General features: G+C 63.2%; 87 protein-coding genes, 10 tRNA genes, 2 rRNA genes and 1 pseudogene (2 of these 100 cut by a window edge). 40 read left to right on the top strand and 60 right to left on the bottom strand.

Annotation, left to right across the window (positions count from 1 at the left end; genetic code table 11):
* The 11 genes from MJ205_RS22255 to MJ205_RS22205 form a co-directional block, all read right to left on the bottom strand.
* Positions 1–2,458: ribosomal RNA gene (locus MJ205_RS22255) — 23S ribosomal RNA — on the bottom strand; it reaches 421 nt to the left of the window's first position.
* A 423-nt stretch (positions 2,459–2,881) separates the two neighbouring features.
* A tRNA-Ala gene (locus MJ205_RS22250) sits at positions 2,882–2,957 on the bottom strand.
* 125 nt (positions 2,958–3,082) lie between these two features.
* Positions 3,083–3,159 (bottom strand) — tRNA-Ile (locus MJ205_RS22245).
* A gap of 94 nt (positions 3,160–3,253) precedes the next feature.
* Positions 3,254–4,782, bottom strand: a 16S ribosomal RNA gene (locus tag MJ205_RS22240).
* Together the 16S and 23S rRNA genes with 2 tRNA genes alongside form the textbook arrangement of a ribosomal RNA operon.
* Before the next feature lie 423 nt (positions 4,783–5,205).
* Entirely contained in the window at positions 5,206–6,159 is a 954-nt protein-coding gene (gene gshB / locus MJ205_RS22235; RefSeq protein WP_239810410.1) for a glutathione synthase, read from the bottom strand.
* A 98-nt stretch (positions 6,160–6,257) separates the two neighbouring features.
* Positions 6,258–7,439, bottom strand: a complete 1,182-nt coding sequence (locus tag MJ205_RS22230; protein ID WP_239810409.1) for a benzoate/H(+) symporter BenE family transporter — start codon at positions 7,437–7,439, stop codon at positions 6,258–6,260.
* Positions 7,440–7,508: 69 nt separating this feature from the next.
* Complete coding sequence (locus MJ205_RS22225; protein WP_239810408.1) at positions 7,509–9,404, bottom strand: potassium transporter Kup; 1,896 nt, start codon at positions 9,402–9,404, stop codon at positions 7,509–7,511.
* Positions 9,405–9,547: 143 nt separating this feature from the next.
* On the bottom strand, positions 9,548–10,837 hold the full coding sequence (gshA, locus tag MJ205_RS22220; RefSeq protein WP_239810407.1) for a glutamate--cysteine ligase: 1,290 nt from the start codon (positions 10,835–10,837) through the stop codon (positions 9,548–9,550).
* A gap of 117 nt (positions 10,838–10,954) precedes the next feature.
* Positions 10,955–12,421: a TrkH family potassium uptake protein gene (locus MJ205_RS22215; RefSeq protein WP_239810406.1), complete on the bottom strand. Its 1,467-nt coding sequence runs from the start codon at positions 12,419–12,421 to the stop codon at positions 10,955–10,957.
* A 9-nt stretch (positions 12,422–12,430) separates the two neighbouring features.
* Positions 12,431–13,921 carry a Trk system potassium transporter TrkA gene (gene trkA, locus MJ205_RS22210; protein ID WP_239810405.1) on the bottom strand — a complete coding sequence of 497 codons (1,491 nt, stop codon included), beginning with the start codon at positions 13,919–13,921 and terminating at the stop codon, positions 12,431–12,433.
* Positions 13,922–14,034: 113 nt separating this feature from the next.
* On the bottom strand, positions 14,035–15,315 hold the full coding sequence (locus MJ205_RS22205) for a glutamate-5-semialdehyde dehydrogenase (protein ID WP_239810404.1): 1,281 nt from the start codon (positions 15,313–15,315) through the stop codon (positions 14,035–14,037).
* Between the two features lie 221 nt (positions 15,316–15,536).
* Between MJ205_RS22205 and MJ205_RS22200 the strand changes: the two genes are divergently transcribed.
* Positions 15,537–15,824, top strand: a complete 288-nt coding sequence (locus MJ205_RS22200) for a hypothetical protein (protein ID WP_239810403.1) — start codon at positions 15,537–15,539, stop codon at positions 15,822–15,824.
* A 38-nt stretch (positions 15,825–15,862) separates the two neighbouring features.
* Here MJ205_RS22200 and MJ205_RS22195 read toward each other — a convergent pair whose 3' ends face one another.
* Positions 15,863–16,783 (bottom strand): phosphoribosylaminoimidazolesuccinocarboxamide synthase, encoded by a 921-nt coding sequence (locus MJ205_RS22195; protein WP_239810402.1) that lies wholly within the window; start codon positions 16,781–16,783, stop codon positions 15,863–15,865.
* Between the two features lie 481 nt (positions 16,784–17,264).
* Between MJ205_RS22195 and hpf the strand changes: the two genes are divergently transcribed.
* The 3 genes from hpf to hprK all read left to right on the top strand — a co-directional run bounded on the left by hpf (position 17,265) and on the right by hprK (position 19,297).
* On the top strand, positions 17,265–17,597 hold the full coding sequence (hpf, locus tag MJ205_RS22190) for a ribosome hibernation-promoting factor, HPF/YfiA family (protein WP_116927826.1): 333 nt from the start codon (positions 17,265–17,267) through the stop codon (positions 17,595–17,597).
* 136 nt (positions 17,598–17,733) lie between these two features.
* Positions 17,734–18,219, top strand: coding sequence for a PTS sugar transporter subunit IIA (locus MJ205_RS22185; RefSeq protein ID WP_021026711.1), 486 nt, complete (start codon positions 17,734–17,736; stop codon positions 18,217–18,219).
* Between the two features lie 121 nt (positions 18,220–18,340).
* Positions 18,341–19,297, top strand: coding sequence for an HPr(Ser) kinase/phosphatase (hprK, locus tag MJ205_RS22180; protein ID WP_021026712.1), 957 nt, complete (start codon positions 18,341–18,343; stop codon positions 19,295–19,297).
* A gap of 26 nt (positions 19,298–19,323) precedes the next feature.
* Here the strand turns inward: hprK and MJ205_RS22175 are convergent, their stop codons facing one another.
* The 3 genes from MJ205_RS22175 to fur form a co-directional block, all read right to left on the bottom strand.
* The gene (locus tag MJ205_RS22175; protein WP_239810401.1) at positions 19,324–20,526 is read right to left on the bottom strand and encodes a DUF1501 domain-containing protein; all 1,203 of its coding nucleotides are present in this window, start codon (positions 20,524–20,526) and stop codon (positions 19,324–19,326) included.
* Between the two features lie 11 nt (positions 20,527–20,537).
* Complete coding sequence (locus tag MJ205_RS22170; protein WP_239810400.1) at positions 20,538–22,130, bottom strand: DUF1800 domain-containing protein; 1,593 nt, start codon at positions 22,128–22,130, stop codon at positions 20,538–20,540.
* Between the two features lie 145 nt (positions 22,131–22,275).
* On the bottom strand, positions 22,276–22,698 hold the full coding sequence (fur, locus tag MJ205_RS22165; RefSeq protein ID WP_021025553.1) for a ferric iron uptake transcriptional regulator: 423 nt from the start codon (positions 22,696–22,698) through the stop codon (positions 22,276–22,278).
* Positions 22,699–22,798: 100 nt separating this feature from the next.
* On the opposite strand from fur, the gene MJ205_RS22160 reads away from it, so the two are divergent.
* The 6 genes from MJ205_RS22160 to MJ205_RS22135 all read left to right on the top strand — a co-directional run bounded on the left by MJ205_RS22160 (position 22,799) and on the right by MJ205_RS22135 (position 28,582).
* Positions 22,799–23,365 (top strand): outer membrane protein assembly factor BamE, encoded by a 567-nt coding sequence (locus tag MJ205_RS22160; RefSeq protein WP_239810399.1) that lies wholly within the window; start codon positions 22,799–22,801, stop codon positions 23,363–23,365.
* A gap of 115 nt (positions 23,366–23,480) precedes the next feature.
* Positions 23,481–24,317, top strand: a complete 837-nt coding sequence (gene dapB / locus MJ205_RS22155) for a 4-hydroxy-tetrahydrodipicolinate reductase (protein ID WP_239810398.1) — start codon at positions 23,481–23,483, stop codon at positions 24,315–24,317.
* 46 nt (positions 24,318–24,363) lie between these two features.
* Positions 24,364–25,098 (top strand): MotA/TolQ/ExbB proton channel family protein, encoded by a 735-nt coding sequence (locus tag MJ205_RS22150; protein WP_239810397.1) that lies wholly within the window; start codon positions 24,364–24,366, stop codon positions 25,096–25,098.
* A gap of 27 nt (positions 25,099–25,125) precedes the next feature.
* A complete protein-coding gene (locus tag MJ205_RS22145) occupies positions 25,126–25,554 on the top strand; it encodes an ExbD/TolR family protein (RefSeq protein ID WP_239810396.1) in 429 nt (142 codons plus the stop codon).
* 191 nt (positions 25,555–25,745) lie between these two features.
* Positions 25,746–26,747 carry a DUF2157 domain-containing protein gene (locus tag MJ205_RS22140; protein ID WP_239810395.1) on the top strand — a complete coding sequence of 334 codons (1,002 nt, stop codon included), beginning with the start codon at positions 25,746–25,748 and terminating at the stop codon, positions 26,745–26,747.
* Positions 26,747–28,582 carry a GDYXXLXY domain-containing protein gene (locus MJ205_RS22135; protein ID WP_239810394.1) on the top strand — a complete coding sequence of 612 codons (1,836 nt, stop codon included), beginning with the start codon at positions 26,747–26,749 and terminating at the stop codon, positions 28,580–28,582. The genes MJ205_RS22140 and MJ205_RS22135 overlap by 1 nt, the downstream gene beginning before the upstream one ends.
* A 13-nt stretch (positions 28,583–28,595) precedes the next feature.
* On the opposite strand, the gene MJ205_RS22130 is transcribed toward MJ205_RS22135, so the two are convergent.
* A complete protein-coding gene (locus MJ205_RS22130; protein ID WP_373450923.1) occupies positions 28,596–29,822 on the bottom strand; it encodes a mechanosensitive ion channel family protein in 1,227 nt (408 codons plus the stop codon).
* A 294-nt stretch (positions 29,823–30,116) separates the two neighbouring features.
* Here MJ205_RS22130 and leuS point away from each other — a divergent pair, with 294 nt between their 5' ends.
* The 4 genes from leuS to MJ205_RS22110 all read left to right on the top strand — a co-directional run bounded on the left by leuS (position 30,117) and on the right by MJ205_RS22110 (position 34,926).
* Positions 30,117–32,816 (top strand): leucine--tRNA ligase, encoded by a 2,700-nt coding sequence (gene leuS, locus MJ205_RS22125; protein ID WP_239810392.1) that lies wholly within the window; start codon positions 30,117–30,119, stop codon positions 32,814–32,816.
* Positions 32,817–32,821: 5 nt separating this feature from the next.
* Positions 32,822–33,334: an LPS-assembly lipoprotein LptE gene (locus MJ205_RS22120; protein ID WP_239810391.1), complete on the top strand. Its 513-nt coding sequence runs from the start codon at positions 32,822–32,824 to the stop codon at positions 33,332–33,334.
* A 40-nt stretch (positions 33,335–33,374) separates the two neighbouring features.
* Positions 33,375–34,427, top strand: a complete 1,053-nt coding sequence (gene holA, locus MJ205_RS22115; protein ID WP_239810390.1) for a DNA polymerase III subunit delta — start codon at positions 33,375–33,377, stop codon at positions 34,425–34,427.
* Positions 34,428–34,530: 103 nt separating this feature from the next.
* A complete protein-coding gene (locus MJ205_RS22110) occupies positions 34,531–34,926 on the top strand; it encodes a VOC family protein (protein WP_239812827.1) in 396 nt (131 codons plus the stop codon).
* On the opposite strand, the gene MJ205_RS22105 is transcribed toward MJ205_RS22110, so the two are convergent.
* The 5 genes from MJ205_RS22105 to MJ205_RS22085 are packed head-to-tail and all read right to left on the bottom strand — an operon-like array spanning position 34,923 to position 38,827.
* Entirely contained in the window at positions 34,923–35,540 is a 618-nt protein-coding gene (locus MJ205_RS22105) for a hypothetical protein (protein WP_239810389.1), read from the bottom strand. The two genes, MJ205_RS22110 and MJ205_RS22105, sit on opposite strands and share 4 nt — an antisense overlap.
* On the bottom strand, positions 35,540–36,058 hold the full coding sequence (locus MJ205_RS22100) for a carboxymuconolactone decarboxylase family protein (RefSeq protein WP_239810388.1): 519 nt from the start codon (positions 36,056–36,058) through the stop codon (positions 35,540–35,542). The genes MJ205_RS22105 and MJ205_RS22100 overlap by 1 nt, the downstream gene beginning before the upstream one ends.
* 15 nt (positions 36,059–36,073) lie before the next feature.
* Positions 36,074–37,060 carry a Bug family tripartite tricarboxylate transporter substrate binding protein gene (locus MJ205_RS22095; protein WP_239810387.1) on the bottom strand — a complete coding sequence of 329 codons (987 nt, stop codon included), beginning with the start codon at positions 37,058–37,060 and terminating at the stop codon, positions 36,074–36,076.
* 25 nt (positions 37,061–37,085) lie between these two features.
* Positions 37,086–37,919 (bottom strand): SDR family NAD(P)-dependent oxidoreductase, encoded by an 834-nt coding sequence (locus tag MJ205_RS22090; RefSeq protein ID WP_239810386.1) that lies wholly within the window; start codon positions 37,917–37,919, stop codon positions 37,086–37,088.
* A gap of 20 nt (positions 37,920–37,939) precedes the next feature.
* On the bottom strand, positions 37,940–38,827 hold the full coding sequence (locus MJ205_RS22085) for an amidohydrolase family protein (protein WP_239810385.1): 888 nt from the start codon (positions 38,825–38,827) through the stop codon (positions 37,940–37,942).
* Positions 38,828–38,920: 93 nt separating this feature from the next.
* On the opposite strand from MJ205_RS22085, the gene MJ205_RS22080 reads away from it, so the two are divergent.
* The 4 genes from MJ205_RS22080 to MJ205_RS22065 all read left to right on the top strand — a co-directional run bounded on the left by MJ205_RS22080 (position 38,921) and on the right by MJ205_RS22065 (position 43,927).
* A complete protein-coding gene (locus MJ205_RS22080) occupies positions 38,921–39,808 on the top strand; it encodes a LysR family transcriptional regulator (protein ID WP_239810384.1) in 888 nt (295 codons plus the stop codon).
* Positions 39,809–40,072: 264 nt separating this feature from the next.
* Positions 40,073–42,511: a membrane-bound PQQ-dependent dehydrogenase, glucose/quinate/shikimate family gene (locus tag MJ205_RS22075; protein ID WP_239810383.1), complete on the top strand. Its 2,439-nt coding sequence runs from the start codon at positions 40,073–40,075 to the stop codon at positions 42,509–42,511.
* Positions 42,512–42,646: 135 nt separating this feature from the next.
* The gene (locus tag MJ205_RS22070; RefSeq protein ID WP_239810382.1) at positions 42,647–43,330 is read left to right on the top strand and encodes a TetR family transcriptional regulator; all 684 of its coding nucleotides are present in this window, start codon (positions 42,647–42,649) and stop codon (positions 43,328–43,330) included.
* Positions 43,331–43,420: 90 nt separating this feature from the next.
* Entirely contained in the window at positions 43,421–43,927 is a 507-nt protein-coding gene (locus MJ205_RS22065) for a hypothetical protein (protein WP_239810381.1), read from the top strand.
* Between the two features lie 160 nt (positions 43,928–44,087).
* Here MJ205_RS22065 and MJ205_RS22060 read toward each other — a convergent pair whose 3' ends face one another.
* Complete coding sequence (locus MJ205_RS22060; protein ID WP_239810380.1) at positions 44,088–45,458, bottom strand: hypothetical protein; 1,371 nt, start codon at positions 45,456–45,458, stop codon at positions 44,088–44,090.
* A gap of 150 nt (positions 45,459–45,608) precedes the next feature.
* On the opposite strand from MJ205_RS22060, the gene MJ205_RS22055 reads away from it, so the two are divergent.
* The 8 genes from MJ205_RS22055 (at position 45,609) to MJ205_RS22020 (ending at position 52,923) form a co-directional block, all read left to right on the top strand.
* Positions 45,609–46,526: a LysR family transcriptional regulator gene (locus tag MJ205_RS22055; RefSeq protein ID WP_239810379.1), complete on the top strand. Its 918-nt coding sequence runs from the start codon at positions 45,609–45,611 to the stop codon at positions 46,524–46,526.
* 4 nt (positions 46,527–46,530) lie between these two features.
* Positions 46,531–47,535, top strand: coding sequence for a tripartite tricarboxylate transporter substrate binding protein (locus MJ205_RS22050; RefSeq protein WP_239810378.1), 1,005 nt, complete (start codon positions 46,531–46,533; stop codon positions 47,533–47,535).
* A 325-nt stretch (positions 47,536–47,860) separates the two neighbouring features.
* Positions 47,861–48,586, top strand: a complete 726-nt coding sequence (locus tag MJ205_RS22045; protein WP_239810377.1) for an OmpW/AlkL family protein — start codon at positions 47,861–47,863, stop codon at positions 48,584–48,586.
* A 236-nt stretch (positions 48,587–48,822) separates the two neighbouring features.
* Positions 48,823–49,407, top strand: a complete 585-nt coding sequence (locus MJ205_RS22040; protein ID WP_239810376.1) for a DJ-1/PfpI family protein — start codon at positions 48,823–48,825, stop codon at positions 49,405–49,407.
* 69 nt (positions 49,408–49,476) lie between these two features.
* On the top strand, positions 49,477–49,914 hold the full coding sequence (locus tag MJ205_RS22035; protein WP_239810375.1) for a hypothetical protein: 438 nt from the start codon (positions 49,477–49,479) through the stop codon (positions 49,912–49,914).
* A gap of 109 nt (positions 49,915–50,023) precedes the next feature.
* Complete coding sequence (locus MJ205_RS22030; RefSeq protein ID WP_239810374.1) at positions 50,024–50,818, top strand: MetQ/NlpA family ABC transporter substrate-binding protein; 795 nt, start codon at positions 50,024–50,026, stop codon at positions 50,816–50,818.
* Positions 50,819–50,908: 90 nt separating this feature from the next.
* Positions 50,909–51,688 carry an enoyl-CoA hydratase-related protein gene (locus MJ205_RS22025; protein ID WP_239810373.1) on the top strand — a complete coding sequence of 260 codons (780 nt, stop codon included), beginning with the start codon at positions 50,909–50,911 and terminating at the stop codon, positions 51,686–51,688.
* A gap of 8 nt (positions 51,689–51,696) precedes the next feature.
* A complete protein-coding gene (locus MJ205_RS22020) occupies positions 51,697–52,923 on the top strand; it encodes a CaiB/BaiF CoA transferase family protein (protein WP_256460949.1) in 1,227 nt (408 codons plus the stop codon).
* Here the strand turns inward: MJ205_RS22020 and ftrA are convergent.
* On the bottom strand, positions 52,920–53,873 hold the full coding sequence (ftrA, locus tag MJ205_RS22015) for a transcriptional regulator FtrA (RefSeq protein WP_446715095.1): 954 nt from the start codon (positions 53,871–53,873) through the stop codon (positions 52,920–52,922). The two genes, MJ205_RS22020 and ftrA, sit on opposite strands and share 4 nt — an antisense overlap.
* 104 nt (positions 53,874–53,977) lie before the next feature.
* Here ftrA and MJ205_RS22010 point away from each other — a divergent pair, with 104 nt between their 5' ends.
* On the top strand, positions 53,978–54,376 hold the full coding sequence (locus MJ205_RS22010; protein WP_239810370.1) for a rhodanese-like domain-containing protein: 399 nt from the start codon (positions 53,978–53,980) through the stop codon (positions 54,374–54,376).
* A gap of 67 nt (positions 54,377–54,443) precedes the next feature.
* Here MJ205_RS22010 and MJ205_RS22005 read toward each other — a convergent pair whose 3' ends face one another.
* From MJ205_RS22005 to MJ205_RS21990, 4 genes are all read right to left on the bottom strand, one after another.
* Positions 54,444–55,424, bottom strand: coding sequence for a siderophore ABC transporter substrate-binding protein (locus tag MJ205_RS22005; protein WP_239810369.1), 981 nt, complete (start codon positions 55,422–55,424; stop codon positions 54,444–54,446).
* A 74-nt stretch (positions 55,425–55,498) separates the two neighbouring features.
* Complete coding sequence (locus MJ205_RS22000) at positions 55,499–57,553, bottom strand: ligand-gated channel protein (RefSeq protein ID WP_239810368.1); 2,055 nt, start codon at positions 57,551–57,553, stop codon at positions 55,499–55,501.
* Positions 57,554–57,946: 393 nt separating this feature from the next.
* Complete coding sequence (locus MJ205_RS21995) at positions 57,947–60,016, bottom strand: ligand-gated channel protein (RefSeq protein ID WP_239810367.1); 2,070 nt, start codon at positions 60,014–60,016, stop codon at positions 57,947–57,949.
* 354 nt (positions 60,017–60,370) lie between these two features.
* Entirely contained in the window at positions 60,371–61,696 is a 1,326-nt protein-coding gene (locus tag MJ205_RS21990) for a DUF445 domain-containing protein (protein ID WP_239810366.1), read from the bottom strand.
* Positions 61,697–61,837: 141 nt separating this feature from the next.
* Here MJ205_RS21990 and MJ205_RS21985 point away from each other — a divergent pair, with 141 nt between their 5' ends.
* A complete protein-coding gene (locus MJ205_RS21985; protein ID WP_133858265.1) occupies positions 61,838–62,089 on the top strand; it encodes a DUF3297 family protein in 252 nt (83 codons plus the stop codon).
* A 152-nt stretch (positions 62,090–62,241) separates the two neighbouring features.
* Here the strand turns inward: MJ205_RS21985 and hmpA are convergent, their stop codons facing one another.
* Positions 62,242–63,417, bottom strand: coding sequence for an NO-inducible flavohemoprotein (gene hmpA, locus MJ205_RS21980; protein ID WP_239810365.1), 1,176 nt, complete (start codon positions 63,415–63,417; stop codon positions 62,242–62,244).
* 141 nt (positions 63,418–63,558) lie between these two features.
* Here hmpA and norR point away from each other — a divergent pair, with 141 nt between their 5' ends.
* Entirely contained in the window at positions 63,559–65,178 is a 1,620-nt protein-coding gene (norR, locus tag MJ205_RS21975) for a nitric oxide reductase transcriptional regulator NorR (protein WP_239810364.1), read from the top strand.
* 86 nt (positions 65,179–65,264) lie between these two features.
* On the opposite strand, the gene MJ205_RS21970 is transcribed toward norR, so the two are convergent.
* From MJ205_RS21970 to MJ205_RS21960, 3 genes are all read right to left on the bottom strand, one after another.
* Positions 65,265–65,681, bottom strand: coding sequence for an FKBP-type peptidyl-prolyl cis-trans isomerase (locus MJ205_RS21970; protein WP_239810363.1), 417 nt, complete (start codon positions 65,679–65,681; stop codon positions 65,265–65,267).
* An 83-nt stretch (positions 65,682–65,764) separates the two neighbouring features.
* Positions 65,765–66,901: a pyridoxal-phosphate-dependent aminotransferase family protein gene (locus tag MJ205_RS21965; protein ID WP_239810362.1), complete on the bottom strand. Its 1,137-nt coding sequence runs from the start codon at positions 66,899–66,901 to the stop codon at positions 65,765–65,767.
* Positions 66,902–67,009: 108 nt separating this feature from the next.
* Entirely contained in the window at positions 67,010–67,738 is a 729-nt protein-coding gene (locus tag MJ205_RS21960; RefSeq protein WP_239810361.1) for a YggS family pyridoxal phosphate-dependent enzyme, read from the bottom strand.
* Between the two features lie 83 nt (positions 67,739–67,821).
* Here MJ205_RS21960 and MJ205_RS21955 point away from each other — a divergent pair, with 83 nt between their 5' ends.
* The 4 genes from MJ205_RS21955 (at position 67,822) to MJ205_RS21940 (ending at position 71,817) form a co-directional block, all read left to right on the top strand.
* Positions 67,822–68,865 carry a type IV pilus twitching motility protein PilT gene (locus MJ205_RS21955; protein ID WP_239810360.1) on the top strand — a complete coding sequence of 348 codons (1,044 nt, stop codon included), beginning with the start codon at positions 67,822–67,824 and terminating at the stop codon, positions 68,863–68,865.
* Positions 68,866–68,996: 131 nt separating this feature from the next.
* Positions 68,997–69,605: a cyclic nucleotide-binding domain-containing protein gene (locus MJ205_RS21950; RefSeq protein ID WP_239810359.1), complete on the top strand. Its 609-nt coding sequence runs from the start codon at positions 68,997–68,999 to the stop codon at positions 69,603–69,605.
* Between the two features lie 72 nt (positions 69,606–69,677).
* The gene (locus tag MJ205_RS21945; RefSeq protein ID WP_239810358.1) at positions 69,678–70,814 is read left to right on the top strand and encodes a PilT/PilU family type 4a pilus ATPase; all 1,137 of its coding nucleotides are present in this window, start codon (positions 69,678–69,680) and stop codon (positions 70,812–70,814) included.
* 76 nt (positions 70,815–70,890) lie between these two features.
* The gene (locus MJ205_RS21940) at positions 70,891–71,817 is read left to right on the top strand and encodes an NAD(P)-dependent oxidoreductase (protein WP_239810357.1); all 927 of its coding nucleotides are present in this window, start codon (positions 70,891–70,893) and stop codon (positions 71,815–71,817) included.
* Between the two features lie 215 nt (positions 71,818–72,032).
* On the opposite strand, the pseudogene MJ205_RS21935 reads toward MJ205_RS21940, so the two are convergent.
* The 3 genes and pseudogenes from MJ205_RS21935 to MJ205_RS21925 form a co-directional block, all read right to left on the bottom strand.
* Positions 72,033–72,692 (bottom strand): annotated as a pseudogene (locus MJ205_RS21935) (BON domain-containing protein); the annotation flags it as partial.
* On the bottom strand, positions 72,692–73,291 hold the full coding sequence (locus MJ205_RS21930) for an SIS domain-containing protein (protein ID WP_239810356.1): 600 nt from the start codon (positions 73,289–73,291) through the stop codon (positions 72,692–72,694). The pseudogene MJ205_RS21935 and the gene MJ205_RS21930, both read right to left, overlap by 1 nt.
* 211 nt (positions 73,292–73,502) lie before the next feature.
* The gene (locus MJ205_RS21925; RefSeq protein WP_239810355.1) at positions 73,503–73,949 is read right to left on the bottom strand and encodes a YraN family protein; all 447 of its coding nucleotides are present in this window, start codon (positions 73,947–73,949) and stop codon (positions 73,503–73,505) included.
* Between MJ205_RS21925 and rsmI the strand changes: the two genes are divergently transcribed.
* Positions 73,940–74,872, top strand: a complete 933-nt coding sequence (gene rsmI, locus MJ205_RS21920; RefSeq protein ID WP_239810354.1) for a 16S rRNA (cytidine(1402)-2'-O)-methyltransferase — start codon at positions 73,940–73,942, stop codon at positions 74,870–74,872. The genes MJ205_RS21925 and rsmI overlap by 10 nt on opposite strands.
* Positions 74,873–74,904: 32 nt before the next feature.
* Here the strand turns inward: rsmI and MJ205_RS21915 are convergent, their stop codons facing one another.
* Positions 74,905–76,170, bottom strand: a complete 1,266-nt coding sequence (locus tag MJ205_RS21915) for an Hsp70 family protein (RefSeq protein ID WP_239810353.1) — start codon at positions 76,168–76,170, stop codon at positions 74,905–74,907.
* A gap of 343 nt (positions 76,171–76,513) precedes the next feature.
* Here MJ205_RS21915 and panC point away from each other — a divergent pair, with 343 nt between their 5' ends.
* Both panC and MJ205_RS21905 read left to right on the top strand, forming a co-directional pair.
* The gene (gene panC / locus MJ205_RS21910; RefSeq protein WP_239810352.1) at positions 76,514–77,362 is read left to right on the top strand and encodes a pantoate--beta-alanine ligase; all 849 of its coding nucleotides are present in this window, start codon (positions 76,514–76,516) and stop codon (positions 77,360–77,362) included.
* 421 nt (positions 77,363–77,783) lie between these two features.
* Entirely contained in the window at positions 77,784–79,802 is a 2,019-nt protein-coding gene (locus tag MJ205_RS21905; protein WP_239810351.1) for a DUF5979 domain-containing protein, read from the top strand.
* Between the two features lie 380 nt (positions 79,803–80,182).
* On the opposite strand, the gene MJ205_RS21900 is transcribed toward MJ205_RS21905, so the two are convergent.
* The 3 genes from MJ205_RS21900 to MJ205_RS21890 all read right to left on the bottom strand — a co-directional run bounded on the left by MJ205_RS21900 (position 80,183) and on the right by MJ205_RS21890 (position 81,584).
* On the bottom strand, positions 80,183–80,584 hold the full coding sequence (locus MJ205_RS21900; RefSeq protein ID WP_239810350.1) for a helix-hairpin-helix domain-containing protein: 402 nt from the start codon (positions 80,582–80,584) through the stop codon (positions 80,183–80,185).
* A 64-nt stretch (positions 80,585–80,648) separates the two neighbouring features.
* Complete coding sequence (locus MJ205_RS21895; protein ID WP_239810349.1) at positions 80,649–81,131, bottom strand: DNA-directed RNA polymerase subunit alpha C-terminal domain-containing protein; 483 nt, start codon at positions 81,129–81,131, stop codon at positions 80,649–80,651.
* Positions 81,132–81,278: 147 nt separating this feature from the next.
* Positions 81,279–81,584: a hypothetical protein gene (locus tag MJ205_RS21890; protein ID WP_239810348.1), complete on the bottom strand. Its 306-nt coding sequence runs from the start codon at positions 81,582–81,584 to the stop codon at positions 81,279–81,281.
* A 191-nt stretch (positions 81,585–81,775) separates the two neighbouring features.
* On the opposite strand from MJ205_RS21890, the gene MJ205_RS21885 reads away from it, so the two are divergent.
* The 3 genes from MJ205_RS21885 (at position 81,776) to MJ205_RS21875 (ending at position 83,250) form a co-directional block, all read left to right on the top strand.
* The gene (locus MJ205_RS21885; protein WP_239810347.1) at positions 81,776–82,135 is read left to right on the top strand and encodes a helix-turn-helix domain-containing protein; all 360 of its coding nucleotides are present in this window, start codon (positions 81,776–81,778) and stop codon (positions 82,133–82,135) included.
* A 202-nt stretch (positions 82,136–82,337) separates the two neighbouring features.
* Positions 82,338–82,664, top strand: coding sequence for a helix-turn-helix domain-containing protein (locus tag MJ205_RS21880; RefSeq protein ID WP_239810346.1), 327 nt, complete (start codon positions 82,338–82,340; stop codon positions 82,662–82,664).
* A gap of 94 nt (positions 82,665–82,758) precedes the next feature.
* A complete protein-coding gene (locus MJ205_RS21875) occupies positions 82,759–83,250 on the top strand; it encodes an NUDIX domain-containing protein (protein ID WP_239810345.1) in 492 nt (163 codons plus the stop codon).
* A gap of 43 nt (positions 83,251–83,293) precedes the next feature.
* Here the strand turns inward: MJ205_RS21875 and MJ205_RS21870 are convergent.
* From MJ205_RS21870 to MJ205_RS21765, 22 genes are all read right to left on the bottom strand, one after another.
* Positions 83,294–83,369 (bottom strand) — tRNA-Phe (locus tag MJ205_RS21870).
* A 128-nt stretch (positions 83,370–83,497) separates the two neighbouring features.
* Positions 83,498–83,573 (bottom strand) — tRNA-Phe (locus MJ205_RS21865).
* A gap of 52 nt (positions 83,574–83,625) precedes the next feature.
* The gene (locus tag MJ205_RS21860; protein WP_239810344.1) at positions 83,626–84,321 is read right to left on the bottom strand and encodes a response regulator; all 696 of its coding nucleotides are present in this window, start codon (positions 84,319–84,321) and stop codon (positions 83,626–83,628) included.
* Positions 84,322–84,360: 39 nt separating this feature from the next.
* A complete protein-coding gene (locus MJ205_RS21855) occupies positions 84,361–86,628 on the bottom strand; it encodes a sensor histidine kinase (protein WP_239812826.1) in 2,268 nt (755 codons plus the stop codon).
* A 20-nt stretch (positions 86,629–86,648) separates the two neighbouring features.
* Positions 86,649–87,245 (bottom strand): DUF4390 domain-containing protein, encoded by a 597-nt coding sequence (locus MJ205_RS21850; RefSeq protein WP_239810343.1) that lies wholly within the window; start codon positions 87,243–87,245, stop codon positions 86,649–86,651.
* Positions 87,246–87,255: 10 nt separating this feature from the next.
* Positions 87,256–88,665 (bottom strand): 16S rRNA (cytosine(967)-C(5))-methyltransferase RsmB, encoded by a 1,410-nt coding sequence (gene rsmB / locus MJ205_RS21845; RefSeq protein ID WP_239810342.1) that lies wholly within the window; start codon positions 88,663–88,665, stop codon positions 87,256–87,258.
* Positions 88,666–88,976: 311 nt separating this feature from the next.
* Complete coding sequence (gene rpoC, locus MJ205_RS21840; protein WP_239810341.1) at positions 88,977–93,200, bottom strand: DNA-directed RNA polymerase subunit beta'; 4,224 nt, start codon at positions 93,198–93,200, stop codon at positions 88,977–88,979.
* 19 nt (positions 93,201–93,219) lie between these two features.
* Positions 93,220–97,332, bottom strand: coding sequence for a DNA-directed RNA polymerase subunit beta (gene rpoB, locus MJ205_RS21835; RefSeq protein ID WP_239810340.1), 4,113 nt, complete (start codon positions 97,330–97,332; stop codon positions 93,220–93,222).
* Between the two features lie 270 nt (positions 97,333–97,602).
* Positions 97,603–97,977, bottom strand: a complete 375-nt coding sequence (rplL, locus tag MJ205_RS21830) for a 50S ribosomal protein L7/L12 (RefSeq protein WP_230773212.1) — start codon at positions 97,975–97,977, stop codon at positions 97,603–97,605.
* A gap of 37 nt (positions 97,978–98,014) precedes the next feature.
* Complete coding sequence (gene rplJ / locus MJ205_RS21825) at positions 98,015–98,533, bottom strand: 50S ribosomal protein L10 (RefSeq protein ID WP_230773211.1); 519 nt, start codon at positions 98,531–98,533, stop codon at positions 98,015–98,017.
* A gap of 243 nt (positions 98,534–98,776) precedes the next feature.
* Positions 98,777–99,472, bottom strand: a complete 696-nt coding sequence (rplA, locus tag MJ205_RS21820; RefSeq protein ID WP_239810339.1) for a 50S ribosomal protein L1 — start codon at positions 99,470–99,472, stop codon at positions 98,777–98,779.
* A gap of 1 nt (position 99,473) precedes the next feature.
* Entirely contained in the window at positions 99,474–99,905 is a 432-nt protein-coding gene (gene rplK / locus MJ205_RS21815; protein WP_021025389.1) for a 50S ribosomal protein L11, read from the bottom strand.
* Positions 99,906–100,006: 101 nt separating this feature from the next.
* A complete protein-coding gene (gene nusG / locus MJ205_RS21810) occupies positions 100,007–100,600 on the bottom strand; it encodes a transcription termination/antitermination protein NusG (protein ID WP_021025390.1) in 594 nt (197 codons plus the stop codon).
* The gene (gene secE / locus MJ205_RS21805; protein WP_239810338.1) at positions 100,600–100,983 is read right to left on the bottom strand and encodes a preprotein translocase subunit SecE; all 384 of its coding nucleotides are present in this window, start codon (positions 100,981–100,983) and stop codon (positions 100,600–100,602) included. The genes nusG and secE overlap by 1 nt, the downstream gene beginning before the upstream one ends.
* Positions 100,984–101,072: 89 nt before the next feature.
* Positions 101,073–101,148, bottom strand: a tRNA-Trp gene (locus tag MJ205_RS21800).
* 13 nt (positions 101,149–101,161) lie between these two features.
* Positions 101,162–102,352: an elongation factor Tu gene (gene tuf, locus MJ205_RS21795; protein WP_116926819.1), complete on the bottom strand. Its 1,191-nt coding sequence runs from the start codon at positions 102,350–102,352 to the stop codon at positions 101,162–101,164.
* A 66-nt stretch (positions 102,353–102,418) separates the two neighbouring features.
* Positions 102,419–102,493: transfer RNA gene (locus MJ205_RS21790), tRNA-Thr, on the bottom strand.
* Positions 102,494–102,532: 39 nt separating this feature from the next.
* Positions 102,533–102,606 (bottom strand) — tRNA-Gly (locus tag MJ205_RS21785).
* 53 nt (positions 102,607–102,659) lie between these two features.
* Positions 102,660–102,745: transfer RNA gene (locus MJ205_RS21780), tRNA-Tyr, on the bottom strand.
* Positions 102,746–102,898: 153 nt separating this feature from the next.
* Positions 102,899–102,975 (bottom strand) — tRNA-Arg (locus tag MJ205_RS21775).
* Between the two features lie 373 nt (positions 102,976–103,348).
* Positions 103,349–103,424, bottom strand: a tRNA-Arg gene (locus tag MJ205_RS21770).
* A gap of 125 nt (positions 103,425–103,549) precedes the next feature.
* On the bottom strand, positions 103,550–104,185 hold the full coding sequence (locus MJ205_RS21765; protein ID WP_239812825.1) for a TetR family transcriptional regulator: 636 nt from the start codon (positions 104,183–104,185) through the stop codon (positions 103,550–103,552).
* Positions 104,186–104,415: 230 nt separating this feature from the next.
* Between MJ205_RS21765 and MJ205_RS21760 the strand changes: the two genes are divergently transcribed.
* Positions 104,416–105,487, top strand: the 5' portion of a protein-coding gene (locus MJ205_RS21760) for an efflux RND transporter periplasmic adaptor subunit (protein WP_239812824.1). The gene runs 248 nt beyond the window's last position; the window shows 1,072 of its 1,320 coding nt (coding positions 1–1,072); its start codon is at positions 104,416–104,418; the stop codon falls past the right edge of the window.

The following is a 105,487-nucleotide window of genomic DNA, read 5'->3' as shown; positions in this document are numbered from 1 at the left end:
TCGATATGAACTCTTGGGCGGTATCAGCCTGTTATCCCCAGAGTACCTTTTATCCGTTGAGCGATGGCCCTTCCATACAGAACCACCGGATCACTATGTCCTGCTTTCGCATCTGCTCGACTTGTCAGTCTCGCAGTTAAGCACGCTTATGCCATTGCACTATCGTCACGATGTCCGACCGTAACTAGCGTACCTTCGAACTCCTCCGTTACGCTTTGGGAGGAGACCGCCCCAGTCAAACTGCCTACCATGCACTGTCCCCGATCCAGATCATGGACCAAGGTTAGAACCTCAAACACACCAGGGTGGTATTTCAACGTTGGCTCCATGAGAACTAGCATCCTCACTTCAAAGCCTCCCACCTATCCTACACAGATCTGTTCAAAGTCCAATACAAAGCTACAGTAAAGGTTCATGGGGTCTTTCCGTCTTTCCGCGGGGAGATTGCATCATCACAAACATTTCAACTTCGCTGAGTCTCAGGAGGAGACAGTGTGGCCATCGTTACGCCATTCGTGCAGGTCGGAACTTACCCGACAAGGAATTTCGCTACCTTAGGACCGTTATAGTTACGGCCGCCGTTTACTGGGACTTCAATCAAGAGCTTGCACCCCATCATTTAATCTTCCAGCACCGGGCAGGCGTCACACCCTATACGTCCACTTTCGTGTTTGCAGAGTGCTGTGTTTTTATTAAACAGTCGCAGCCACCTATTCTTTGCAACCCCGTTTAGCTCCATTTGTTCAACTTCACTTACTTGGGGCACACCTTCTCCCGAAGTTACGGTGTCAATTTGCCGAGTTCCTTCTCCTGAGTTCTCTCAAGCGCCTTAGAATACTCATCTCGCGCACCAGTGTCGGTTTGCGGTACGGTCGTGTGTAGCTGAAGCTTAGTGGCTTTTCCTGGAAGCTGGGTATCACTCACTTCGTCTGCAAGCAGACCCGTTATCACCCCTCATCTTAGCCCGGCGGATTTGCCTACCGAGCACGACTACAGGCTTGAACCAACATATCCAACAGTTGGCTGAGCTAACCTTCTTCGTCCCCACATCGCACTACACATCGGTACGGGAATATTGACCCGTTTCCCATCAGTTACGCATCTCTGCCTCACCTTAGGGGCCGACTTACTCTACGCCGATGAACGTTGCGTAGAAAACCTTGCGCTTACGGCGAGCGGGCTTTTCACCCGCTTTAACGCTACTCATGTCAGCATTCGCACTTCTGATACCTCCAGCATCCGTTACCAGACACCTTCACAGGCTTACAGAACGCTCTCCTACCACGCACAGCAAAACTGTGCATCCGCAGCTTCGGTAACTGGCTTAGCCCCGTTACATCTTCCGCGCAGGACGACTCGATCAGTGAGCTATTACGCTTTCTTTAAATGATGGCTGCTTCTAAGCCAACATCCTGACTGTTTTAGCCTTCCCACTTCGTTTCCCACTTAGCCCGTTTTAGGGACCTTAGCTGGCGGTCTGGGTTGTTTCCCTCTTGAGTCCGGACGTTAGCACCCGGTGCTCTGTCTCCCAAGCTGTACTCTGCGGTATTCGGAGTTTGCATAGGTTTGGTAAGTCGCCATGACCCCCTAGCCTAAACAGTGCTCTACCCCCGCAGGTAATACTTGAGGCACTACCTAAATAGTTTTCGGAGAGAACCAGCTATTTCCAAGTTTGTTTAGCCTTTCACCCCTATCCACAGCTCATCCCCTAGTTTTGCAACACTAGTGGGTTCGGACCTCCAGTACCTGTTACGGCACCTTCATCCTGGCCATGGATAGATCACTTGGTTTCGGGTCTACACCCAGCGACTTGTCGCCCTATTCGGACTCGATTTCTCTGCGCCTTCCCTATTCGGTTAAGCTTGCCACTGAATGTAAGTCGCTGACCCATTATACAAAAGGTACGCCGTCACCCCTAAGGGCTCCGACTTTTTGTAAGCATGCGGTTTCAGGATCTATTTCACTCCCCTCCCGGGGTTCTTTTCGCCTTTCCCTCACGGTACTTGTTCACTATCGGTCGATGATGAGTATTTAGCCTTGGAGGATGGTCCCCCCATATTCAGACAGGGTTTCTCGTGCCCCGCCCTACTTGTCTGCAGCCTAGTACCACCAATGCGTTTTCACATACGGGGCTATCACCCACTATGGCCGGACTTTCCATTCCGTTTTGTTAACACACTGACTATCACTGCAAGGCTCTTCCGAATTCGCTCGCCACTACTATCGGAATCTCGGTTGATGTCTTTTCCTCTGGGTACTTAGATGTTTCAGTTCTCCAGGTTCGCTTCACTGCGCTATGTATTCACTCAGTGATACCTATTGCTAGGTGGGTTCCCCCATTCAGAAATCTCCGGATCAAAGTTTATTTGCCAACTCCCCGAAGCTTATCGCAGGCTATCACGTCTTTCGTCGCCTATCATCGCCAAGGCATCCACCACATGCTCTTAGTCACTTGACCCTATAACTTTGATATCTATCGCTAGATCTCTTAGCTCAAGAAGCAAGCAACTGCTTTGCGAGGTCTCTCACCTCGCGCGTTATGCCGTAATGTGAATATCTTTGCTGTAAACCTGGTTGCCCAAGTCCACATTCTTGAAGAATATTCGTCATTACTGAATAAAAATTGCTTTCGCAAAGTTTCATTCGTTTTGACGCAATCAAATTGTTGCTGGTGGCACGGTGCAGTAAAACCTTTACGAATTTCTGCTTTCCACCAGCAACGCTGATTTTCGACTCTATGAATTTTTAAAGAACAGCCGTGTTATGCGATCTATATCGCTCAACAACAAAACAGTCTGTCGCCAAACTGCTTTGGTGTTGATGACCACTTAAGGTCAATCTTGATAAGTGTTTATCGGAATCTGGTTTGATAACCAAGTATTGGTGGAGGATGACGGGATCGAACCGACGACCCCCTGCTTGCAAAGCAGGTGCTCTCCCAGCTGAGCTAATCCCCCTTTGATCGCCTATAACCTGCGCATTGCGGCGTTGCTACTTCCTCACATACGTAAGTATGCTTCGTCATTCGCGCCTTGCACTGCTTGGTTCTAGCCAATCAATATGCCATCCGTCGGAACCGTAATGGTGGGTCTAGTTGGGCTCGAACCAACGACCCCTGCGTTATCAACACAGTGCTCTAACCAGCTGAGCTACAGACCCATTCCACGCAACCAGCTCTTGTAAGCTAGCCGCCTGGCTTGTGTTCCAACAACCGATAAGTGTGGGCGTTCAATCTTGATTGCTTTGTTTCCAGAAAGGAGGTGATCCAGCCGCACCTTCCGATACGGCTACCTTGTTACGACTTCACCCCAGTCACGAACCCCGCCGTGGTAAGCGCCCTCCTTACGGTTAGGCTACCTACTTCTGGCGAGACCCGCTCCCATGGTGTGACGGGCGGTGTGTACAAGACCCGGGAACGTATTCACCGTGACATTCTGATCCACGATTACTAGCGATTCCGACTTCACGCAGTCGAGTTGCAGACTGCGATCCGGACTACGACTGGCTTTATGGGATTAGCTCCCCCTCGCGGGTTGGCAACCCTTTGTACCAGCCATTGTATGACGTGTGTAGCCCCACCTATAAGGGCCATGAGGACTTGACGTCATCCCCACCTTCCTCCGGTTTGTCACCGGCAGTCCCATTAGAGTGCCCTTTCGTAGCAACTAATGGCAAGGGTTGCGCTCGTTGCGGGACTTAACCCAACATCTCACGACACGAGCTGACGACAGCCATGCAGCACCTGTGTTACGGTTCTCTTTCGAGCACATGTCCATCTCTGGTCACTTCCGTACATGTCAAAGGTGGGTAAGGTTTTTCGCGTTGCATCGAATTAAACCACATCATCCACCGCTTGTGCGGGTCCCCGTCAATTCCTTTGAGTTTCAACCTTGCGGCCGTACTCCCCAGGCGGTCAACTTCACGCGTTAGCTTCGTTACTGAGAAAGTTAATTCCCAACAACCAGTTGACATCGTTTAGGGCGTGGACTACCAGGGTATCTAATCCTGTTTGCTCCCCACGCTTTCGTGCATGAGCGTCAGTGCAGGCCCAGGGGATTGCCTTCGCCATCGGTGTTCCTCCGCATATCTACGCATTTCACTGCTACACGCGGAATTCCATCCCCCTCTGCCGCACTCTAGCCATGCAGTCACAAAGGCCGTTCCCAGGTTGAGCCCGGGGATTTCACCTCTGTCTTACATAACCGCCTGCGCACGCTTTACGCCCAGTAATTCCGATTAACGCTCGCACCCTACGTATTACCGCGGCTGCTGGCACGTAGTTAGCCGGTGCTTATTCTTACGGTACCGTCATCAACCCTCTTTATTAGAAAAGGTCTTTTCGTTCCGTACAAAAGCAGTTTACAACCCGAGGGCCTTCATCCTGCACGCGGCATTGCTGGATCAGGCTTTCGCCCATTGTCCAAAATTCCCCACTGCTGCCTCCCGTAGGAGTCTGGGCCGTGTCTCAGTCCCAGTGTGGCTGGTCGTCCTCTCAGACCAGCTACAGATCGTCGGCTTGGTAAGCTTTTATCCCACCAACTACCTAATCTGCCATCAGCCGCTCTAGTAGCGCAAGGCCCGAAGGTCCCCTGCTTTCATCCTTAGATCTCATGCGGTATTAGCTACTCTTTCGAGTAGTTATCCCCCACTACTAGGCACGTTCCGATGTGTTACTCACCCGTTCGCCACTCGTCAGCGTCCGAAGACCTGTTACCGTTCGACTTGCATGTGTAAAGCATGCCGCCAGCGTTCAATCTGAGCCAGGATCAAACTCTATAGTTCGATCTTGAATTTAAAGTCTCTCGACTACTCACTCACTTGACGGAATCAAGAAGACCGAAGTCTTCCTCATTACTGTTTAAAGTGAGCGCTTGTTTTGCTCCGAAGAACATATGGCAATCGCCACCAAACGCCCACGCTTATCGGCTGTTAATTTTTAAAGACCTGACCCAGAAGCATCAACCTCTTGGATCCCCTTCGCCGCGATCAGCGAAGCCTTGTATTGTAGCACAGCTTTTTGAACTGTTTGACAAAGTTTTTAGCGTCTCCGCCATCCCCTTGTCAGCACCTCAAAAAAACAAACCTTGCGAACCGCCCTCTTTCGAGTCTGGCAGCTTTGCAAGGCATCGTGCTGTCGATAGACGCTATTGTATAGGCGTTTTCCCGGGGCTCCAGGAAAACGTCGGAGTTTTTTGCAGCCGTGTGTCAGACGGCTCCGGCAACGGCTTTTTCCAGCGCTTCGATGAACATGTCACCGACCGGGAAACCTGCCTGCTGTTCAATCTCCTGGAAGCAGGTCGGGCTGGTCACATTGATCTCGGTGATGCGGTGGCCAATGATGTCCAGACCGATCAGCAGCAAGCCACGGGGGGCCAGGCGCGCGCCGATGTGTTCGGCGATCGCGCGGTCCTCGGGCTCCAGCGCCTGTGCCACGCCTTTGCCGCCGGCCGCCAGGTTGCCTCGCACTTCATTGCCTTGCGGGATGCGCGCCAGGCAGAACGGCACCGGCTCGCCGCCGATGATCAGCACACGCTTGTCGCCCTTGGTGATTTCGGGCAGGTACTTTTGCACCATGACGCTCTGGGCGCCGTCCAGGTTCAGGGTTTCGATGATGCTGCCCAGGTTCATGCCATCGGCACCGACGCGGAAGATGCCCATGCCACCCATGCCGTCCAGCGGCTTGAGGATGATGTCCTTGTGCTGGGCGTGGAAGTCGCGGATATCCTGGGCGCTGCGGGTGACCAGGGTCACCGGCGCGTATTCGGCAAACTCCATCACCGCCAGCTTTTCGGGGTGGTCGCGCAAAGCCGCTGGCTTGTTGAAGACCTTGGCGCCTTCGCGCTCCGCCTGGCCCAGCAAATGGGTGGCATAGAAGTACTCGCTGTCGAAGGGCGGATCCTTGCGCATGACAATGGCGTCGAACTCGGCCAGCTCGGCACGGCGGCCGGGTGCCTCATCGAACCAGCGCGCTTCGTCACCCGTCAGCACAATGTCGCGCACTTGGGCGGAGACCTTCTGGCCGCTGATCCAGTGGATATGCCTTGGCTCACAGACGGTGATGCGGTGGCCGCGCGCCTGGGCGCTGCGCATCATCGCAAAGGTACTGTCCTTGTAGATCTTGAAGGACTCAAGCGGATCGGCAACAAAGAGGATATGCATGGTGTGGGTTGGCGGCCTGGTGGCCGCCCTGTGTATTCAATGGCCTTGCACGCCCAGCGGAGGGATATGCAAGCAGAAACGGACAGAACTAGGCGCGCTCAAGCGGAGCGGCGCTTGCCGTAATGTTGCACAAAAAGCGCAAGGCTGCCTGCGACCACGCCCCAAAAGGCTGATCCCACTCCGGCTATTGTCACGCCGCTCACCGCTACCAGGAAGGTGATCAGCGCCGCTTCGCGGTATTGCTCGCCTTGCAGCGCAGTGTGCAGGCCGCCGCCGATGGTGCCCAGCAGCGCAATGCCGGCAATCGCCACCACCAGCTCGTGCGGGAATGCGGTCAGCAGGCCCGCAATGACGACCCCGAACCAGCCGATCAGCACATAGATCACGCCACACACGACGGCCGCCACATAGCGCCGCGCCTGGTCGGGGTGGGATTCCGGCCCCATGCAGATCGCGGCCGTGATGGCCGCCAGGTTGATGCCAAAGGCGCCAAAGGGTGCCAGCAGCAAGGTGGTCATACCCGTCATCGTGATCAGCTTGGAGATGGGCAGGTCATAGCCGGAGCCCCGGATGATGGCTACACCTGGCAGGTTCTGCGAGGCCATCGTGACGACAAACAGCGGCAGCGCCAGGCTGATGGCGGCCTGCCAGCTGAAGCTGGGCATGGTGAACACCGGCATCGTGAGGCCCGGCTGCACGGCAGACCACTGGATCTTGTGCTGCAGCAGCGCCACCACAATGCCGACTGCCAAGGTGAGCATGACCGCATAGCGCGGCAGCAGGCGCCGGCCCAGCAGGTACGTGACCAGCATGGCCACCACCAGCCAGGTATTGGTCTGCGCGGCGGCAAAGGCATCCAGGCCAAAGCGGGTCAGCACGCCCGCCAAAAGGGCCGAGGCGATGGCAATTGGGATGCGGTTCATCAGCCGCTCGAACCAGCCCGTCATGCCCACTACCGCAATCAATATGGCACTGATGATGAAGGCGCCGATCGCGTCCCCCATGCCAAACGCGCCGGTGGCTCCGGCCGTAGCCAGCACGGCCGCCCCGGGGGTGGACCAGGCCACTACCACCGGCTTGCGCAGCAAGATGCTGGGTACCCAGCAGCACAGGCCCACACCAACGCCCAGCGACCAGACCCAGGACGAGACCTGCGCGGGCGTGGCGCCAAAGCTTTGCGCCGCCTGGAACACAATCGCGATGGAGCTGGTCAGGCCCACCAGCACCGTGACAAAGCCTGCGATGAGCGCCGATGCGCTCATGTCCTTGAAAAACCGCATACACCCTTTCGCCCCGCCACGGTGTTCGCTGGCCTGGCGTGCGCGCAGCGGATCCAGAGCCCTGGCTGGTTAAATTTCGAGTTTGGAGCCCAGCTCCACCACGCTGTTGCTCGGCAGCAGCAGGAACTCTGCCGCACCTGCTGCATTGTGGTGCATCTGGGCAAACAACTTCTGCCGCCAAGGTGCCATGCCGGCGCTGGCCTTATCCGTGGGCACGAACACATCGCGCGAGAGGAAGTAGCTGGTCACCATCTGCCCGGTATCGCAGCCGTGGCCGCGCAGCTGGTGCAATGCATTGGGCACATCCACATCGTTCTTGAAGCCGTAGTTCAGCTGCACGCGCCAGCAGTCGCCTCCGAGCGGCTCGATCACCGCGCGCTTTTCCAGCCCGATCCAGGGGACCTCGTGGTAGACGATGTGGACGAACATGTTCTGTTCATGCAGCACCTTGTTGTGCTTGAGGTTGTGCAGCAGCGCGGTGGGCACCACATGGGCATCCGATGTGAGGAAGACCGCCGTGCCCGGCACCCGGGTGGGAGGGGTGTGCAGCACCATCTGCAGGAAGCCCTGCAGATCGATGCCATCGGCATGCAGCTTTTCGTAGACCAACTCCCGTCCGCGCTTCCAGGTCATCATCACGACGAACAGGCACAGGCCGATGGCCAGCGGGAACCAGCCGCCATCGAGCAGCTTGAGCAGATTAGAAGCGAAGAAGGTGATATCGATACAGAAGAAGAACACCGTCGGCGCCAGCGCCATCCACAGCGCATATTTCCAGCCATAGCGCAGCACAAAGAAGGTGAGCACCGTGGTGATGGTCATGTCCAGGGTCACTGCAATCCCGTAGGCCGCCGCCATATTGCTGCTGGACTTGAACAGAATCACCGCCAGCACAATGGTCAGGAACAGGCTCCAGTTCACAAAGGGGATGTAGATCTGCCCGGTGTCGCGCACGCTGGTGTGCAGGATCTGGATGCGCGGCAGGTAGCCCAGCTGGATGACCTGCTTGGTGACGCTGAAGGCGCCGGTGATCAGCGCCTGCGAGGCAATCACCGTGGCCATCGTCGCAAGCAGCACCAGCGGCAGCAGCGCCCAGCCCGGCGCCAGCATGAAGAAGGGGTTCTTTACCGCTTCTGCGTTCTCCAGCACCAGCGCGCCCTGGCCAAAGTAATTGAGCACCAGCGAGGGCATCGCAATGCTGAACCAGGCCAGCCGGATCGGCTTGCGGCCAAAGTGCCCCATGTCGGCATACAGGGCTTCCGCCCCGGTGACGCAGAGCACCACGGCGCCCAGAATGATGAAACTGATGCCCGGATGGCGCACAATGAAGCCCAGCGCATGGTGCGGGCTGAGCGCCCACAATACCTGCGGGTGGTCCACGATGTTCCAGACCCCCAAGGCGGCAATGCACAGAAACCAGACCACCATGATGGGCCCGAAGAACTTGCCAATGCCTGCCGTGCCCCGCTTTTGCACCCAGAACAACAGCAGCAGGACCACCAGGGTGAGTGGAATCACCCAGGATTTGAAGCCGGGCGAGACCACCTCCAGACCTTCGACCGCCGAGAGCACGGAGATCGCTGGTGTGATCACACCGTCGCCATAGAACAGACAGGTGCCAAAGATGCCAACGAGCATCAGCACCGAGCGCAGCTTGGGCTTGTCCTTGACCGCTTGCGAGGCCAGCGCCAGCATCGCGATCAGGCCGCCCTCGCCGTTGTTGTCCGCCCGCAGCACCAGGACCACGTATTTGAGCGAGACGATGAGGGTCAGGGTCCAGAACAGGATGGACAGCACGCCATAGACGTTGTCGTGCGTGAAGGGCACATGGCCGGAGCCGAACACCTCTTTGAGCGAGTACAGCACGCTGGTGCCGATATCGCCATACACCACCCCGATGGCGCCCAGGGTCAGCGCGGGCAGTGCGGATTTATTGCTGTTTTGCACATCAAGCCTTTGTGCCATGCCGCATCAGGCATGCTTGTAGTGGATTGGTTTGCATTGTGCGCCTGTTGTTGCGCCCGCAGTGAGGCCGCGCATACGGACAAGTCCGGATGGCGGATCAGCAGCGGGCTGCAATGGAAGTTGGAACGAACGCCTGAACAGGCTCAGTCGTAGATTTCGGCGTCCGGGTCGGTCGCCTCCAGCTCATAGCTGGCGGCGAGCATCGCCAGGCGCGCCACCACACCATACATATAGAAGCGGTTGGGTGCGCTGGCCCCGACCGAGTCACCGGGCGAGATGCCGTGCTCGAACGACAGCGGGATGAAATGCGCGCCCGGCACATTGAGGTTGTCCTCCGCGCCCTTGTCGGAATGGGCACGGTAGTAACCGCCGACCACATAGCGGTCAATCATGTAGACCACCGGCTCGGCCGCTTCCTTGTCCATGCGCTCGACGGTCTGCACCCCCTCCTGGATGATCATGTCATGGACCTGCTGGCCATCCTTGACCAGCGACATCTGGTTCTTGGTCTTGACCGACAGCTGACGCAACTCCTTGGCGTCATGCACGCTCATCACGCCCATGCCGTAGGTGCCGTTGTCCGCCTTGACGACGACAAAGGGCGTCTCCTTGATGCCGTACTCCTTGTACTTGCGCCGCACCTTGGTCAGCATCACGTCGACATCTTCACGCAACTCATCGAGTGCATGCTCACTGCCATCGGTAAAGTCGACGCCCTTGCGGCTGCTGAACATCGGGTTGATCAGCCAGGGGTCGATCCCCATCAGCTTGCCAAAGCGCTTGGCCACCTCTTCGTAGCTTTGGAAATGGCGGCTCTTGCGGCGCACGCTCCAGCCAGCATGCAGCGGCGGCAGCACAAACTGCTCGTAGACCTCTTCCAGAATGCCGGGCGCGCCAGTCGACAGGTCGTTGTTCAGCAAGATCGTGCAGGGATCAAAATACTTCAGCCCCACACGGCGGCCATGGCGCAGCGCCGGCTCGATCACCAGGTCCTTGTTGCCGACCTTGAGCTTGATGGTCTCCTTGACTTCCGGGTCGATCGAGCCGATGCGCACGTTCAGGCCCGCCATCGAGAAGATATGCTGTAGCTGCACCAGATTAGCCAGGTACTGGGGGTTGCGCGTCTGGTTCTCGGGGATGATCAGCAGGTTGCGGGCCTCGGGGCAGATCTTTTCAATGGCAGCCATCGCCGACTGCACGGCCAGCGGCACCATCTCGGGCGTCAGGTTGTTCCAACCGCCAGGAAAAAGATTGGTATCGACCGGTGCGAGCTTGAAGCCGGCATTGCGGATATCCACCGACGAATAGAGCGGAGGCGTATGCTCCATCCACTCCAGGCGGAACCAGCGCTCGATCGCGGGCATGGCATCGAGCATGCGCTGTTCCAATTCGTTGATGGGCCCCGTTAGGGCTGTTATGAGATTCGGGACCATAAATGAATTACTGTTTGAGGGCTCAAAAAAAACGAGCAAAAAACAATTGAGTACCAATTGTAGAGAGTTGAGGGCCAAAGTCATCAGAACTTTGCGACCGCCCTACCTAGCAAGCACTCACCTTCGCCAGAACGCTGGCGTCAACAGCGCCAGAAAGCTGAGAATCTCCAGCCGGCCCATCAGCATGCCCAAGGTAGTCACACTCAGCTGAAAGCTGGTCAGCCCGGCAAAATTGTTGCTGGGGCCCAGATCACCCCAGCCTACACCGGCGCAGTTCACGCTGGCAAGTACCGCTCCCAGCGCATTGTGCAGATCCATGTCCGTGAACAGCAAGGCCATGGTCAGCACCGCAATCGTCGCGCAGTAGACCAGCATGAAGGCCAGCACCGAGAAGATGACCCGCTCATCCACCGCCAGGCCCCCGACCGTCACCGGTTGCACCGCGTTCGGATGCACCAGGCGCCGCATTTCACGCCGGGTTTGTTTGAGCAGCAGCAGCATGCGGATCATCTTGATGCCGCCGCCGGTCGAGCCTGCGCTGGTGGCCACGCCCGACAGCAGCAGCATGAAAACCGGCGCAAAGGGCGGCCACAAGCCAAAATCGACGGCGGCATAACCGGTGGTGGTGGCCACCGACACCGTGTGGAAAACGCCCATGCGCAGCGACTCCAGCGGGCCATACACCCCCTTGAACCATAGCAGCGCCGCGACCAGCAAGCCGCCACCCAGCAAGGTGCCAATGGTGGCGCGGAACTCCGGCTGCCGGTACAGCACCCAGGCATTGCGCTTGCGGATGGCGACAAAATACAGCGCGAAGTTGCAGCTGGCCAGCAGCATGAAGACCGTGCAGATCCCCTCGATCAGCGGCGAATTGAAATAGGCAAAGCTGGCATCGTGCGGCGTCAGCCCACCCAGGCTTACCGTGGTGAACATGACCATCACCGCATCCAGCGGCGTCATGCCCGCCAGCCAGTAGGCCAGCGCGCAGAGCACCGAAAACAGGCCATACACGCCCCACAACCCCTTGGCGGTCTCGGCCATGCGCGGCGTGAGCTTGGTGTCCTTCACCGGGCCGGCGGCCTCGGCGCGGAAGAGCTGGCTGCCGCCCATGCCAATCATCGGCAGGATGGCCACGGCCAGAATCAGGATGCCCATGCCCCCCATCCACTGCAAAAACGTGCGCCAGATATTGAGAGACACCGGCAAGGTATCCACATGGTTGAGCACCGTGGAGCCAGTGGTGGTCAGTCCCGAGACCGCTTCAAAATAGGCATGCTGCCAGCTCAGCGCGCGGTCGATGCGCTCGAAACCCAGGTACAGCGGCAGCGCTGCAAACAGCGGAAACACCATCCACACAAAGGCGACCAGCATGATGCCGTGGCGCGCCTGCAGCTCACGCTGCTCATGCCGCGCCATCCACCACAGCACCAGACCGCAGGCCCAGGTAATGCCCATGGTCAGCGGGTAGACGCCAAACACCCCGTCGTCGAGCCACAGCGAGGAGACCGCAGGCACAGCCATCGTGCCGCCAAACATCAGCAGCAAAATGCCCAATACGCGCAGCACGGGTCGAAGGTCAGTCATCGGCCGTGCCTAGAAAAAGGTCACCCCGACACGGAACAGGGCCTCGACCTCATGCACCAGCCGCTTGTTGGGCAAGAAGAGAATGACATGGTCATTGCTCTGGATGATGGTGCCGCTGGTCGGCACGATCACCTCCACCTTCTCGTCATCGCGCTCGTCGTCATCGCGCTCGGCCGCCTCGCTGCCATTGGTGTTGCGCGCATCGGGCTCGGGCAGGCCGCGCACGATCATGCCGATATGCACATCACGCGGCAGGCGCAGGCTACCCACACGCCGGCCCACGGCCCGCGAGGTCTTGGCGTCACCGCGCGCCACAATCTCGATCGCCTCGGCCACCCCCCGGCGCAGGCTGTGCACCGCCTGCACATCGCCCTGGCGCACATAGGCCAGCAGCTCACCCAGGGTGGCCTGCGCGGGCGACAGCGCAATGTCGATCTGCGTGCCGTGCATCAGGTCGGCATAGGTGCGGCGATTGATCAGCGCCAGCACCCGGGTGGCCCCCAGCTTCTTGGCCAGCAGGCAGGACATGATGTTGTCTTCGTCGTCATCGGTGATGGCGACGAACAGATCCACATCTTCGACGTTCTCGTTCTCCATCAAGGTCTCGTCGGTCGCATCGCCCTTGAGCACCAGCACATCGGAGGGCAGGCGCGAGGCCAGGTAGACGCAGCGGTCCTCGCTCTTTTCGATGATCTTGACCTGAAAGCGCCGCGACTCCTTGGTCAGCGCACGCGCCAGGCGCATGCCCACGCGCCCGCCACCGGCCACCATCACACGGCGCACCACCTCGGCCTGCTCACCCACCTGGCGGTTGAAAGCTGCCAGCACATCGCCCAGGTTGTCCTTCTCCGACAGCACGAATACTTCATCCCCCGGCTCGATGCGGGTGCTGCCCTCGGTCGGCACCAGGCGGTCGGCCTCATGGTGAAAGCGCCGGTACACGCCCACGACCCGGATCGCGCCATGGGGCAGGTTCTGGCGCACATCGGCCACACTCAAGCCCACCACCGGCGCGCCGCCACGCGCGCGCACCGATGCCAGCGCCACATGGCCCTGGGCAAATTCACGCACCTGCAGCGCCTCAGGGTAGGTCACCAGCTTGCCGATATAGCCCATCAGCGCCTCTTCCGGGCAGAACGCATGCGTCACGCCAAAGCCGGTATCCGACAGCAGCTCGGCATGGCTCTTGAGCGCGACCGAGCGCACCCGCACGATGCGGGTCGGGATATTGAACAGCACCTGGGCCACCTTGCAGGCGGTGAGGTTGGTTTCGTCCTGGGAGGTGCAGGCGATCAGCATGTCCGTGTCGGCTGCGCCGGCCTCGGCCATCACTTCGGGGCTGATGCCGTTGCCCACGACGCCGCGCAGATCGAAGCGGGCTTCGAGATCGCGCAGGCGCACACCATCCGTGTCGACCACGGTGATGTCATTTTTTTCGCTCAGCAAGCTTTCGGCGACACTCTCGCCGACGCGGCCTGCGCCGAGGATCAGAATTTTCATAGCATGAGGCGCCAGCCGCTAGGAAGCGGCCTGGCATGGCCGCATCATAACGTGGGCACGGGGCTGCCGGCCTGCAAAGAAGGGGCCGCCCAGCCGGCAGCCGCCCAGTGCGCTCAGCCGCGCACTTCGCCTTCGCCCAGAACGATGTATTTCAGCGAGGTCAGGCCCTCGATGCCCACAGGCCCACGGGCGTGGAACTTGTCGGTGCTGATGCCGATCTCCGCACCCAGCCCGTATTCAAAGCCATCGGCAAAGCGTGTGCTGGCGTTGACCATGACACTGGCCGAATCCACTTCGCGCAAAAACCGCTGCGCATGCATGTGGTCACGCGTGATGATCGCATCGGTATGGTGGCTGGAATAGTGGTTGATATGGGCAATCGCCTCTTCCACACCAGCCACTACCTTGATGCTGATGACAGCCGCCAGGTACTCCTCGGACCAGTCCTGCTCCGTCGCCGTCTGCAGGCGGGCGCCCGGCATAGCCTGCAGCAAGGCCAGTGCCTCGGCATCGGCCCGCATCTCCACGCCCTTGGCTGCAAACACCGCGCCAATGCGGGGCAGAAAATCGGCCGCCACCGCACGCGCCACCAGCAGGCTCTCCGTCGCATTGCAGGGGCTGTATTTCTGGGTCTTGGCGTTTTCGGTCACCTTGACCGCCATGTCCAGATCGCAAGGCGCATCTATATAGGTATGGCAGTTGCCGTCCAGGTGCTTGATCACCGGCACCTTGGCATCGCGGCTGATGCGCTCGATCAGGCCCTTGCCGCCGCGCGGAATGATCACATCGACATATTCGGGCATCGCAATCAGCTGGCCCACGGCCTCGCGGTCGGTGGTCTGCACCAGCTGCACGCCGGTGGCGGGCAGGCCGGCTTCCAGCAGCGCCTGCTCCACCAGGCGCGCGAGCGCCTTGTTGGAATCGATGGCTTCGGAGCCGCCGCGCAAGATGCAGGCATTGCCGCTCTTGATCGACAGGCTGGCCGCCTCGATGGTCACGTTGGGGCGGCTCTCATAGATCATGCCGAAGACGCCCAAAGGCACGCGCATCTGGCCCACGCGGATGCCGCTGGGCATCTGCTTCATGCCGCTCACCTCACCCACCACATCGGCCATGGCCGCCAGCTGCTCGCAGCCTTGGGCGCAGGTCTCCAGCACCTTGGGGGTCAGGCGCAGGCGATCGACCATGGGTTCCGACAGGCCGTTGGCCTGCGCACGCGCCAGATCCTTGGCATTGTCGGCCTGCAAGGCCTCGGTCTGGCTGCGCAGCAAACGCGCCAGCGCCAGCAAGGCCTTGTTTTTGATGGCAGAAGGTGCTTTGGCCATCTGGGCAGAGGCTTGCTTGGCCTGCAGCCCCAGGGCCTGCATGGTTTCCGAAATATTCAGGGCATTCATGGGGGGCTATTGTCGGGCATTTGCGCCCGGGCAGCGGTGCCGACACCAATGGCCCCAGGCAACTCCCAGGCACTGGGGTCGCTCTGCACAACTCCCTGCCATGGTCTGAACCCGGGCTCGGGCGATCCGCGTCCATCCCGCTTGGCGAGGGTTTTGCAGAGCATCCCCAGCGGCGCAAAGGCCTCTACACTGATGCCATATTGAGCCACCAGGAGACCACGATGCAATCCGCCGCGCTGCGCCAGTTGGGCGCCTTACAAGACGGGCTGGACCATTTCGAGGCCGGCCACATGGATGCAGCGGCCCTGAGCCAGCAGGCACGCAGCTACACCGACTTGCTCGGCGCGCTGCCGCCGCAGTTCCAGGAAGTATTGCTGCAGCTGCTGGACCGTCTCGAATCCAGCGCGCTGTTTGATGAGGAGAGCTGCTCGTTCAGCCGCAAAGACCTGGTCGACAGCCTGCGCCTGTGGCTGAAAAAGGCCGATGCCAGGCTGAGCGCCACCGCCTGAGCGGGCAGCGGCGCAGTCGCCCACCAACGGCCAGGCCGTCAGGCCGTCAGGCGCTCCAGCGCTTCGCGGTACTTGGCCGCCGTCTTGTCGATCACGTCTTGCGGCAGGCGCGGTGCCGGTGCCGTCTTGTCCCAGGGTTTGCCGTTGACCTTGGCCTGCTCCAGCCAGTCACGCACAAACTGCTTGTCGTAGCTGGGGGGGTTGGCACCGGTCGCCAGCGCATCGGCATAGCCTTCCACCGGCCAGTAGCGCGAGCTGTCGGGCGTCAGCACCTCGTCCATCAGCACCAGCTTGCCGTCTTCATCCAGACCGAACTCGAACTTGGTGTCGGCAATGATCATGCCCTTGGTCAGCGCAATCTCGGCAGCCTTCTTGTAGATGGCGATGCTGATGTCGCGGATCTGGGCGGCCAGCTCGGGGCCCACCATCTCGACGGTGCGCTCAAAGGTGATGTTTTCATCGTGCTCGCCGGCTTCGGCCTTGGCCGCTGGCGTGTAGATGGGCTCGGCCAGCTTGGCGGAGTTGACCAGACCCGCGGGCAGCGGCACGCCGCAGACCGCTTGCGATTCCTGGTATTCCTTCCAGCCGCTGCCAGCCAGGTAGCCACGCACCACCGCCTCGATCGGCACCGGCTTGAGGCGCTTGACCAGCATGGAGCGCAGTTGCACCTGGGGCACTTCATCAGGCTGCACGGCTGACTCCGGCGCTTCACCGGTCAGATGGTTGGGGCAGATATCGCCCAGCTTGTCGAACCAGTACAGCGCCATCTGCGTCAGCAGCGCACCCTTGCCAGGAATGGGCTCGCCCATGATCACGTCAAAGGCCGACAGACGGTCCGAGGCCACCATCAGGATGCGGTCGCTGCCGACGGCGTAGTTGTCACGCACCTTGCCGCGGGCCAGCAGGGGCAAGGAATGGAGCTTGGAGGTATGCAGTGCAGAAGGTACGGGCTGGGTCATGGTGATGCAGAACTATGGACAGGCACCCTGCGTGAAGACGGAAGGCACGGACAGCCGCGCTACCTCGGCAAGGCAAGCGCTCGATTGTAGTCGGCCACCCTCCAATGCCTCGCCCGCACCGGCGGGATGCCTTGAATTGCAGTGCAGTATTGGGTGCTGGCGCCGCGAACACGTAGGCCATTACGTGCCGACGCACAGAAACACCGCTGCTTGCCTCCGGTTGCAATTGCGCCGGCAGCGGCCCGCACTGCGCCTGCGCCCTCCGTTTTTTGCAGCATCCGAACCGTAATTTGTAACAAGCACTCTGCCCCAACCGCCCGCCGAGCGCACAGAAACCCAGCGATCCGGGTTGTCATAGACTTGCAATTTTGTAGGTCAAGGCGCATCATGGTTTACACGCATGCATGTGTTTCCCCCTCGGGGTGGCCTGGGTTCCAACAGACCCAGTCACTTTTCTTGGTTTGCAGAAGGAGACTTGTTCATGAACCTGACGATCAGCGGTCACCATTTGGCGGTGACCCCGGCGCTGCGCGAATATGTAACATCCAAGCTGATGCGCATTACGCGACACTTTGACCAGGTGGTGGATGCCAAAGTTTTACTTTCAGTGGAAAAGCAAAAGGAAAAGGAGAAACGGCAGCGTGTGGTGTGCAATTTGCGGGTCAAGGGCGACGAACTGTGCGTTCAGTGCTCTCACCATGATTTGTACGCCGCGGTAGATGCTTTGGTGGACAGGTTGGACCGCATGGTCGCCCGTCACAAGCAACGTGTTCAATCTCACTACAGCGATGCGCTGCGGCAGGCAATGGCGTAAACCCTCTGCTTTTTGCCGAGGAAATACATTCTCTTTGCGTACTGACCGATAATACGTGCAGCAACACCTGCATCCAGGTGTTGCTGCGTTCGTTTGATCATGCTCTCAGTAGCTAGCCATATTGCCGCACTTCACTATGAACTGTCTTGCCTCTATTTTGCCTCCAGCTCAAGTGCTAGTGAGTGTGGATGTTTCCAGTAAAAAACGTGCATTTGAAGAAGCGGGCCTGCTGTTCGAGAGTCTCCATGGTCTCTCGCGCGCCTTGGTCACCGACAGTCTGTTTGCACGTGAGCGACTGGGCTCCACCGGTCTGGGGCATGGCGTAGCCATTCCGCATGGGCGCATCAAGGGACTCAAGTCCCCGATGGCTGCGGTGTTCCAGCTCGAGCGCGCCATTGGCTTTGACGCCCCGGATGAGCAGCCGGTCAACCTGCTGATCTTCCTGCTGGTGCCCGAGGCTGCCACCCAGCAGCACCTGGAAATCCTCGGCGAGATTGCCGAGCTGCTGTCCAATGCCAGCCTGCGCGAGCAGATGAAGGCCAGCACCAATGCCGAGCAGCTGCACCAGATGATCGACACCTGGCAATCGTCTGCCAACAACACCTCCACTGCCCACGCCTGAGCGCCGCGCGCCGGTGTGTACTCTCAGGCGCTGATCCCTCACCTCAAGACTTTTTCCTGCTAGGCTTGGGCGCTGGCGGGCAGCTTTGCTGTGCGCGCCCTGGCTTTGAAAGGACTGCACCGTGAAACCCAATGTCGTAAGCGCCGATGTGTTGTTCGAGGAGTTCCGTGCGTCGCTGCGCTGGGAATGGCTGGCGGGCCTGGGCGCCTCCGAGCGCCGCTTTGACGAAGTGGCAGTGCGCAGCGCCCGCTCCAGCGCCGATCTCGTGGGCTACCTCAACTACATCCACCCCTACCGCGCACAGGTGCTGGGCGAGCGCGAAATCGCCTATCTGACCAACTCCACCACCGAGGACTGCCGCCGCCGCATTGCGCGCATCGTGACCTTGGAGCCGCCGGTGCTGGTGCTGGCCGATGGCCAGGGTGCGCCCGATGAACTGCTGTCGATGTGCGAGCGCGCGCACATCCCGATGTTCTCCACCAAGGAATCGGCCGCCTTTGTCATCGATGTGCTGCGGGCCTTTTTGTCCAAGCATTTCGCCGACCGCACCACGATGCACGGCGTGTTCATGGACATCCTCGGCATGGGCGTGCTGATCACCGGTGAATCCGGTCTGGGCAAGAGCGAGCTGGGCCTGGAGCTGATCACCCGCGGCAATGGCCTGGTGGCCGATGACGCCGTGGACCTGTACCGCATCAACCAGACCACGATCGAAGGCAAGTGCCCCGACCTGCTGCAGAACCTGCTGGAGGTGCGCGGCATCGGCCTGCTGGATATCCGCGCGATCTTTGGCGAAACGGCGGTGCGCCGCAAGATGCGGCTCAAGCTGATCGTGCACCTGGTGCGCAAGGAAACCATGGAGCGCGACTACGACCGCCTGCCTGCCGCACCGCTGACCCAGGATGTGCTGGGCATTCCGGTGATGAAGGTGGTCATCCAGGTGGTGGCCGGCCGCAATATCGCCGTGCTGGTGGAAGCGGCCGTGCGCAACACCATCTTGCAGCTGCGCGGTATCGACACCTACCAGGAGTTTGTCGACCGGCACCGCAAGGCCATGGCCAGCGGGCGTGAGTTCTAGCCCACCGGGGGCATCCTCCAGCCGTTTTAGACCAGCCGCAGATCCTTGACCTGGGCCTGCGGGAACACCTGCTGCAACTGCGCCGGCGACAGGCCATACATGCGTGCAAACAGGCCGCCCAGCACACTGCGGTACTCGTTGAGCACCGGGTAGTCGCGGTTCTGGAACAGATGGGCCTCGCTGACGTCCATCTGCTCGCCCACGATCCGGCCACCGGCCTGCGCCGACAGCCCCCCACCCAGCATCCAGTACGCCGTGCCATGGCCGTGGTCGGTGCCCTTGTTGCCGTTTTCGCGGAAGGTGCGGCCAAACTCGCTGATCACCGCCACGACCGTATGGCGCCAGGGCTCGGGCCCCATCTCCTGCGCGAAGGCGGCCAGGCCACGGCCCAGGTCGTCCAGCCGGTTGGCCAGGTTGCCGCTGGCGTTGCCCTGGTTCACATGGGTGTCCCAGCCGCCCACATCGACAAAGCCCAGGTCGAACTGGTCCCGCATCAACGTGGCCATGCGCTGCGCCACCAGGCTGAAGCCCTTGGCGCTGATCGCATCGCGCCCGGCCTTGTCCATCTCCATGCCGCGCAGCACGGCCTCACGCACCGCAAAGCCCTCGTTCACGGCAGGCGCCAGCGCCGTGCCGGCATACATGGCGGCAATGGCGCGGCTGCGGTTGGCATCCACGCCGCCCTTGCCCACATTGGCCAGCGCGGTGTTGGCAATGCGGGCGGGCCCGCGCATGCACAGCGGCAACTGCGCGGTAAACGCCATCGGCGCCAGGTCGCTGCGCCCCTGCAAGGTTTGGGCCAATCGGTTCATGAAGCCGGTGCGAAAGCTCTGGTGCGCATCCAGCGGCTGGCCCAGCTCGATCGAGTCCTGGGTTTCAAAATGGCTGCGCGAGAGGTCATCGCTGCCGGCAAACGGTACAAAGCAGGCCTGCCTGCTTTGCCACAGCGGCAGCACGCTGCCTTCCATCGCCGGGTGCAGGCCCCAGCGCGCATCCAGCGGCAGCGCGCCGTTGGCCTCGCCCGGTCGCGGAATGGCGATCGTGGGGCGCGCCTCGTAGTAGAAATCGCTGTGCGTGGGCACCAGCAGGCTGTTGCTGTCATAGGCGCCGCGCAGGAACACCAGCAAAAAGCGCGGTGTATCGCTGCGGGGCGCGGCGGCGCGGGCGCGCGCCAGACTGAAGGCCAGCGGCAGGCTGGCGGCGGCAGAGAGAAAGTGGCGTCTTTGCATGGCGTACCTCGTCAGCGGACCATCATTTCGGGAGCAGAGAGAAAATAGGTGTTCCAGTCGGGCACATTGCGCGCCTTGGCCAGCGCTTCGCGGGAGGCCGCGCTCCACTGCGCCACACGGGCCTGCGCCGTTGCGCGCTGTGCCAGATCGGGGTACGGGGGTTGCTCCAGCGGCGCCTGGGGCTCGGCGCGGAACAGCACGGCACTGCGGGTCGCGATCTGCCGCGCCACATCGAAGCGCGCCGCCATCTGGCCGGAGCTGGCCCAGTCCGATTGCGAGGCGGGATAGCCATCCGGCGTCTCATGGCCGTAGATGGGCTGGCCCAGGCGGTTGATCCAGCCGATCACCGGCCGCACATCGCTGGCGACACGCTCGTCATAGCCCAGGCGCACGGCGCCCAGCACATAGTGCATCGGATCCTTGAAGCGCTGGCCTTGCTGGGCCAGCGCCTCGGGCGCGGTCAGCAGGCTGCGCAAGGTCGCGGCAATATCGCCATGGCTGCGGGCAAAGGCCGCTGCGGTGCGCTGCACCAGGGCGGGTGGCGGGTTGTCGCTGATGAAGAACACCGCCAGCTTGCGCGCGATGAACTGCGCGGTGGCGGGCGAGGCCACGATGCGGTCCAGCGCCTCGTCCACCGCCGCCAGCCCCTTGGCCCGCAGCGGCTGGCCCAGCAGCACCTGGGGCGCATAGTCGTGCCGGTTGGGGTTGAACTCGAAAAAGCCTTCGCGCCGGTAATCGGCCTGCAGCGCCGGTGGCAGGCGGGGCGGCGGCGCATCGGCATCGCGGGTACTGAATCCCACCCCCGTCAGCACATGGGCCATCGCCTGCACATCGGCCTGGGTGTAGCCGCTGCCCACGCCCATCGTGTGCAGCTCCAGCAGCTCGCGCGCATAGTTTTCGTTGATATGGCCTTTGGCATTGCTGGCGTTGTCCAGGTACAGCAGCATGGCCGGGTGGCGCATGCTGGCCTCCAGCAGGCTGCGGAAGTTGCCCAGGGCATGCGGGCGAATCGCCCGCTCCTCATAATCGCCAATCCAGAGCCGGGTTTCGGCCTTGCGCGTGCTGACATTGAAGTGGTTCATCCAGAACCAGGTCATCTGCTCCTGCAACTGGGCCGGCGAGTACAGCGCACGCAGCACCTGGCGCTGCTGGGCCTGGGCAGCGAGCTGGTTCAGGTGGCTCTGCACCTCCTGGCGCAGGCGCGCTCCCTCGCCCTCTCCCTGGCCTTGCTCGGTGGCCGTGCGTGCTGCCTGGCGCTGGGCGGCAATGCCGCGCTGCAGATCCTGCATGCTGCGCTGGCTGATTTCCAAGGCCGCGATGTGCTGCTGGGCCGGCTCCGGCAGGCGTGGCGGCTGGTGCGGTGCAAGCTGCTGGTCCAGCCAGCGCTGCAGGCCCAGCCGCTGCAACTGCCGGTCGGCGCTGTCGCTGGCGCCCCAGCTGACACGGTCCAGCCACTGCTGGCGCTGGGCGGCGCTCAATGGCGTATCGGGCAGCGCCGCCGGTGTGCTGGCCGCATCCGGTGGTAAGTGGGAAGCGCAGGCGCTGAGCCACAAGGTGCCTGCCAAGGCGGCGGCGCTGAGGGTGAGCAGTCGGTAGGAGCGCATGGGATCTGGAAACCTGGTGCAGAGGGCCCCATGGTGCGCCTGCACCGTCGCGCTGCTGTAAAGCTATGTGTGCAAAACGTAAAAAGCGAAGCGTTTGGGGCGCTTCGCTTTTCAGGGGTTGACGGGCAACGGTGGGCGGCTGTGCTTATTTGGCCTTGACCGCGCACTCCGCGCACTGGCCATACAGCGCCATCGAGTGGTCATGCACGATCCAGCCCTTGCTCTTGGCAATCGACTGCTGGCGCTTTTCGATCTCGGGGTCATAGAACTCCTCGACCTTGCCGCAGCTGGTGCAGACAAAATGGTCGTGGTGCTGGCCTTCGTTGAGCTCGTAGACGGCCTTGCCACTCTCGAAGTTGCTGCGGATCAGGATGCCGGCCTGCTCGAACTGGGTCAGCACGCGGTAGACGGTCGCCAAACCGATATCGGAGCGCTCTTCCAGCAGCACGCGGAACACATCTTCGGCCGTCATGTGGCGCTGCGCACCGTTCTGGAAGATATCCAGAATCTTCAGCCGGGGCAGCGTGGCCTTGAGGCCAGTGCTTTTGAGTTCTTCAATATTTTTCATAACAAGGTCTTTCAAGTGGGCCCGATTGGTATACGGACTTCTGGAGAAGGCCTGGAGACCAGCCGCTACAATGGCCGATCATATCGCTATGTCTATAACCATGCCTGAATTTGTTCGTTCCGGTGTCCGCATGGCGGCGCTGTTGGCCCTGGGCGCCAGTGTGGCCGCTTGCGGCTCCTTCAATGAAGCCAGCCGTAAGTTCGCCAGCGCCATCACCCCCTACAAGGTGGAGGTGGTGCAGGGCAATGTGATCACCAAGGAGCAGGTCGACGCACTGCAAAAAGGCATGAGCCGTCAGCAGGTCAAGGATCTGCTGGGCACTCCGCTGCTGGCCAGCGTGTTCCATGCCAACCGCTGGGACTACGTGTTCACCATCAAGCGCAAGGGCGTGCCGGAGCAGGAGCGCCGCTTTACCGTGTACTTCGACGATACCGGTCTGGAGCGCTTTGAAGGCGATGAAATGCCCAGCGAGCAGGAGTTCGTAGCCTCGGTCACGACCTCGATCAAGAACCCCAAGGTGCCACGCCTGGAGGCGACGCCTGAGGAGCTGGCCAAGTACAAGGCCGATTCGTCCGCCCCAGCCCCCAGTGCAGATACCGGCACCAGCGACGCGATCACCACACCGCCCCCCGCCAACTACCCGCCGCTGGAATCCCCCCAGCGTTGATGCCATGGCGCTGGCATGCACCCGCGCTGCGCTGGCAGCGGGTAGCCAGCACCGCCTTTGGGCCGTGTCCGATGTCCGCTGAGATGCTGCCCGCTTGAGCCCCAGGATCCGATCCATGACCGCCCCCCTCTCCTCCTCCACCAGTCCCCGTATTGCCGTCGCCATTGCAGGCGCCCGCGGCCGCATGGGCCGCATGCTGATCGAAGCCGTGCTGGCCAGCCCCGACCTGCAGTTGAGCGGCGCGCTCGATGCGCCGGGCAACCCCAGCCTGGGCACCGATGCGGGCGCTTTTCTGGGACGCAACACCGGCGTGCAGATCACCGCCGACCTGGGCCAGGGCCTGCAGGGCGCGGATGTGCTGATCGATTTCACCCGCCCCGAAGGCACCTTGGCGCACCTGGCGCTGGCGGCGGAACGTGGCGTCGGCGTGGTCATTGGCACCACCGGCTTCAGCGACGCGCAAAAAGCGCAGATCCGCCAGTTGGCAGACAAGACCGCCGTCCTGCTCTCGCCCAATATGAGCGTGGGCGTGAACGTGACCTTCAAGCTGCTGGAGATGGCGGCCAAGGCCTTGCAGGAAGGCGGCTACGACATCGAAATCGTCGAGGCCCACCACAAGCACAAGGTCGATGCCCCCTCGGGCACGGCGTTGAAAATGGGCGAGGTGATTGCCGAAGCCCAGGGCACGCAGCTGGCCGACCGCGCCGTCTACGAGCGCTTTGGCCACACCGGCGCGCGCGTGGCCAACAGCATCGGCTTTGCCAGCATGCGCGGCGGCGATATCGTTGGCGACCACACCGTGCTGTTTGCCGGCGATGGCGAGCGCATCGAGATCTCCCACAAGTCCAGCAGCCGCGCAGGCTACGCCAATGGCAGCCTGCGTGCCGCACGCTACCTGGCCCGCCAGAAGGCCGGCCTGTTCGACATGTACGACGTGCTCGGCCTGAAATAAACCCAGCCCGGCACAGCCACCCCGCTTTTTAGAAGGACGGCCAACCATGACGATCTGGCAATGGCTCTCGCAAGCAGACGGCGTCGCCCGGGCCACGGCCCTGGTCTTGTTGCTGATGTCCGTCGCCAGCTGGGTGCTGATTCTCTACAAGGCCTGGTGGCTGGGCCGCGCCCATGGTGCCACCTTGCGCGCCACTGACGCCTTCTGGCAGGCCAGCAGCTGGGAGCAGGCACGCCTGGAGCTGCCGAAGATTGACCGCGCCGCCTTGCTGACGCCGGTGGCCGATGCCATTGCGCACATTGTGGCGGCCGAGCCCGCCGCCCACCACAGCCTGGCCGTGGCCAGCGGCGCCCAGGTGCAAACCACCCGCGTGCTGCGCGAGGCGCTGCATGGCGCCAGCCACCGGCTGCAATGGGGGCAGACGGTGCTGGCCTCCATCGGTGCCACGGCCCCGTTTGTCGGTTTGCTCGGCACGGTGTGGGGCATCCACCAGGCACTGGCGGCATTGGCCGGTGCAGACCATGTCAGCCTGGAACAGCTGGCCGGCCCTGTGGGCGAGGCGCTGGTGATGACCGCCGCCGGCCTGGCCGTCGCCTTGCCGGCCGTGCTGGCCTACAACCTGCTGGGCCGCAAGCTCGCGCAGGTCGAGGAGCTGCTCGAAGGCTTTGCCCACGACATGCAGACCTGGGCCTTGCAGCAGGCGGCCCAGGCGCCGCAGGCCTACGCCGGCATGCAGGCCCACAACACCGTGGACGCCATCGCGCTGGTGGGCAGCCGCTGAGCCGCCGCCAACCCAGCCTTTTGCACCATGGCATTCGGTCGCTTCAACAAAACCCCGGCCAGCCCGCCGATCAGCGCGATCAATGTGACGCCGCTGGTCGATGTGATGCTGGTGCTGCTGGTCATCTTCATCATGGCTGCCCCTTTGCTGGCCGCCTCGATTCGCCTGGACCTGCCCCCGGCCGCCAGCGCCACGCGGGCTAACCCGCCCGCCGCGATTGCGGTGCAGATCAATGCCCAGGGCGAGTTGTTTGCCGATGGCAAGGCTACTGATATGGACGCCCTCAAGGACCTGCTCAAGCAGCAGGCCGAACGCAATCCGCAGACCGAGGTGCAGCTGTCCATCGACCAGAGCCTGCCCTATGCCCGCGCCGTCGAGCTGATGGATGCGGCGCAAACCGCCGGCCTGAGCCGCATGGGCTTTGTGGCCCAACCGCAGGCGCCCGCAGCGCGCTGAGCCCCTGTGCCCAGCCCCGCCCGGTCGCGTTTGGCTGGGCCTGACAGTATCGTTTGAAGCTACCTGACCGGGCGCATGACCAGCTCCGTACCCGTTTGGTTATATTGCTGGCTGTGCCGTCCGCATGGGGCGGTGGCACCCAGGCCCTTGCTGCACCAGCATGCAATGGCCCATCAACGAGGAACACACGGATGGACTCCACCCTCTACCAGGTCAATGCCCAGTCGGCGTCCGGTGACCCGCGCATGGCGCCGCTGTATGCATTGGCCGTCTCGGCCGGTGCGCCCGCCGATCTGGCCCGCAAGATCCGCGCCGGCTTGCTGCTGGTTGGCGCATTGCTGGTCGCCAGCGGGCTGATCTTCTGGGTGGCGGCCAACTGGCAGGCGCAGTCGCACTGGTTCAAGCTGGGGCTGATTGAAGGCACGCTGGCGCTGTCCGTGCTGGCCGCCTGCCTGTGGCCACGCCTGCGGCTGGCCGCCCTGTTCTGCGCCACCCTGGTACTGGGCGGTCTGCTGGCCTATGTCGGCCAAACCTACCAGACCGGCGCCGATGCCTGGCAGCTGTTTGCCGCCTGGGCTGCGCTGGCGCTGGTCTGGGTGGCACTGGCCGCCAGCGATCTGCTCTGGTCCGTCTGGGTGCTGATCGCTGCCGCGGCCATCGTCTTTTGGACCGGCAAGCTCGACCTCTGGCAGGTGCTGGTCGCCGACCGCGACAGCTTTGCGCAGCTGATGCTGCGCCTGGGGCTCTGGCTGGCGTTGGCGCTGGTACCGCTGCTGGTGTACTGCGTGCCGGCCTTGCGGGTGCGTGGCGGCATGGGCTGGTGGTCGCAACGCCTGGCGCTGGGCGGCGCACTGGCGGCCTGGTCGGCGATTGCCACCGTACAGCTGTTTGACGATGCCACGCGCCAGACCGTGGCGGCCTTTGCACTCAGTGCTGCCTTGGTGGCTGGCAGCCTGCTGGTGTCGCTGTTCAGCCGTTTTCGCGACTTCATCTGCACCTGCCTGGCCACGTTGGCGGCCAATGTCCTGGTGCTGTCGCTCATCGCCCGCTGGATATTCGAGTGGCATGAGACCGAAGCCCTGCTTGCCTTTGCCGTCATCGTGATGGTCTGCCTGGGCATCTCGGTCAAGGCCCTGATCACCGCGCAGCACTACCTGCACGCCCAGCAACGCGACCACCAGGAGGTGCTGTGATGGCGGCCATCCGTCCTTTGTCCTTTCTGCGTACCCAACCCAGCTGGTGGGCCCAGGCCCGCCAGCAAGGCCTGGTGCAAGGCGATGCGCCGGCCCCGGATCTGGAGGAGCCGCCCGTCCTGGTGCTGGCACTGGCCATGCTGGGCGCACTGGCCAGCCTGGTGCCGCTGGCGGTGTTTTTGGCATTTGCGCTGGGCGAGCGCTTTGTGTTCGGCACCGGCGGCGTCGTGATGGGCCTGGTGTTGCTGGCCGCAGCCGGTGGCTTGATGCACCAGTCGCGCCAGGCCTTCGTCAACTGCGTGGCGCTCGTGCTCTGGTGCGCAGGCGGGCTGCTGGTACTGGTCAACCTGGGCGATGTCGCCGACTCGCGCCTGGGCATGCTGCTGATTGGCACGCTATCGGCGCTGGTGCTGATGCTGGGTGCCGCGCTGGCGCAGATGCGCTGGATCCAGTCGCTGATGGGCCTGGGCTGGGGCATGGCCGTGGTGGTCAGCCTGATGGCGCTGCAGTCCTGGCTGCCAGCGATGCTGCCGCTGCAGCTCGATGCACTGCTGCCCGCCCTGCTCTGGTGCCTGTGGCTGCGTGCCGAGCCCGCCCGCCTGGCCCAAGCGGCGCAGCGCTGGTCCCAGCCACGCTGGGCGGCCTTTGCCGATGCGGCCATCGTCGGTGTGCTGATCAGCCATGTCGCCTCCGGCTATGTGGCCCGGGCGGTCTTCTGGGAACACAGTGGCGACTTTGTCCCCTGGGCCTTCCCTGCCGGGCGCGCACTGGCCGTCCTGGTGGTGGCGCTGTCGACCTGGATGCTGGCGCGGCAATGGCGCGCCCGTGGCACCACCAACCGCCAGGGCGAGCACAGCCTGCTGCTGGCCGGTGCCATGCTGGCGCTGGCCGCGTGGTTCAGCCCCGGTCTGGCCGTCGTCAGCCTGGTGGCAGCGGGCGCCCTGCTGGCGGCGCGCTGGCGCATTGCGGTGCTCTGCGCGCTGCTGGCGCTGGTCGCGCTGGCCCAGTTCTACTACCACCTGGGCTGGTCGCTGGCCGCCAAGGGCCTGGGCCTGGCGCTGGTTGGCGTGCTGCTGCTGGCCTGTCTGTGGGCGTTGCGCCGCGCAGCCGATGCACATGCAAGCGCAGGCACGCCGCCAGCAGCGCCACAGCGCCGCCTGCAATGGGTGGGTCTGGCCGTGGGCGCGGTGCTGGCGCTGGGCATCGTGAACTGGGATGTGCGCGGCAAGGAGCAGGTCATTGCCCATGGCCAGCGCATTCTGGTGCCGCTGGTCCCGGTGGACCCGCGCTCTCTGATGCAGGGCGACTATATGGCGCTGAACTTTGCACTGCCCTTTGACATGCGTGAAAAGCTCCAGAACATCGTCAGCCCCCGCCAGCTGGTACGGGCCAGCATTGACGACCAGGGCGTGGCCACCATCCAGGGCTTGCTGACCGCTACCGACACCTTGCAAAAAGGCGAACTGGCCCTGCCGCTCAAACGCCTCAAGGGCCAGTGGGTGCTGGTGACCGATGCCTATTTCTTCCCCGAAGGCCAGGGCCGCCATTTCGAGCAGACCCGCTATGGCGACTTCCGGGTGCTGCCCGATGGCCGCGCGCTGCTGGTGGGCCTGGCCGATGCCGATGGCCAGCCGGTGCTGCCGCTGCCCGGCCGCTCGATCTGGGAAAGCCCATTGGGCATCCAAAGCCCGGAAGCGACCAGCGCAGCCAGCGAAGCGCCGGTGCCAGAGCCCGACGAGCCGGTGGCCGTGGCGCCGGAGCCGCCGCCAGCAGCGGTAGCGAACGTGCCGTCTCCGGCGCCAGCGCCAGCCCCGGCCCAGGGCACGCGCCGCTAGGCAACAGGCAGGCTCAGCGCTGCAGGGCCTGCACCTCGTGCTGGCGCAGCGCCACCTGCATGTCATTGCCCGAGGGCACCTGGAACACACGCAGGCCGAACTCCGGCAGGATGGCAATCAGGTGGTCAAAGATATCGCCCTGGATGGCCTCGTACTCCAGCCAGGCGGTGGTGTCGGTAAAGGCGTATATCTCCAGCGGCGAGCCCTGGTTGGTCGGCTCCATCGCGCGGGCCATCAAGGTCATGTCCTTGCGCAGTTTGGGATGGGCCTGCAGGTAGGCATTGCAGTAGGCGCGGTAGGTGCCGATATTGGTGAGCTGGCGCAGGTTGACGATCTCGTCGGCCATGTCCGGGGCCTTGGCGGAAAAATCCTGGTTGTACGCGGTGATCTCGGCGACCTTGCTTTCCAGGTAAGGGCGCAGCAGCGCGATATGGCTCAGCTCGGCGATTTCGGCACGGGTCAGAAAGCGCACCGAGGTGGTGTCGATGCACAGGGGCCGCTTGATGCGGCGGCCGCCCGATTCCGACATGCCGCGCCAGTTCTTGAAACTGTCGCTCATCAAACGCCAGGTGGGGATGGTGGTGATCGTGTTGTCCCAGTTGCGCACCTTGACGGTGTTGAGCGCCATGTCCACCACGGCGCCATCGGCGCCGACCTGGTTCATCTCCAGCCAGTCGCCCACGCGCAGGATGTCATTGCTGGCCAATTGCACGCCGGCGGTGAACGACAGGATCGTGTCCTTGAACACCAGCATCAGCACCGCCGACATGGCACCCAGGCCGCTGAGCAGAATCAGCGGCGAGCGGTCGATCAACGTGGCCACCATCACGATGCCCGCGACCACCATCACCAGCATCTTGCCCAGCTGCACATAGCTTTTGACCGAGCGTGTGCTTTGTTCGGCCTCCAGCTGGCTCTCATTGGCCTCCTGGATGCTGTCCATGATCGCGCAGAGCAGGCGCGCCACCTGCAGCGCCGTCACGGCAATGGCCACATTGCGGATCACCGTGCTGGCAATGACCGGCAGGTGCGGCACCGCGGCAATCCCCGTCTGAACGACCAGCGACGGCACGATCTGTGCCACGCGCACGAGGATGCGGTTGTCCAGCAAGGTGCGCAGCCAGACCGCGCCCAGGCTGGCGCGAAAGCGCGGCACGATCTGCAGCAGGGCCAGGCGCACCACCAGGCGCAGCGCATAGGCCAGCAACACCAAGGCCGCCAGTCCGGCGGCCGTTTGCATCCAGGGTTCAAATTTTTCCAGGGTTTCCCAGGTCACGAGGTAAGGTCCTTTCAAAGAGGGGGAGGATGAATCGGGTAGAAATGGGGGATGCAGCCGGCACGGCCAAGGGCGCGCCGCCATCACAGAATTGGCTATCGTTGAAGAGGTAGCCATTTATTTTTACATGCACTGGATAACCGCACCCGAGCGTGCGGCACTCGCCATCCACGGGCTATGGCGATGGGCCTACAATCTTTGCCCAATTGACCTCGCCCCGGAAAGCCCGTGGGCGGCCGCTTTTTCCTGACCAGTTCCATGCAAGAAAAATACAACCACTCCGACGTAGAAGCCGCCGCGCAAAGCCAGTGGCAAGCCCAAGATGCCTACCGCGTGTCCGAGGACGCGGGCAAGAAAAAGTTCTACGCCTGCTCGATGCTGCCCTACCCCAGCGGCAAGCTGCACATGGGCCATGTGCGCAACTACACGATCAACGACATGCTGACGCGCCAGCTGCGCATGCAGGGCTACAACGTGCTGATGCCGATGGGCTGGGATGCCTTCGGCCTGCCCGCAGAGAACGCCGCGATCAAGAACAGCGTGCCGCCTGCGCAGTGGACCTACGACAACATCGCCTACATGAAAAAGCAGATGCAGGCGATGGGTCTGGCGATCGACTGGAGCCGCGAGGTCGCCACCTGCGACCCCGACTACTACAAGTGGAACCAGTGGCTGTTCCTGAAGATGCTGGAAAAGGGCATCGCCTACCGCAAGACCCAGACCGTGAACTGGGACCCGGTGGACCAGACCGTGCTGGCCAATGAGCAGGTGATCGACGGCCGTGGCTGGCGCACCGGCGCGCTGGTGGAAAAGCGCGAGATCCCGGGCTACTACCTGGCCATCACCCAGTACGCGCAAGAGCTGCTGGACCATGTGCAGATGGGCAACGACAAGGCAACCTTGACCGGCTGGCCCGACAAGGTGCGCCTGATGCAGGAAAACTGGATCGGCAAGAGCGCCGGCGTGCGCTTTGCGTTCACGCATGACGTGAAGAACGCCGACGGCAGCTTGATCGGCGACGGCAAGATGTATGTCTTCACGACGCGTGCCGACACCATCATGGGCGTGACCTTCTGCGCCGTGGCGCCTGAGCACCCGCTGGCCCTGCATGCCGCCGCCACCAACCCCGAGCTGGCCGCCTTCATCGAAGAATGCAAGAAGGGCGGCACCACCGAGGCCGAACTCGCCGTCAAGGAAAAGGAAGGCAAGCCCACGGGCCTGTTCGTCACCCACCCGATCACCGGCGCGCAGGTCGAGGTTTGGATCGGCAACTATGTGCTGATGAGCTATGGCGACGGCGCCGTGATGGGCGTGCCCGCCCACGACGAGCGCGACTTTGCATTTGCCAACAAATACGGCCTGCCGATCCGCCAGGTGGTCGCCGTGGAAGGCGAAGGCCCCTACGACAAGCAGCAGTGGCATGACTGGTATGGCGACAAGGAGCGCGGCGTCCTCATCGAATCGGGCGCCTTTGATGGCCTGCACTACAAGGAAGGCGTGCAAGCGGTGGCCAAGGCGCTCGAAGCCAAGGGCCTGGGCGAACTCAAGACCACCTGGCGCCTGCGCGACTGGGGCGTGAGCCGCCAGCGCTACTGGGGCACGCCGATCCCGATCATCCACTGCGAAGACTGCGGTGCCCAACCGGTGCCTGAGAAGGACCTGCCGGTCGTGCTGCCGCAAGACCTGGTGCCCGATGGCTCCGGCAACCCGCTGATCAAGAGCGAAGCCTTCCACGCCGGCGTGGTCTGCCCTTGCTGCGGCAAGCCGGCCCGCCGCGAGACCGACACGATGGACACCTTCGTGGATTCGTCCTGGTACTTCATGCGCTATTGCGATGCCAAGAACAGCGAGAAGATGGTGGCCGACGGCGCTGACTACTGGATGCCGATGGACCAGTACATCGGCGGCATCGAGCATGCGATCCTGCACTTGCTGTACGCCCGCTTCTGGACCAAGGTCATGCGTGACCTGGGCCTGGTCAAGGTCGACGAGCCCTTCACCAAGCTGCTGACCCAGGGCATGGTGCTCAACCACATCTACAGCCGCCGCACCGCCAAGGGCGGCAAGGAATACTTCTGGCCCAAGGATGTGGAGCAGGTGTTTGACGAGACCGGCAAGGCCGTGGGCGCCAAGCTCAAGGTGGCCGTGGACAGCGCCGATGGACTGCTGCCCGAAGGCACCGCGATCGACTACGAGGGCGTGGGCACCATGTCCAAGTCCAAGAACAACGGTGTCGATCCGCAGGACCTGATCGAGAAGTACGGCGCCGATACCGCGCGCCTCTACACGATGTTCACCGCGCCGCCCGAGCTGACCCTGGAGTGGAACGAGTCGGCCGTCGAAGGCAGCTACCGCTTCCTGCGCCGTGTCTACAACTTCGGCAGCAAGCTGCATGCGGCTGAGTTCGATGCTGCGCGTGCACAGGCAGCCAACGCTGCCAGTGCCGCCTTTGGCAAGGAAGCCAAGGCGCTGCGCCTGGAGATCCACACCGTGCTCAAGCAGGTGGCCTATGACTACAGCCGCATGCAGTACAACACCGTGGTGTCGGGCGCGATGAAGATGATCAACGCGCTGGAAGACTTCAAGGCTGTGGACAGCGAAGGCGGCCGAGCTGCGCTGGTCGAGGGCTTTGGCATTTTGCTGCGCGCGCTCTACCCGGCCACCCCTCATCTGACGCAGGTGCTGTGGGATGCGCTGGGCTACCAGCAGGCCTTCGGGGGCCTGCTGGATGCCGCCTGGCCCGAGGTCGATGCCCAGGCGCTGGTGCAGGACGAAATCGAGCTGATGCTGCAGGTCAACGGCAAGCTGCGCGGCTCGATCATCGTGGCCGCCGGTGCCGACAAGGCCACGATTGAAGCCGCTGCTCTGGCCAATGAAGACTTCCAGAAAATCGCCAATGGCGCGGTGCCCAAGAAAGTCATCATCGTGCCGGGCCGCCTGGTGAACGTGGTAGTCTAAGCGCCATGCAAAAACGCACGCTGCTTACTGCCCTGGCAAGCGTGCCGCTGCTGGCGGCATGCGGCTTCAAACTGCGCGGATCGGTGGATTTCGCCTTCAAATCGCTGTATTTGAACGGCAGCGCCAATTCGGCCTTCCTCAAAGAACTGCAACGCCACCTGGAGGCTGCCGGCAGCCTGCAGGTGCTGCGCGACCCGACCCAGGCCACGCAGGCCGAGGCCATCTTCGATGACCTGGGCCAGCGCCGCGAGCGCGTCGTCGTCTCGCGCAATGCGGCCGGCGAGGTGCGCGAGCTGCAGATCCGCCTGATCACGCGCTTTCGGGTGCGTGATGCCAAGGGCGGGCTCTATGTGCCCGATTCCGAGCTGATGCAGTACCGCGAAATCAGCTACCTGGAAACCTACGCGCTGTCCAAGGCCAACGAAGAGGAAATGCTCTACCGAAACATGCAGACCGACATCGTTCAGCAGATCGTACGCCGCCTGGCCATCGTCAAGTCCGTCACCCCTACCGAATGACAAGCGCTGCGGCCCCGCAGCCCGGGAAGCGCCACCAAGCATGCAAGTGCCGTTGAATCAGTTGAGTGCCCAGCTGGGCAAGGGGCTGCGGTCTCTGTACACCGTGCATGGCGACGAGCCCCTGCTGGTGCAAGAGGCCGTGGATGCCATCCGCGCCAGCGCGCGCGCCAACGGCTATACCGAGCGCAGCAGCTTTACCGTTGCCGGTGCCCATTTCGACTGGAGCGCGGTGCTGGCAGCCGGTGGCAGCCTGAGCCTGTTTGCCGACAAGCAGATCATCGAAGTGCGCATCCCGAGCGGCAAGCCCGGCAAGGAAGGCAGCACGGCACTGCAGCAGCTGGTCAGCAGCAGCGTGGACAACGACAGCACCCTGACCATCGTGGTGCTGCCGCGCCTGGACAAGGCCACCAGGACCGGTGCCTGGTTTGCCGCACTGGAGTCGCATGGTGTCACCGTGCAGATCGACAGCATCGAGCGGGCCGCGCTGCCCGCCTGGATCGCCCAGCGCCTGCAGCAGCAAAAGCAGCATGTCAAAGCCGGTGAAGAAGGCCAGCGCACCCTGGCCTTTTTTGCCGACCGGGTCGAGGGCAACCTGCTCGCCGCCCACCAGGAAATTCAAAAGCTCGGCCTGCTCTACCCGGCAGGCGAACTCGGCTTTGAACAGGTCGAGCAGGCGGTGCTGAATGTTGCCCGCTACGACGTGTTCAAGCTCTCGGATGCCGTGCTGTCGGGCCAGGTGCTGCGCACCGAGCGCATGCTCAACGGCCTGCAGGCCGAAGGTGAGGCCGAGGTGCTGGTGCACTGGGCGCTGGCCGAAGACATCCGCGCGATGAAACGGGTCAAGGACGCGCTGCGCAATGGCCGGCCCATGCCGATGGCCCTGCGCGAGAACCGCGTCTGGGGCAACAAGGAACGCCATTTCGAGCGCGTGCTGCCCCGCATCAGCGATGCCACCGTCGCCCGCCTGCTGCACTCGGCCCATGCGGTCGATGGCATCGTCAAGGGCCTGAAGGTGCCCGAGTGGCCGGCCAATGGCTGGCAGGCACTGCACCGCCTGGCCTTGCAAACCTGCAAGGCCTGCAGCAGCCGCTAACAGTCCTCTGCAAAGCTTGCCTTCATGCACGCATCCAGCGCTGCATGGCCAGCTGGCGCAGGGTTCAGCATCTGTTCTCCATAAGGCATTCACCATGCAAGCACTGCAGTTCGGTTACACCATCGTCTACGTGCCCGATGTTGCGGCATCGCTGGCTTTTTTCTCACAGGCCTTTGGCCTGGCCACCCGTTTTCTGCACCCGTCGGGCAGCTATGGCGAGCTGGACACGGGCGCCACCACCTTGGCCTTTGCCGACCACGCGCTGGGCCATGCCAATTTCAGCGGCGGCCATGTGGCAGCCTCTGAATCGGCCCAGCCGCTGGGTGTGGAGATTGCACTGGTCAGCGGCGATGTCGCTGCGGCCTACGAACGTGCACTGGCCGCCGGCGCAACCGCCTTGGCGGCACCGACCACCAAGCCCTGGGGCCAGGTGGTGGCCTATGTGCGCTGCCCGGATGGCAGCCTGGTGGAGCTGTGCTCGCCGGTGGCGGCCGCCTAAGGCAGCGCCTGCGTATCAAACATCGTGCGCCGTGTATTCGTGAAATGCGGCCGCACCCGCGCGCTCCAATCTGTACCCCGCACCGCCAGCCAGGCCGTGCAGCCCATCACCTCCGCATCGACCAGGTCATAGCAGGCCAGCGACAGCGGGCCATGGTCCAGGTTCAGGTAGCGAAAGGCCTGGGCGGTGCCCGCCACGCTGGCCAGACCGGGCAGATGCTCCTGGTCATACCAGGCAAACAGCTCGTCCTGCCAGCCGCTCTCGGGGTCCATTTCGACGGCATAGTGCACGGGTGTGGCCTCGCCCAGGGCGGGGCCGGTGCAGTGCATCACCAGTTGCAGGCGCGATAGCTCGCAAGCTGCCAGGCCGACGATGCCCGCATTCTGCAAACGGCGCTCGGCCTGCACTGTTTGATCAGCGCTCAGCGGCTGCGGGCTGCCGAGTGCAAAGTACAGATAGGCGGTGCCTTGCGGCTGCTGGGCCACACGTAGCAAACGCAGATCGGCCAAGTCCTGGCGCAGCAGCGCCAGGGCGGCCTGCGCCAGCGTGGTGGCAGTTGCATGCGCCGCCGGCGTGCAGCGCAGCAGCAGGCTGTCGATGGCGGGTGCGGACATCAGTGGCCAATCTCAAAGGCGTTCAAGAAGCGCGACACCATGTTGTAGGCGCCGATGGTGGCAAACAGCTCCACCTGCTCCTGCGCACTGAAGCGCGCAGCCACCTGAGCAAACAGCGGCTCGGGCACCTGCAGATCGCGGGTCAGCGCATCGGTCACCGCAATGGCCAGTTGCTGCAGGCCATCCCAGGCCGGGCTGGCAGCGGTGCCGGTGTCGCGCGTCGCATCGATGGCAGCCTGCGTCACGCCGGCCTTGAGCGCATGCGGCACATGGGCATCGAACTCATAGGCGGCCTGGTTGAGCATGGCCACCCGCAGGATGATCAGCTCGCGCAGCCCGGCATCGATGCTGCTGTAGTTGCGTACCGCAGAGAGCATCTGCTCCCAGCCCTTGGCAATGGCGGGGCTGTGCAGCAGCACCTGGTAGAGCGGCGAGATGCGGCCACGCTCGGCCTGGATCTGTTGCTCCAACTCCGCCAGCGCACTGCGGGTGCCTGGCTCAATCGCTTCTATGCGCATGTCGGTCTTTCCATCTCAATCGGGGGTGATGCGGTTGCGGCGGATGATGGCCGTCCACTTCTCGGTGTCGGTCGCCAGCTGCTGGGCCAGCGCCTCGGGGCTGGAGCCCACCACCTCGGCACCGGAGGCCTCGATCTTGCGCTGCACATCGGGTGCATGCAAGGCTGCATGGATGGCGCGGCTCAGGCTGGCCGCCACCTGGGCGCTGGTGCCCTTGGGCGCAAACACCGCATACCAGTTGTTCGAATCGACGCCCTTGTAGCCCAGCTCGTCAAACGTGGGCACATTCGGATAGCGGGCGCTGCGCTTGGCAGCAGCAATGCCCACGGGCCGGAACTTGCCGCTGTCGATGGCGCCCACCAGGCCGGGAATATCGCCAAAGAAGCCATCGACATGGCCGGCCATCAGATCGGTGATGGCGGGGGCCGCGCCCTTGTAGGGCACATGCATCAGGTTCAGGCCGGCCGATTCATTGAGCTGGATGGCCGCCAGATGCGGCACGCTGCCGGTGCCCGAGGACGCCATCGTCATCGGCTTGTCCTTGCGCTGGCTGGCGGCCTGCACAAAGTCCTTGCCGTCCTTGAAGCTGGTCTGCGCGTTGACCACCATGATCTCCACGTTGTTGACCACCAGCGAGACGGGCACCAGATCGCTGGCGGGCTTGTAGTTCAGCTTGGGGTAGAGCGCAGGGTTGATGGCCACCGCACCCACGCTGGTGAGCCACAGGGTCTTGCCGTCCGGTGCGGAGCGGATCACGCTGTCCGCGGCAATCGCGCCGTTGGCGCCCGGCTTGTTTTCCACAATCACCGGGTGGCCCAGCTCCTTGGCCAGCTGCTGCGACATGCTGCGCGCAATGAAGTCCACCGGGCCGCCGGGCGGAAAAGCCACCAAGAGGCGTGTCATATCGCTTTGCGCCATCGCGCTGCTGGCGCAGCCCAGCGCGGTGCCCAGCAAGGCGGCGTGCAGCCACTGGCGGGCCGAGGGAAAGGCTTGGAATCGCATGTTTGTCTCCTTGATCAGTCTTGCTTTATCCGCAGCGCACGGTCATACCGCCGTCCACCACAATCTCGGTGCCCGTCACAAAGCGCGATTCGTCACAGGCCAGAAACAGCGCCGCATTGGCGGTGTCGCGGCCATCACCCATGAAGGGCAGCGGAATGCGCGCCTGGCGCTGGGCCAGCAGCGCCTCGACATCGCCCCCCGCGCGCTGGCCGGCCAAGCGGGTCTCGACCATGGGTGTGTGCAACTGGCCGGGCACGACGGTGTTCACGCGGATGCGGTGCGGCGCGTACTGCACGGCCAGCACCTTGGAAAACTGGATCACCGCCGCCTTGCTCGATGCATAGGCAATCTGCGCCGCGCCGGTCCAGCGCATGCCCGAGGTCGACGAGATATTGACGATGCTGCCCGCGCCCTGCGCCTGCATCAGCGGCAGCACCGCCTTGCAGCACAGAAACACGCTTTTGAGGTTGTAGTCCAGCTGGGCATCCCAGACCGCTTCGTCCATCTCCACGGGTCCGCCCTTGGCCGAGCCGCCCACGTTGTTGACCAGCACATCGATGCGCCCGAGCGCCGCCTGGCAGGCCTGCACCGATGCCGCGATCGACGCCGCATCCATCACATCGCAGTGGCCCGCCACAAACTGGCCGCCGGCGCTGCGGATGCTGTCTTCGGTCTCGCGCAGCGCCTCGGCATTGCGGTCCACGCCAAACACCAGCGCGCCTTCCTGCGCAAAGCGGATCGCGGTGGCACGGCCATTGCCCCAGCCAGCGCCTGCGGCCCCGGCGCCGGTGATGTAGACCACCTTGCCGGCCAGACGGCCTTGCGGGTTGACGGGGGTGTGGGCATCAAAAATCGGCATGCTGGTTCCTCGCGAATTTTTCAGACAGCAAAGCGGTAGAGGCGCTGGGGGTTGTCCACCAGCAAGGCCTGCAGATGCGCCGGGTTGGGGCTGAACTGCGCCAGCGCATCGACCAGCATGCCGTCATCGGGCACATGGGTGTGGTTGGGGTGGGGCCAGTCACTGCCCCAGAGCACGCGGTCGGGCACATGGGCCACCAGCTCCTGCGCACGCGCAATGCCGTGCTGGTAAGGCGGTGTCGCATCGATACGGTCGATACCGCTGACCTTGACGTAAAACAGCGGCTGCTCCAGAAGCCGCAGCAGTGCCTGGAAATCGGCGCCTTCGCGGCCCAGCGTGGCATCGACGCGGCCCATGTGGTCGATCACCACCGGGCAGGCCGATTGCTGCAGCACAGGGCCCAGGCTGTGGATCAGTGCGCTCTCAAAATGGATCTGCAGATGCATGCCCAGGTCGGCCAGCATCGGCGTCAAGGCCACCACGTCCTCGACCGAGGCGCCGGTGTTCAGGTGCTTCATGAAGTTGAAGCGGATCGCCCGAAAGCCAGCCGCCGCCAGGCGCTGCAGCTCGGCATGCGTAACCGACAGCGGCACCAGCGCCACACCCAGGTAGCGGCCGCCGCCGTGGGCAATCGCATCCTCGACCACGCGGTTGTCATAGCCGTGGCAGGCCGATTGCACGATCACGCAGCGGCTGATGCCCAGATGGCGGTGCAGCGCGAACAAGGTGTCCTTGCCGGCATCGGCGGGGGTGAAGCTGCGCGGCTCGGCATACGGAAAGGCGTCTACCGGGCCAAACACATGCACATGGCTGTCGCAGCTGCCGGCGGGCAGCACCAGGCTGGGCTTGGAGGGCGCCAGCATATAGGTCTGTACGGGCTGCTGGAGATCGGAGGTCGGGGCGTTCATGCAAGGCCATCAAAGAGTCGTCTTGGGCGCATTGTGGAACTGCCAACTTTTTGATCACCTATAAAATCCAAATATCAGATATAGAGGTGATGCATGGATTTTGTGCGCTTGCAGTACTTCATGGCGGTCGCCCAGGCCCAAAGCTACAGCAAGGCCGCTGCGGCGCTGAACCTGAGCCAGCCGACCTTGAGCCGCCAGGTGCAGCTGCTGGAGGCCGAGCTGGGCCAGCCGCTGCTCGAGCGCCATGGCCGGGGCGTGCGGCTGACCGAATCGGGCAAGGCCATGCTGGCCCATGGGCGCAGCATCAGCGCGGCCGTGGATGCCGCCAAGGCCGACATGGCCGACCGCCTGCAAAGCCCGCGCGGCAAGGTACGGCTGGGTTTGCCGCCGCTGGTGGCCAGCCTGATCACACCCGATGTGGTGCAGCAGTTTTTGCAGGCCTGCCCCGATGCCTCGATCATTGTTGAAGAGAGCCTGAGCATTCGGCTGCGCGAATGGCTGCTGGCCGACCGCCTCGATGTGGCCGTGCTGTTTGACCCCAGCCCCACGCCGCAGCTGTTGACCGAGCCGCTGACGCGCGAACCGCTGGTGCTGATCAGCACCCGGCCATTGCCCGAGCGGGTCAAAGTCGCCCAGCTGGTGGATTACCCGCTGGTGCTGCCCAGCCGCCCGCAGGCGCTGCGCATGATTTTTGACGATGCGGTGGAAGACCAGCAGCTGCCGCTGCGCATCGTGGCCGAGGTCGATTCGATCAAGATGGTGCTGTCCCTGGTCGCGCGCAATGTGGGCTGCTCGGTCGTGCCCGCCAGCGCCGTCAAGACCTGGCCGGGCAGCGCGCCGGTGTTCACCGCCCAGGTCAGCCACCCCGTGATCCGCAACCGCATCGTGCTGGCCACACCGGCAGCGCGGCCGCACAACCGCCTGGTCAAGGCCGTGCACGGGATTCTGAAGCCACTGATGAAGCAGCACTTCAGCGCCTGAATACCTCGCCTTTTCAGCGCCCTTCCCACTGCCATCTGCACCCGCCCGGGATGGCTAAGCAACCATTGATTTCAGAAATTTTTGAAATGTCCGGTACACACCAGGCAGCGATGGACTTTATTTCTCACCACAATGGACATTTTTTCTCACACAAGACAAGGTCTGTAGCAGCGACTGCTCAGGGCCCTCTGCACAGCGCCTATTCCTGGCCTTGTGCAGAGGGCCCCTGCGCCTGCCAGACCCAAGACAGATTCGAGGATCGATATGACACAACAAGCGCGTGAACCGTCACTGGCCGTGCGCCTGCTGCTCGGCGTGCTGGGCGCAGTGCTGGCCATGGCCGGCCTGGCCTTCCTGGTCGGCGGCGGCAAACTCATCAGCCTGGGCGGCAGCTGGTACTTTTTGCTGGCGGGCCTGGGCCTGCTGCTGTCGGGTGTGCAGGTGCTGCGCGGCCGCCGCTCGGGCGGCTGGCTCTACCTGGCCACCTTTGCGGCCACCGTGCTGTGGGCCCTGGCCGAGGTGGGTCTGGACTACTGGAGCCTAGTCTCGCGCCTGCTGGCGATGACCTTTGGCGCAGCGGTGGTCAGCGCCTGCCTGCCGCTGCTGCAAGCGGGCGCCCCGCGTGCGCGCAGCAACAAGGGCCCGCTGGCTTTGGCGGGTGTGCTGTTGCTGGTGGGCCTGGTCAGCTTTGCCTCCATGTTCCAGATCCATCCTGAGGTGCAGAACCAGGCCGCCATCAGCCGCAAGCCGGTGGATGCCGCCAACGCGCAAAAGGACTGGAGCCACTACGGCCATGGCAGCAACAACGACCGCTTTGCGGCGCTGGACCAGATCAATGTGGACAACGTCAACCAGCTGCAAGTGGCCTGGACCTTCCACACCGGCGATGTGCCCAAATCCACCGGCGCCGGTGCCGAAGACCAGACCACGCCGCTGCAAGTGGGTGACAAGGTGTTTGTCTGCACGCCCAGCAACAACGTGATTGCGCTGGATGCCGATACCGGCAAGCAGCTGTGGCGCCACGACACCAACTCGCATGTGGGTGGTGTCTGGGAACGCTGCCGGGGCCTGGCCTACTTTGATGCCAATGCGCCGCTGCCGGTGCCGCAGGTGGCCGGTTCATCGCCCGTGCAGCCCGTCGCGCTGCCCGCTGGCGACCAGTGCCAGCGCCGCATTGTGATGAACACCATCGACGCGCGCCTGTTTGCCATCAATGCCGACAACGGCGAGCTCTGCGCCGGCTTTGGCAACCAGGGCATTGTCGATCTGAAGCAAGGCCTGGGCACCATCGCCAACCCCGCTTACTACACCCTCACATCGGCCCCCACCGTGGCCGGCACCACCATCGTGATCGGCGGCCGTGTCGCCGACAACGTGCAGGTCGATATGCCGGGCGGCGTGATCCGTGGTTTTGACGTGATGACCGGCGCGCTGCGCTGGGCCTTTGATGCAGGCTCCAACACGCCCAACGAGGTGCTGGCCCCTGGTGCCACCTACACGCGCTCGTCCGCCAATGTGTGGGCCGGTACCACCTACGATCCGAGCTCCAACACCGTCTACCTGCCGATGGGCTCGCCCTCGGTCGATCTGTACGGCGTGCCCCGCTCCGCAGCCGATCTGAAGTACGGCGCCTCCATCCTGGCGCTGGACGCCACGAACGGCCATGAGAAATGGGTCTACCAGACCGTGCACAACGACCTCTGGGACTTTGATATTCCGATGGCCCCGACCCTGATCGACTTCCCCAAAAAGGATGGCAGCACCACGCCCGCACTGGTGGTAGGCACCAAGGCCGGCCAGATCTTTGTGCTGGACCGCCAAAGCGGCCAGCCGCTGACCCAGGTGGACGATGTGCCGGTCAAGCCCGCAGGCATCCCTGGCGAAAAGTACGCGGCGACCCAGCGCGTATCCGTCGGCATGCCGCAGATCGGCACCCAGACCCTGACCGAAGCCGACATGTGGGGTGCCACGCCGCTGGACCAGCTGGTCTGCCGCATCAAGTTCAAATCGATGCGCTATGAAGGCCTGTTCACGGCACCGTCCACCGATGTATCGCTGAGCTTCCCCGGATCGCTGGGCGGCATGAACTGGGGCGGTATCTCGGCCGATCCGAACAACCACCTGATCTTTGTGAACGACATGCGCCTGGGCCTGTGGGTGCAGATGATGCCGCAAAAGCCCAAGGCCACGCTGTCCGACGGCGGCGAGCAGCCCAACACCGGCATGGGCCAGGTGCCGCTGGGCGGCACGCCCTATGCGGTGATCAAGGACCGCTTCATGTCGCCGCTGGGCATCCCCTGCCAGAAGCCGCCTTTCGGCACACTCTCGGCCATCGACATGCAGACCCAGCAGGTGGTCTGGCAAGTGCCGGTGGGCACCGTGCAGGACACCGGCCCGCTGGGCATCAAGATGCGCCTGCCGTTGCCAGTCGGCCTGCCCACCCTGGGCGGCAGCCTGTCGACCCAGGGCGGCCTGGTGTTCTTTGCCGGCACGCAGGATTACTACCTGCGCGCCTGGAACACCGCCAACGGCCAGGAGATCTGGAAAAGCCGCCTGCCGGTGGGCAGCCAGGGCGGCCCGATGACCTACCAATCGCCCAAGACCGGCAAGCAGTATGTGCTGATCTCCGCCGGCGGCGCGCGCCAGTCGCCCGACCGTGGCGACTACGTGATCGCCTACGCCTTGCCTGACAAGGCCCGGTAAGCACGCAGGGGTTGCCCTGCCCCTGACCCGAAAAGCGCCATGGCCTGCACTGCAAGCCATGGCTTTTTTGTGCCCCGGCCTCGGCAAGGAGCGCGCATGTTACGCTTGCCCGCTTGTGTCCACGGAGATCCGGCAGTGAGCAAGCAGCAAGGCCAGCAAGAGCCACCCCCACAAGACCCCCAGGCAGACGACCCCGGCGCATCGGCCGGCATGCGCCAGGCGCTGCTCGATGCCGGCAAGACCGAGTTTGCCAACTATGGCTATGACGGCGCCCGGCTCGAACGCATTGCGGCCAAGGCCGGCTGCGCCAAGCGCATGCTGTACTACTACTTCGGCAACAAGAAGGACGTGTACCTGGCCGTCATCGAGCAAAGCTACACCGACATCCGCGCCTCCGAAGAAAGCCTGAACCTGGATGCCATGGAGCCCTTGGAAGCGCTGCATGCGCTGGCCCAGAAGAGCTTTGACTACCACGCCAACAACCAGGCCTTCACCCGCCTGGTGCTGCAGGAGAACTTCCAGGGCGGCGAAATGCTGGGCCAGGTCTCCAACAACGAATCGCTGCGCCGCGCGGCCCTGACACCGCTGGAACGCATCCTGGAGCGCGGCGTGGCCCAGGGCCTGTTCAAGCCTGACGTCACTGCCACCGATGTGCACTACCTGATTTCCGCCCTCAGCGGCTTTCGCATCGACCACGCCGCCACCTGGCGCAGCCTGCTGCAGGTGGACCTTCTCGGCGACACCTTGCGCGAGCGGCATCTGCAGTTGCTGCTGGACCAGGTGGATGCGCTGGTGTGTGTGCGGGCGGTACAGGGCTAAGGGCAGACGCAGAAACACGGCCCAGTGCGCCGTGTCTCGAGTTCACACTGACTTCATCCTCCTGCTGATGCGCGCTTTGATAATCCGCGCATGCGCCCTGACAACCACCCTCTATCGCCATGGCTGCATTTGGAAGTCACGGCCACCTTCTCGTTCATGCTGGCCTACGCCGCAGGGGTGTATTTCCATGCAGCCACCGCGTCACTTTCGGATGCCTACCAGCCAGGTCTGGATAACGTCAAACGCTATGTGCAGCCGGGCATTGCCCTGTGGTTGCTGCCGCTGATCGCATACGGATGGAAGTCAGTTCGACTCGCCAAAATTGCACAGCGTTGCACGCTGCTTGGCTTGGCCTGCTGTGCCTTGTTGTATGCGTACTGTAGGCTCCACAGCCCAGAAGCGGGCATCCCCTGGGTTGCGCCGGCAGATCGCACGCTGGCCAGCACCGTTCACCGGTCGCTTTTCAGCCCCTCCTTTTCCAACCGTTCTTTGGGCTCAATCGCGGGCAGCGCTATCTTGGCCGCGATGGCGTGGCTGCTGGGTGCCAGTGTCGAGCGGAAGCATAAGCAGCGCGCATCAGCGACACCCAGGGGCTAAGAGTGTGCACGCCTTGCCCAATCTCATGGATGGCAAAACTAGCGCTCCTGTCGCATCGTAGGCATGCACCAAGCATCCTTCAAAGCCTTCGCAAAGTACGTGCCGGCGCCCCATGCACTGCCTTTCCACCGGCCACAGTTTTGGCCAGCGCAAGCAGAGATCACTGCGGACGCTGACGTGCAGCGACGCGTGTGGACAGCGCCGGTGACGTGTAGCTCGCATCAAAGCTACAGCCCTTGCCGTAGGTCGCTTCCATGCCGATGCAGGCGCTGGCGATGCTGGCAGGTGTGGGCTTGGTGCCGGTGTTCACCCACTGCAGCAGCGCGTCCATCAGTGTGGGATAGGTGGGATCGCTGATAAAGCTATGGGTGCCATTCGTCGTGAAGGTCTGCACCAGACGGCCACCACTGCCGCCTTCATCCATCACCTCGCGGAAACGAGAATCGAGTTCCACAAACGCGGTCGGGTCGCTGATCCATTTGGTCGACAGCACCGGCACAGGAATCTTGCCGACCGGGTCGGTGTCGGTGGCGAACGTCTGGTAGGCGGCAGGGTTGGCCTTGTAGCGCAGCACGCCGGCGTTCAGGGCTGCATCGTCGGCAGAGCCGTTGTAGACGGCGCCTTCATTGCCAAAAGGGCTCTCGCCGCCGGTGCGCTTGGCGGAGATATCCTGAAAGTGCATGGTCGCCCAGTTCATGTGCGACTGGATGGCGCTCTCGGGAATCTTGATCACATTGACGATGGTCTGGATCTTGGCCTTCTGCTCGGGTGTGCGCTCGGCAGCGGGCTTGTTGAGCGCCAGGCATTCGTTCACACGCAGCGCTACATCCGCCTGCTTCATCGTGACATTGGCGGGCAGGCCGAGGTTGAGTGCGTAAGGCTGTTCGCTGGGGCGTGGATGGTTGCCGCACAAGTACTGGTAGACCACGCGCAGGTCGAGCCGGAAATCGTAGGAGCGTGTGCCCCCACCCAGCACGCCGCTGGTGAGCAGGACGCCATCGTAGGGACGCTCGCCCACGGTGTCTGCCGTGAACATCTCCGCGCCCTTGGCCGCCACGCCAGCGCCCCATGACTGGCCATGCAGGATGGTCTTGGTGGGGACTGCCACATGCTTGCGGAAGATGCCGCGCAGACGTTCCGTGTCTTCTGCGGCAGCGCGCACTTCGACACCGCCCTGGCGGTAGGAGGAACCCGCCCATGCGTAGCCGGATTTCACCATGATCGACCAGCGGGTCAGGTCTTCCATCGAACGCTCCAGATCGGGCGCGGCCAGATCGGGGCCTCCATGCGCATGCATCACCAGGATGCCGTTCCACTTTGCCGGCACGGCGATCATGTAGAACGCGCCCTTGGAGTCGCGGCCGGACAGGCATTTCGCGTCGGCGGGCACATCCGCAGGGCAGGTGGCCAGCACCGGCGCTGCCTCGTCGGACGTGGAGGGCCCTCGCAATACCAGGGAGCCGTCACCGCAGCCGCTGAGCGCGAGCAGCGCCAGCAGGGGCAGGCCGAGTTTGGGCAGATGTGATGTCATGGTTTGTCTCCTATCCAGTGTTTTTTATGGGTGCGGCTCTCCGCAAGGCTGGCGCACCAGCGCTTGGTTTTTGAGGGCTTCCCTATTCTTCGTCGGCTTGCGAAATATTTCAAAGATTTCTAAGATATCAACCGCATACTTTTTGAATATATGGAATTGCGTCATCTCCGGTATTTTCTTGCGGTGGCCGAATGCGGCCATATCACGCGTGCCGCAGAGCGCCTGGGCATCCAGCAGCCGCCGTTGTCGCAGCAGATTCAGGCGCTGGAGAACGAGCTGGGCAGTGCGCTGTTTCGCCGCCACCCCAAAGGCGTGGACCTGACCGATCTCGGTCATGCGTTGCGCGCAGAGGCTGAGCAACTGCTTGGCGACTTTCATGCGATGCAGCAGCGCATCGAGGCGTATGCGCGCGGTGAACGGGGCCATCTCCGTGTGGGCTTCACCAGTTCGGCTGCAGCCCATGCGTTCACCCCGGAAGTGCTGCGCACCTGCCGCAAGTCGCACCCCGACATCCTGCTGAGCGTCAGCGAGAACAACGCCGCTGAAATCACCGAAGCCGTCGCTGCACAGCGTCTGCATTGCGGCTTTTTGCGCGTTCCGGTGGCACACCCGGAGGGATTGGCGTTCGAGCCGCTGCTCCAGGAAGAAGCGCTGCTGGCCATTCCGGTGGACCACCGGCTGGCACGCAACAGCACCCAGCCCGTGATGCTCGATGAGCTCGATGGCGAAAAACTGGTGCTGGTGCGCAGGCCCGGTGCGCCGGGCCTGTATGCCAATCTGCTAGCACTGTGTGCACAACGCCAGGTTCATGTGGAAGTGGCGGCCGAGGTCGAACGCATGATGACCAATGTGAACCTGGTTGCAGCAGGCGTGGGCCTGTCCATTGTTCCGGCGTCGATCAAAGGATCGCATCGCCATGCCGTGGTGTATCGCTCGCTCGATCCGTCCCTCGATCTTTGGGCGCCGTTGACCTTGGTGTACCGGGCGCATGACTGCGATGGCCCGCTGGGAACGGTGATCGCGTTGGCAAAAAAGCTGGCCAAGCGCCATGCGGCCAAAGCCAGGTGAGCGCATGTCCGGATGGCCAGCGCTGACCCCGGCAAACGCCCCACGATGGTCGCGCAGGGCCATGCTGCTGAGCGGCTTGATGGGCGCATCGCTGGTGACCCCGGCGGCACGGGCCGCTGCCCCTGCAGCCCGGACAAGACCGGGCGCTGGTCTCAAGATTCTGGTCGCCTATCCACCCGGCGGTGTCAGCGACCTGGTAGCGCGCGCCTTGGCCAAAGCCATGGCCGATCCGCTCCAGGCACCAGTCATCGTCGAGAACCGGCCCGGCGCGAGCGGAACCTTGGCGCTGGAACTGCTGCAACGCCGTCCGCCCGATGGCCAAACGCTGGTCTTTACCGCCGCCGCTGCCGTGGGCCTGCTGCGCCATGCGGCCGCACGGCGTGCCACAACCTCAGCGGCTGCGGCGCCATTGCCGGTGCAGCCCGTGGCCGGTGTCATGCGCACGCCGCTGCTCCTGGTGGGCACCTCCGCGCTGGCCGCAACGGCTTTCGCCGACATGGTCGAAGCGGCGCGCAAGCACCCGGGCATGCTGCGCTGGGCGACGACAGGCGAAGGCACGACCGGGCACACCGTCTTGCAACGCGTGAGTCAGCTTGCGGGCGTGCGCATCACCCATGTGCCGTACAAGGGTGGCGGACAGCAATTGACCGATGCGCTCGGTGGCCATTTCGAGCTGCTGTCGACCAACGTCGCACCGAGCCAGCTCAGCGCCTTGCGCGAAGGGCGCCTCAAGGCCTTGGCGGTCGGCGCACCGCGCCGCCTGCCGGTACTCCCCGAGGTGCCGACCCTCGCGGAGCTGGGTTACCCATCCGCGAATCTGGATTCCCTGTTCGGGCTCTTCGCCCCAACGGGTACCCCCGCCCAGGTGGTGCTGCGTCTGCACACATTGACCGCGCAAGCGCTTCGCTCGCCCTCCATTCGCCAGAGCCTGCTCGATGCCAACAACCAGCCCTACGAGGGCTCTGCGCAGGACTTTGCACGGCAGGTGGAACACGAAACCGATCGTTGACCCACGCAGCTTTGCATCCAGTTCCAAGGGCTGGGTCCAGGGCGGCGACGCATCCGGATCCGCCGAGTTGCGCACCCGATCCGCATCGAAGATCCCCGCTCCGTTTCCGCAGGCGCATCTGTAAGAAAGGTGTGCTTTTACAACAAACTTCCGCCCTTTCCCATCTGCGTTTTCCCCAGGTCGGCACAAATTAGAACGAGTGTGCTTTTTTTGCTGAAATTCAGCGCTTACCCTGTCGACACAGCCTGCCCAGCTTCCTATGCTCTGTCTTCGAGACAAGCCAGATTGGACGATCGTTCAAACAGCAACCCAAGGAGACAAAGCAATGAAACAAGCCAAGAAATGGATGTGGCTGGCGGCCACCGCCTTGCTCGCAAGCAGCGCTTATGCACAGAAGGCGGGCGACTGGGTGTTAGGAGCCGGGGCGCTCAACTATTCGCCTCAGGACAAGAGCAAGCCACTGACCTTTGTCGAGCCCTTTGAGCGGCAGATCCCGGGCTCGGGCGCTGACCTCAAGAGCGCCACCACCCTGGGCCTGAACGTGCACTACTTCCTGACCGACAACTGGGCGGTCGAAGGCGTGCTGGGCATTCCACCGCGTCTCAAGCTCAACGGTGCCGGCACGCTGGAGCCCATTGGTGAGCTGGGCAATGCGCGCCTCTATGCACCTTCGCTGCTGGGCAAGTATTTCTTCGGCAATGCCGATGACAAGTTCCGCGTCTCACTGGGTCTGGGTGTTACCTACTCGCAGTTCCGCAGCGTGCGCCTCAGCAGCGGCTTGCAAAATACGCTGGGCAGCGTCATCGGCGCGCCTCCAGGCGTTGCCAAGACCACCGCCAAGATCGACAGCCAATGGGCACCGGTCTTCAACATCGGCGCCAACTACGCGATTGACAAGAACTGGGGTATCACCTTCTCGGTGTCCTATGTGCCGATGAAGACCGACGCCAAGCTGACGACCACGGTCAACGGCAACAAGGTGGCGGTCTCGCAGACCCGCCTGACCCTGGATCCGATCATTCCGTTCCTGTACGTCACCTACAAGTTCTGATCAACAAGGGTTCTGCAGAGGATCCCAGTGAGGAGAAGCCCGCAGCGCCTGCGCTGCGCCCAACAAGTGGCCTGCATTCGACGAACGCCACAGCATGCGGTGGCTCCAAGCCATCTTTTGCCCCCTGCTCCTGGAGCAGGGTTTTTTTTGCCCGCGCGGGGCACCCTTGGCATCTGCGCCTCCTCGGCCCACAATGGCGCAGGCAGACCCGCCTGAAACCCCTTTTTGAAGACCTTATGCCGGCCAAGAAAATACTGATGATCTGTGGTGACTACTGCGAGGACTACGAGACCATGGTGCCCTTCCAGACCTTGCTGGCCGTGGGCCACCAGGTGCATGCGGTCTGCCCGGACAAGAAAGCCGGTGACCACATCAAGACGGCGATCCATGACTTTGAAGGCGCGCAGACCTATAGCGAAAAGCCTGGCCACAACTTCACGTTGAATGCGAGCTTTGCCGACATCAAGGCCGAAGACTATGACGCGTTGGTGATCCCTGGCGGACGCGGCCCCGAGTACCTGCGCAACAACGAGGCGGTGCTGGCCGCCGTGCGCCATTTCTTCACGGCCAACAAGCCGGTCGCCGCCGTCTGCCATGGTGCGCAGCTGCTGGCGGGCGCCGGCGTGCTCAAAGGCCGTACCTGCTCGGCCTACCCCGCTTGCAAGGCCGAGGTGGTGCTGGCCGGTGGCACCTATGCCGATATCGCGGTGGACCAGGCCCATACCGACGGCAACCTGGTGAGCGCCCCCGCCTGGCCTGCCCACCCGCAGTGGCTGGCGCAGTTTCTTGAGCTGCTGGGCACCCGCATCCAGCACAGCTGAACGGTCGCTGCGGTGGCAAGTGCTGGGCCGCCTGCAAGCCCTTGCCATCGCTGCTACCATCGCAGCCCCATGACCGCAGACAGCTACAGCCACCACCTCGCCACCGGCCAGCAATTCGTTGCCGATGCGCAAAAGATTGCCACCACCGATTTCGCTGCCGCCCGCGCGCTGTGGCAGCAGGCGGGCCAGGCCTTTTACCGCGCCCACCAGGCCGACCGCAACCAGCCCGAGGCCGCCATGCGCCTGGCCCAGGCCTGGATGGCCGAGGCCCATGCGCTGCAGAAGGAAGGCTCGCCCAATGCCACGGTGATGTGGCAAAACGCAGCCGCCCAGAATGAGCTGGCCTTTGACCTGGACCCGCGCAATGCCCGCATCGCGATGGCCGCTGCCAGCTGCCACCACTTCGCGGGCGATGCCGAAGCCGCCCAGGCCTGGATGCAGACCGGCCAGCACCTGGCATCGGGCGGCGACCAGGCTCCAGAAGCTGCGGATCCGACAGCCGACTGAGCCGCTCCATATAGCGAATGGCGTCTTTGGTTATTCGATAATATTATTTTTTAATCTGAGCGATCGAACGTAGCATGTGGGCCCGTCTACTTGTTCCCGACTGCCTTCCATGCTCAAGCGCCATTTCACCCTCGCCGCCCTGCTGGCGGTTTCTGCCGCCTTTGCCGCCCCCGCCTTCGCGCAGGACAAGCCCATCAAGCTGGGCGTGACGGCCGGCCCGCATGCGCAGATTGCCGAAGCGGTGAAACAAGCAGCCGCCAAAGAGGGCCTCACGGTCCAGGTGATCGAGTTCAGCGATTTCATCCAGCCCAATGCCGCCCTGGTGGCCGGTGATCTGGATGCCAATGCCTACCAGCACCACCCCTATCTGGAGCAGCAGGTCAAGGACCGCGGCTACAAGCTGGTGCCTGCCGCCAACACCGTGGTGCTGCCGATTGCGCTGTACTCCAAGAAGGTGAAATCGCTGGGCGACCTGCCGCAGGGCGCGCAGATCGGTCTGCCCAATGACCCCACCAATGGCGGCCGCGCGCTGCTGCTGCTGCAAGAGCATGGCCTGATCAAGCTGCGCGCGTCGGCCGGCATCAAGGCCACGCCGCTGGATGTGGTCGACAACCCCAAGAAGCTGCGCCTGCGCGAGTTGGATGCCGCCCAGCTGGTGCATGCGCTCAATGACCTGGATGCCGCCGTCATCAACACCAGCTATGCGATTGCCGCCAAGCTCAACCCCACCAAGGACGCCATTGCGCGCGAGTCGGCCAAGTCGCCCTACACCAACCTGATTGCCGTGCGCCAGGACGACAAGGACAAGCCCTGGGTGGCACGCCTGGTCAAGGCTTACCATTCGGACGAGGTGCGCCAGTTCATCGACAAGGAATTCCAGGGCTCCATCGTCCCCGCGTTCTGACAGGGGCTGACACGGCCCGCCACACCCATTCGACGCCAGCGGCGCGCAAACTGGCGCGCCTTTTTCATCACCCTTTGACCAAGCCAGCCCATGAGTGGACAGATCACCCTTAGCCGAGAAGGCCATGTCGCCATCTTGTTGATCGACAACGTGGCCAAACGCAACGCGATCAGCCACCAGATGTGGATCAGCCTGGCCGAGCAGCTCGATGTGCTGGTGCAGGACAGCGATCTGCGCTGCATCGTGCTGCGCGGCGCAGGCACCCAGGCCTTTGGCAGCGGCGCCGATATCGATGAGTTCGAATCGCTGCGCTCGTCCAAGGAAAAAGGCATGGCGTTTGCCGAGCAGGCACACCGGGCCATGGCCCTGCTGCGCCACTGCCCCATCCCCACGCTGGCCGCCATCCGTGGCGCCTGCGTTGGCGGTGGCCTGGAGCTGGCGGCCTGCTGCGATCTGCGCCTGGCCAGTGACGATGCCCGCTTTGGCATCCCCATTGGCCGCCTCGGCGGTGTGCTGGCCTACCCGGAACTCGAAGCGCTGGTGCATGTCGCGGGCCCGCAGGTGGCGCTGGAGCTGCTGCTCGAAGGCCGCCTGCTCGATGCGCAGGAGGCCTGTGCCAAAGGCCTGGTCACCCGCGTGGTGCCGCTGGCCGACTGGGACGAGGAGCTGGCCCAGACCATTGCGCGCATCAGCGGCCTGGCGCCGCTGTCGGCGCGCTGGCACAAGAAATTCATCGCCCGGCTGCAAAGCGGTACGCCGTTGACGGATGCCGACCAGCAAGAGGGCTACGCCTGCTTTGACACGCAGGACTTCATCGAAGGCTACCGCGCCTTTTTGGACAAGCGCAAGCCGGTATTCACAGGAAAGTAAGAGCGTTCATGCAGCCATCCCCTTCCCCGCGCACAGGCCCGCTGTCGGGCCTCGTCGTTGTTGAGTTAACCAATGTCATGGCAGGTCCCGTCGGCGGCTTGCTGCTGGCCGACATGGGCGCCGAGGTGGTCAAGGTCGAGCGCCTGCCCGGCGGCGACGACACGCGCCGCGCGATCCCGCCGGAGATCCAGGGCGAGTCCGCCACCTTCATGATCGTCAACCGCAACAAGCGCGGTATCGCCGTCGATCTCAAGCACCCCGACGGCCTGCAGGTGGTGCGCCGCCTCATCGACAAGGCCGATGTGGTGATCGAGAACTTCCGCCCCGGCACGATGGAAAAACTCGGGCTGGGCTATGACGTGCTGCGTGCCAGCAACCCCGCGCTGATCTACTGCAAGATCACCGGCTTTGGCCTCAACGGGCCCTATGCCAAGCGCGCCGGCTACGACCTGATTGCGCAGGGCATGTCCGGCATCATGAGCCTGACCGGCGAAGGCCCGGGCCGCCCGCCCGTCAAGGTCGGCGTGCCGATCGGTGATGTGACCGCCGGCATCCTGGCCTCGACCGGCGTGCTGGCCGCCTACATCGAGCGGCTGCGCACCGGCGAAGGCCAGTATGTCGACACCTCGCTGTATGAGGCCTCGCTGGTCCACACCTACTGGCAGGTGGCGATGGCCTTTGCCACCGGCGAGTCCGCTGGCCCCATGGGCTCGGCCCACCCGGTGGCCGCGCCCTACCAGGCGATACCGACGCAGGACGGCTGGATCAACATCGGCGCGGTGAGCCAGGCCACCTGGGTCGGCATGACCCGCGTGCTGCAGCTGGAGCACCTGCTCGAAGACGAGCGATTTGCCAGCAACCGCGAACGCATGGCCAACCGCGATCTGCTGATCGCCATCATTTCGGAGGCCATGCGCAGCAACACGACCGACTACTGGGTCGAGAAGTTCGAGCAGGCCGGTGTGCCTGCCGGTCCGGTGCGCAAGATCAAGGACATGCTGGAAGACCCGCAAACGCTGGCGCGCGACATGGTGATCGAGGTCGACCACCCGGTGGCCGGCCCGGTCCAGGCGCTGGGCCTGCCGATCAAGTTCTCGCACGGCAATGGCGTGACCCGGCGCGGCGCACCGCAGTATGGCGAACACACCGCCGAGGTGCTGCAGGAGCTGGGCTACAGCAGCGACGATATCGCTGCGCTGGCCGCCAGCCAGGCGGTGCAGTTGCACGGGCGCTAGGGCGCCGTGAACGATGCGCGGTAAGCGGTTGGCGACACGCCCATGCTGCGCCTGAACTGGTCACGCAGCACCTGCACGCTGCGGTAGCCTGCCTGGTCTGCAATCTGCTCCACGCGCAGGCTGCTGCTCTCCAGCAAGCGCCGCACTTCCTCGATCCGCGCCTGCGCCAACCAGGCGCTCGGCGCCATGCCGGTGCCGGCCGTGAAACGGCGCAGGAAGGTGCGCCGGCTCATGGCCAAGACCTCGGCCATCGCAGCCACCGTCCAGTCCCGCCGCAGATCCGCGCGCACCTGGTCCAGCAACTGCGCCAGCTTGCCCGATGCATCCTTCACCAGCGGCTGCTCGATGAACTGCGCCTGGCCACCGCTGCGGTGCGCGGCCACCACCAGGCGCCGCGCCACACTGTTGGCTGCCTTCACGCCAAAATCGCGCCGCACCAGATGCAGCATCAGGTCGATGCCCGCTGCGCTGCCCGCCGAGGTGAACAAGCGCTCTTCCTCCACATACAGCACCTGGGCATCCACAGCGATCGAGGGGTAACGCTGCGCCAGCGCGGGCGCATACCGCCAGTGGGTGGCTGCACGGCGCCCATCCAGCAGCCCGGTGGCAGCCAGCACAAAAGCCCCGGAGCATATCGAGGCCAAGGTGGCGCCGCGCTGCCAGGCACGCCTCAGCGCTTGCTGCAATGCCAGGGGCACCGGCTCGTCGATGCCTCTCCAGCCCGGCACCACGATCAGGTCCGCCTGCTCCATCAGCGCCAGGTCGGCACCGGCCTGGACGGACAGGCCGCCTTGTGCCCGCAGCGGGCCGGGCTCCACCGCCACGCTTGCAAAGCGGTACCAGCCCGCGCCCAGCTCGGGGCGCTCCAGGCCAAACACCTCGGCCACGATGGAGAACTCGAAGGTACATAGACCGTGGTAGACAGGCGCTACCACCAGCGGCCCGCGCAAGGATGCAGACATTGGCGCAAATCCTTCCATTTATGTCTTTTGCGCCAATTGTAGACAGGGGCGCCGGTCCGCAAAATCGCTGCCATGTCTACCAGGAGTTCTTCATGAGCAGCTATGTCAGCCAGATTCCCGCCGCCGCCAGTGCCGATGCCGTGGCGCATTTCTCCCGTTCTTTCACGTTCGAGACCGACTGCTGGGATGTGCACGCTGCCCTGCAGCAGGGGGGCCCCGATTTCGTGCTGCTGGATGTGCGCAGTGCCGAACTGTATGCACGGGGCCATGTCCCCGGCGCCCTGCATCTGCCGCACGGCAAGATCATCGAGAGCAAGCTGGCCGCCTGGCCCGCCGGTACCCTGTTCGTCACCTACTGTGCCGGCCCCCACTGCAATGGGGCGGCCCGGGGCGCCTTGCGTCTGGCGCAGCTGGGCCGGCCCGTCAAGCTCATGGCGGGCGGCATCACCGGTTGGCTGGACGAAGGGTTTGCGCTAGCCACCGCCGCCTGACCGCGTGCCGCAAGAAAGGGGAGGCATCACATGCCGCCTCCTGCAAGCGTCTTCCCGCGTCAAGACCTCAGCGGGGGCGCCAAACGGCCTTCAACTGCGCCGTCGTGTGCAGCATGGCCTGCGGGCCGGCCACACCCAGCAGGTACCAGACCTGCGGATCCAGGAACACCACCCTGCCCTGCTGGCCGGCGGCGCTGTTGCGGATGGCGTCGTTGTTGAACAGCTCGGTGCTGGCCACCACGGGCTTGCCATCGCGCCCGGTGGTGCTGCCGGTGCCGGCATTGCGGTCGATCACGTAGAGCCAGGCGGGGTTGAGCTGGCTGATGTCCTCCATCTTCATCGGCACGCCGCGCGGCTTGCTGGCATCGGCCGGCAAGGCCGGCTTGACGCCCAGCACATCGTGCAGCAGACCAAAGCGTGCGCCGGGAGGCTGGGCATTGATCATCGTGCTGATGGCCAGCACCAGGAGGCCTGGCGCTTGCTGCTGGGCCAGCGCGCGGGTGCTCTCCACCTCGCTGCGCACGCGCTGCATCAGCTGCTCGCCCTGGGCCTGCTTGCCCCACAGCGATGCCAACGCCACCACATTGCGCTGCATATCGGCCAGCAGCTGCTGGTTGTTGACGCTCAGGTCCAGCGTGGGCGCGATCTTGCTCAGGATGTCGTACTTGCCGGCGCTGCGGCCCGCCACAACGATCAGGTCCGGCCGGATCTGGCTCAGCGCGTCAAAATCGGGCTCGAACAAGGTGCCGGCTGGCAGGTAGCGCGCATCGGCATAGGCCTGCATATAGCCGGGGAAGTTGGCCTTGGCCAAGGCCGTCACCGGCAGGTTCAACGCCTGCATCGTGTCCAGCGATGCCAGGTCATACACCACCACGCGTTGAGGCGCCAGGGGCACCACCGTGCTGCCCTTGGCGTGCTGCACGGTGATGGTTGCCGGAGCTTTGGGGCTGGGGGCTTGCGCAAAGGCCGCCGGGGCAGCAAACAGCGACGTGGCGAGGGCGGCAGCAGCGCTGGCGCGCCAGCAGGCCGAGGTCAATGGCGGGGTCATGTCTTTCTCCAAGGGATGCGAATCAAAGCGATAGCCGCAGCGCCCGCCGCAATGCGGGTCGCCGCGCGGCGGGTTTAGAACTTGAGGTTCATGCCCACCCAGTAACGGCGCCCGTCCTGCACGGTGGCGTAGTCTTCGTAGTACACATCCTTGTCGAACAGGTTGTAGATGCCGGCGAAGAAGGTGGTGTTCTTGTTGTAGTGGAACGAGCCGCCCACATCGAACATGGCGTAGCTGCCAGCGACCCAGGTGCGGGCCGAGCGGCCGCCGGTCGGCTGGCTCTCCTTGCCTCGGTAGGACAGCTTGGTCCAGCCGTTCCAGCGGTCAGACGGCTTCCAGTCCAGTGCGACATTAAGCATATGGCGCGGCAGCTGCGACAGCGGCTGGCCGGCAAACTCGCCGCTCTTTTGCTCGGACTTGGTGAAGGTGTAGCTGGAGTTCAGGTCCAGGCTGCGCGCCAGCGGCATGGTCAGCGTAGCCTCGATGCCGCGCGTCACTGCCTTGTCGATATTGATATTGGTCGTAGGCGTGTTGCCGGACGAATTCAACGGGCCACACTCGGGGCAGGCAATGCGGGTGATCTTGTCGCGGAAGTCGTTGTCAAACACGGTCAGGCCTGCCGACAGACCGGCACCATCGTTGTAGAGCACGCCCACTTCCTTGGACAGCGATTTCTCCGGCTTCAGATCCGGGTTGCCATAGATATTGCCGCCCCGGCTGGCCTGGCCCCAATCGCCCAGCGTCTGGCGCAGCGAGGGTGCGCGGAAACCGGTGGAGACACCGCCCTTGACTGTCCAGCGCGGGTTCAGGTTCCACACGCCATAGAGGCGCGGGCTCCATTGCGATCCGCCCTTGCTGTCGTCGTCAAAGCGCAGGCCGCTGGTCAGCGCAAAGTCCTCGCGCAGGCGCCATTCGTCTTCGGCAAACCAGGCGTACTGGGTGCGGTCGGCCGTGGTGCGGTTGCTGCCGGGCAAGGTGTTGGTCGTGGTGTCGGTCAGATCTTGCTTGTTGTAGTACAGGCCAGTGCTGACGATGTGCGCGTCGCCCACCGGTATCACCCAGCTGGTGTTGGCCACCGTGTTCTTGATGGTCATCTCACGCGAGATGTTGCGGGTCTTCTCATGCTGCACATAGGTATCGGACGAGGCCCAGCCCCAGCGGCCCTTGTGCTGCAACGAATAGTTCTCGCGCTCGAACCTGCGGTCGGACAGCGCACCCGTCTCCAGCAAGGTCTTGCCGGGGGTGGAGATGAAGTGCTGCTTGGCCGCGCCCAGTTCGGCAATGATGTCGTGGTCCTTGCTCGGCGTCAGCGCAATGCGGGCGTTGAGCGCCTGGGTATCGCTGTCGTTGTAGCCCTGGTAGATGCGGTCTTCATCGCGCTTGCTGTAGTTGCCGTAGAGGCTGATGCCCAGCATCTCTTCCTTGATCGGGCCCGAGAGGTAGAAGTTGCTCTGGTAGGCATTGCCGGATTCGGAGCGCTCTTGCAAGGTGGCATCGGCACGCAGCGAGCCATGCCACTGCTTGGCCACCTTGCGCGTGATGATGTTGACCACGCCGCCCATCGCATCCGATCCGTAGAGCGAGGACATGGGCCCGCGCACCACCTCGATGCGTTCGATGGCTTCGAGCGGCGGCACCCAGCTTTGGTCGGTGCCCGTCGAGCCATTGGTCTGCGTCTCGCGCGTGCTCATGCGTTTGCCGTCCACCAGGATCAAGGTGTAGTTGGCGCCCATGCCGCGCAGGCTGATGTCGTTGGAGTTGTTGTCCGACGGGGTCATGATGACGCCCGGCACATCGCGCAAGGCATCGTGCAGGTTGCTGTAGGCGCCCTGCTCCAGCTTCTCACGCGGGATCACGGTGATCGAGGCCGGTGCCTGGGTCACCTCCTGCTCAAAGCCCGCCGCTGTCACCACTACGGTGCCCAGTGTTTTGTCGCTGGCAACCTGCTCGGCAGCATCGGTGGCATCAGCGGCCTGCGCTGCTGCTGCGCCATTTACCAGCATGCCGGCCACCACACCGGCGATGGCGCGCAGTGCATGGCGCTGGGGTGCCGATGGCAGCCGGTGGAAATCAAGACGCAGAGGCCGTGCTGACGCGCGACCTGCTGCCAACGAGGCAGAGGAGGACATGAAAATACTCGGTGTTCAGGTGACAACAGCCACGCCTCAGGCGCCCGCAGATGGTGGCCATCGGCAGGTGCTGGCGGCGGGCCAGCGATGCTTCGCTTGTTGTGCAGGTCTGCGGTCACGGCGCTTGTCAGGGCACCGTCCCGAGGAGGCATGGCCGCCCCATGCAAGCATGGGCAGCAAGGGGGAACGCAAGACGTTTATATGCGAATAGTTCTCATTATAGAGATTGATGAAGAATCGTTACGAAATGCCATGTAGCGATTTTGTAAAGTTCGTCCTACAGCGCGCATGCGGCAACCGCTTCTCACGCTGCGCAAACCAAGCCTGGAGCCGCTCCTGGCCGGAGGCGCGCCGTCACACGCAGACCTCCAGCGATGGCCAGGACACTACAGATCAAAAACCGACGGTGACCTTGGCCCAGTAACGGCGGCCGTCATACACCGCGTCGTAAGTGGCGCTGTCCACGCGCTTGTCGAACAGGTTGTAGATGCCGGTGCTGAAGCGCACATCCTTGCTGTAGGCATAGTTCAAGCCCAGGTCCATGAAGGTGAACGACGGCGTGCCCTTGGCCATCGAGGTGCGGCTCAGGTAGTCCGAGCTCTTGCCCCGGAAGTTGACCCGGCTCCAGACACCCAGCTTGTCCGTGCCCTGCCAGTCCAATGTGGCGTTGAGCATGTGCTTGGGCATCTTGTTGAGCGGCTGGCCGGCAAAGTTGCCGCTCTTTTGCTCCGAGCGGGTGAAGGTGTAGTTGGCCGCCAGGCGCAAGGCTTCGCTGGCCTTCCAGGTGGCGGTCGCTTCCACACCGCGCATATTGGCTTCATCCACATTGGTGCGGTCGCTGATGAACTTGTAGGGCGTGCCCAGTACCGTGCAGTTGCCGGTGACGATGGCGCGGCCCGCGCCCTCGGTGTCCTCACAGCTGCGCACCTCGGTGATCTTGTCCTTGAAATCGGTGTTGAACAAGGTCAGACTGCCGGTGAAATCGCGGCGGTTGTCCCAGATCACGCCCAGCTCCTGGCTGGTGCTTTTCTCGGGTTTGAGGTTGGGGTTGCCTCGGATGATGGCCGGGTCGCCACCGCCGCCGGTGATCTGGCCCCAATCGGCCACCGCAGCGCGCAGGCTGGGCGATTTGAAGCCGGTCGAGATACCGCCCTTGACGCTCCACTCCGGCGTTGCGTGCCAGACGCCGTAGACGCGCGGCGTCCAGTCGGTGCCGTAGTTCTGGTCATGGTTCATGCGCAGGCCGGTGGTCAGCGCAATCGCATCGGTCACCCGCCATTCGTTCTCGGCAAACAGCGCCCACTGGTAGCGCTTGAGCGTGTTGATGGGGTTGTCCACCTTCATCTGGTTGCCGTTGTCCGTCAGCTTTTCATGTTTGTAGCTCAGGCCCACGGTGGTCAGGTTGCGCTCACCGATCGGCATCACCATCTGGCTGTTGAACTCGGTGTTCTTCAGCTTCATCTCGCGGCCAGGGTTGTCGATCTCCTCGTGCTGCAGGTAGGTCGTCGAGGTGCCAAAGCCCCAGCGCCCGGTGTGCGAAATCGCGAAGTGGTTGCGGGAGTAGTCCGAGAAGCTGGAGCTGCGGCTCGCGCTCTTGCCTGCCGTTGCATAGCGGTCCTGCAGGGTGCGGCCCACTTCCAGCGCCAGGTCGTGGTCCTTGTTGGGGGTCAGGGTCAGCTTGGCGGTGCCCGAGCTGCTGTCCTGCTCATTGAAGCCGCCGACAAACTTGTCTTCGAGGCGGCGCGATTTCTGGCCGTAGATCTGCAGGCCCAGCACATCGCTCTTGATGGGGCCGGCCAGGTAGAAGTTGCTCTGGTAGATATCGCCCGAGGCGGAGGATCCCTGCTGCGTGGTCTCGGCGCTCAAGGTACCCGTCCACTGCTTGGCCACCTTGCGCGTGATGATGTTGACCACGCCCCCCATTGCGTCCGATCCGTAGAGCGACGACATCGGACCGCGCACCACCTCGATGCGCTCAATCGCGCTGAGCGGCGGCAGCCAGCCTTGCTCGATGCCGGCGCCATCGCTGTTGGGCCGGGTCTCGCGCGAGTTCTGCGGCTTGCCGTCCACCAGAATCATCGTGTAGCTCGATGCCATGCCCCGGATGCTGATGTCGCTGGAGCTGCCGCCACCGGTGATGACCACGCCGGGCACATCGCGCAGCGCATCGGTCACATCGCGGTAGGCCTTTTTCTCCAGCTCCTGGCGCGGGATCACGGTGATCGAGGCCGGTGCATCTTCTACCGCCTGCTCAAAGCCCGAGGCCGTCACCACGACGGTGGACAAGGTCTTGTCGGCCTCCGCTTCGGTCTGCGCCAGCGCAGGGCCGGCACCCAGCAGCGCGGCGGCCACCAGGGCCGTAGCGCGCAACGCATGGGGCACGGCACGGTGCGGCGATGGACCGGCATGCAACAGCGAAACAGGGCGGGCAGCACAGGCGGCAGCGAAAGGGCGGGGGGTCATGGAACAGGCTCCAGGTCAGATCAAACGGATGGCGCATGGCTGCGCCCGCCTGGCCGCTCATGGCGATCAGGCACAGCGCAGGCCCAGGGCCGGCGGTTATTCGCGGGGTTTGGAGGTGTCAGTCACGGCGCGGCAGGCAGCAAAGGGGTGCTGCTGGGCCGTCCTGGCGAGCATGCCGTGCTGTGCGGCATGGAGATGGCGGGGAGCCACCTTGGCTGGGCAACGAAAAAATCCGGGGACCATCAACAAATGCGAATGCTTCTTATTATACCCATTGATAAAGAAGTGTTGACTAATGTGAAGCAGGGATAAAGCACTTTGGATACATCTCTGTGGCGCATAGGCCTCAGCTGGCTATGCAGAACCACCGCCCAGGTGGTTCACCAGCCACCCCAGCCAGAACAGCGCAAAGCCGATCAGCCCCCCCACCAAGGTGCCGTTGATGCGGATGTACTGCAGATCGCGGCCAATGTTCCATTCGATCAGCTCGCCCAGTTCACGCGCATCCCAGCGCTTGACGGTATCGGCAATATGGGTGCCGAAGAACTGCGAAATCTCCGGCGCCAGCTCCTGCACCCACAGCTCCATGCGGGTATTGAGCGAACTGCGCAGCGCCTGGTCGGCTGCCAGCGACTTGCCCAGCCACAGGCCCATGCCCCGCACATTGCGCGCCATCGCCGAATGCTCGTTGGCCAGATCGGCCTGCAGGCTGGCGCGCAGGCTTTGCCACAGCTCCTGCACATACTCGCCCACGGCAGGGTCGTGCTGCAGGTAGCGGCGCACTTCCTCGCCCTTGGCATGCCAGGCGGGGTCCTGGGCCAGGCGCTCCACCCACTCCTGCATGGTCTGGTCAAACTTGGCGCGCAGCACATGGCTGGGGTTGTCGGCAATCGCATCGAGCAGGTGCTCCAAGCTGCTGGCGATCATCGCCGAGCCCTTGTCGCTGAGCCAGCCGGTGGGCAGCATTTTTTCTTTCAGCGGGTGCTCGGTCTTGAGCCAGTGCGCAATGGTCTGCGCAATCAAGGTGCGGGTTTCGGCCTCGTGCAGCAGCTCGACCAGCTTGTCCAGCGCCTGCGCCAGCAGCACCTGGTGGCGGCCGTTGTGCGTCAGCACGGTCAGCACCTTGGACAGCGACTGTGACAGGTCGATCTGGCCCAGCAAGGTGCGCAGCGCCAGCTTGATGAAGCGCTCCACCTGCGCATCCTGCACGGTGGCCAGCGCAGCTGCCGCCAGGCGCGCCACCTGGTGGCCCAGCAGCTCGGCATTGGCCGGCGCCTTGAGCCACTGCGCCAGCTTGTCCGCCGGCTGGTGCGTGCGCACCAGCTGCACCAGCGAGTCGCCATCGAGAAATCGCTCGCGCACAAAGACGGCCAGGTTCTCGCCGATGCGGTCCTTGTTGCGCGGGATGATGGCCGTGTGCCGCGAGATCCACGGAATCGGGATGTGCTTGAACAGCGCCGCCACCGCAAACCAGTCGGCCAGCGCGCCGACCATGCCCGCCTCGGTCATCGCCCGCAGGCAGCGCAGCGCCAGCTGCCAGTGGTGCGATTGCGCAAACGGCTGGCCCAGGCACCAGCTGGCCAGCACAAACATGCAGGCCACGGCCAGCAGCAGCAGCAAGGGGGTGAGCTTGGCGCGGCGCAGCAGACGCTGCTGCGCATCGGTCAGTAGCAAGGGCATGGCGACCACTGTAGCGGCAAGCAGCAGAGCTTGCCAAGTCAGCCAACGGCGCGGTTTGCCATTCCCGGACGCGATGCCCGCAAAAGTGTGGACAATGGCGGCCTGTGCGGCACAGCGCCGCGTTCTCTACTGCACCTGACCATGACCGATACCACTGCCCGCCCCGAACTGCCCGACCACCTGTCCATCGACCCCAAGAGCCCGCATTTTGTGCGCGAGGTCTTCAACCACGACATCGGCATCCGCTTCAACGGCACCGAGCGCGTGGATGTCGAGGAATACTGCGTGAGCGAAGGCTGGGTCAAGGTGCCCGCCGGCAAAACCGTGGACCGCAAGGGCAAGCCTTTGCTGATCAAGCTCAAGGGCAAGGTCGAGGCCTATTACAAGGACTGAGTCCTGGCCTGATCACCTCCGCCGCGCTGCGCTGAAGCGGCCCGGTAAAACGAAAACCCGACCCAGGCTGGCCTTGCAAGGCGAGCATGGCTCGGGTTTTTTGCCTGCGGCGGCCGGTGCCGCACGCGCCTCAGCGCTTCAGAGGCATGCGATCAGGCCAGCGCTTCAGCAGGGCCAAAGAACTCATAGCGCACCTGGGCATCGGGCACGCCGAGCTTGCGCAGCGAGGCCTTGACCGAACGCATAAAGGGCTTGGGGCCCAGAAAGTACACATCGGCATCGCGCGAGGCCGGCAGCCACTGGCCCAGCAGGTCCTCGGTCAGACGGCCCTGGGCAGCGACCGCCTCGCCGTCGGCCACCTCCTCGTACACATAGCGCGGCTGCAGTTGGCTGTGCGCCTGCGCCAGCGCATCGATCTGCGGGCGGAAGGCATGCACGGCACGGCCCCGGGCGCAGTGGATAAAGGTGACCGGGCGGTCGGTCTGCAGCGCGGCTTCGAGCATCGGCAACGTGGGGGTGATGCCAACGCCGCCGCTGATCAGTACCAGCGGGCGCTCCCCCGCCTGCAAGGTGAAATGGCCGGCCGGCGCAAACAGCTCCAGGGTGTCGCCCACTGGCAGATCATGCAGGTAGTTGGAGACCTTGCCGCCGGGCTCGCGCTTGACGCTGATGCGGTAGCTGCGGCCATTGCTGGGCGCGGACAGCGAGTAGTTGCGGCGCTGCTCGGTGCCACCCACGATGGCGCGCAGGCCGATGTACTGGCCCGGCTGGTGGGCAATCACGGCCTTGCCGTCCACCGGCTCCAGATAGAAGGAGCTGATCTCGGCGCTCTCGGCCACCTTCTGCACCAGCTTGAAGGTACGGGCACCGCGCCAGCCGCCTTCGGCATGGGCGATGTCGTCATAGGCCTTGGCCTCGGCAGCGATCAGGATGTCGGCCAGCTGGGTGTAGGCAGCGGCCCAGGCATCGATCACCGCATCGGTGGCAATCTCGGCGCCCAGTACCTCGCGTATCGCGCGCAGCAGGCAGTTGCCCACGATCTGGTACTGGTCGGGCTGCACCTGCAGCGCCACATGCTTGTTGATGATCTGCGCGGGCAGGTCGCCCAGGTTCTCCAGCCTGTCGATGTGCTTGGCGTACATCAGCACGCTGTGGGCCAGCGCGCGGGGCTGGGCGCCGCTTTGCTGGTGGGCCTGGTTGAACAGCGGGCGCACCTCGGGGTACTCGCTCAGCATCATCTGGTAGAAGTGCGCGGTCAGCGCCTCACCGCCGGTCTCCAGCAGGGGGACGGTGGCCTGGATGATCTGTTTTTGGCTATCGCTCAGCATCTAACTCTCCTTGCATGTGGTTGTTCTTGGTAGTGCATGCATCGTGCCAACACCAGGTTTGTGGAATATCAATACCTTGCACAATGCATGCAGTCATACTGACCACTGGTAAATGCTGTGTTTTTGACACCCCGAGTCGTTTTGACATCCTCCAAAATCCTCCACGCGGTGATTCCGCTGGTCGCCGATCTGGCCCAGGAACTGCCCGAGCGCGAGCGCCTTCGCCGCCTGCTTGCCGCGTTGCGCACCCTGCTGCCCGCCGATGCGGTGGCGCTGCTGCGCCTCAACGGCGAATGGCTGGAGCCGGTGGCCATCGATGGCCTGGTGCCCGATACCCTGGGCCGGCGCTTCAAGGTGGCCGAGCACCCACGCCTGGCCCAGCTGCTGGCCGCCGGCCAGGCGATGCGCTTTGCACCCGACAGCCCCCTGCCCGACCCCTATGACGGCCTGATCACCACCCCGGGCGAGCTGCATGTGCATGACTGCATGGGCTGCGTGCTGCAGACCGGCGGCCTGGCCTGGGGCCTGTTGACCCTGGATGCGCTGGAGCCCGACCGCTTTGCCGGTGACAATGCGCTCGAGCTGCTGCAGGCCTTCAGCAACCTGGCCGCTGCCACCGTGGCCACGGCCGAGCGGGTGCAGCAGCTGTCCCAGGCCGCGCGCAGCGCCGCTGCGCCGGCACCGCGCAGCCCGGGCGCGGACCGCAGCCGCCAGATCCTGGGTACCAGCCCCGCCATCCGCCAGCTGCAAAGCAGCATTGCACTGGTCTCCGCCAGCGATCTGTGCGTGCTGATCACCGGCGAAACCGGCACCGGCAAGGAGCTGGTCGCCCAGGCCGTGCATGCGCAATCGCCGCGTGCGGCGCAACCGCTGGTCAGCATCAACTGCGCCGCGCTGCCCGACAACCTGGTCGAGAGCGAGCTGTTCGGCCATGTGCGCGGCGCCTTCACCGGCGCATTGAGCGAGCGGCGCGGCAAGTTTGAACAGGCCCAGCACGGAACCCTGTTCCTCGACGAGGTGGGCGAGCTGTCGCTGTCGGTGCAGGCCAAGCTGCTGCGCGTGCTGCAAAGCGGCCAGCTGCAGCGCCTGGGTTCGGACCGCGAGCACCAGGTCGATGTGCGCGTGATCGCCGCCACCAACCGCGACCTGGCCGCCGAGGTGCAGGCCGGCCGCATGCGCGCCGATTTCTACCACCGCCTTTGCGTCTACCCCGTCGTGGTGCCGCCGCTGCGTGCGCGGGACAGCGACACCCTGGTGCTGGCCGGCTGCTTTCTCGAAGAGAACCGCGCCCGCCTGCAACTCGGCGGCCTGCGCTTGGATGCCGCCGCCCAGGCCGCCCTGCTGCGCTACCCCTGGCCCGGCAATGTGCGTGAGCTGGAGCACTGCATCAGCCGCGCCGTGCTCAAGGCGCTGAGCCGCACGCTGGGCCAGCGCAAGGACAGCGCCAGGCCACGCATGCTGAGCATTGGCGAGGAAGACCTGTGGGATGGCGCCGCCGCCGCACCGCTGCCGCCCGGCCAGCAGGCAACGGGCCGCATCGCGCCGCTGCCAGTTGCCGACGTGGCCGACGGGCCAGCCGCCAGCGCCGGGGCCTTGGGCCTGCGCGCCCAGGTGGAGCGCTACGAGCGCCAGTTGCTCAGCGCCAGCCTGGCCCGCCACCACGGCAACTGGGCCGCAGCCGCGCGCGAGCTGCAACTGGACCGCGCCAACCTGCAGCGGCTGGCCAAGCGCCTGGGGGTGGAGCGCTCAAGCCTTGGATGAACTGGCCACCCGAACAACAAAAAGCCTCCGCGCCAGCAAGACGCGAAGGCTATGGAGCTGAGAACCGGCTCTTGGGGAGCCGGGGTTTACTGGCCCTTGATGCCCAGCAGTTCCACTTCAAAGTTCAGCGTGGCATTGGGCGGGATCACGCCGCCAGCGCCACGGGCGCCGTAGGCAATCGAGGCCGGGCAGGTCAGCTTGGCCTTGCCGCCGACCTTCATCAGCTGCACGCCTTCAGTCCAGCAGGGGATGACACCTTGCAGCGGGAACTCGATCGGCTCACCGCGCTTGTAGGAGCTGTCGAACTCCTTGCCGCTGTCAGGGAAGGTGCCTTTGTAGTGCACCTTGACGGTGTCGGTTGCCTTGGGGCTGGCGCCGGTGCCGTCCTTGATGCTTTCAAACACCAGGCCGCTCTTGGTCGTCACAGGCTTGCTCTGTGCCTGGGCCAAGCCGGCGGTCAGGGCGATGGCAGCGAACAGGGCGCTGGCAGTCAATGCTTTCATGGCGAAATCCAATCGAATGTTCTTCAAACAAAACCAGCATTCTGCACCTGGATGGCAGGCGCAGAACGCGTTAAAAACACAAGTTAACCCTTGATACCCAAACCATCGAGCGCCTGGCGCAGATGGCCCACGGTGCGCTCGACGTTATGCCATTTGTCGAGGCCAAACAGGCCGATGCGGAAGGTCTTGAACTCCGGCCCTTCATCGCACATCAGCGGCACGCCGGCAGCGGTCTGCAGGCCCACGCTGGCAAATTTCTTGCTGTTCTGGATCTCCGGGTCGGTGGTGAAGCTGACGACCACGCCGGGCGCCTCGAAACCGGGCGCCGCCACGCTGGGAAAGCCCCGCGCCTTGAGCAGTGCGCGCACCTCTTGGCCCAGCTGGGTCTGCTCCTGGCGCAGTTTGTCCAGCCCATAGGCCTCGGCCTCCTGCATCACCTTGCTCAGTTGCACCAGCGAATCGGTGGGCATGGTCGCGTGGTAGGCATGCTGGCCTTTTTCGTAGCCTTCGGCAATCTGCATCCACTTCTTCAGATCGCAGGAGAAGCTGCTGCTCTTCGTATCCTCGATCGCCTTGCGCGCACGCTCGGAGAGCATCACCATCGCGCAGCAAGGCGGGCCGCTCCAGCCCTTTTGCGGCGCGGTGATCAGCACATCGACACCGGTCTTTTGCATGTCCACCCAGATGGCGCCGCTGGCCACGCAGTCGAGCACCATCAGTGCGCCGACCTCGTGCGCGGCGGCGCTGATGGTCTGGATGTAGCCGTCGGGCAGCACAATGCCGCTGGCGGTCTCGACGTGCGGGGCAAACACCACCTGGGGCTTTTCGTTGCGGATCGCAGCGGCCACTTCTTCGGCCGGGCAAGGTGCCCAGGCATCCTGCGGGCCGCTGCCCTGGGGGCGGGCCTTGCAGATCACGGCACTGCCGCCCAGGCCGCCTTCTTCGAAAATCTGGGTCCAGCGGTAGCTGAACCAGCCATTGCGCACGATCAGCACCTTGGCGCGGCTGGCGAACTGGCGCGCCACCGCCTCCATGCCAAAGGTGCCACTGCCCGGCACGATCACGGCCGTGTGCGCATGGTAGGTGGCCTTGAGGATGCGCAGCACCTCACCCATCACACCAATGAAGCGGTGCGACATGTGGTTGAGCGCGCGGTCGGTGTAGACCACCGAAAACTCCAACAGGCCATCGGTGTCAACGTCGGGTAGCAATCCTGGCATGGGGGTCTCCTGTCTATTTGAGGGGGTACACAGAACAATCGGGGGCCAGCTTAGCACGCAGCACCATGCGCTGCCGCCGGGCCGGCGGGGGTAGGCAGATGGCGCCGTTCAATGGGCGCTGCCGTAGTCGCGCTGGCCAAAGATGCCGCTGCCCACGCGCACCATCGTCGATCCGGCCTGCACGGCGGCCTGCAGATCGGCCGTCATGCCCAGCGAGATGGTGTCCCACTGCGCCAGCTGCGGCAGGCCCAGTGCGGCGATGCTGTCGAACACCGCCTTGACCCGCTGGTGCACGGCCAGCTGCGCGGCAAAGTCGGGCACGACATCGGGGATGCTCATCACGCCCCGCAGCTGCAGCTGGGGCAATTGGGCCACCTGCTGCACCAGCGCCGCCACCTCGCCCGGCGCCACGCCGGACTTGGTGGTGCCGCCATCGACATTGACCTGGATGCAGACCTGCAACGGCGCCAGCTGCGCGGGCCGCTGGGCGGACAGGCGCTCGGCGGTCTTGAGCCGGTCCACCGTATGCACCCAGTCAAAGTGCTCGGCCACCAGCCGCGTCTTGTTGCTCTGGATCGGGCCGATGCAGTGCCACACCAGGCCCTGGTCCTTCCAGGCATCCTGCTCGGCAAAGTAGCGGATTTTCTCCACCGCTTCCTGGATGTAGTTTTCGCCAAAGGCGCGCTGGCCGGCCTCGGCCGCTTGGGCAATGGCATCGACGCCAAAGGTCTTGGAGACGGCCAGCAGCTGCACGCTGTTGCCGGGGCGGCCGCAGGCCTGGCAGGCGTTGTCGATTTGCAGGCGAACCTGCTGAATTTTTTCGGAAATCGTGCTCATAATGTAAAAATATGCACTGCCTTGGAACGTGTTGACCACGAGGCCTTGCACTCAAAGCGTACCAAAACAACGAGGGAACTGCAGTGGATATCACCCAATTGCTGGCATTCAGTGTCAAAAACAAAGCGTCTGACTTGCACCTGTCTGCAGGCCTGCCGCCGATGATCCGGGTCCACGGCGATGTGCGCCGCATCAATGTCGATCCGCTGGACCACAAGCAGGTCCATGCGATGGTCTACGACATCATGAGCGACGCCCAGCGCAAGCAGTATGAAGAATTCCTCGAAGTCGACTTCTCGTTCGAGATCGAGGGCCTGGCGCGTTTCCGGGTCAACGCCTTCAACCAGAACCGCGGCTCGGGCGCCGTGTTCCGGACCATTCCGAGCAAGATCCTGACCCTCGAGCAGCTCAACGCGCCCAAGATCTTTGCCGACCTGTCGCTCAAGCCGCGTGGTCTGGTGCTGGTGACCGGGCCGACCGGCTCGGGCAAATCCACCACCTTGGCGGCGATGGTCAACTACCTCAACGAAAACGAATACGGCCACATCCTGACGGTGGAAGACCCGATCGAATTCGTCCATGAATCCAAGAAATGCCTGATCAACCAGCGCGAGGTGGGGCCGCAGACGCTGTCGTTCAGCGCCGCACTGCGCTCGGCACTGCGGGAAGACCCGGACGCGATTCTGGTCGGCGAAATGCGCGACCTGGAAACCATCCGCCTGGCGATGACCGCGGCAGAAACCGGCCACCTGGTGTTCGGCACCTTGCACACCTCCAGCGCCGCCAAGACCATCGACCGGATCATCGACGTCTTCCCCGCCGAAGAAAAGGAAATGGTCCGGGCGATGCTGTCCGAATCGCTGCAGGCGGTGATCTCGCAGACCCTGTGCAAGACCAAGGACGGCCAGGGCCGCGTGGCCGCGCACGAGATCATGCTGGGCACCCCGGCCATCCGCAACCTGATCCGCGAGGCCAAGGTGGCACAGATGTATTCGACCATCCAGACCAGCAACAGCATGGGCATGCAGACGCTGGACCAGAACCTGACCGACCTGGTGCGCCGCAATGTGATCAGCCCGGCCGAGGCGCGCAGCAAGGCCAAGACGCCGGAGAACTTCCCGGGTTAAGCATCGCGAAACACGCCGGAAGATCTTATTCATTGAATAACTGACAAACGGTTGCACGAAGGGCACCAGCGGTCATTGCCAGTACCGCAGGTGCCCTTTATGCTTTGCGGGATCAAAGGAGACCATGGGCCATGAACCGCTTGCATTCCGCATCCCCGGCAGACGAGCCCGCCGAGGCTGATACGGGCTTCTTCCTCCATGGCTTCCAGCAGGCCAGCACGTCGCAGGCGCCCTATGTGCTCTGGAGCCAGCGACGCAAGGCCATCCATGCCCAGCTTCTGGCGCCGGCCGACCCCGCCACCGCCCTGCGCATGGTCTGGGCGCAGGATGCCGCGCTGTCCCTGCTGCAATCCCCGTTCATTGACCAGATGGTGCAGTACCTGGAGTTCTACCAGGTGCCCGCGCTGCAAACCCTGATCCAGCAAGGCGAGCTGGGCGACTACATGCTGATCGTGCTGAGTGGCCAGGTCCGTGTCGAGCGCCAGCTGGCCAGCGGCCAGACCGTGCACCTGGCCGATACCCACCCTGGCGAGGTGCTGGGGGAAATGTCTCTGTTTGACAGCAGTCCGCGTTTTTCTTCGTGCATCACCACCACCGACTGTGCGCTGGCTGTGCTGAAGGCCGATACACTGGACGCCATGATGGAGTTGGACGCGTCCACGGCCGCCTATTTGCTGGCCTTGTTTGCGCGCAAACTCTCCACGCGGCTGCGGCAGACCAGCGCCCGGATCGAGCCCTGAGCCTCTCAGGGCGCCCGTCCTCAGGGCGTTTCTGTTGCATAAGCAACAATAACGGAGCCAGAGAGGATTGTCATGGAACGGGATCAGGCCAGTAAGTTCATCAACGACCTGTTGAAGCTGATGGTGCAGCGCAATGGCAGCGATTTGTTCATCACCGCTGACTTTCCGCCGGCGATCAAGATCGATGGCAAGGTCACCAAGGTCTCCAGCCAGCCGCTGTCGCCCACCCACTCGCTGACGCTGGCCCGCTCGATCATGAGCGACAAGCAGGTGGCCGAGTTCGAAAAGACCAAGGAATGCAATTTCGCGATCTCGCCCGCCGGCATCGGGCGTTTTCGGGTCAACGCCTTCATGCAGCAGGGCCATGTCGGTCTGGTGCTGCGGACCATTCCACTGACCTTGCCGACGATCGACGGCCTGGGCGTGCCCCAGGTGCTCAAGGACCTGGCGATGACCAAGCGCGGCCTGTGCATCATGGTCGGCGCGACCGGCTCGGGCAAGTCCACCACATTGGCGGCCATGGTCGACTGGCGCAACGAAAACTCCTACGGCCACATCATCACCGTGGAAGACCCGGTCGAATTCGTCCACCCGCACAAGAACTGCATCGTGACCCAGCGCGAAGTGGGTCTGGACACCGACAACTGGGAAGCGGCGCTGAAAAACACCTTGCGCCAGGCCCCCGACGTCATCCTGATGGGCGAAATCCGCGACCGCGAAACCATGGAACATGCGGTGGCGTTTGCCGAAACCGGTCACCTGTGCCTGGCCACCCTGCACGCCAACAGCGCCAACCAGGCGCTGGACCGGATCATCAACTTCTTCCCCGAAGAGCGCCGCGCGCAGCTGCTGATGGATCTGTCGCTGAACCTGCGCGGCCTGGTGTCCCAGCGCCTGCTCAGCAAGCAGGACAGCAAGGGCCGGGTCGCGGCGGTCGAGGTGATGCTGAACTCACCCTTGATCTCGGACCTGATCTTCAAGGGCGAGGTCAACGAGATCAAGGAGATCATGAAGAAAAGCCGCAACCTGGGCATGCAGACCTTCGACCAGGCGCTGTTCGACCTGTACGAGGCCAACATGATCACCTACGAAGATGCGCTGCGCAACGCCGACTCGGTCAACGACCTGCGCCTGCAGATCAAGCTGGGCAGCCAGCGCGCCAAGCGCAGTGATCTGGCCGAGGGCACGGAGCACCTGACAATCGTTTAAGCTGTCAGCGTTTTGGGTTTTCAGCGACACGGCACCCAGGCCCGCCTTGGGTGCCGCTCTTTTTGGAGTCACCGCAATGGCATCGAGTATTCAAGCACGCAGCTATGACAGCACCCCTTCCCTGAACGTCGCCTTTTTGGGCCTGGGCGTCATGGGCTACCCCATGGCGGGCCACCTGGCCCAGGCAGGCCATGCGGTCACCGTCTACAACCGCACCGCGCAAAAGGCGCAAAGCTGGTGCGAGGAATTCGCCAGCTCCAAGGCCCCCCGCCATGCCGCCACACCGCGCGAGGCTGCAGCCGGCGCCGACATCGTGTTCTGCTGCGTCGGCAATGACGATGACCTGCGCTCGGTCGTGCTGGGCGCCGATGGCGCGCTGGCCGGCATGAAGCCTGGCGCCATCTTTGTGGACCACACCACCGCCTCGGCCAATGTGGCCCGCGAGCTGTATGCCGCCGCCCGGGCCCAGGGCCTGCACTTTATCGATGCGCCCGTCTCCGGTGGCCAAGCCGGTGCAGTCAATGGCCAGCTCACCGTCATGTGCGGTGGCGATGAGGCCGTGTTCAACAGCGTCAAGCCGGTGGCGATGGCGTTCTCGCGCGCCTTCACCCTGCTGGGCAGCAGCGGCGCGGGCCAGCTGGCCAAGATGGTCAACCAGATCTGCATCGCCGGTGTCGTGCAGGGCCTGTCCGAGGCGATTGCCTTCGGCATGAATGCCGGCCTGGACATGCCCCAGGTGCTGGACGTGGTCAGCAAGGGTGCGGCGCAAAGCTGGCAGATGGAAAACCGGGGCAAGACCATGGTCGAGGGCAAGTTCGATTTCGGTTTTGCAGTGGACTGGATGCGCAAGGACCTGGGCCTGGTGCTGGACGAGGCCAAGCGCAATGGCTCGCGCCTGCCGCTGACCGCGCTGGTGGACCAGTTCTACGCCGATGTGCAGCAATCGGGTGGCAACCGCTGGGATACCTCGAGCCTGATCACCCGCCTGGGCAAGAAGGCCTGACCCCCCCAGAACGCAAAAAAGGCCGCTGATGCGGCCTTTTTGTTGTGTGCCGAGCAGGCTCAGGGCTTGGTCGTGAACCCATCGTTGAGCGGCTGCACCGGCGTCGTGTTGACCGGCGAGGTGGTCACACCGGTCGACACCGGTGCGGCCGCAGGCGCTGCTGGTGCGGCCGCTGGCGCGGGCACGACGGTCGCTGCCGGGGTGCTGATGGCCGATGCACTGCTGTCGTTGACCACCGGTGCGGCATTGCCGGTGCTGCGGTTGTTGCTCAGGGACTTGAGCTCGTCTTCACTGATGATCTCGAAAACGCGCACGACCTTTTGCACATTGGCCACGCCCCGGGCGATTTCTGCAGCGCGCTTGGATTCGCGCTCGGTCACGCGGCCCATCAGGTAGACCACGTTGCGCTCGGTCAGCACCTTGATGGCGCTGGAGCTGAGGTCCTTGGCATCGATGATGCTCGCCCGCACCTTGCCGGTGATCAGCGTATCGGTCGAACGCTGCGACAGGCTGGAGTTGAACATCACCGCCACATCATTGACGACGGTCTTCACGTTCTGGGTGGCCTTGGCCGCTTCCTCGGCCTTTTGCTTGAAGGCTTCGTTCGGCGCTTCCCCGGTCAGCAGCACCTGGCGGTTGTAGCTGGTGACATTGATATGCCCGTCATTGCCGGCACGCTCGCGGATGGCGCTGGCCACGCGCAACTCAATGCTCTCGTCCTCCACCTGGATCCCGGCGGTGCGGCGGTCGATCGCCATCACCGTGCCACCGACGGCGGCGCCGCCGATCACCAGCGGAATGCAACCCGAGACGGTCGCAGCGACCGTTCCAGCCGCCACCAGACTCAGCGTCAATCGCTTCCAAGACACAGGCATCATTCCTCTTCTCCTAACAATTGGGTATCGATTCCGTCAATCAGGCAGTGCAGCACCAGCTGGTGCACCTCGCGCACGCGGGTGCTGCGGTCATGGGGCACGCGCATCAGCACATCGGTTTCGCTCAAGGCATTGGCCAGCAACCCGCCGGTGCGGCCGGTCAGCACCACGGCGGACATGTCGCGCTCATGCGCCGCTTCCACCGCGCCGAGCAACGCCCGGTCATGGCCATCAGCGCTGATGACCAGCAGTAGATCGCCGGGCTGGCCCAAAGTTCGCACCTGGCGCGCCAGGGTCTGCGTGTGGCCTTCGGCCGTCAGGCTGCTGCCCAGCTGGGCCTGCGCCAGCGCGCCGTTGTCGAGCACCATCGCGGCCAGCTCGGGGCGCTCGCGCTCCATGCCGCTGACGCACATCGCGGCGAACTGCGCCGCCTGCGCCCAGGACAGGCCATTGCCGCAGCACATCACCTTGTTGCCGCTGGTCACACAGGCGAGCAGCGCGTATACCGCGCTGGCGACGCTTTCGCTCATCTCCTGTGACACCTGGTAATGGAGATCGGCGCTATCGATAAAGTGCTGTTGGATGTGTTGCTCAAGCATGGAGGCCCGATGATAACCTTGGCAGGTTTCCCCCTGGGGCCGGGATGATGACTTTTCTCAGCCCCAAGCGTATGCAAAGCCCGGCAACTGCGCGCTTCAGGACCCTTTGCAAAACCCTTGCAAAACCCTTGCAAGACCCTTGCCCACCGGGATGGACGCGGATCGCCCAAGCCCCCGTTGAGACCACGGCAAGGCGTTTTGCAGAGCGTCCTCAGCCCCCATCGGGCACATCAAAGGCGGCCCGCAGCCAGACGATCTCCTGCTCGACCAGCACCGCATCAAAACGGCAGGCCGGCTGCTGGCGCAGGCTGGCCAGGTAGTGCCGGGCGGCCAGGATGATGCGCCGCTGCTTGGTGCCGCCGATGCTGCCGCCCGCACCGCCAAAGCCGCCGTGCTGGCGCTGGCGCACCTCGACAAACACGACGGTGCCATCGCGCTCCTGCATCACCAGATCGATCTCGCCGCCGCCGCGCCCGGGCGTGCGGTAATTGCGCGCCAGCGGGCGCAGGCCTTGTTGTTGGAGATAATGGAGCGCGGCATCTTCTGCCCGCTGGCCCCGCAGCTTGCTGTTGTCCGCCCCTTCGCTGGCGGCCTGCGGCAATGCGGCAGGCGCGCGAGGGCTGCGCCATTTTTCAAGGATCTTCCACGGTGTCTGCATCTTTCACCTCCGCTTTGCAAGCAGCCCAGGCTGCAGCCGGCACCCAGCACTACCCTGCCTCCACCTTGTACGTGGTGGCCACCCCCATCGGCAACCTGGCCGACATCACCCTGCGCGCGCTGCATGTGCTGGAGCTCGCCGACGCCGTGGCCTGCGAGGACACCCGCCACACCCACAGCATGCTACGCGCCTACGGGGTTGGCAAGTCGGGCGGCCAGCTGATTGCGGTACACCAACACAATGAGGCCGAGGCGGCCGAGCAGGTCATCAGCCGCCTGCAGCAAGGCCAGCGCATCGCCTATGTCAGCGACGCTGGCACACCCGGCGTCAGCGACCCGGGCGCACGCCTGGCCGCCGCCGTGGCGCGCGCGGGCCTGCGCGTCAGCCCCTTGCCCGGCGCCAGCAGCGTCACGGCGCTGGTCAGCGCTGCGGGCGCGGTCGCCGGCGAAGGCGCCAGCAGCGGCTTTGCGTTCATCGGTTTTCTGCCGACCAAGGCGCAAGAGCGCCAGCAAGCCGTGGCCCAGCTCGCACAAGACCCGCGCACCCTGGTGCTGCTGGAAGCGCCCCACCGCATTGCCGACCTGGCCCAGGCGTTGGCCGTGCTGCAGGACCGGCCCGTGACCTTGGGCCGCGAGCTGACCAAGCAGTTTGAGGACATTGCCACGATGCCCGCAGCCGATGTGCCCGCCTGGCTGGCGGCCGACCCGCACCGCAGCAAGGGCGAGTTTGCGCTGCTGCTGCACCCGCAGGCGGTGCAGACCGATGGCCTGGCCGATGCGCACCGCGTGCTGGCGCTGCTGCTGGCTGAGCTGCCGACCAAGACCGCCGTCAAGCTGGCCGCCGACATCACCGGCGCGCCGCGCAATGCGCTGTATGACACGGCGCTGGCCTGGAAGCGCGATGCCGAGCAAGCCGGCGGCTGACCGCCGTTGGGGCCTCTAGCGCTTAGGGGAAATCACAGCGCCTGGCCGTGCACCAGGCCCGCCGCCACACCACCGAACAGATCGCCCTCGACCTGCGGGGTGTCCGGAAAAACCTGGGCCAGCGCGGCGCGCAGCGGCTGCAAGGCCGACGAACCACCCGTCAGGTAGATCGCATCGATCTGGCCCTGCTGCAAGCCCGCCGCCTGCACACAGTCGAGCGCGCATTGCGCGACCTGGGCCAGCAAAGCCTGCAGGCACTGCTGCAGATCGGCGGGCCAGACCTCGGGGCTCAGGCCCGGTTCCAGCCAATCGACGTCCAGCTTCTGCACGCTCTGCTGGTTCGACAGGCCGATCTTGGTCTCCTCGACCGCATTGGCCAGGCGGTGGCCCCAGTGCTCTTGCAGCAAGCGCACCAGCCGGTCGTGCAGCGCGGTGTCGCTGTAGCTGCTGCGCAATGCCTGCACCTCGCGCTGGCGCTGCGGGCTGTACAGCCACTGGATCAGGTGCCAGGTGGAGAGGTCATGGAACACCGCACTGGGCACCTCGCGCCCGCTGGGCCCCACATGCTGCAGACCCAAGAGCGGCATGGCCGCCATCAGGCTCAGGCGCCGGTCAAAGTCGGTGCCGCCAATGTGCACGCCGGTGGTGGCGAGGATGTCGCTGCTGCGCTCGGGCTTGTTGCGGCGCTCCGGGCCCAGGCGCACCACGGTGAAGTCCGAGGTACCGCCGCCAATGTCGACCACCAGCACCAGCGCTTCATGGGCGATGCGCTGCTCATAGTCCAGCGCTGCCGCAATCGGTTCGAGCTGAAAGCGCACATCCTGGAAGCCCGCTGCCTGCGCCGCCTGCTGCAGCGCGGTTTGCGCGGCCTGGTCGCGCCCGGCGTCCTCGTCGACAAAATGCACGGGCCGGCCCATGACCACGGTGCTGGGCAGACGGCCAATCTGGCGCTCGGCGGTGGCGGCCAGCTGCTGCACAAAAAGCGCCACGATGTCCTGGTACGCGACCAGCTTGCCATGCACCACCGTCTTCTCCTGCATCAGCGCGCTGCCCAGCAGGCTTTTGAGCGAGCGCATCAGCCGGCCTTCGGTGCCTTCCAGATAGCGCGATACCGCGTCGCGCCCATAGTGGGTGCTGTGGTCCTCGGTGTTGAAGAACACGGCCGTTGGCATCGCTTGCGAGGCGCCCTCGGCCTGCAACAGCGTGGAAGGCCCGGGCGCAGCCAGGTCGGCCTTGAACGCCATGGCGGAGTTGGAGGTGCCGAAATCAATGCCCAAGATGGCGGGTGCAGATGACATAAAGACCAGGTCCGACGGGGGAATCGGACGAAAAAACAAGGCATGCAGACTGCGCAGAATGCAGACAAGGTGCCGGTAAAAAAAGGGAAAAGCCTCTGCCCCCTTGCGGGAACAGAGGCCCAAATGCGACTGGCCTGACACGGAGCCGGCTGACCCAGGCGTGCGCTGCAAGAACCTGTGAACCATGCTTGTGCGCCGCGACGGGAAAATTATAGGGCAAGCGCATGCGGCGACTACGGGCAAACCATAGCTTGTACTGATAGGCCCATACACAGACTTCTGCACTGCTGCTATGCTCTGCGCTCCCTGCACTACCGCTGGCGCCCGCTCGCCCCTGCCTCCCATGCAAGTCACCCACAGCATCGCAGAACTTCGACAAGCGCTGGCCGGGCGCGGCCGGCCCGCCTTCGTGCCCACGATGGGCAATCTGCATGCGGGCCATATCTCTCTGGTGCACGAGGCCAAACGCCACGGCGCAGTGACGGTGGCGAGCATCTTCGTCAACCGCCTGCAGTTCCTGCCGACCGAAGACTTCGACAGCTATCCGCGCACCTGGGAGAGCGACTGCGCCCAGCTGCAGGAGGCCGGCTGCGACATCCTGTTCGCACCGCGCGAGAAGGACCTCTACCCCGAGCCGCAGCTGTTCAAGGTGCAGCCCGACCCGGCGCTCGCCGACATTCTGGAAGGCGCGTTCCGGCCCGGTTTTTTCACAGGGGTCTGCACCGTCGTGATGAAGCTGTTCAGTGGCGTGTTTGCCACCACCGGCGGGGGCGCGGCCATCTTTGGCTGGAAGGACTACCAGCAGCTGATGGTCATCCGCCGCATGGTGGCGCAGTTTGCGCTGCCCATCGAGATCATCGGCTGCCCTACCGCCCGCGCCGGCGATGGCCTGGCGCTGAGTTCGCGCAATGGCTACCTGAGCGCGGCCGAGCGCCAGCAGGCCATGGCCCTGTCCCGGGCGCTGCAGGCACTGGCCCGCGCCGCCCGCAACGCGCCGCACAACCTGCCTGCGCTGGAAGCGGAGGCCATGCAGTCGCTGCGTGCCCAGGGCTGGGAGCCCGACTACCTGACTGTGCGCCAGCGCCACAACCTGTTGGCACCTGACGCCAGCGAGGCGGCCAGCGCTGCGCTCGTGGTGCTCGGCGCCGCGCGCCTGGGCAGCACGCGCTTGATCGACAACCTGGAGTTTTGACGCAGCGCGGCCACCCGCTGGCCGCTGCGCAGGGGCAGAGGCGCATGCACCAGGCACCATGCCTGCTCTGCGCCATTCTGTGCCGCTGACGCTCTGTATTTAATAGCACCTGAGCCCCACACCGGGCGCTGCACCCTGCAGCAGCCTGCTGCACCGGTGGATGACAATTGTTTGCCTGGGCGACGCCGTTCTGCCCAAAAAACAGACATATCAATTCATCAATCGACGGTACATTTTCATTCGAAGTCTCAATTCATAACAGCAGCTCTGCGCGCCCACCCGGCCTGCAGCAGTTGCGCGTATGGGATCTTTACGCCCTGGTTATGATGCATATTGATACAAATAAACGATACTGGTTACCCTCAAGGACGGAGACTCGCTTGCGCGCCTCGTGGACCAACCAGACCCAACGGGAAGAGAAATGACCCATCCATTGATGTTTTTCCGGCTGCTGATCGCCGCCTTCCTCCTGTGTCTCGGCGCACAGCATGCCTTTGCGCAAAAGGTGCTGCTGCTGACCACCAATGTCACTGACCCCAGTCCAGAAAAACCTGACGCCGTCGGCGCCTACGAGAATCTGCAAAACGAGTTTGCCAGCGCGCTGGCCAATCCCAGCGATCTCACCAGGTTGTCGGAGCTGGGCAATCCCAACGCCATCTCGCAGGCCACCTTCACCGCAGCATCGGGCTCGCCCTATGACATCGTGATTGTCGCGGCTACCTACAAGCCGATCGACCCCACCAACTGGGCAGTACTGCAAAGCGCCGTCGCCAACCGCTGGGCCAATTCCATCGTTTTCTTTATCGATGGCTGCTGTGAGGCGGAGAACGGCGGCAACGGCGGCAGACTGGTGGCTGCGCTCAATGGGGGCACGGGCTCTGCATTCGAGCTGGGCAGCCAGCTGAATGCGATTGCCTCCTTTCCGCTGAACACCAACTCTCCCTTTGCCACCTCCTTCAGTGCGCTGAACCCTTTCGCGGGCGGCTATATCACCTATATCAACAAGGTGCCTGCAAGCAATGCGCTGTACCTGGCCTCCGGTACCCCTCCAGCCAGTTTCCCGGCGCCAGGCACCACGCCCACCGACAACGTATATGGCCTGCTGATTCCCACTGCCCAATCGAACGCCGGCAAGGGCGCCTGTGTTTTTGCCGTGGTGGACATCTCTCCTTTCATCGGCGACCCCTGGAACGCCAACAAAACCAAGGTGGCTCCTGCATTTCTGAATGCCGCCACCTCGGAGAATGGCGCCTGCGGCCTGCCCAAGATCAGCAAGAGCTTTGACAAGACCGATCTCTATCTGGGTGGCAGCGACAACACGGCAGCGCTCACGATCACGCTGTCCAACGGCACGCCCACCGACATCAGCAACGTCAACCTGACCGACAACCTGCCCGCACCGCTGGTGGTGGGCACCGGCACCGTGGGCAGCACCTGCACCGCCAACAGCCTCAGTGCGTCACCCGGCTCGAACGTGGTCAGCAACAGCGCCTTCACGATTCCGTCGGGCGGCTGCACCATCACCGTGCCGGTCGTCTGGCCCAACACCGTAGCCGGCCGCCAGGCTTGCATCGACACGCCCTCGGTCACCAACACCATCACCCCCGGCACCGACTTCGTATCGCCCACTGGCCAGGTCAATACGCCCGCCACTGCCACCCTCGCCTGCCATGCCGCGCAACTCGCGATTGCCAAGCAGGTGGTCTGGCCTGCCAACGTCACGCCCGTCGATCTGACCGGCACCAGCTTCCCGGTCTCGGTGGTCTGCACCGGCACCGATGGCGTGGCCGCACCGGCGATCAACGCCAGCATCACGCTGAACACCGCAACAACGGGCAGCGTCTCGGTCACACCGGTGATCTCCAGCGGCAGCTGCGTGGTGGCCGAAGGCACCCGCCCTGCCGCCCCCGCCAACCACCTCTGGGTCGAAGACCCGGCACCGAGCACGACGGTCACGATGGCAGCGCCCCCGGCAGCCAACACCGCGCAACTGGTCAACACCCTCGCGCGCGCCAACACCGACATCACGATCAGCAAGACCGTGGCCGGTGGCCCGGCTGCAGGGGTGAGCGGCAGCTTCAGCTTCACCGCCAACTGCGGCGCCGATGGCAGCTTCAACACGACCGTCAGCTTGAGCGGCAGCAATGCCGGCGCGATCGCGATCACCAACGTACCCCAGGGCGCCAGCTGCACCGTCAGTGAGAATGCAGCGATGCCGCCGGCCCCTGCGGATTATGCGTGGAGCACGACCCTGCCTGCGCCGGTGAGCCTGGTGACCGCGGCCACCGGCAACACGGCCTCCTTTGTCAACACACTGGTGCGCACGGCCCCTGCAACGCCGGCAGCGGTGCCCACGCTCGATACCGTCAAGCTGCTGCTGATGGCCGCCACCCTGGCGCTGCTGGGCATGCTGGCGATGCGCCGCAAGCAGCAGCGCTGAACCGGTCACAGCCACCGCGGCTGACCACGAACCACCACTCCAGCCGGGGCCCGGGTATGGCATGGCGCCAGGCCCGGGCCTTTGGTTTTGAGCCAAGGTTTGCACTTTGCGCGGTAACGGCAGGTCTTCCGATGGCCAGGGATGCCCAGGGATGCCCAAGTGGCCAAGGTGTTGCCAAACGGCCTTCCACTCCTCTGATAACGGAGGGCCCGCTGTGTACATCCACGGCGCCCGGCGCCCGCGCACGGACTGCTCGGCAGCGGCCGCCGGGCCAGGCCACCGACGCGTGACCAGCCAGACAGCGATGCGCTGCGCCGCATTGCAGACGCTCTGGTGTCTGGCGTCCATCCCCTCCGGCCCGCCGCTGCTGCGGGCCGCCCCTAACGGATCTTGGTGTTGCCGGGCGGCTCGTAATGCTGGCCGGGAAAGAAGACCCGCTCGATCTCGCGCAGCGAGCCTTCGCCCAGCGAGCGGATCTTCAGCAGATCCACGGGATAGGCCGCTCGCAGCTGCTCCGGGGTGGTGATGCCGCCGCGTGCCAGTGCGCGCACGATGGCCACCGGCAGCGATCCATTGAGACAGGAACCCGACACAAAAGGAAGCACCGCCAAGGTATGCGACGGCATGTAGGCGTGGCCGGGGAAGAACGCCTTTTCAATTTTGCGCAACCTCAGCAAGCCGATACCTTTGAGCGTCAGCAGCTGCTGCGGGTAGGCCTTGCGCACGGCCTCTACGCTGTCTATCCCGTTGCGCGCCAGGATCCGGATGACCGAGGCAGGCAACTTTCCGTCTAACGGAGTCGAAGGGGGAGACGCAGAACCATTTGCCATATGGATGAGATCATAATCATCTTCGCTTAATGGTGTTTTGGATTGTCTTTCGGGATTTCATCGGCTCAAACCGCTGGCCATCAAAGAAGACGGTCTCCACTTCCCGCAGCGCCTTGATGCCAAAGCCGGTGATGTCCACCAGCCGCCGTGGATAGGCGGCCACCAGTTGCTGCACGGTCTTGATGCCATTGCGCCGCAGTGTGATCAGCACGCGGCGGGAGACCAGCCCTTCGAGCGACGTGCCTTCCAGGTCCTCGGTCTCGATCGGGGGAGGCACCGGGGGCTCGTAGCGCCGGCCGGGGAAGAGCAGCTCTTCGATCTGCCGGAAACGCACCGGCCCCAGGTAGTGGATCTTCAGCAATTTAGCGGGGTACAGCGCCACGACCTGGTCCACCGTCGTGATGTCGTGTCTGGCCAGCAGCTTCCACAGATCGGGTGGCAGCAGATCTTGCAGGGGCCGGTCCGCCTGGACAGGCAGGATGGAGGGGGATGTAGTCATCTGTAACCATCGTATCGCCTTGGCCTTGCAAAATATTACACAGAGGCGTCAGATGAGATTTGTTGACATGTCTTATACAGTCGATCGCATGTCAGCATGCCCTGCCCGCCCGGCGCGCCCCGTGCCGCTTGCGCGTTCCCGCAGACGTCAGGGGCTGGTGCCAGCGGCTCTGCGCTGCGCTGTTTCCTTGCGTCTGGCGGTGCTGGCCAGGTACAGCGTTCCCAAAATGCACAGGCTCAGCGCCGGCCATCCCACCACCCACAGGCCCAGCAGACCTTCGACAAAAAACAGCAGGCAAATGCCGAGCTGGTTGCGGCCCAATCGGCGGCGCGCAGCAGAGGGCACGGCCGCAGTCGGCGTGGCCGCTGCAACGCTGCGTGGGCGCGCCGGCTCCTTACGCCCCTGCATTTCAGGGGCCAGGCTGCTGTGGCGATGTTGCGGGGCATGCGGCATGGTGTTGAGTCCTCCGGTACTTTGGGGTTGACGATAGGCAGCCGTGGCCTTGCGCCCGCGGATCCCGATCGCAGCGCGCACGTCGGCCTCGGCCCCGAATATAGTGAAATTACATTGGATTCCACAAATTGAATTCTGGCCCCTTTCCGCTCCACACACAACCATATCTGTTGGATTTCAACTAGACAGATATGATCAACAAGAAGCTGGCCGAGCAGCCTTTGGCCCAACTCTTGGGGCAACGCATTGCCGAGCTGCGCAAGTCGCGCCGGTGGACGCAGGCGCAATTGGCAGAACGGCTGCATGTGGAGCCGGAGACCATCAGCCGCTTTGAGCGCGGTGCATCCGCCCCGTCACTGCATACGCTGGAGAACCTCGCGTCGGTACTGCGGGTCAGCATTGGCGACCTGCTGGCCCACAGCTCCACCGCCCCCGATGACCAGGCCATGCGCATCAGCGCATGGCTGTCCGAGTTGAAACCGGCGGACCGTGCCTTTGTCACCGGTATCGTGCAGCAGCTTTGTGAGCGCTTGCGTTCGCCTGGGGACTGACCGAAGGCTCGGTCTCAGCCCTTGTGGAGAGAGGCACATCGCATCCCTGCAGTGCAGAGTTACGGCGCCATGCCCCGGTTGCTGCAGTTTCATTTCTTCCAATACTCACCTTTGAGATTGCTCCTGAAAGGATCCTTTTGAAGCCGCTCTATGTCACGTTTTTCGTGACGACAGCTTACCACAAAGTCACGAGACTCGTGACATGCCTTCTGCCCTCTCTCCCACTTCAACCATCCTGGGCCGCCGCATGCGAGCCCGGCGGGAAGACTTGGGCTGGTCGCAAGAAAAAGTCGGCGTACTGATAGGCATTGATGAATCTGCAAGCCGTGCGCGCATCAGCCGCTATGAACTGGGTACGCATGAGCCTCCCGTCAAAACGGCACGACTGATTGCCGAAGCATTGCAGGTGCCGCTTGCCTATCTGTACTGCGAGGATGACGACGCTGCCCTGCTCTTGTTGTCTCTGGGAACGATGAGCAAAAACAAGCGTGCCAAGGCGCTGGCACATTGGCTGGCAGAGATCGCCTGAATCGTTGAAGTCCAGTCGGACAGATGACGAGCGAGCGCCAGCTTCAGCGCAAGCATCTAACGCAAGCAACCCGAATGCAGAGATAAGTATGGCCATGACCTCCTGGCGACCACCCCAGCACATCAAAGTCAAGGCCCTCGGCCTGCACTGGCGCAACGGCAAACTGCTGGCCGCCGAGGTCGCCGATGACGAAGGCCGTCTGACAGGGGTGCGCCCTCTGGGCGGCAGCGTGGAGTTTGGCGAGCGCTGGCAGGATGCGCTCAGACGCGAGTTCATCGAGGAGCTGGAGGTCGAGGTGGAAGTTCCAGGCCCGCCCCTCGTGATGGAGAACATCTACCGCCACCACGGGGCCGTTGGCCATGAGGTGCTGTTCATCGCCGAGGTGGTGTTTGATGCAGCACGCTTCGCGCATCTGGACAACATCCGCTTTCGCGAAAACAGCGGCGGCGTCTGCACGGCACGCTGGTGGGACGTGGCTGCGCTGGATATGCCAGGCGGCCCGGCACTGTTCCCGGCGGGGCTCAAGCAGGCGCTGCTGTCCGCGGCAGACGGATCCGCACCACGGGCCCAAAGACGCAGCCCCTAGACGCAAAAAAGCCCATCGCAGAGGATGGGCTTCAGAATGCGTTTGGTGGCCTGGCGCGGAATCGAACCACGGACACGCGGATTTTCAATCCGCTGCTCTACCAACTGAGCTACCGGGCCAACACAAGCTAGCATTATAGCCTGAGCGGAGAGCCTGGCCGGCAACTTGGGGGCAATTGCTGCGCATCCGATGCCTTGCGCATACAAGAAAGCCTCTGCACCATGTCTGATGCAGAGGCTTGTTGTTTTGGTGGCCTGGCGCGGAATCGAACCACGGACACGCGGATTTTCAATCCGCTGCTCTACCAACTGAGCTACCGGGCCCACGAGTGAAATTATAGCCCGAAAAAAAGCGCCCGTTTTCAAAAAACTGAAATCAGTGCTTTTTATTGCGCGTCAGGTCCACGCCCAGCTGGCGCAGCTTGCGGTACAGGTGGGTGCGCTCCAGGCCGGTCTTCTCTGCCACGCGGGTCATCGAGCCGCCTTCGCGCGCCAAGTGGAATTCGAAATAGGCCTTCTCGAAACCGTCGCGGGCTTCGCGCAGCGGCCGGTCCAGGTCAAAGCCCTGGTGGGCGTTGGGCGCAGCATCGGCCGAGGCGGCGTTGGCCACGCTGGCAACCACCGGGGCGCTGTAGCCGGTCGGCGTGAAAGACGGCGCCAGCTTGCCCGGCGCAGCGGCAGCCGGTGGCGCGGCGGCGGGTGCCGGCACATTGCGCTGCAGGCCCTGCTCGACGGCCTTGAGCAGCTTCTGCATCGTGATGGGCTTTTCCAAAAAAGAGAACGCGCCAATGCGCGTTGCTTCCACCGCCGTATCAATGGTGGCGTGGCCACTCATCATGATCACGGGCATGGTCAGCAGGCCGGTCATCGACCACTCCTTGAGCAGCGACACGCCATCGGTGTCGGGCATCCAGATGTCGAGCAGCACCAGGTCGTAGCCGCTTTCGTTGCGGGCCAAACGCGCCTGCGTGGCGTTTTCCGCAACGTCCACGCTGTGGCCCTCATCGTTCAGGATCTCCGACAGGAGGTCCCGAATTCCCAATTCGTCATCGACAACCAGAATATTTGCCATATTTTTTGAAAATCCAGTGCAACAGGTGTGAGAGTTATTTTAAATCATCACTTCTTTTTCGATAGCGAATGATAACGACACTTGGGCACCTAAGATTTTTTCCCCCTCGACTCGATTAGAGATTTCTACGCGAGCGCCATGCTCGTCCGCAATTTTCTTGACGACGGCCAAGCCCAAGCCCGTGCCCCGGGGCTTGGTCGTCACGTAGGGCTCAAACGCCTTTTGTAATATATGTTCTGGAAAACCGCAACCGCAGTCAGCAATTGTCAAACGCACCCGCTTGCTGCTGCTGCTGAACCGCGTGGAGATCCGCACCGCCGGTGCCGATGTCTCGTTGCCCACCCAGGCCTGCTGCGTTGCATCCTGCGCATTTTGCAGCAAGTTGTGGATGACCTGCCGCAACTGCTGCGCATCGCCCATGATACGTGGAGCCGCGCTGTCCAGCTCTGCCTCCACAGGGATCACAGCATTTTCCGCGCCATACAGATGCAGCACGTCCATCACCAGCGCATTGAGGTCCACGGCCTGCAGCTCGGCGGCGGGCAGGCGCGCGTAGTCGCGGAACTCGTTGACCAGCCGCTTCATCGCGTCGACCTGGTCGACGATGGTGGTCACAGACTTTTTCAAAATCGCCTGGTCCTGGCCTTCGAGCTTGTGGGCCAGCTTGATCTCCAGCCGCTCGGCAGACAGCTGGATCGGTGTCAGCGGGTTCTTGATCTCGTGGGCCAGACGGCGGGCGACCTCGCCCCAGGCCTGGGCGCGCTGCGCCGAGACGATTTCGGAGATGTCGTCGAACACCAGCAGGCGGCGGTTGTCGGGCAAGGTCGCGCCGCGCGCCACCAGGTTGATGCTGTTCTGGTTGGGCAGCTGGCTGTCGCCATGCAGTTCATAGGGCTGCTGCCAGTGGTCCAGGTAGTGCTCGTCGGTCACATCGTGCAGGCGGGCAAACTGCTGGTCCACCGCCTGCGCGAACGCCTGCAGGCCGGGCAGATCACGCAGCGGACGGCCCTCGAAGGCAGCCAGCGGGGCCCGCAAGATGCGCGTGGCGCCGGGGTTGCTGGAGTGGATCACGCCCTGGGCATCGAGCACGATGACGCCGGCCGTCAGGTTGTCCAGAATGGTCTGCAGGCTCTGGCGCGCCTCGTCGGTCTGGCGCATGCCGCGCTCCACCGCGCGGCGGGCATCGAGCAGCTGCTGCGTCATCTCGGCAAAGGAGCGGGTCAGGCCGCTCAGCTCGTCCTTGCTGGGCAGCACCGGTTTGGGCCGCAGATTGCCTGATGCCACCTCGCGCACGCCCTCGGCCAGCACCAAAAGCGGGCGCACCAGCTGGTTGCCGAGCAAGGCTGCCAGCACCACGGCGCCGAACACGGCGAGGAACAGGCTCAGGGTCAAGGTGCCGATGTACATGCGGCGCAGGCCATCCCGTGCCAGCGCGCGCTCCTGGTATTCGCGGTTGGCTTCCTGCACTTTCAGCGCGTTGACGACCAGGGCCGCGGGCAGCGGCATCGTGGCCTGCAGAAACCGGCCGTCGGGGATCACCCCCACGTCGCCATTGGCCACCTGCACCAGCGTCTTGACGCGCACCTTGGAGGGGTCGCCGGTGATCGCGCCATTGATGTCGGCCACCTCTTCGAGACCATCGATCTGAAATGCGCGCTGCTGCTGGGTGGCGGTACGCAGCAATGCGGCCGAGGGCTTTTCGGGGTTCAGCACAAAGCGCGACTGGCCGGTGCTGGCAATCGCCTGGGAGTTGGCCGACCACAGCACCACGTCGTCGGCGCCCAGCTGGTCCTTGATGCGTTCGAGCACCAGGCCGGAAGCGGCATCCGATATCTGGGACAGCTGGCTGCTCGCCGTGCGGGTGCGCTCGGCCATCGCGGTGGAGGTGGTATCGAGCGTGATGCGTGCGAGGTTGACCCCGGCATCGAGCGCGCCTTCGACCTTCACATCGAACCAGCTCTCGATGGAGCGCGAGACGAACTGGTAGGAGACGAAATAGATCACGACGCCAGGCAGCACGCCGACCAGCGCAAAGGTGGCCGCCAGCTTGAGCAGCAGCTTGCTGCCAAAGCGGCGCGCCATCAGGCGCCGCACCAGGATGGCCACGCCCCAGAGCACCACCATGCTGAGCACGCAGGCGACCCCGATGTTGACCCCCAGCAGCACGCCGTAGTAGCGCTCGTACAGCACCCGATTGTTGGTGGCGAAAGACAGCAAGAAGAGCAGCACCAGGCCAATGCCGATCATGGCCGACAGGCCCACGATCACCGACCAGCGCGCACGGCTGGGCGTGTAGGCCACGCGCATCGACGATGTCTTTTCGATTTTCACGGCGCGCTTGCCTCCGGCAGCGGCAGCTGGCTTTTGATCTGCAGGTTCAGGCCGTCATTGCTGAACGGCGCGAACTGGAAGATGCGCGGCAACTGGCTGCTGTCGAGCCTGAAGTTGAACTTGACGAGGTAGTCCACGTCGCTGGAGAGTTCGTCGGCGCTGGCGATCTTCCAGTTGCGCACGCGCTTGACCACCAGCATCACCTCGTCGAGGCTGTCAAAACTCTGGCCCAGCGATGTCACCGCAGCGGCATCGGTCAGCGGCATGCTGGAGACATGCAGGCGCCAGCGCCGCGTCAGCGGCTGGTAGCTCACGCGCAGGTAGCGGGCGGTTTTCTTGACGGTCTTGTCGCGCCAGTACCAGCGCTCGGAGATGATCTCGGCCTCCTGCACAAAGTACAGCGCTACGCCCTTGTTCAATGCATCGTCGATCTGGTCGGGCAGCGCAAACTGCAGCGCGACGGTGGCAAAGGCGCCCTCGGCATTGCGCACCAGCTGCAGCTCGACCTTTTTCTCATGGTCCGACGCGATGGCCGGCACCGCTGCAGCAAAGCACAGCACCAGCGCAAGAAGAAAGTGGTGGATCAATCGCATACGGACGGGCTCAACGAGGCGGCTTGTGCAGCAGCGCGTAGTAGAAACCGTCGTGGTCGCGCGCCAGGCTGCCCAAGCTATTGTGACCGGGCTCGCGCAACTGTGGCAACAAATGCCCTGGCGCCGGCAGCCGTTGGGCATCCGCATGGCGGCCGAGGAACTGCGCCACCTGGTCCTCGCCCTCCTCATGGAAGACCGAACAGGTGCAGTACAGCAGCCGGCCGCCAGGAACGACCAGCGGCCACAGCGCCTCCAGCAACGTGCGCTGGATCTCCGCGAGCTGCGCAATGTCGGTGGAGCGGCGCAGCCAGCGCACATCGGGCTGGCGGCGGACGATGCCGGAGGCCGAGCACGGCGCGTCCAACAAAATTGCATCAAATTGCTGCATTCCGTGGCGCGCCTGCACCGCCGGCAGCCAGCTGGGCACGTCGCTGCCGCTGGCCACTACGACATCGGCCTGCAACGCCAGCCGCGCCAAGGTGTCGCCAATGCGTTCGGCGCGCTTGGCGTCGATCTCCAGCGCCACCATGTCGATGGGCCGCTGGGCCGTGGCGCACTCCAGCAGATGCGCTGTCTTGCCGCCGGGTGCGGCGCAGGCATCGAGCACATGCAGCGCGCGGCCATCGTGCGGCTGCAAGCCATCGAGCAGCAGCGGCGCGGCCATCTGGGCGGCGCTGTCCTGCACCGACACCCAGCCTTGCGCAAACTGCGGCAGCTGATCGACCGGCACCCCACGCGCCAGCACCAGGCCGGCCTCACCCACGCCGACAACGGCCTCGATGCCCGCGTCGTCGAGCAGCGCCAGGTAGCCGGCGCGGCTGCAGCGCTGCAGGTTCACGCGCAAGGCCATCGGGGCCTTCGCATTGTTGGCGGCCACAATGGCCTGCCAGTCCTGCGGATAGCCCTGCTGCAGGCGCTTGAGCCACCACTGCGGGTGGTTGAATTGCGCCACCGGCTCCTGGGCCACGGCACGCAGCAAATCATCGCGCTCGCGCAGGAAGCTGCGCAGGCAGCCGTTGATGAACGCCGATTGCGACTTGGTGGCCGAGCGCTTCTTGGCGGCATCCACCGCCTGGTTCACGACGGTGAACGCGTCGTAGCGCGGCACCTCGGGCAACAACAGTGCCAGCGCCGTGCACAGCAGGGCATCGACCGCGCTGGCGGGCTTGCGCGGGGCCAGTTCGGCACGCACGGCTTCTGCGGTGCCCAGCACGCGCAGCACATCCATCAACAGGGCCTGCACGCCAGCGCGCAGCGCGGGCTCTACGCCGCCCAGCACGGCACGGGCCGATTGGCCCTGGCGCACTTCCTGCAAGGCGCGCGCCACCGCCACCAGCTGGGCGGACAGGCTGGGGCCTGGGTTGGGGGTGGCTGCCGTGGCGGCCCGGGAGGGTTGTCGTGGACGGGAAGATGGGTTCATGCCGGGGGAGTACAAAGGCCTGGGTGCCGCTGCGGTACAAAAGGAATACTAATCGATATGCCCCAGGCAGCCTCTGCGCGGGCAGAGCAGGCCTGGTAAAGACACTGTGCGAAACACCCGGCCCGGCGCCGGATGCGCGGGCGGTTGGGGGCTTGGCACAGGGCCATCATCGGGGCGAGCCGGAAGTGAGGCAATAAAAAACCCGTAATTCCGCGGCGCGAAATTACGGGTCTTGCAAAGAACCTGGTCAAGGCAGGTGCTGACGATCCACGCCGGACCTGACTGGCTTGCACCAGTCAGGCAGCGGCGGCTTAGTCAGCAGCAGGGTCTGCAGCGGTGTCCGCAGCGGCTTCTTCGGACACACCGGCCAGCTCGGCCGCTTCCGCATCGGCAATCGCGCGGCGCTCGGCCTCGTCCATTTCGTCCTTGGCCTTGCGCGCCTGGTGGTAAGCCAGACCGGTACCAGCGGGGATCAGACGACCCACGATGACGTTTTCCTTCAGGCCACGCAGCTCGTCGCGCTTGCCCATGATGGCAGCCTCGGTCAGCACGCGGGTCGTTTCCTGGAAGGAAGCGGCCGAGATGAAGGAGTCGGTCGACAGCGAAGCCTTGGTGATACCCAGCAACACGTTGGAGTAGACCGCAGGGATCTTGCCATCGCGCAGTGCAGCTTCGTTGGTGTTGAGCACTTCGGAGCGCTCGACCTGCTCACCCTGGATGTAAGAGGTATCACCCGGGGCTTCGATGACCACACGGCGCAGCATCTGGCGAACGATCACCTCGATGTGCTTGTCGTTGATCTTCACGCCCTGCAAGCGGTACACGTCCTGCACTTCGTCCACGATGTAGCGCGAGAGCTCTTCGATACCCAGCAGGCGCAGGATGTCCTGCGGATCGGCTGGGCCGTCGACGATCAGCTCGCCCTTGTTGACCACCTGGCCTTCGTGCACCAGGATGTTGCGTTCCTTGGGAACCAGCTCTTCCCAGACCTTGCCTTCCAGATCGGTGATCTGCAGGCGCACCTTGCCCTTGGTTTCCTTACCGTAGGACACGGTACCGGTCATCTCGGCCAGCGCGCCCTTGTCCTTCGGCGTACGGGCTTCGAACAGTTCGGCCACACGTGGCAGACCACCGGTAATGTCGCGGGTCTTCTGGCCTTCCATCGGGATACGGGCCAGCACTTCGCCGGGGCCCACTTCCTGGCCATCGCGCACCTGCAGCAGAGCGCCGACCTGGAAGCCGATCGTCACCGCGTGGTCGGTACCAGGAATCTTGACTTCCTGGCCGTTGGCATCTGCCAGCTTGACCTGCGGACGCACCACCTTGGCAGAGCCACGGTGCTTCGGATCGATCACCACCAGGGTGGACAGACCGGTCACTTCGTCGACCTGCTTGGCCACCGTCAGACCTTCTTCGACATTCTCGAACTTCACCTGACCGGCGTATTCGGTAATGATCGGGCGGGTCAGCGGATCCCAGTTGGCCAACACGGTACCTGCCTTGATCTGCTGATCAGGCTTGATCGACAGCGTTGCACCGTAAGGCATCTTGTGACGCTCACGCTCGCGGCCGTACTCGTCCTGGATCACGATTTCGCCGGAGCGGGAAATCACGACCAGTTCGCCCTTGTTGTTGGTCACATAGCGCATCTGTGGATTGAAGCCCACGATACCGTTGGACTTGGCTTCCACGCTGGAGGCCACTGCCGCACGCGACGCCGCACCACCGATGTGGAACGTACGCATGGTCAGCTGCGTGCCAGGCTCACCGATGGACTGGGCAGCGATCACACCGACGGCTTCGCCGAGGTTGATCAGGCCGCCACGGCCCAGGTCGCGGCCGTAGCAAGTGGCGCACAGACCGAAGCGGGTTTCGCAGGTCAGTGCCGTGCGCACCTTCACTTCGTCCACACCAGCAGCTTCCAGCTCTTCGATCAGGTCTTCGTCGAACAGATCGCCAGCCTTGGCCAACAGGGCGCGGGTCTCAGGGTGCAGCACTTCGTCCGCAGCGGTACGGCCCAGGATACGGTCGCGCAGCGACTCGATCACTTCACCGCCTTCGACCACAGCGCGCATCAACGTGCCGTTGTGCGTGCCGCAGTCGAGCTCGGTGATCACCAAGTCCTGCGTCACGTCCACCAGACGGCGCGTCAGGTAACCGGAGTTGGCCGTCTTCAGCGCCGTATCCGCCAGACCCTTACGGGCACCGTGGGTGGAGATGAAGTACTGCAACACGTTCAGACCTTCACGGAAGTTCGCCGTGATGGGGGTCTCGATGATCGAGCCGTCAGGCTTGGCCATCAGACCACGCATACCTGCCAGCTGGCGGATCTGTGCGGCCGAGCCACGGGCGCCGGAGTCGGCCATCATGTAAATCGCGTTGAACGATTCCTGATCGACTTCCTTGCCATGGCGGTCAATGACCTTTTCCTTGGCCAGCTGGGCCATCATGACCTTGGAGACTTCGTCACCGGCCTTGCCCCAAATGTCCACCACCTTGTTGTAGCGCTCGCCAGCGGTGACCAGACCGGAGACGTACTGCTGCTCGATTTCCTTCACTTCCGCTTCGGAGCGGGCGATGATCTCGGCCTTTTGCGGTGGCACCAGCATGTCGCCGATGGCGATCGAGATACCGGAGCGCGTTGCCAGACGGAAGCCGTTTTGCAGCAGCTTGTCGGCGAACACCACGGTTTCCTTCAGACCGCACTTGCGGAACGAGATGTTGATCAGCTTGGAGATTTCCTTCTTCTTCAACGTCTTGTTGATCGAAGAGAAAGGCATACCCTTGGGCAGAATCTCGGACAGCAGGGCACGGCCAACGGTGGTTTCCACCAGCTTGGTCGTCGGCTCGAACTCACCGGAGGCCTTGTTCTTGTTCCACTCGGTCAGACGCACGCTGATCTTGGTGGCGCGCTCGACCTGCTCGGCATCCAGTGCGCGTTGCACTTCGCCGATGTCGGAGAACACCATGCCTTCGCCCTTGCCGTTGATCTTCTCGCGGGTGGCCTGGTACAGGCCCAGCACCACGTCCTGAGAAGGAACGATCGAGGGTTCGCCCGAAGCGGGGAACAGCACGTTGTTGGAGGCCAGCATCAGGGTGCGGGCTTCCATCTGTGCTTCCACCGACAGCGGCACGTGAACAGCCATCTGGTCACCGTCGAAGTCAGCGTTGAATGCCGCGCAAACCAGCGGGTGCAGTTGCAGGGCCTTGCCTTCGATCAGGATAGGCTCGAACGCCTGGATACCCAGACGGTGCAGCGTAGGTGCGCGGTTGAGCATGATCGGATGCTCGCGGATCACCTCTTCCAGGATGTCCCACACCACGGGGGTGCCGGTTTCCACTTCCTTCTTGGCGGCCTTGATGGTCGTGGCGATGCCACGCGCTTCGAGCTGCGCGAAGATGAAAGGCTTGAACAGCTCCAGCGCCATCAGCTTGGGCAGACCGCACTGGTGCAGCTTGAGCGTTGGGCCCACGGTAATCACGGAACGACCGGAGTAGTCGACGCGCTTGCCCAGCAAGTTCTGGCGGAAACGACCGCTCTTGCCCTTGATCATGTCGGCCAGCGACTTGAGGGCACGCTTGTTCGCGCCGGTCATGGCCTTGCCACGGCGGCCGTTGTCCAGCAGCGAGTCGACCGCTTCTTGCAGCATGCGCTTTTCATTGCGGGCAATGATCTCTGGAGCCTTCAGCTCCAGCAGGCGGCGCAGACGCGAGTTACGGTTGATGACGCGGCGGTACAGGTCGTTCAGGTCGGAGGTCGCAAAGCGGCCGCCGTCCAGCGGCACCAGTGGACGCAGATCGGGAGGCAGCACAGGCAGCACTTCCATCACCATCCAACCGGGCTTGATGCCGGACTTCTTGAACGCTTCGAGCAGCTTCAGGCGCTTGGCGTTCTTCTTGACCTTGACTTCGGAGCCGGTCAGGTCGTTGCGCAGGCGCTCGATTTCCGCATCGATCTCGATGCCTTCGAGCAGGTCCTTGATGCCTTCGGCGCCCATCTTGGCCACGAATTCATCACCGTACTCTTCGACGTTCTTGTCGTACTCGTCTTCCGACATGATGCTGAACTTCTTCAGCGGGGTCATGCCGGGGTCGGTCACCACGTAGGCTTCGAAGTACAGCACGCGTTCGATGTCGCGCAAGGTCATGTCCAGCACCAGGCCCAGGCGCGAAGGCAGGGACTTGAGGAACCAGATATGGGCGCAAGGCGCGGCCAGGTCGATGTGACCCATGCGCTCGCGGCGCACCTTGGTCTGCGTGACTTCAACGCCGCACTTCTCGCAGATCACACCGCGGTGCTTCAAGCGCTTGTACTTGCCGCACAGGCATTCGTAGTCCTTGATCGGGCCAAAGATCTTGGCGCAGAACAGACCATCGCGCTCGGGCTTGAAGGTACGGTAGTTGATGGTCTCGGGCTTCTTCACTTCGCCGAAAGACCACGAACGGATCTTTTCGGGCGAAGCCAGGCCGATTTTGATGGCATCGAAATGCTCATCAGGCGTAAATTGTTTGAACAGGTCGAGTAGCGATTTCATAGACTCTTTCCCCCTTCAATTAAGAACGTTCCAGTTCGATGTCCAGGCCCAGGGAACGGATTTCCTTGACCAGCACATTGAACGACTCCGGCATGCCGGCTTCGATGGCGTGTTCGCCCTTGACGATGGATTCGTACACCTTGGTACGGCCCACCACGTCATCGGACTTCACGGTCAGCATTTCCTGCAGCACATAGGCGGCGCCATACGCTTCCAGCGCCCACACTTCCATTTCACCGAAACGCTGACCACCGAACTGGGCCTTACCGCCCAGAGGTTGTTGCGTCACCAGCGAGTAAGGACCAGTGGAGCGGGCGTGCATCTTGTCGTCGACCAAGTGGTGCAGCTTCAGGTAGTGCATGTAGCCGATGGTGGTGGGGCGCTCGAAGCGCTCACCGGTGCGGCCGTCATACAGGTAAGCCTGGGTGCGTGGCTCGGTCAGACCCTTGCGTGCCTGGATGTCATCCGGGTACGCCAGCTTGAGCATGTCCTTGATTTCCTGCTCGGACGCACCGTCGAACACGGGCGTTGCGAAAGGCACGCCGTTCTTCAGGTTCTCCGCCATGAACATGATCTGGTCATCGGACAGTTGCTTGAGGTCTTCCTTGCGGCCGCGGCTGTTGTACACCTCTTCCAGGAAGGAGCGCACTTCAGCGGCACGGGCTTCGGCCTGCAGCATGTCACCGATACGCTGGCCCAGGCCCTTGCCGGCCCAGCCCAGGTGGACTTCCAGCACCTGACCGATGTTCATGCGCGAAGGCACGCCCAGCGGGTTCAGCACGATGTCGGCGGTGGTGCCATCGGCCATGAAAGGCATGTCTTCCACCGGCACGATCTTGGAGACCACACCCTTGTTACCGTGACGGCCGGCCATCTTGTCGCCAGGCTGCAGACGGCGCTTGACGGCCAGGTAGACCTTGACCATCTTGAGCACGCCAGCAGGCAGCTCGTCGCCTTGCGTGAGCTTCTTGCGCTTTTCTTCGAAAGCCAGGTCGAAGTTGTGGCGTTGCTGCTCGATGGAGTTCTTGATGGACTCCAGCTGGGCTGCGACGTCGTCTTCGGCTGGGCGGATATCGAACCAGTGGAACTTCTCCACGCCGTCCAGATAGGCCTTGTCGATCTTGGTACCCTTGGCCAGCTTTTGCGGGCCGCCATTGGCCACGCGGCCGTTGAGCAGCTTGGCGATACGGTCAAACGCATCGGCTTCCACAATACGCAGCTGGTCGTTCAGGTCCAGACGGAAACGCTTGAGTTCGTCGTCAATGATCTGCTGGGCGCGCTTGTCGCGCTGGATGCCTTCACGGGTGAAGACCTGCACATCGATCACGGTACCTTGCGAGCCCTGGTCCACGCGCAGCGAGGTGTCCTTCACGTCGGACGCCTTCTCGCCGAAGATGGCACGCAGCAGCTTCTCTTCCGGGGTCAGCGTGGTCTCGCCCTTTGGCGTGACCTTGCCCACCAGCACATCGCCGGGTTGCACTTCTGCACCCACGTAGATGATGCCGGACTCGTCCAGACGGTTGAGTTGCTGCTCGGACAGGTTCGGGATGTCGCGCGTGATTTCCTCGGCACCGAGCTTGGTGTCGCGGGCCATCACCACCAGTTCCTCGATGTGGATCGAGGTGTAGCGGTCTTCCGCGACCACGCGTTCGGAGATCAGGATCGAGTCTTCGAAGTTGTAGCCGTTCCAGGTCATGAAGGCGATCAGCATGTTCTGACCAATGGCGATTTCGCCCAGGTCGGTCGATGCGCCGTCCGCAATCACGTCACCCTTGGCCAGCTTGTCGCCGCGGCGAACCACAGGACGCTGGTGGATGTTGGTGTTCTGGTTGGAACGCTGGTACTTGATGAGGTTGTAGATGTCCACACCCACTTCACCGGCCACGGCTTCTTCGTCGTTCACACGGATCACGATACGGGTCGCGTCCACGTAGTCGACGATACCGCCACGGGTGGCCGTCACGACGGTGCCCGAGTCGACCGCAGCAACGCGCTCGATACCGGTACCGACCATGGGCTTTTCAGGGCGCAGCACAGGCACGGCCTGGCGCGACATGTTGGCACCCATCAACGCGCGGTTCGCGTCATCGTGTTCCAGGAACGGAATCAGCGACGCAGCCACCGACACGATCTGTGCGGGCGACACGTCCATGTACTGCACGCGCTCGGCGGACAGCAGGGTCGATTCACCGTTTTCACGGGCAGAGACCAGGTCACCGGTCAGGCGGCCTTCGGCGTCGAGCTCGGCATTGGCCTGCGCGATCACGTACTTGCCTTCTTCGATGGCCGACAGGTAGTCCATCTGGTCGGTCACCTTGCCGTCGATCACGCGACGGTAAGGGGTTTCGATGAAACCGTACTCGTTCAGACGCGCGTACAGAGCCAGCGAGTTGATCAGACCAATGTTCGGACCTTCAGGCGTTTCGATCGGGCAGACGCGGCCGTAGTGGGTCACGTGCACGTCACGCACTTCGAAGCCTGCGCGTTCGCGGGTCAGACCGCCTGGGCCCAGAGCGGAAACACGGCGCTTGTGCGTGATTTCAGCCAGCGGGTTGGTCTGGTCCATGAACTGCGACAGCTGCGAGGCGCCGAAGAATTCCTTCAGGGCGGCAGAGATCGGCTTGCTGTTGATCAGGTCGTGCGGCATCAGGGGCTCTTGCTCAGCCTGGCCCAGACGCTCCTTCACAGCCTTTTCGATACGTGCCAGACCGGTGCGGTACTGGTTTTCGGCCAGCTCGCCCACGCAACGCACGCGGCGGTTGCCCAGGTGGTCGATGTCATCGACTTCACCCTTGCCGTTGCGCAGATCCACCAGGATCTTCACGACTTCGAGGATGTCTTCGTTGGACAGCACCATGGGACCGGTCGGGGTGTCGCGGCCGATCTTGGCGTTGAACTTCATACGGCCGACACGCGACAGATCGTAGGTGTCTTCGTTGTAGAACAAACGCTGGAACAGCGCCTGCACGGCGTCCTCGGTTGGAGGCTCACCAGGGCGCATCATGCGGTAGATGGCAACGCGTGCCGCGAACTCGTCAGCGGTTTCATCGGTGCGCAGGGTCTGCGAGATGTAGGCGCCGTGGCTCAGTTCGTTGGTGTAGATGCAAGCCAGATCCTGGATGCCGGCGGAGCGCAGCTTCTTGAGCAGCGCTTCGGTCATCTCTTCGTTGGCCTTGGCGATGATTTCACCGGTGTCAGGGTCAACGATGTTCTTGGCAGCGACGCGGCCGAGCAGGAAGTCTTCAGGCACGCTGATGAACTTGGTGCCCGATTGCTCCATCTCGCGGGTGTGGCGCGCGGTGATGCGCTTGTCCTTGGCCACGACCACCTTGCCCGACTTGTCGGTGATGTCAAAGCGCGCGACTTCACCCTTGAGGCGGTCAGCCACAAATTCCATCTGCGCGCCGCTGTCCATCAGGCGGAAGTTGTCGTTCTCGTAGAACGTCGCCAGGATGGACTCGGGCGTCATGCCGATGGCCTTGAGCAGAATCGACACCGGCATCTTGCGGCGGCGGTCCACACGGAAGAACAGCAGGTCCTTGGGGTCGAACTCGAAGTCCAGCCAGGAGCCGCGGTAAGGGATGATGCGTGCCGAGAACAGCAGCTTGCCCGAGCTGTGCGTCTTGCCCTTGTCGTGTTCAAAGAACACACCTGGCGAGCGGTGCAGCTGCGAAACGATCACACGCTCGGTGCCATTGACAATGAATGAACCTTTGTCCGTCATCAGGGGCACTTCGCCCATGTAGACTTCCTGCTCCTTCACTTCCTTGACCACCTTGGACTGGGGCGTGGAGGATTCACGGTCATAGATGATCAACTGCACCTTGGCGCGCACAGCGGACGAGAAGGTCAGACCACGGGTCTGGCATTCACGCACGTCGAAAGCGGGCCTGGCGAGGTTGTACTCGACAAACTTCATCTCCACAAAACCGTTGTGCGAGACGATGGGGAAAGCCGAGTTGAAGGCAGCTTGCAAGCCTTCATCAGTACGCTTTTTGGGGGCCGAGTCTGCTTGCAAAAATGCAGTGTAAGCATCTTTTTGCATTTGCAGCAGGTAAGGCACTTCGAGCACGCTATCGCGGCTGCCGAAACTTTTGCGGATTCGCTTGCGTTCGGTGTAAGAATAGGCCATGAGATCTCCGGGCAAAGACATGAGTCCTGGGTCTTCGACGACACCCCTGTGACGGGGTTGCAGCTTGGTGGGTTGGCCACTACCAACCATGGCAGACGGTGGTGCATTGCACACCACCCGAACCAAGGGGTTTTCTAGTGTCGGATGTTAGAAAACACTAAAAATCAGCCATCTACGGCCAGTTTTTGGTGTGCTCTAGCGAACGAGATTCCAGAAGCGCCAAAGGCTGGAGCACCTTTTCGGGTACTCCAGCCTTGAAAAAGCCCTCAATTACTTGAGTTCAGCCTTTGCACCAGCTTCGGTCAGCTTCTTGGCAGCTGCGTCAGCGTCAGCCTTAGGCATAGCTTCCTTCAGAACCTTAGGAGCGCCGTCGACCATGTCCTTGGCTTCCTTCAGACCCAGACCGGTGATTTCACGCACGGCCTTGATCACGCCAACCTTGTTAGCGCCGGCTTCCAGCAGCACCAGGTTGAACTCGGTCTTTTCTTCAGCAGCAGCAGCGCCACCGCCACCACCAGCAGCAGGAGCGGCCATAGCAGCAGCGCTCACGCCAAACTTTTCTTCAATTGCCTTGACCAGGTCGTTCAGTTCCAGAACAGTCATGCTGTCCAGGGAGGTCAAGAATGCGTCTTTATCGAATGCCATTTTGATTTCCTAAATATATCGGTTGGTTTTGCCGCGCTTAAGCTGCAGCGGCTTCGGCGACTTCTGCGCCTTCGCCCTTTTTGGCCGCCAGTGCGCCCAGCACAACGGCCGTACGCGAGATTGGCGACATGAGCAAGCCACACAATTGGGCCAGCAGCACTTCCTTGGAAGGCACGCTTGCCAGTTGCTTAACGCTGTTAGCGTCCAACGCCTTTCCTTCGAATGCACCACCGCGAATCACCAACTTGTCGTTGGTCTTCGCGAAATCGGCCACCACCTTGGCGGCGGCGATTGCATCTTCAGAGAAACCGTAGATCAGCGGGCCGGTCATCTGGTCAGCCACCACTTCAAAGCTGCTACCAGCAACAGCGCGACGAGCCAGGGTGTTCTTCAGAACACTCAGCGTCACGCCTTGCTTGCGTGCTTCCACACGCAGCTTCGTCATGTCAGCGACCGTGATGCCGCGGTATTCCGCGAACACAAGCGTTTGAGCTTTAGCGGCGAGGCTGGTCACTTCATTGATGACCGCTTCTTTCTCACTGCGATTCAGACTCAAGGTCTACTCCTTCAAATGCGCAAATCGGGGCGAGCCCCTCATGCGCGCTCTTGTTGCAGCGACCAACTGTTTTGGAAATTCATCCATCTGCAGCGGGATCGCCATCTGCGTTGGCAAAAAGATTTAAGTGATCCAATCACACCAACGGTCTTGGATGGCCTGGCATGGCGTTTTTCTCAAAACCCCTCGCCAGCCCACCACACCAGACCGGTGCAAGCACCGGTCTGACGATTTTTTTAGCAATTACGCTGCGATGGACTGTGCATCGACGCGCACGCCGATACCCATCGTCGACGACACTGCCACCTTGCGCAGGTACAGACCCTTGCTGGTAGCTGGCTTTGCCTTGTTCAGAGCGTCGATCAGCGCAGCCAGGTTGCCCTGGAGCTTGTCGTTCTCGAACGAACGGCGGCCGATGGTCGAGTGAACGATACCAGCCTTGTCAACGCGGAACTGCACCTGACCTGCCTTGGCGTTCTTCACAGCCGTAGCGACGTCGGGAGTCACGGTGCCCACCTTGGGGTTAGGCATCAGACCGCGTGGGCCCAGGATTTGACCCAGGGTACCAACGATACGCATGGCGTCAGGCGCAGCGATCACGATGTCGAAAGGCATGTCACCAGCCTTGACCATCGCGGCCAGCTCGTCCATACCCACGATATCGGCACCAGCGGCCTTGGCTTCTTCAGCCTTGGCGCCTTGTGCGAACACGGCCACGCGGGTGGTCTTGCCGGTGCCGTTAGGCAGCACGACAGCGCCACGAACCACTTGGTCCGACTTCTTGGCGTCCACGCCCAGCTGGATAGCCACGTCGATGGATTCATCAAACTTGGCCGTAGCGGCGTCCTTCACGAGCGCCACTGCATCAGCGAATGCGTACAGCTTGGTGGTGTCCACCTTGCCTTGCAGGGCTTTTTGCTTCTTGGTCAACTTTGCCATCTTAGAGGCCCTCCACCGTAACGCCCATCGAACGGGCGGAACCAGCCAGCGTGCGCACAGCGGCGTCAACGTCAGCAGCGTTCATGTCCTTCAGCTTGGTCTTGGCGATCTCTTCCAGCTGAGCGCGGGTGATCTTGCCGACCTTGGTGGCCAGAGGGTTCGAAGAACCCTTGTCCAGCTTGATCGCCTTCTTGATCAGCACCGTTGCGGGTGGGGTCTTGATGACGAACGTGAAGCTCTTGTCCGCGAAAGCGGTGATCACCACAGGCAGTGGCAGACCTGGCTCAACACCTTGGGTCTGGGCGTTGAACGCCTTGCAGAATTCCATGATGTTAAGACCACGTTGACCCAGCGCTGGACCAATGGGTGGCGATGGATTGGCTTTACCAGCTGGCACTTGCAGCTTGATGAAGCCGACAATTTTCTTTGCCATTTATAGCTCCTTACGGGTAAAAACGCCCGCACTGCATAGCGCGGGCTCCCCGGGGTTAAGACTCTGTTTAGGCACCGAGTCCGTAAGTGCATGAAAATCAATCAGGTTTTTTCGACCTGCGCAAATTCCAGCTCAACCGGAGTTGAACGGCCAAAGATCATAACAGAAACGCGAAGTCGACTCTTTTCGTAGTTTACTTCTTCGACCGATCCGTTGAAGTCCGTGAACGGACCTTCCTTGACGCGGATGAATTCGCCGACGGTGAATTCGATCTTGTGGCGTGGCTTGTCCGAGCCCTCTTCCATCTGCAGAACTATCTTCTGAACTTCTGCTTCGGAGATCGGCGCCGGACGGTTCTTGGCGCCGCCGACAAAGCCCGTCACCTTGCTGGTGTGCTTGACCAGGTGCCAGGTGTCGTCGTCCATGACCATCTCGACAAACACATAGCCCGGGAACAGGCGGCGCTCGGTGGTCTTTTTCTGACCATTGCGCACTTCCACCACTTCCTCGGTAGGCACCAGAATGCGGCCGAACTTGCTTTGCATGTCCGAGCGGTGAATGCGCTCCAGGATGTTGCGCTCAACGGCCTTCTCCATGCCCGAGTAGGCATGCACGATGTACCAGCGCAGATCAGGATTAGCAGCACTCATAGGCGCCTCAGCGCCTGTGTTGGTTGTTTCGTCCGTGTTCGACATTACTTCCTCCAGCCCAGAACCAGGTCGTACAAGACCCATTCCAGCGTTTTATCAGTCATCCACAAGAACAAAGACATGATGACCACAAACGCAAACACGTAAGCGGTCATCTGCAGCGTCTCTTTACGCGAAGGCCAGACAACCTTCTTGACTTCACGCCAGGAGTCCTTGGCAAAACCAACAAATTGCTTACCTGGTTCAGACACCAGAAAAACGGTGACCGCCGCAATCAGGGCCACAATCAGCACGGCCCACTGGGCAACCGCACCTTGTTTGGCCAACAGGTAAAAGCCGGCGATACCGGCGATGACCAATGCAGCTACAGCGAACAGCTTGAGCTTGTCCGCACCAGAACTAACAGTTTCAACTTGTGTAGCAGCCATGTCGACAATTCAGAGATGGAAAATAGGCATCACTCAAGACGCCGAAGCCCGCCTTGTAATCAGGCGGGCTTGGTTGACCACTTATTCAGTGGCAGGGGCAGTAGGAATCGAACCTACAACCTTCGGTTTTGGAGACCGACGCTCTGCCAATTGAGCTATACCCCTACGAAATCAATACTTACGCAATGATCTTGGCAACCACGCCAGCGCCCACGGTACGGCCGCCTTCGCGGATAGCGAAACGCAGACCTTCTTCCATAGCGATGGGGTTGATCAGCTTGACGGTGATCGACACGTTGTCGCCAGGCATAACCATTTCCTTGTCAGCTGGCAGCTCGATGGCGCCGGTCACGTCCGTGGTACGGAAGTAGAACTGAGGACGGTAGTTGTTGAAGAATGGGGTGTGGCGGCCGCCTTCGTCCTTGCTCAGCACATACACTTCAGCGGTGAAGTGGGTGTGTGGCTTGATCGAGTTAGGCTTGCACAGCACTTGGCCACGCTCCACGTCTTCACGCTTGGTGCCGCGCAGCAGCAGGCCAACGTTGTCACCAGCTTGACCTTGGTCCAGCAGCTTGCGGAACATTTCCACGCCGGTAACGGTGGTCTTGACGGTGTCCTTGATACCGACGATTTCGATTTCTTCGCCGACCTTGATGATACCGCGCTCGATACGGCCGGTCACCACGGTACCACGACCGGAGATGGAGAACACGTCTTCCACGGGCATCAGGAAAGCACCGTCCACAGCGCGCTCTGGCGTTGGGATGTAGGTGTCCAGAGCTTCAGCCAGACGCAGGATTGCGGGCTCACCCTTGTCGGATTGGTCGCCTTCCAGAGCCAGCTTAGCCGAGCCGCGGATGATTGGGGTGTCGTCACCTGGGAAATCGTACTTGTCCAGCAGTTCGCGGACTTCCATTTCCACCAGCTCCAGCAGCTCTTCATCATCAACCATGTCGCACTTGTTCAGGAACACGATGATGTAAGGCACGCCCACCTGGCGAGCCAGCAGGATGTGTTCACGGGTCTGGGGCATGGGGCCGTCAGCAGCCGAGCAAACCAGGATAGCGCCGTCCATCTGAGCAGCGCCGGTGATCATGTTCTTCACATAGTCGGCGTGGCCAGGGCAGTCCACGTGAGCGTAGTGGCGGTTAGCCGTTTCGTACTCAACGTGTGCGGTATTGATGGTAATGCCGCGAGCCTTTTCTTCAGGAGCAGCGTCGATTTCGTCGTACTTCTTGGCTTCGCCGCCGAACTTGGCAGACAGCACGGTTGCGATAGCAGCCGTCAGCGTGGTCTTGCCGTGGTCCACGTGACCAATGGTGCCCACGTTCACGTGCGGCTTGGTGCGCTCGAATTTTCCTTTTGCCATTCTAGACTCCGAAAAAACCTAAACCTAATGGGATATAGCGCAACAAGAACCGTGCGCACTTAAATATGGTGCCCATGGGCAGGATCGAACTGCCGACCTCTCCCTTACCAAGGGAGTGCTCTACCACTGAGCCACATGGGCAATTTTTTCAAATTGCAACAGGATCGCTTTACTGCAGACTGGAGCGGGAGACGGGAATCGAACCCGCGTCATTAGCTTGGAAGGCTAGGGTTCTACCATTGAACTACTCCCGCATCAACCGCGCCATAAGCGCAATTGCTGCAAAGCTTTCTTCTTCAACCATTTCTGGTGGAGGGGACTGGATTCGAACCAGTGTAGGCGTAAGCCAACAGATTTACAGTCTGCCCCCTTTAGCCACTCGGGCACCCCTCCGAAGAAGAACTAGATTGTAGCATCATTTTTGGCTGTTTTTAGAAACTTCCGATTTCTCGCAAATTTCTTCAAGGGACGCAACCCGAACAAACCCGAAAACAATGCTTCACTCTATATAAAAAGCCCCGAGACCTGAATCTCGAGGCTCTTAACTGGTGCGGCTGGCAGGAATCGAACCCACGACCCCTTGGTTCGTAGCCAAGTACTCTATCCAGCTGAGCTACAGCCGCTAAGCTGCGTATTGTAGGCTGTTTTTGGGTGCCTCGAACGAATTGGCCAGGTTTTTTCAAAAAATGATGCCGAAGACCCAGCGTCGACCACAGTAGCTGTGGCGCGCACTCCCCTGTGATGGCAGCATCGCACCGGCCCGCTGACCCGCCAGGGAGCTACGCGCACATGCAGTGCACGTACTCTGCAGACACGGCCGCGCGGCCGGCCAGCAGGGGAGCTGCTACAAGGCGAAGACCCGCTGCCAGCCCACCGCGCTCACACCTGACACCTGACACCTGACACCTGACACCTGACGCCCAACGGACAACAAAAAACCCGCACTGCGTTGGTCAGGCGGGTGGTTGGCGCTCTTGCAGAGCAGGTGTGAGGTGTTGGTGCGGCTGGCGGGGATCGAACCCACGACCCTTGGCTTCGGAGGCCAATACTCTATCCACTGAGCTACAGCCGCACAAGCTGCAGACGCAAGGCGCTGCAGATCAACCCGCTGATTATGGCATGGCTTGGATGCCCTGGCCGCTCAGTTGCCGCACAAGGGCCAGGGCGGCATCATGAGGGCGGCAGACCCCCTGTGCCTCAGCTCCCTGCAGGCAGCTTGCTGGGGCCAAAGCCCAGGCCGGCCAGATAGGCCTCTACGGCTTTCTCCCCCATGCTGCGCAGCGGAAAGTTGCCTTCATTGAGCACCCAGCCGTGGATGAGGCCCACAAACAAGGAATGCAGGCCCAGCGCCGCCTCTTGCGGCGTCATCTGCATCTGCACCTGGTCCTGGAGGGAAGCCTCCTCCAGATCGGCCGCAAATTTGCGTTGCGAGCACGCGAAGCTCTCGACATGGCCTTCGCGCACGCTCTCGAGCTCACCCACGTATTCGAGCTTGAACAGCGCCGTGTCAAACACCTTGCGGCGGCGTTCGTCCCCATCCATACTGTCAAAAACTGCATAGATTGATCGACGAATTCGATCAAGTGGCGCCAGCTCGCCATATTTGTCGTCGCAAATTTCCTCAAAGGGCATGCAGATGCGATCGAGCATCGATGTAAAAACATCGACCTTGTCTTTGAAGTGCCAGTACACCGCCCCGCGCGTCGCACCCGCCCGCTGGGCGATTTCGTTGAGCGAGGCGCGCGCCACGCCCTTCTCGAAGAACACCTGTTCTGCCGCATCCAGCAGCTTGATGCGGGTTTCATCTGCCTCTGCTTTAGTCCGTCGGGCCATCGCTTGTTTTTCCGTTCTTGCAAGCACATGCCCCCTGTTTGTCAACCCAAAGGACATGCGTTATTTATCAAATTTCGACAATTATACATTTGCGCATGTATGTATAATCGCGCAGCAATTTCATGGGAATTGAGGATCATCCGCGTCCGGATGTGAGACAAGCCCTGCAGGGCCCCTGGGGCCTCCATCTTTACCATTTCTCACCTACCGAAGGGACTTTCATGCAGCAGATGTATGAAGCAAACCAATCTACCGGGAACCGCCCAGCCGCTACCAGCCCCCGCCGCAAGACCGGCGTGCTGGCCTTGACGCTGGTCGCCGCCCTGGTCTTGACTGCCTGCGGCAACAAGAAAGACGAACACGCAGCACCGCAAGGGGGCGCGCCCAAGCCTCCCGAGGTGAGCGTGCTGACGGTGAAGCTGGAGAGCATTCCCGTGGTCTCCGATCTGCCCGGCCGCCTGGAGCCCGTGCGTGTGGCCCAGGTCGGTGCCCGCGTCGCAGGTATCCTGCAAAAGCGCCTGTTCACCGAAGGCTCGGATGTGAAGGCCGGCCAGGTGCTGTTCCAGATCGATAATGCGCCCTACCGGGCCAACCTGGAAAGCGCACAGGCGACTCTCGCCCAGGCCCAGGCGACCCTGGCCCAGGCTGCATCCACCGCACGCCGCTACAAGCCATTGGTCGAAGCCAATGCGATCAGCAAGCAGGAATACGACGTGGCCGTGGCCAACGAAAAGGCTGCCCAGGCCCAGGTCGCCGCAGGCAAGGCAGGCGTGACCAATGCCAACATCAACCTGGGCTATGCCTCGGTGACAGCACCGATCTCCGGCCGCATTGGCCGCTCGCTGGTGACCGAGGGCGCTCTGGTCGGCCAAAGCGGCGTGACCGAGCTGGCGGTGATCCAGCAGATCAACCCCCTGTATGTGAACGTGACGCAGTCTTCGTCGGAGATCCTGCGCATGCGCGAGGCGCTCAAGTCCGGCAAGCTGGCCAAGGCCGGTGACAACGCCGCCAAGGTCATCGTCTACACCGACGACGGCAAGCCCTACCCCCACCCCGGCAAGCTGCTGTTCACCGATCTGACGGTGGACCCTGCGACCGGCCAGGTGAGCGTGCGCGCCGAGCTGCCCAACCCCGAGAACCTGCTGCTGCCGGGCATGTATGTGCGCGTGCATATCCAGGAAGCCCAGGTGGAGAACGCCGTGCTGGTTCCGCAGCAGGCGGTGACCCGCAATGAAAAGGGCAACACGGTGATGGTCGTTGCCGCCGATGGTTCGGTCAGCCCGCGGCCCGTGCAGATCAGCC

Origin of the sequence: Comamonas sp. B21-038 (assembly GCF_022387135.1) — a bacterium.
In the GTDB taxonomy this organism is placed as follows: domain Bacteria; phylum Pseudomonadota; class Gammaproteobacteria; order Burkholderiales; family Burkholderiaceae_C; genus Comamonas; species Comamonas sediminis.
This window is presented reverse-complemented; position numbering and strand designations above follow the sequence as displayed.

Coding starts and splice junctions, on each gene's coding strand:
- MJ205_RS21890 (WP_239810348.1), bottom strand. CDS start 81,584: ATGCCGCATGCCCCGCAACATCGCCACAGCAGCCTGGCCCCTGAAATG.
- gshB (WP_239810410.1), bottom strand. CDS start 6,159: ATGCATATCCTCTTTGTTGCCGATCCGCTTGAGTCCTTCAAGATCTAC.
- MJ205_RS22120 (WP_239810391.1), top strand. CDS start 32,822: ATGCAAAAACGCACGCTGCTTACTGCCCTGGCAAGCGTGCCGCTGCTG.
- holA (WP_239810390.1), top strand. CDS start 33,375: ATGCAAGTGCCGTTGAATCAGTTGAGTGCCCAGCTGGGCAAGGGGCTG.
- MJ205_RS22150 (WP_239810397.1), top strand. CDS start 24,364: ATGACGATCTGGCAATGGCTCTCGCAAGCAGACGGCGTCGCCCGGGCC.
- panC (WP_239810352.1), top strand. CDS start 76,514: ATGCAAGTCACCCACAGCATCGCAGAACTTCGACAAGCGCTGGCCGGG.
- MJ205_RS21880 (WP_239810346.1), top strand. CDS start 82,338: ATGCCTTCTGCCCTCTCTCCCACTTCAACCATCCTGGGCCGCCGCATG.
- MJ205_RS22080 (WP_239810384.1), top strand. CDS start 38,921: ATGGATTTTGTGCGCTTGCAGTACTTCATGGCGGTCGCCCAGGCCCAA.
- gshA (WP_239810407.1), bottom strand. CDS start 10,837: ATGGTCCCGAATCTCATAACAGCCCTAACGGGGCCCATCAACGAATTG.
- MJ205_RS22030 (WP_239810374.1), top strand. CDS start 50,024: ATGCTCAAGCGCCATTTCACCCTCGCCGCCCTGCTGGCGGTTTCTGCC.
- MJ205_RS21875 (WP_239810345.1), top strand. CDS start 82,759: ATGACCTCCTGGCGACCACCCCAGCACATCAAAGTCAAGGCCCTCGGC.
- MJ205_RS22045 (WP_239810377.1), top strand. CDS start 47,861: ATGAAACAAGCCAAGAAATGGATGTGGCTGGCGGCCACCGCCTTGCTC.
- rplK (WP_021025389.1), bottom strand. CDS start 99,905: ATGGCAAAGAAAATTGTCGGCTTCATCAAGCTGCAAGTGCCAGCTGGT.
- MJ205_RS21960 (WP_239810361.1), bottom strand. CDS start 67,738: ATGAGCACGATTTCCGAAAAAATTCAGCAGGTTCGCCTGCAAATCGAC.
- MJ205_RS21965 (WP_239810362.1), bottom strand. CDS start 66,901: ATGCCAGGATTGCTACCCGACGTTGACACCGATGGCCTGTTGGAGTTT.
- MJ205_RS21915 (WP_239810353.1), bottom strand. CDS start 76,170: ATGTCATCTGCACCCGCCATCTTGGGCATTGATTTCGGCACCTCCAAC.
- nusG (WP_021025390.1), bottom strand. CDS start 100,600: ATGTCGAACACGGACGAAACAACCAACACAGGCGCTGAGGCGCCTATG.
- MJ205_RS22105 (WP_239810389.1), bottom strand. CDS start 35,540: ATGTCCGCACCCGCCATCGACAGCCTGCTGCTGCGCTGCACGCCGGCG.
- MJ205_RS21990 (WP_239810366.1), bottom strand. CDS start 61,696: ATGCCCTTGCTACTGACCGATGCGCAGCAGCGTCTGCTGCGCCGCGCC.
- MJ205_RS22170 (WP_239810400.1), bottom strand. CDS start 22,130: ATGCGCTCCTACCGACTGCTCACCCTCAGCGCCGCCGCCTTGGCAGGC.
- trkA (WP_239810405.1), bottom strand. CDS start 13,921: ATGAAAATTCTGATCCTCGGCGCAGGCCGCGTCGGCGAGAGTGTCGCC.
- MJ205_RS21930 (WP_239810356.1), bottom strand. CDS start 73,291: ATGCTTGAGCAACACATCCAACAGCACTTTATCGATAGCGCCGATCTC.
- MJ205_RS22135 (WP_239810394.1), top strand. CDS start 26,747: ATGGCGGCCATCCGTCCTTTGTCCTTTCTGCGTACCCAACCCAGCTGG.
- MJ205_RS22095 (WP_239810387.1), bottom strand. CDS start 37,060: ATGCGATTCCAAGCCTTTCCCTCGGCCCGCCAGTGGCTGCACGCCGCC.
- MJ205_RS22205 (WP_239810404.1), bottom strand. CDS start 15,315: ATGAATGCCCTGAATATTTCGGAAACCATGCAGGCCCTGGGGCTGCAG.
- MJ205_RS21995 (WP_239810367.1), bottom strand. CDS start 60,016: ATGACCCCCCGCCCTTTCGCTGCCGCCTGTGCTGCCCGCCCTGTTTCG.
- rplA (WP_239810339.1), bottom strand. CDS start 99,472: ATGGCAAAGTTGACCAAGAAGCAAAAAGCCCTGCAAGGCAAGGTGGAC.
- MJ205_RS21945 (WP_239810358.1), top strand. CDS start 69,678: ATGGAACGGGATCAGGCCAGTAAGTTCATCAACGACCTGTTGAAGCTG.
- MJ205_RS21895 (WP_239810349.1), bottom strand. CDS start 81,131: ATGACTACATCCCCCTCCATCCTGCCTGTCCAGGCGGACCGGCCCCTG.
- MJ205_RS22140 (WP_239810395.1), top strand. CDS start 25,746: ATGGACTCCACCCTCTACCAGGTCAATGCCCAGTCGGCGTCCGGTGAC.
- dapB (WP_239810398.1), top strand. CDS start 23,481: ATGACCGCCCCCCTCTCCTCCTCCACCAGTCCCCGTATTGCCGTCGCC.
- hmpA (WP_239810365.1), bottom strand. CDS start 63,417: ATGCTGAGCGATAGCCAAAAACAGATCATCCAGGCCACCGTCCCCCTG.
- MJ205_RS22145 (WP_239810396.1), top strand. CDS start 25,126: ATGGCATTCGGTCGCTTCAACAAAACCCCGGCCAGCCCGCCGATCAGC.
- MJ205_RS22000 (WP_239810368.1), bottom strand. CDS start 57,553: ATGTCCTCCTCTGCCTCGTTGGCAGCAGGTCGCGCGTCAGCACGGCCT.
- MJ205_RS22040 (WP_239810376.1), top strand. CDS start 48,823: ATGCCGGCCAAGAAAATACTGATGATCTGTGGTGACTACTGCGAGGAC.
- MJ205_RS22200 (WP_239810403.1), top strand. CDS start 15,537: ATGCAATCCGCCGCGCTGCGCCAGTTGGGCGCCTTACAAGACGGGCTG.
- MJ205_RS22060 (WP_239810380.1), bottom strand. CDS start 45,458: ATGACATCACATCTGCCCAAACTCGGCCTGCCCCTGCTGGCGCTGCTC.
- hpf (WP_116927826.1), top strand. CDS start 17,265: ATGAACCTGACGATCAGCGGTCACCATTTGGCGGTGACCCCGGCGCTG.
- MJ205_RS22130 (WP_373450923.1), bottom strand. CDS start 29,822: ATGCAAACGGCCGCCGGACTGGCGGCCTTGGTGTTGCTGGCCTATGCG.
- MJ205_RS21765 (WP_239812825.1), bottom strand. CDS start 104,185: ATGGCCCGACGGACTAAAGCAGAGGCAGATGAAACCCGCATCAAGCTG.
- rplL (WP_230773212.1), bottom strand. CDS start 97,977: ATGGCATTCGATAAAGACGCATTCTTGACCTCCCTGGACAGCATGACT.
- MJ205_RS21905 (WP_239810351.1), top strand. CDS start 77,784: ATGACCCATCCATTGATGTTTTTCCGGCTGCTGATCGCCGCCTTCCTC.
- MJ205_RS21940 (WP_239810357.1), top strand. CDS start 70,891: ATGGCATCGAGTATTCAAGCACGCAGCTATGACAGCACCCCTTCCCTG.
- MJ205_RS21925 (WP_239810355.1), bottom strand. CDS start 73,949: ATGCAGACACCGTGGAAGATCCTTGAAAAATGGCGCAGCCCTCGCGCG.
- MJ205_RS22185 (WP_021026711.1), top strand. CDS start 17,734: ATGAACTGTCTTGCCTCTATTTTGCCTCCAGCTCAAGTGCTAGTGAGT.
- leuS (WP_239810392.1), top strand. CDS start 30,117: ATGCAAGAAAAATACAACCACTCCGACGTAGAAGCCGCCGCGCAAAGC.
- MJ205_RS22160 (WP_239810399.1), top strand. CDS start 22,799: ATGCCTGAATTTGTTCGTTCCGGTGTCCGCATGGCGGCGCTGTTGGCC.
- MJ205_RS22100 (WP_239810388.1), bottom strand. CDS start 36,058: ATGCGCATAGAAGCGATTGAGCCAGGCACCCGCAGTGCGCTGGCGGAG.
- MJ205_RS22230 (WP_239810409.1), bottom strand. CDS start 7,439: ATGCGGTTTTTCAAGGACATGAGCGCATCGGCGCTCATCGCAGGCTTT.
- MJ205_RS22175 (WP_239810401.1), bottom strand. CDS start 20,526: ATGCAAAGACGCCACTTTCTCTCTGCCGCCGCCAGCCTGCCGCTGGCC.
- MJ205_RS22050 (WP_239810378.1), top strand. CDS start 46,531: ATGTCCGGATGGCCAGCGCTGACCCCGGCAAACGCCCCACGATGGTCG.
- fur (WP_021025553.1), bottom strand. CDS start 22,698: ATGAAAAATATTGAAGAACTCAAAAGCACTGGCCTCAAGGCCACGCTG.
- rsmB (WP_239810342.1), bottom strand. CDS start 88,665: ATGAACCCATCTTCCCGTCCACGACAACCCTCCCGGGCCGCCACGGCA.
- MJ205_RS22035 (WP_239810375.1), top strand. CDS start 49,477: ATGACCGCAGACAGCTACAGCCACCACCTCGCCACCGGCCAGCAATTC.
- MJ205_RS22075 (WP_239810383.1), top strand. CDS start 40,073: ATGACACAACAAGCGCGTGAACCGTCACTGGCCGTGCGCCTGCTGCTC.
- rpoB (WP_239810340.1), bottom strand. CDS start 97,332: ATGGCCTATTCTTACACCGAACGCAAGCGAATCCGCAAAAGTTTCGGC.
- MJ205_RS22025 (WP_239810373.1), top strand. CDS start 50,909: ATGAGTGGACAGATCACCCTTAGCCGAGAAGGCCATGTCGCCATCTTG.
- MJ205_RS22225 (WP_239810408.1), bottom strand. CDS start 9,404: ATGGCACAAAGGCTTGATGTGCAAAACAGCAATAAATCCGCACTGCCC.
- MJ205_RS21985 (WP_133858265.1), top strand. CDS start 61,838: ATGACCGATACCACTGCCCGCCCCGAACTGCCCGACCACCTGTCCATC.
- MJ205_RS22215 (WP_239810406.1), bottom strand. CDS start 12,421: ATGACTGACCTTCGACCCGTGCTGCGCGTATTGGGCATTTTGCTGCTG.
- MJ205_RS22020 (WP_256460949.1), top strand. CDS start 51,697: ATGCAGCCATCCCCTTCCCCGCGCACAGGCCCGCTGTCGGGCCTCGTC.
- MJ205_RS21950 (WP_239810359.1), top strand. CDS start 68,997: ATGAACCGCTTGCATTCCGCATCCCCGGCAGACGAGCCCGCCGAGGCT.
- MJ205_RS22065 (WP_239810381.1), top strand. CDS start 43,421: ATGCGCCCTGACAACCACCCTCTATCGCCATGGCTGCATTTGGAAGTC.
- tuf (WP_116926819.1), bottom strand. CDS start 102,352: ATGGCAAAAGGAAAATTCGAGCGCACCAAGCCGCACGTGAACGTGGGC.
- MJ205_RS22010 (WP_239810370.1), top strand. CDS start 53,978: ATGAGCAGCTATGTCAGCCAGATTCCCGCCGCCGCCAGTGCCGATGCC.
- MJ205_RS21970 (WP_239810363.1), bottom strand. CDS start 65,681: ATGAAAGCATTGACTGCCAGCGCCCTGTTCGCTGCCATCGCCCTGACC.
- MJ205_RS21860 (WP_239810344.1), bottom strand. CDS start 84,321: ATGGCAAATATTCTGGTTGTCGATGACGAATTGGGAATTCGGGACCTC.
- rpoC (WP_239810341.1), bottom strand. CDS start 93,200: ATGAAATCGCTACTCGACCTGTTCAAACAATTTACGCCTGATGAGCAT.
- MJ205_RS21885 (WP_239810347.1), top strand. CDS start 81,776: ATGATCAACAAGAAGCTGGCCGAGCAGCCTTTGGCCCAACTCTTGGGG.
- secE (WP_239810338.1), bottom strand. CDS start 100,983: ATGGCTGCTACACAAGTTGAAACTGTTAGTTCTGGTGCGGACAAGCTC.
- MJ205_RS22195 (WP_239810402.1), bottom strand. CDS start 16,783: ATGACCCAGCCCGTACCTTCTGCACTGCATACCTCCAAGCTCCATTCC.
- MJ205_RS22055 (WP_239810379.1), top strand. CDS start 45,609: ATGGAATTGCGTCATCTCCGGTATTTTCTTGCGGTGGCCGAATGCGGC.
- MJ205_RS22090 (WP_239810386.1), bottom strand. CDS start 37,919: ATGCCGATTTTTGATGCCCACACCCCCGTCAACCCGCAAGGCCGTCTG.
- MJ205_RS22085 (WP_239810385.1), bottom strand. CDS start 38,827: ATGAACGCCCCGACCTCCGATCTCCAGCAGCCCGTACAGACCTATATG.
- MJ205_RS22005 (WP_239810369.1), bottom strand. CDS start 55,424: ATGACCCCGCCATTGACCTCGGCCTGCTGGCGCGCCAGCGCTGCTGCC.
- MJ205_RS21850 (WP_239810343.1), bottom strand. CDS start 87,245: ATGCGATTGATCCACCACTTTCTTCTTGCGCTGGTGCTGTGCTTTGCT.
- MJ205_RS21855 (WP_239812826.1), bottom strand. CDS start 86,628: ATGCGCGTGGCCTACACGCCCAGCCGTGCGCGCTGGTCGGTGATCGTG.